The sequence below is a fragment of the Nostoc sp. LPT genome, from assembly GCF_017115165.1.
Lineage (GTDB): Bacteria > Cyanobacteriota > Cyanobacteriia > Cyanobacteriales > Nostocaceae > Nostoc.
This window is the reverse complement of sequence record NZ_JABXKF010000166.1, coordinates 1-93,798: the sequence shown is the minus strand read 5'-3', so window position 1 is coordinate 93,798 and position 93,798 is coordinate 1. Positions and strand designations below refer to the sequence as shown.

The window sequence follows — 93,798 nt, the reverse complement described above, 5'->3', positions numbered from 1 at the left end:
AACTTCTCGCTGTGCTTGAGTCTCAAGCTCTTAAATACTAATTAGATAGTCAGGGTTTAAAAGCACCAGTAACAGTAACATTTGAACGAGAAGATGGCGGACAGTTAATAGTGACTCCACAAGCTGCTTCAGAGCCAGGAAATTTGGAAGTTACATTTAAGGAAGCCACCAATGCAACACAGGGTAGAAGTACAATGAGAATTGAACGAAATGGTTCAGTGTTCTTGAATTAATTAATTTAGAATTAGGGCGAAGGTTATTCACGGCTACATAAATAAGAGCTACACCGACTTGGGCTAAGAGAAAATCAAGCTTTTATAGCCGTAGCCACATAGGGTAGGACAATATTGATTGCTAAAAGCCTTGATTTAACTGGGTTTCTACTCAGCACGGGCTAAACGCCCCGCTGACGCTAACAGCACTCAGCACTTTGCTATATATGCCTGTGTAGACGTGGTTTCCAACCGCCCTTTTAACTACTTTCGCTGAAGCATTTTAGTTAACTGATCCAGCAATTGCAATTCTTGGTTGTTGTCTTGCAATGTCCGCGCCAGTATAATTGCCCTTTCGTAAAAATTGCGGGCAGTTAGGTAGTTACCTTGTTGCTTATATAACTGGGCATAAGATTCAAAAGATTTTAATTCTTCGCGTAAATTTTGTAATTCTTTAGCGAGTGCTAAACGCTGCTCTAGTAAGTCAAAGGCGCGTTCGTAACGTCCTACAACAGTGTGAGCCGTAACTAAACCGTCAATTGCCCGTAATTCATTGGTGCGATCGCGGTTGGTTTTAGCTTTCTGCATTGCTTCACCATAAGTAGCAATGGTATCTTGATAATTTCCAGATGCTAAGTAAGCATCTCCTAAATTATTCAAGGTATTTGCTTCACCGATGGCATCGCCAGTTTGACGGCGGAAAATTAAAGCATTTTCGTACAGTTTAATCGCCTTGTTATAATCTTCCAACCTGGCACTTACTAAACCTAAATTACTCAAAGACAGTCCTTCACCTTCAATATTTTTGACCCCGTGAGCAATTGCGAGTGCATCTTCAACTGTTTTACCAGCAGCACTAGATTCGCCTTGTTGCAGCAGATATGTACCGATATTATTCAGCACAAAAATCTGAGATTGGAAGTCTTTAGTATCACGAGCGATCGCTAATCCTCTTCTGAAAGCATCTTCTGCCTCTTTTGAACTACCAAGCTGCACATAAGCCTTAGCAAGCAAATTGTACGTCAGACCTTGTGCTTTCAGGTCACCAATGGAATGATATAGTTCTAATGCTCGCCAACAAGACGCAATTGTTTTGTCGGCATGTCCTGAAGCGTATTCTTGTTGACCAATACGCAGCAAACCGTCTGCTTCATCTCTTGATTGTCGCCCAACAGAATTATTTAAAGGGCGATGGAGTTGTTCGGAAATATCAACCGCACCCGCTACAGGACTCAGCAAAAAAGCAAACAGTAAAAAGCTGTGTAAAAGTACCTGGGGACAAGAAATCTCACCTACACAAATTAAGCCTACCTTTTGGCAGGGAAATACAAGCCGTTGTTTCATAAAAATTACCCGTAAAGTTGCGGGTTTAAGTAGAAGGTCTAAGAAAAAGTTTTAAGTTTTAAATTGAAGACAATCAATATACGCATTTTTACTGAAGTTTTGATTGAGCTAAATCTTCCCCAAAGTATATAGTGCGGATATCTGTGGGTAACTTGTCCTCTAGCATACGATAGCCTTCTTGGAGAAAATTGGCTACTTCATTAGGAGCGATCGCTTCTCCTTCAGCTTGTAGATAAGCAGCGATTCTAGTTTCACTCCAATGGAAAGTTTGAGCCATTAATACAATTAATCGTAAAACTGGCGGTAGTTGGTCTAACGCCTGTTGTACATAGCACCATAGCGGCGGTGAAGTCGCTTGTAGAGAATAATGAATTGCTTCTGTGGGTGGTAGTTTAATCTCATTTATACAGAAAGCTGTCATATTAATTAACCAATTCTGCATGGTCAAAGCTTCCTCATCTGATTCAGAGTCAGTTAACTTTAGTCCACCGAGTTCGTAATATATATGTCGCCAGGTGAGGGCAAACAGATAATCTGCCTGCACAGGCGATCGCGCCGAATGCCGAATTAAGGTGTAGACTATGGGGCTATAGCGACAAAAAATCACCGTAAAGTACTTTCCAGCATCTGGATAGCGCTGAAACAGATTCAGTAGTTCATGGTCACTGTGATGGAACAGCGACTTCACCAGTGGGTGATTAGCTTCGGGAAAATGAGGAATTTGCACAAGTCTTGGAGTTGATAGTTGTTAAAATAGTTTTGGGAATTGCACTCCCCTAGTTAATCGCATAATATCTTGGTGTTGCTCAGTTTGTAGATGAGATTCAGACTACTTGAGTATTGATAAACTAGAAACAAGGACTTAATTTTAGTCTTAATCGACAATCATAAAATCAACTCTCTTAAAGAATCCTTATTTGTTCATGGTTATAGAAGTTAGTGTGATATCGTTCCTGCTCAGTCCCCTTACTTTAGGCTCCTTTCTGCCTTCCCTGCCCTTAGATAGCCTGTTCTCCACCCAAGGCATTATGGTAATGCTGCTAGCAGCTTACGCTGGTGCTATGTGGATGTTTCTCACCAGTGCCCCAAAAGTACACACTGTAATGGTGTCAGATTTGGAGATTGCCCGACAATTGTATGAAGGGCTGCTAGATTTGCCAGCAGCTGAGGTGCCATTGCACTACTACTACAACTACGAACAAACTATAGGCGCAACTGGCATCGATCCGTTATATATGTCTACTGGGCCAAGCTTGTCTAGCAAAATGATGAATAATGCTAACGATGGGCTGTGGTATCAATTGAAGAAAAACACCCAGCTACACGTCATTACTGGTGCAAGTTTAGGTAGCAAAAATCAACAACGCCACGTTTGTTTTGACCATGACTGCCTGGAAATGATTTTAATGCGAGTCGAAATGCGCGGTTTGAAATTGAAGATTCGTAACCACAAACCCCTGAACTTTTTGGTCAAGGACTATGAAGGGCGAGTCATTGAGGTGGCTGAAGTAGCGAATTAGTTCTGAGATTTTAGATTATTTGAGGTTGGGTTTAGCGTAGCTTGCTACCGTAGGCATCGCTAAACCCAATATTTATTTTTAGATTTTGGATTTTAGATTTTGGATTTTGGATTTTGGTACAAGCTTTACCGCAAGGGTAGGTAAGTAAATAGGTGTAAATAAAGTGGAAAAAATGTACACATCTCACCTATATGAAACAGATTTCTATGATTGGACGCAAAAGCAGGTTAGCTTGCTCAAAACTCAACAGTGGGAACAATTAGATACAGTTAACCTGATTGAAGAAATTGAAACTCTGGGTAGAAGAGAACGGCAAGAATTGCGAAATCGGCTGGGAGTATTGCTAGGACATCTACTAAAATGGCAATTTCAACCTGAAAAACGTAGCAATAGCTGGTTGGGTACAATTCGAGAGCAACGTATTCAAATTAAGCTGCTTCTGCAAGATAGCGCTAGTTTGAAACCCTATCTTGATGAAGTTTTCTTCAGTGTTTATGAACTAGGTTTGGCTTTAGCGATTCGAGAAACTGAGTTGGGTGAAAATGTTTTTCCAGAAATCTGTCCCTACACTTTAGACCAAACTTTGAATCCTAAATTCTTACCAAATGTTAATCAGGTTGATGAACAGGGCGAGTAATTGCCCCAATACTATTATTTTCTTACCGTAAACCGTGGCAAATAAAAGCAGCCCAGTAATGAGGAAGTGAAAAGGGAAATTGCTGAGTAGAGTTTTCGATTTCTTTAATTCGTCTGTTCAATTTGGTATACATATTATATTCAAGCTTCCATTGTTCATATTCGATAGAACCCGAAGGATATTTTTTTCTATTTCCTATCAGTTCTTTTTCCCTTACTTCAACTTCCTGAAATATTTTATTAAGGTCTACTTTTGTGAATTTTCGTAGCTGAATTTGGGCTTTCTGTAATGCTTCAGGACGGTTTTTACCTTCTTGCCTATGCTGGTAGTAAAAAAGGGAAAATAATGCTGTGGCTAAATCATTGACTGACCACAAAGTACTAACAACGCTTCTAGCACCAACACACAAAAAGCCTGTGGAGAGAGTAAGAATATCGTCAGTTAAAGAAGGAGTACCCAAATTAGTTTCGCAGCAAGACAGAAATACTTCTACAAGTTGAGGTAAACGCCAGCTTGGTGTCATCAATTGCCCCAACGTGATGCTACCATCAGCTAATTTTAACTGTGATTCTAAGGGATTATCGAGGCGAGATTGGGCATGGTGGCAGCAATGAAGTACTTGAACTTGTTGTGCTAACTGTCGATACTTGTTAGAGGTAGCTTGACTGCTGCCAATTAATCTGTTTTCTGGTGGAATATTGTACATTTTGGCGAGTTGTTCGCCTTCAAATCTGGCACAGGGAAGGTTATCTTCGGCATCTTCCACAGTTCCATATTGTAGAGATATTTCATTAAATTTCCCTACATTGTCGCGTTGTTGACAAAATTCTAAAATTTGGCAGCTTGGGGTATAACGAATGATAAATTTATCTCCTAAATATTCCTGATATTCTCCTGTAGGCAAAGCAGCAAACGGAATCTGATGTAGTAATATGTGAGGTACTAAAATTAACTCTTCTACTCCTTCAAGATGTTGGTAAATGAGTTCAGATATTTGCAGGCGTTTAGCTAATTCGCGGAGAATACTATTAATTTGAGTTTCCCATTTTTGGGAATCATTCATATAAGGCAATAACCAATTCTGGCTAATCCAGCCTTGTAACGTATATAACCCTTGTCCTGTGCAGGTGTGGAAAGTAATTTGGTTTTGCTGGACGACAAAAATATGGGTGTCGCTGTTGGTAGTGTAGAAACTGAGGATAGCTGTATTGGGTTGGTCAATTAGCTTTTGAATTTCCGATAAGCTGAGGGGGTTAACTTGAATTTCGCCAGCTAATACGGGATCTTCGCGTCTGAGATTTTCCCAAACTTGTTGTTTTTGAGTTTCTAAAGATGCGATCGCTTCATTATAAGCTTCCCAAGCAGCGCGTGTGTCACTGCGATTATTTTCAGATTTATGGCTTTGGCGTTCTTGGTCAATTTGCCATTGCAGTGCTTCATACTGCTGCAATAATTCTTGGAATTTTGGGGGAATTTCTTCGCCTTTAGAGAGGTTGTAGCTTGCCATTAAGTCTACCAGGCGTTTAGAACGCGATCGCTCGGAGTATTCAAAGGCTTTTTCTATTTGTCCAGCATTGATGCAGGCTTGCACCATGTTTTGATAAACATCAATGGATTCTTCTATAATTTCTTGACGGCGGGATTCAGAAGTTACCCAATTACGGCTAGTTTCTACTGCGTCAATAGCTGCTTCATAGCCTTGGATAGCTTTATCCCAATTATCATTGGAGAAAGCTGTGTTACCCAAGTTACGTCCTGTTATAAAGCAATCAAGCGGAAATATGTTGTGTTGATAGACGGTTAAGGCTAACTGGAAAGATTCAATTGCTTTCGTAAAATATCCATGCAAGTTATAAATATGATCAATATTACTATGAGTTAATGCCCAGTCTTCCGGGAAAGCTTCTTGAGTACGAATTTGTAAAGCAAATTGAAAAGCAGTGATAGCCAGTTCTAAGTCGTTTGTGTAATCTTCTTTAAAATGCTCACCATAGCAAATTCCCAAATTCATTTGTGTCATAGCCCAGTTTATAGGATAAAATTCTTTGGTAAAAATTTGTAAGCTTTTTTGTAGAGAAATAATAGCTAAATCCAAATTTTCCAATCTAGTACCACAAATTCTATCCAAATAAGTAATACCTAAGTTATTTTGAGTTCTTGCCCATTCGTTAGGAAAGGCTTCTTTAGTAAAAATTTGGCAAGCTTCTTCAAAAGCAAATATAGCCAATTCTATATTTTGCTCTTTGTCTTTTTGAATACGTTCTAAGTAAGCAAGCCCCAAATTGTTTTTTACATCAGCCCATCCTTGAGGATAATCTGTCTGGCTAAAAACTTTTGCTGCTGCTTGATAACAGGCAATCGCTAATTCTATATTTTCTGCTTTGTCTCCTTTAATACGATAGCGATAGCTATTTCCTAAATTATTTTGGGTTTCAGCCCACTCCTGTGGAAAAGCTTCTTTAGTAAAAACTCGTAAAGCAGATTTGCAGGCGGCTATAGCTAATTCTAGATTCTCTACTTTGTTCCCTCGGATTCGGTCACGGTAAGCAACTGCTAGATTATTTTGAATAGTAGCCCATTTTTGAACAAATGCTTTTTCGGTAATGATTTCTAAAGCTGCTTGCAAAACAGTTATAGCCATTTCCAGATTCTCAGCTTTGTCTCCTTGGATACGCTTGATATAGGCACCAGCTAAACTGTTTTGGGTCATAGCCCATTCTGTAGGTAAGTCTTGTTTATTAAAGACTTGCAAAGCTTCTTGCAAAGCAGTAATAGCAATTTCTATATTTTCGGCTTTATATCCTCGGATACGCTGTATATAGGCAGCGGCTAAAGTGTTTTGAGTCATAGCCCATTCTTGGGAAAAGGCTTCTGGAGTAAAGACAGTTTGAGCTACCTCATAGCCAGCAATGGCAATTTCTATATTTGATGCTTTACTTCCTAAAGGAAACTCAGCGATCAGGTTACTGAAATTAAAAATGTCAGTTGCTAAGATTTCTGCTGAAATTAGATTTTCTTCTATTAACATATCTATAGCCCAAGCCTTCAAACAGCAAGAAAATTTATCATCAATTTTGTCTAGGTTAGCTTGCAGAAATGGATAAACCACTTGTGGATCAGCATGACTACTACTCACTGCTTGTAACAGCATTAGAATAAGTTCTACATAAGTTTCTGCTGGCGATGGCTTACCTATAGTAGCGGAAATTGTAACAGCAACCCTACGGATAAAAATGGCATTTTCTTCGTATCTCTGCTCCGCTAATGTTGCAGCTACCTGCTTCATAGTGTCTACCAAATCACCATCTATCAGGTTTTTATGAACCTCTAAAATTCCCGGTTCTTGTCCCTTAGAAGATTGGAGAAGTTCATGTATTAGCTTTAAATAAGCATTCAGGCATTTTTCTTCTATCACCAATAAATTCCTGCTTATGAGTTTAGTTTATGAATTTATTTATACCGCTCAAAAAATTCCTTTAACTTCTCTAGCAATTCTTCCGCTAAATCCAACAACTCAATTTCATCAACTTCATCACTACTTCCACGATTACTTTCTCTACACGCCACATTAGCAGCCAAAACATTTTTCACAGCAAAAATCTTATCTTTTTCAGATAGACTCAAACATTTTTCCAACTCTACAGCAATTTCTCCGATTGTCCTTGAACCCAAACGCTCTCTCACTTTCACCGCTACCGAATCGTCACTTTCCAGCAGTTTTACCAAAGCTGTTTTCAGTCCATCATCCTCGCCAGAAAACTTCTCAACGGCGACACGCACATATTCCCGCACGCTCATGTTTGCCGCCAATGCTTTTTGGAAAACTACATCTGGTACATCTACCAGCAAAACACCTTCGTTATCACTAGCTTGATATAAGTCATCCCCTTGTTTGACGGCTACCAGCAAATCTGCACCCAAGGTATGTAAATAGTGCAACACCGATTCCAACTCATGTTCCTTTAAGGCGGACTCCAACTTGGACACAGCCGCTTGCTTCACTCCCAGTTTTTGGGCTAGCTCTGCCTGAGTCAATCCTGCTTTATTACGTATTTCCCGCATAGCATCGGTAAGATATAAGCGCAGAAACTCTAACTTTCCCGCCAAAATCACTTCTGGATCATCGCTTACCTTCTGCTGCAACCAAGCTTGAAAATTAGGCTTTTTCATGACTTTTCCCTCTGCTGCAATTCACGCAATCTCACTCTTGCAGGCTCTTTGTCTCTATCTTTAATAGCGTCGTCGTATTTCTTCATAAAAGCGTGCAGCACAACAAATCGCTGAGGAGTTGCAGCCGTTAAAATAAACCTTGGATTATGTTCGCTCTTGGTCATACATAACTCATACAGGTCATCTTCGAGTTTCTCAAAGATGCCACTAGTGAGTGATGCGAGTCCTTTATTACACAGGTAGCCAAGATTAACTTGCAAACGCCTAGTTTCGGAAGGACTCAGTAATGGCTTTGGTGGATTTTCTGGTTGCTCCTGTTCAGGAATCATCCTAATGAAAAAAGCAAGCAAATCTTTGGGGATTTCCCCATTGAAATCTTGATAAAGTTCCCAAGTCCAATTCACTTCCTACCTCAAAGTATAGTATTCCTTATAAAGAATGTCAATATTATTATTACTTATAAGGAATATCATAGAGATTACGGGAGTGCAACTAAGATAATAAAACATTGAGTAATAAAAATGGTGTGTTGCGTTGGGCAAAGCCATATAGCACTTCTGAGTTGAGTTCAATACAGACCTAACCCCTAACCCTTCCTTACTAGCGTTAGGGAGTAAGATTCAAAGCCTAAAACGAGAGGTCAGACTGTATTGCATACAAACAAAAAACGCTATGATGTTCCATTTCCACTCAGCTAAAATAGGTAAATCCCTAACAGAGATGATTTATGAACCAGCCAATATCTGAGAGAGTGTGCTGGACTACCGCCGACTTAGAGTTGTTTCCAGATAACGGGAATCGCTATGAAATTATCGACGGGGAATTATTTGTGACTAGAGCGCCTCATTGGAAGCATCAAAAAACCTGTGTCAGAATTAGCACTTCCTTGGATAACTGGTCACAAATTACTGGGCTGGGAGAAGTTGTGACGGCTCCAGGAATAATTTTTGGCGATAATGATAATGTTATTCCCGATGTTGTCTGGGTTAGCAATGAGAGATTGCCTTTACTTTTAGACGAGGCGGGACATTTGACAGGTGCGCCAGAACTGGTTGTAGAGGTGTTATCTGCTGGTAGTGAAAATGAAAAGCGGGACAGAGAACTAAAACTTAAGCTCTACTCTTCACGAGGTGTCAGAGAATATTGGATTGCAGATTGGCGCAAGCAACGGGTGGAAGTATATCGACGCGAACAAGCAAGTTTAAAGTTAGTTGCTACGTTATTCAATGGTGATGAATTGAGTTCATCTATATTGCCTGATTTTACTTGTGCGATCGCACAACTATTTAATTAATAAAAATTACGAATTACGAATTAGTTAATTGTGCTGTAAAAACTCAACTTTGGGTAATAACGGGTCAGTTACAATACCCACGCCGCTAAAACCCCAGCGTTTGAGCAAGTTTCCCAACTGTGTACGCGCAATAGATTCCACTGCAAAGCGATTTGCCACTTCTGCTGCGTGGGTGTTGAGATAGCTAAGGGCGTCAAAGTTTTCTTGAAACAGCAATAAATAACCCGATGTTTCAGCATCAGGACGAGCTATAAGATAATTCCCGTCAGTTTTTGAGCGCACCAAGTAATAGACATCAGACAGCATGGAGATGAAGTTTGTTGGGGAGGAAAAAAGTCCTTCAAATAAAAACATAGAGGAATATCGCACAACTTTAATTTTCGAGTATCCCTCATTGCTTTAACATCAAAAATGTAAAATATTTATTTATCCAAATTTGCCGCTGACATAATCTCTAGTATCTTCCTGCTGAGGATTGTTGAAAATTACTTCTGTTGCATCATACTCTACCATATAGCCATTACGGGTTCCTGTTTCTGAAGTCCGAACATTAAAAAAGGCTGTCTTATCAGAAACACGGGCTGCTTGCTGCATATTATGGGTGACAATGACAATAGTATATTGCTCTTTAAGTTCGTGAATCAGTTCTTCAACACGCAAGGTAGAAATGGGGTCAAGAGCGGAGCAAGGTTCATCCATCAGTATAATTTCAGGTTGTACTGCGATCGCACGAGCAATACATAACCGTTGTTGTTGTCCACCCGATAAAGATGAGCCACTTTGCTGTAGTTTATCTTTGACTTCATCCCATAATGCTGCTTTTCTGAGACTGCTTTCTACCAATTCATCTAAATTACCTTTATAGCCGTTGATTTTGGCTCCAAAAGTAATATTGTCATAAATTGATTTAGGAAATGGGTTTGGTCTTTGAAACACCATTCCAATTCTCCGACGCACTTCTACAGGGTCGATGTCGGATGCATATAAATTTTTATCGTAAAAAAGTATTTTACCTTCTGCCCGAAATGACTCAATCAGGTCATTGAGACGGTTATAGCATCGCAACAACGTACTTTTACCACAACCAGAAGGGCCGATAAAAGCTGTCACCTGATTTTTCGGTATATCTAGCCAAATATTCTGTAAGGCTAAAAACTTGCCATAGTAAACGTTGAGATTTTCAGTGCGTAAAACGGTTTCAGTGTTATTCACTGTCCTAGTGTTGGTAGGCATAAATTAAATCTAGTGTTAGTTTAAACGATGGGATTTGCACTGTGGATGGTTGTTTACTAAGCTTTTTTGCGAGTTGCCCAGCGAGCGATGATACTTGTGATTAGAACCATCAATACCAAAATTAAAGATGCTGCCCAAGCTAGAGATTGCCAATTTTTAAACGGAGAAATGGCGTATTTGTAAACTAAAACAGCCAGGGAAGCTGTTGGTTGGAATAAACCATCTGGCCAAAAGTTAGAAAATAGAGCAGTAAATAGCAAAGGTGCGGTTTCTCCAGATGCTCTGGCGATCGCTAACGTTGCCCCAGTTACAATAGCTGGTAAAGCTGCTGGTAAGACTACTTGACTTACAGTTTGAAAGTTAGTCGCTCCCAACCCTACAGATGCTTGTCGCAAATCTTGCGATACTAACTGTAACGCTTCATCAGTAGTTCGCAGAATAATTGGCAACATCAAAATTGCTAGTGCAAACCCTCCAGCTAGAGCTGAATACGATCCTAAGTTCAACTTTACCATTGTCAAAACTACAATCCCATAGGCAAATACCCCAGCAATAATTGAGGGGACTCCACTAAGGACGTTAGCCGCAAAACGCACCCATCTAGCTACTCTTGCCGAACTAAATTCTGTGATGTAAATTGCCCCTAAAACTCCAAAGGGGATACTAATCAAGGCAGCAATTCCTACCATCAGCAGCGTGCCTAAAATTGCATTACCAAAGCCTCCTCCCTTTTGGAGAGCTTTGGGTGGCAATTCAACAAACACGGCTAGATTCAGACTGCTAAAGCCTTTAATAATTACGTAAGAAAGCACTGCTAGTAAAGGTAAAAGTGCCAATACTCCGCAGATAAATGCGACTACGGTCATCACTGTATTAAACAGTGTCCTTTGAGACGTGGGGGAGCGAGTTAAACTGCGCTCTGGAAAATTAGAAGTCATAATTTAACCCAAAACTAAGCTATATTCGCTTGACTCTCAGAACGATCAACTCTGCCAGAATATTGACTACCAGTGTCAAAAAAAATAGAATTAAAGCCGCGTACATTAAAGCTGCAACTTGCAAACCACTCGCCTCTGAAAATTGATTTGCCAATAGAGAAGAAATCGTATTGGCTGGTGCTAAAAGAGAAAGACTAATGTTGTTGGAGTTGCCGATTAACATCGTTACAGCCATTGTTTCTCCCATTGCCCGGCCAAGTCCCAGCATCACAGCACTAACTATGCCCGAAAAGGCTGCTGGAATGAGAACTTGCAAAATTGTTTCCCAGCGTGTTGCTCCCAGCCCTATAGAGGCTTGGCGCAAGCTTGGGGGTACAGAAATCAAGGCATCGCGGGATAAGGCTGTGATGATGGGCAAAGTCATAATCGCTAAGATGACTCCCGCCGGTAACATTCCTGGCCCTGTAGGAGAAGTGCTAAAAAATGGCAGCCAGCCAAAGTAACCATTGAGCCATTTTCCCAAGTTGGTTAAGATTGGCACTAAAACGAAAATACCCCAAACTCCGTAGACAACGCTGGGAATAGCTGCGAGCAGTTCTACTGCGAAAACCAGTACCAGCTTCACTTTAGCAGGCAAAAAATCCTCGCTCAGTACAATAGCAGTACCAACCCCAATTGGCACTGCTATCAGCAGACCAATAAAAGAACTCAAGAGAGTTCCATAAATTTGAGGTAGAACTCCGTAGCTATCATTAACCGGGTTCCAAGTGGTGTTGACTAAAAAGCCAGCACCAAACTTTTGGATAGCAGGCCAAGAGGCAATTGCAACCTGCGACCCGATCCATAATAAAGTCCCAGCAACTCCAAAAGCAAAAATTTTAGTCAGCCAAATAAAACCCAAATCTAAGGATTTTTCGGCGTCAGAGCGATTTTTCATCGCTGATGAAATATTTTGAGAATTTGTAGTCATGAATACCGACTTTCAGAATTAAATCAGAGAAAAATATGGGAGGCAACCAGATTAGTAAAATTGTCGCCTCATTATCTATTTAAACTGATACAAACAATAGTAACTCTATGTTCAAAGTTACTACTGAATAGGCGTGTTTGATTACTTACTTGCTAGCGCTACTACCACTAGCGACAGAAATTTTGTACTCTGGACTGATTTGGTCAGCAGCAGCAGCCACCTTTGTGATCACATTTGGCGGTAGAGGAACATATCCTAATGCACTAGCCTGCTTCTGTCCATCAGTTAAAGCGTATTCGATCGCAGCTTCAATCGCCTTGGCTTTTGCCGCATTGGGATATTTCTTGTAAGCCAAAATCCAGGTGTAAGTGACGATGGGATAGGAATCAGCCCCTTCGGGATCGGAAATGAAGGAGCGGAGATTTGCAGGTAAAGGTACTGATTCGAGAGTTTTAGAAGCTGACTCTTCACTAGCTACAACAAACTTACCGCCTTTATTTTCCAAAGCAGCAAACTTAAGACTATTTTGTTTGGCATAGCCATACTCGACATAACCAATGGAACCTTGAGTTTGTTGGATTTGAGCAGTAACACCCTCGTTACCTTTAGCACCTACTCCCTTAGGCCAGTTGACAGTTTTGCCTTCACCAACTTTACTTTTCCACTCAGGGCTGATAGTGCTGAGGTGTTTTGTGAACACACCCGTAGTTCCGCTACCATCGGAACGATAAACAACTGTGATTGACTCTTTCGGAAGCTTTGCACCTGGGTTAGCCTTGGCAATTTGGGCATCATCCCAAGAGGTGATTTTGCCTAATAGAATATCGGCGTAAACGGCTCGTGGGAGTTTAAGTTCTGGAACATCAGGCAAGTTGTAAGCCAACACGATGCTACCAGCAGTCACAGGCAGTAAAATAACACCTTTATCTGCTGGTACTTTTTGGATTTCTTCATCCTTCATTGCGACATCGCTGGCACCAAAGTCTACAGTGCCTTTGATAAATTGTTCAACTCCAGAACCGCTACCAACTGATGCATAGTCAACTTGCAGATTGGGATATTTTTTGTTTAAATCTGTGAACCAGGTATCGTACAGTGGTGCCGGAAAAGACGCACCAGCCCCGCTTAACTTTACGTTTCCGCCAAGGTCTAATTTAGCTGGGCTAGAGGCAGTAGTATCTGTCGCAGTGCCAGAAGGTGTATCTTTGGTGGCTGTACCATCTGGTGTTTGCTGTCCGCCACAAGCTGCTAGGCCGATTGTCAGTGCTAACACTGAAATTGAACCTGTGAGGCGATGAGTTTTTGTTGCACTAAGACGTGAGAGCATCGCTATCAATTTTTTAGTAACTTTTCAGGTGAGCGTTTCTAAGATACTCCCAAAGAACAACAATAGAGATTAACGAAAGGTTAACAAAGCAAAAAGATACTTGTTTTTTTAATGAAGTGCAAACCCTTATTTTTAGATTTTATTGATAAACTTTATACTCTTATTTTAGGTTTAAGATAGGAATATGTACTATAGTAAGTTTCTTGTATATATTTACAAAACTTTATTGATAGTGTAATTTAGTTGGTCAAGTTATAAAAAAAGTATATAAATATTAATTAAGATTAAGCATTCAAAACTTTGTAGCCAAATTTAGGCACTGCTCGGCCAAACTTAGTATAAATACTAATATAAATAATGCTATTTTACCATATTTTAGGTTAAACACCAGAATTCACAGCACGCCTCAGCTAAGAAAATCAGATAATAGACACCTCAGCTGCAATTCATAGAACTGAAAAATTATATACCAAAAAGGCAAAAGAAAATATGCTAGTTCTTAAAGATGTAAGCACAAATTTCATTTCAATATTAATGAATATACTAGTTGCTGTTGGTTTTCCCTTTTGCTTTTCCTTGGTTGCCTGATAAATGTTTGCTGCTTCCAATCAATTACTATGGTCTATGATTGGCTTACTCCTGACAATGGGTGGTACCTTCTTAGAAGTTTATGGCATCACCTTACCTTGGACTTGGAGTCAGCACGGAATTCAGACTTTTCCTTTAGGTGTCAATTTTCAAATTGGCGCAGTATTGTTGGTGGGTTGTTTAGGGGGCAAAAATGCGGGTGCACTCTCGCAAATTGCCTATTTAGTCATGGGGTTAACCTTACTACCAGTATTTGCCGATGGCGGCGGTATTGGTTATGTCAAGCTATCTTGGTTTGGCTATCTACTAGGCTTTATTCCAGGAGCTTGGATTTGTGGCTTAGTTGCCTTTAAAGCAAGACCTCGACTAGAAACTCTTGCCTTTAGTTGCATCTGTGGCTTGTTAACTCTCCACATCTGCGGTATTACTTATTTGATTATTAGCTATCTTTTTCAGTGGAAAGGCACAGAAAATCTAACCTTGATGCAAGCAATCTTTAGATACTCCTGGTTTGCACTACCAGGTCAACTAACTGTGGTCTGTGCAGTTACTGTAATAGCATATATACTGCGTCACTTAATGTTTTATTAGTTCATTGTTATTTGTCCTTTGTCATTTGTCAAAAGCTCATGACCAATGACCAATGACTAATGACCAATGACCAATGACCAACGACTAATTTGCCATGCGTTTAAAAAATCGTCTTTTCTGGATCGCTGCCTTCATCGCTTTTTTCTTAGACCAAATAACAAAGTATTGGGTAGTACAAAGCTTTAGCTTGGGGCAGACACTACCACTCTTACCTGGGATATTTCACTTCACTTATGTCACTAACACTGGTGCGGCTTTTAGTCTGTTAAGTGGGAAAGTAGAATGGTTGCGCTGGCTATCTTTAGGAGTGAGTTTAGTATTGATAGCGTTGGCGTTAATTGGTCCAACATTAAATTTGTGGGATCAGTTAGGCTATGGTTTGATTTTAGGTGGAGCTATGGGCAACGGTATCGATCGTTTTGTTTTAGGCTATGTCGTTGATTTTCTTGATTTTCGCCTAATAAACTTTGCTGTATTTAATGTGGCAGATTCATTTATTAGTATCGGTATTGTTTGCCTGTTAATTGCTTCCTTGCAAAAAACACCGACTTCAACTGGCAGATCGCATTAAACTATTAAGCCTGGGATGATTAACCCCAGGCTATTAACTTAGTTAAACCCTTGCTCTGTCTTATATGCGAAGACTTTACGTATAAGGTTTTAGCAATTTTTATTTCTCACCTGACACCAGTTTGCATAACTGGTGCAAGAGTTCAAGGAAGATGCACCTGCGATCGCTGATTGGCAAACCATTATTTAGATTATGCCCCAGCTTTTAATTTAATTACCTGTGGTAGGAGTTTTTGGCGAACTAGAGCCGGGAGTACTGGGAGAGCTACCTGGTTCGATACTGCTACCAGGAGTGCCAGGAGTGCCAGGTTGTTCTGGTGGGGTTGCGCTTCCTGGGTCGGTAGTGCTACCAGGAGTGCCAGGTTGTTCAGGAGTGGTTGAGCTTCCTGGTGGAGTTAAGTTGCTAGGTGCGCCTTCAGGAGTGGTTGGGCCTCCTGGTGGAGTTAAGTTGCTAGGTGCGCCTTCAGGAGTGGTTGGGCTTCCTGGTGGAGTTAAGTTGCTAGGTGCGCCTTCAGGAGTGGTTGAGCTTCCTGGTGGAGTTAAGTTGCTAGGTGCGCCAGGTGCCGGTGGGGTTATGCTTCCTGGTGCTGGAGTGGTTTCGGGAGTGCCAGAGTCAGCAGGGGTGGTTCCTGGTGCAGTTGTACTATCAGGAGTGGTGGTGCTATCAGGCGTTGTTGTTTCTGTTGGTGCTGTAGTGCTACCAGGAGCGCTAGGGGTGGCTGCTGTGCCGCCGGGACAGCGGGAGTTGAGCGGAAAGTGCTCGCACAGAATTTTCTTACCTTCTGGCGACAGCTTGATTTCCGTTGGTGCGCTAGTGGAGTCGCTGCTAGATTGGGCTATGGGGGATTTACTGGATTCGGCTACAGCAATATTAGTAGTAAGTGCCAAAGATAAAGCTGTACCAATCAGGCTCAGAGATTTTCCCATCATTCTGTAATTAACCTCAACGGAACACTCGCCCTATTAAAGCAGATAACTAAGTTTTAGAAAATCCTCCTAAATGAAGATATTTAGGTTTGTTTCAGAATATGTGGATATGTAAAACTGGTAAAAATTAAATCAGTTATTTATTGAGAACTAGTGTTTAAAAAGACAAAATTAAAAATTATATTTGTAGTTATTGAACTATCAATATTAGGGTACATAAGCTTTTGAGAATATAGAAAAAATCTTTGCTTATATAAAAAAGTAATTAAAATCACAAACTAATTCTAGCTTTAACATAACTTAAAGTATAAATTAGCTCAAAAACTTACGTATAGCTAATTTATGCTTTGGCTTATGAGTAAAATGATGAAAGACTAACATCTAAAATTGATTGTAATTTGCCCGATTCTTCATTAAAAACTGTGATGTGAATAGCCGATGAGTTCTCCCCAACCCCCTCACAAGCCACAAACGTTACTAGGTCAGCTGACTCAAGCAGTACATACGATTCAAGCTAGGGTCGATTTTTCTAAATTGGCGCTCAAGCCTAATGCCAAAGTACCAGAACTTTGGGTGCAGGATGCGGGGGCGGATAAAGCAGAGGTATATCCACTGTTGGGCGATCGCTATATTCTCGGTCGTAGCTCCAAATCCAGCGATATCGTCATCCGTAACCCTGTTGTCAGCCAAATTCACCTGTCACTATCGCGGAATTCTACTCAGCGCACAACAGTTTTCACGATCAAAGACGAAAACTCCACCAATGGCATTTATCGTGGTAAGCGTCGTGTTAGCTCCCTAGAACTGCGTCACGGCGATATTCTGACTCTAGGACCCCCAGAACTGGCCGCTTCTGTACGGTTACAATATGTCGATCCACCAGCATGGTATGTCAAAGCTGCAAGTTGGACAGCTTATGGAGTTGGTGGTGTCAGTGCCCTGTTAACGTTAGTGATTGGCGTCGAATGGCTGAAATTTTCAGTCAGACCTCTACCGACAGCGACACGCGCCCCAGTAGTTGTTTACGCCCGTGATGGAGCCACTCCCCTGAGAGAACCTCGGACAATCTCTCATGTAGACATGAAGCGATTAGAGGAATTTGGCCCTTATTTGCCTGCTGCGGTAGTGGCTTCAGAGGATAGTCGTTATTACTGGCACTTTGGGGTTGATCCTCTGGGGATTTTACGAGCTGTGTTGATTAATAGCCGCAGCGGAGATGTGCAACAAGGAGCCAGCACTGTTACCCAGCAAGTTGCCCGCAGTTTGTTCCGCGAGTATGTAGGTAGACAAGATACCCTTGGCCGCAAATTGCGGGAGGCAGTTGTCGCCCTAAAGCTCGAAACGTTTTACAGCAAAGATGATATTTTGCTGATGTACTTAAATCGGGTTTTTTTAGGAGGAGATACCTCTGGCTTTGAGGATGCAGCCCGATATTACTTTGAGAAGTCGGCTAAAGAATTAACTTTGGCAGAAGCAGCAACATTGGTAGGAATTTTGCCTGCTCCCAACGCTTTCGATTTTTGTGGAGATGGGCCAAATAAGCTAGAAGCGGCTGAATACCGAAATCGCGTAATTAAGCGGTTGCTAGAGATGGGCAAAATTAAACCAGAGGATGCAAACCGAGCTAGACGTTCCACTGTCCAAATTAGTCCTAAAGTCTGCGAACAGCAAGCTAAAACGATCGCACCTTATTTTTACAGTTACGTCTTCTCTGAACTCGAATCAATTTTGGGGGAGGGAGCTGCAAGAGAGGGAAACTATATCATTGAAACCAAGCTCGATTTAGGTATACAGAGACAAGCAGAAGCAGCGTTAAATAATTCGGTCAACAACTCTGGTAGAACTTTTAATTTTTCTCAAGGGGCATTAGTCACTCTTGACTCTAGTACAGGCAGTATCCTCGCAATGGTAGGCGGGACTGATTACAAAAAAAGTCAGTTCAATCGTGCTGTTCAAGCCAAAAGACAACCAGGTTCCACCTTCAAAATCTTTGCTTACACTGCCGCTATTCAACAGGGAATTTCGCCATCCAAGAGTTATTCCTGCGCCCCTTTAACTTGGCAAGGCTTTACTTATAAACCCTGTCGTGCTGGTGGTGACACTAGCTTCGATATTGCCACCGGGCTGGCGCTTTCAGAAAATCCTATTGCCTTGCGAGTTGCCAGAGAAGTCGGGCTGGATAAAGTTGTGGCAATGGCGCAGCGTTTGGGGATAAAATCAAATCTCGATCCGGTTCCTGGCTTGGTACTGGGTCAAAGTGTAGTCAATGTTTTGGAAATGACTGGTGCTTTTGGCGCTATTGGCAATCGCGGTGTGTCGAATCCTCCCCATGCCATTAGCCGAATTTTAGACAGTGGTGATTGTCGCGATCGCAATGATATTAAAACCTGTCGTGTAATTTACTCCTTCGACCAAGATCCAGGTGCCAACAAACGAGTGTTGACAAATGATGTCGCCGATGAAATGACTGGTTTGATGCGTGGTGTAATCGCAAGAGGTACTGGTCGTAGTGCTGCCATTGGATTAGGTGAAGCTGGTAAAACTGGCACGACTGATAAAAACGTTGACTTGTGGTTCATTGGTTTTATCCCCAGTCAGCGACTTGTAACCGGCGTTTGGCTGGGAAACGACAATAATTCCCCGACATCTGGCAGCAGTGCTCAAGCAGCTCAATTATGGGGAAATTATATGCGGAGAATTACTCGGTAAACGGGCATGGGGCATTGGGCATGAGGATTGGGAACTATTGATCAATAAATGATCAATGGACTTTTGTGAGAAGACCTGATTTTGAGGACTTAAAAGTTTATCAACTCGCTGAAAAACTAGCTAATGAAATTTGGCAAATGTGCAATTACTCTAACCTCTCACGAGTTAAATCAGGTTGAATTTGCAGTGCTTTATCATAGGATGCGATCGCTTCTTTATGGTGTCCTAAATCAAATAGCGCTTTCCCCCGGTTGTTCCAAGCTTCGTGGTCATCAGGTTGAATTTCCAATGCCTTGTCATAGGAGGAAATCGCTTCTTCATTGCGTCCTAAATCTCGTAGTGCATTGCCCCGGTCATTCCAAACCTCGTAGTCATCTGGTTTAATTTTTAGTGCTTGGTCATAGGATGTGATCGCTTCTTCATAGTGTCCTAAATCAAATAGTGCTTTCCCCCTGTTGTTCCAAGCTTTATGGGTATCAGGTTGAATTTCCAATGCCTTGTCATAGGAGAAAATCGCTTCTTGATTGCGTCCTAAATCTCGTAGCGCATTGCCTCGGTAATTCCAAACCTTGTAGTCATCTGGTTTAATTTTTAGTACTTGGTCATAGGATGTGATCGCTTCTTCATAGCGTCCTAAATCCTTTAGCAAAAGCGCTCGCAAGCTCCACACTAAGTCGTAATCAGGTTGAATTTCTAGTGCCTTATTTACGGATGCGAACGCTTCTTCATTGTGTCCTAATTTATAGAGCGCAAGCCCTCGCAAGTTCCAAACTATGTGGTCATCAGGTTGAATTGACAGTGCTTGGTCATAGGATGCGATCGCTTCTTCATTGCGTCCTAAATTACATAGCGCAAACCCTCGGTTGTTCCAAGCTTGGTGATCATCAGGTTTACATTCCAGTGCTTTGTCGTAGGATGCGATCGCTTCTTCATGGCGTTCTAGTTCCTGTAACGCCTTCCCCAGCCAGTACCAAGCATAGTAATCATTAGGTTTAATCGCTACTGCCTTATTATAAGAGGCGATCGCTTCTTCATTGTGTCCTAATAGATAGAGTGCAAGCCCTTGCAAGATCCAAACATAGTGGTTATTAGGTTGAATTTCCAGTGCCTTATCGAAGCATGTGATCGCTTCTTCATATCTACCTAATGTATTTAATGTACTGCCTCGCCATTTCCAGACATAAAAAATGTCAGACAAGTCATCATTAACTGTGAATTCTAAAGCTTTGTCTAGGCTAATGAGTGCTTCTTCATATCTATCCAGTTTGTTAAGTGTAATGCCTCGCCATTTCCAAACATAATAAAGGTTAGATAAGTCATCCTTAGGTTTGAATTCTAAAGCTTTGTCTAGGTTAATGAGTGCTTCTGCATATCTACCCAATTTTTCCAATGTAATACCCCGACTCTTCCAAGCATAGTAATCATCTGAGTTAATTTTTAGTGCTTGGTCGTAGGATGCGATCGCTTCTTCATAGCGTCCTAATTTATCCAGCACATACCCATGCCAGTTCCAAGCATCGAGGTAATCTGGGTTAATTTTCAAGGCTTCTGTAAACGAGGCGACCGCTTCTTCATATCTACCCAAGTTGTATAGCGCTTCTCCCCTGTGAATCCAGCCATTTTCACAGCTTGGGTCAGTTTTTTGAGCTTTATTATAGCTGGTAACTGCCTCTGTGTACCGTCCTAAACTGTTTAGGGAAATGCCAAGATTATGCCAAGCGTAATGGTCGTCTGGGTTAATTTTCAAAGCTTGTTCGTAAGAGCTAATTGCTTCTTCATAGCGTTCTAAATTCTTTAGCGCAATTCCCCGGCTGACCCAAGCTTGGTAATCATTAGGATCAATTTCCAGTGCCTTATCATATAATGCGATAACTTCTTCATAGCGTCCCAAATTGCCTAACGTGACAACCCGCCAGTACCAAGCTTCGTAGTCATCTGGTTGAATTTTTAGTGCTTGGTCATAGGAGGATATCGCTTCTTCATGGCGTTTTAAATCTCGTAGCGTATTGCCCCGATCATGCCAAGCCTCGTAGTCATCAGATTTAATTTTTAGTGCTTGATCATAAGATGAGATCGCTTCTTCATGGCGTTTTAAATCTCGTAGCGTATTGCCCCGATCATGCCAAGTCTGGTAGTCATTAGGTTTAATTTCTAGCGCTCTGTCATAGGATGTGATCGCTTCTTCATAACGTTCTAAATTTTGTAAAGCAAGAGATTGGTTGATCCAAGCTTCGTGTTTATCCGGGTTAAATTTCAGTGCTTGGTCATAGGAAGCGATCGCTTCTTCGATGCGTCCTAAATATCGTAGCGCATTGCCCCGCTTGTACCAAGTTAGGTGATCGTTAGGTTTGATTTCTAGCGCTTTGTCATAGGAGGATATCGCTTCTTCATAGCGTCCTAAATAATCTAGTGCAATCCCGCGATTGTACCAAGTTAAGTGGTCATCAGGTTTAATTTCTAGCGCTCTGTCATAGGATGCGATCGCTTCTTCATTGCGTCCTATTTCACCTAGCGCATACCCAAGGTTGTACCAACCTTGGTAGTCATCAGGTTTAATTTCTACTGCTTTGTTATAGGAAGCGATCGCTTCTTTATAATCTTGATAGTATTTTCCGGCAGACTGTAATTTTCCCAGGTTAATCAGTAAATCATATTGACGATCAGGTGTTTTGTGATATTCTGCTATTAATTCTTGAATTGCTATTATTTCTTGATTTCTTTCTTCTCTTTTTAAGCTGAGATATTTTTCATAATCTGCATCCTTAATAATACGTGATGACTCTTTTTCTAAAGTTTCTGAATCTCTAGGAAATTCAAATAATCCAGAACGCCAGTCAAAAAAGTCTGGGGCACGTTGAATAAAATATTTAATTGCAAATCTCGGTAGCAAGAACACAAAACAGATATTACATTTCTCTTTAAAACGTTCTCGCTGTTGGTTAAGGTTAATTAAAACTGGTGGTACACCCTTCCAACTATATGAATAAATATCTCTACTATTCCAACCCATTAATCTTTTGCATTCTTCATATTCATAAAAAGAATGCTCTAATCCTGTAAAAAATAAAATATTTATTTTTCCTTGATTTTCTAAATTGTCAATTATTTCATATAAATTAGTAACAGCTTTTTCAAGCCGCATAACTTCGATATTTTTGTGGGGAATATCTTCTTTTACTGTAGTAATTAACTGCTCACCTTCAGCCGGAGAGCAATGGACAAATAATAAAGCAAAGCCTTCTGTAAAATTCAGAGTGCGGACTAAGGCTTGATATTCTTCATTTCTTTCTGATGGTAAATCCTTATCCCAATCAGTCAGTTCTAGGGTCATAATCTTAGCTGTGTAATACCTGATAGCCTACGGAGGTAGCCTTTGTTCCTATAGCGACACCCTTATAAGATGTTGCATTTTGGCAAAGATATTGTGAATGACACAGTAATTTATTTTTATGATGGATACAGCCGATTAAAGGTATCTTGAAATTCTTTAATACCTTTGATAAGAGGATGAATATCATACCAAACTTGACTTTCTCCTTCTCTATTTAAATAACGATATTCTAAAATACAGCGATTAAATAATAAGCCTCGATACAATGGATCGTTTTCTATTTCTTTAGAATGATACACAGTTGCCAGTGCTTCCCATTCATTAGCAAAAACTGTATTTCGATAAGTATTTCGCAACTCGCTCATTGAGCGCTGTAAAGCTCTGGTAGGAATGGGTAGAGTGTTTGTATATTTAATTGCCTCCTTCATTAATAATAATAAATTTCGCACATGACCTCCACTCATGAGGCATAGTCTTTCTAAAGCTTCTCGCTGCTCAAACATCTCTACCACAGATAAACTAGAGTCTATCAAACTCAGACGCTTTTGCAGTATTTCTATAACTTTATTAATACCGCGTTGATAGGGTTGATTTTCAGGCGTTTGCACCATAATCATCGGCAATACCTGAGTATTACCATAGATATTAGCTAGGTCTGCGGCGCGATTAGAATACAGCAAAGAAATGGGTACTGTATAAAGCAAATGGCAATCTAGAGCTTGGAGTTGTTCGCTACGGTCGAGAAATATTTGGTCGTGATTGCTACGTCCATCTTCTTGAGGTATAGGCACAATCCGGTCTAAGTTATCAGCAATTAATACAAGTTGAGAATATCCTGAAGGTAAGTGCTTTTTGGCATCTTGAATAAACTCATTTAAAGCTGCAATCAAAGTAATTGTATGCGGATTGACACGCTCACGAATTTTTTGGCGTTGAGTAGGTTCTGTTCGCAAATTTGCTGTTAATTTGGCGAATTGGGCAATTTGCCCTTCTATACTTAAGCTTTGTAAGGAGACTTCAGTTAATGCCAAATCTTTTAAATCTTGCCAACGCTCGTTTAACCAGTTCAATAAACTAGCTGGAGATGTGCTATCTTTTAATGTTTCTAATAAGTGGCGGGTACAAGCTAAAAGAATATCAGTATATTGGGCATCTTCTGGATCGATATCTTGTTCATCGGCGGGAAAATAAACAACAAAGCAACCTTCCTCATCTAAATATTGCTGAAGACGCAGTAATTCTGTAGATTTTCCAGCACCACGATGACCTGCATACAGTTGAGAGGTCATTCTGTCTGAATACAAAATCTCTCTACCTACTTCTACTAATATGTCACCATCTCCCCGCACTTCTGTACAATCAACATAAGCGGGATCTCCTGCGGGTAAGGGACGAAATGGGTCAAAAGCATTGTATATCCGCTTTAAAAAGGCAAAATCCTGGGTTATAAATCTAAATTTCTCAGGTTAGCGCCATATTATCGCAAACTTACAGAGATAGTTAGAAAATTAAATTGTCAGGTGTGTTATTGCTCAGAGTGGGGCACAATTGACAAATTACGGTGCGTTAGCCTACGCCAGACAGTTATTGGCAAATGAACAGGTAAACAGATTTAAACCAATTCTTGATGAACTGTTACCCAAACTCAATACTTACGTAAAAGCCATAGGGAATAGGGAATAGCAACTTAATTTTCTTGCCCTATGCCCCATGCCCAATTACTGATATCCCTTCCAAGGAGTGACTTCGAGCTTGCCGTTAGACTTGAATAAAACTTGGAAGTGGGCTAGAGGTTCTTTGTCATTGGGAGCAGCTACATTAGAACCGTAGATAGCGTTAAACATCTTGGGAAGAGGTGTTTCTCGGAAATAATCAAAGGCGACTTGATTGAGTGGTTCATAGTCAGCAATTACACCATCTTTGTTGACTGCTACCCGATATTTTAAATCTCGTGTAAAGGTGGGAGTGCCACTCCAGGTTTGGCGAACTGTATTATAAAGCTTTTGATTTAAACCTTTAGTGATATTAGAGTCGGTAATTTTTGCACCGACTACCTCTGGTGTCTTAGCATATCCTCGCCAAGGGCTAACTTGCAGCACACCATTTGTAGTAAACACTATTCGGAATTGGGCGATTGGTTCATTGGAAATGGGAGCGCGGTTCGCAGGATTATAAAGTAGGTTAGGCAGAGGAGTTTGCCCAACTCCTTGATTAGCTTCTTTATTCACCGCTTTATAACCAACGATCGCTCCATCCGCAGCTACACCCAAACGATAGATCAAATCCTGTTGCAATCCTGAACGCTTAGTCCAAGCTGGATGGATTTGGTTATACACTTGACGATTCAATGCACGCAGCTGGGATGGATCGGTAATTTCTGGAACTGTATTTAAAAGTGCTTCTAAATCTTTAACTGCTGGCTTTTCATTAGCTGTGGGTGGTGGTGTTGGTGTTGCAGCCGCGATAGGTGTTGCAGCTGGTGATGCTGGAGGATTAAGGCTCTTTGTTGTAGAGCTAGTTTGCTCATCTGGCTTAGGCTGCGGTATACGTATTTGGGGAGGTGGAATCAAGTTAAATGCGATCGCTGCTACTGCTAAACTCGATACTCCCACGGCAGCAGGAACAGCCTGCCTGATTACAGCCTGACTAGCACCGCCATAGCGTCTAGTAACTGGTTGTAGTTCTAGGGATAATTCTGGTAAAGTCTGGCTATCAGCAAAAAACTGATCCACTGCTTCTACCAAATCAAACAACTGCACCGTATTCAAATCTATTTCAATCGGCGGACGTTTAGAATTATTAGAGTGATCGAACCCCTCTGGAGCACTTTCGGAATGTATGATTAACCTGTGGAGGTTGCCGTCAATTTTTTGAAACTCTACTAGCTCTGATTCTTGATTGTGTGCTTGCGGATTGGGTACAGTACTCAGAAATTCTTGAGCATAACCACTAACAGCCCTCACCAAACTTTCAAAAAATTCTCGCCCTCCGGTTAAGGGTTGATTGTAACCAGATAAATAGCATTCTGCATTTACCAATATTGATAATTCTGGGCGCATTTCCTGGAACTGTGCAGCCCTAGTGACATCACTTAACCCTTCTAAAAGAAGAGTACAATTAGGTAGACTGTACTTACGTTGAATATTCATTCCACTTCACCGTCAAAAAGACTAATCCAGAACCGCTGCATTCCAGCAGTACCAGTACAAAAGAGTAATTGTCCTAACAAATTTATTGCTAGCGCATCTAATTTTTCATCAGAAGTTAATGCTAGTACACCAGAACGTCGAGAATTCATTCGGCTTTTAAAATGCGCTCTAAACCGCTCTAAGTAATTAGATAGCCGCAAATTCTGTTCTAATGGAATCTGTTTTTCTTCCATTTGTTGACATATCATCAATAACTGACGGATGACAACAGTTAAACGCCGTGCTATATAGCAAGCAATGACCACCAGAGCTTTTGCTTCCATAATAGTTAAGGGACGGCGTATATGCGCTCTTCGTAGCGGGTTAGAGCTACGCATCCGCCATAAATTCACCCTGTCTTTAACAATTCCTTTAAGATCCAACTCTTGAGCAAAAGCTAGGATTGCTTCCGAACCACCAAGTTCTAAAGCTTCAATTGCCAGTAAAATCAGGTCAATTTGCAGCCTAGTTCTGCGAGGACACGTTTTAGAAGCGATCGCAGGATCTGGTAAAGTGTCCAGAATCATCGGCAGTGAGTCTTGGGTTGGACTGTTGAACGGCGTTAAACTTGCTGAAACATTCATTCTATAAATACCTTGTGCGGTTCCAACAGACTAGATAAAACAAATTTAAGATCGGTAGCCAAGACTTGAGCCTTAGACTTGTGGCAGTAGCATGACTACCTGATATATACATTACTTAACTCTTTCTACTCAAAGTTTTCCCTATATTGAAATCAAAATTTTAAAACATAACTAAATTCACCTCATTTATTAATGAAATACCTTTTATAGCTTGGTTTAGATTCTAATTATCGTCAATGAAGGGCGAAGCTTCAGCCTTTACCCCCACTTGACCCCCAGCGTATGACATTATAGTGTACGATTTTTCAGGTATCTGAAATTGGGCATTGGGCATTGGGCATTGCTTATTAATTTATCTACCTCATTCCCCATGCCCCATTCCCCATTCCCTACTTCCCATCCCCCATTTTATGGATTTAAAGTCTCTCATTCGTGACATCCCAGATTTCCCGAAACCCGGAATTTTATTTCGGGATATTACTACGTTACTGCGCGATCCAGAGGGACTGCGCTATACTATTGACTTTTTAACACAAAAATGCAATGAAGCTGGAATAACAGCTGATTATGTCATTGGTATGGAGTCGAGGGGATTCATTTTTGGTTCACCTCTGGCTTATAAATTAGGAGCTGGTTTTATTCCCATCCGCAAAAAAGGGAAGTTACCAGCAGCCGTTCACTCAATTGAATATCAACTAGAGTATGGTACAGACTGCCTAGAAGTGCATCAAGACGCTTTACACCAAGGTAGCCGAGTTTTGATTGTGGACGATTTGATTGCCACAGGTGGAACTGCAAGTGCCACAGCAAAGTTGGTGCAGAAAATTGGCTGCGAACTAGTAGGATTTGGGTTTATTATCGAGCTACGGGATTTACAAGGGCGTACACATTTACCGGACGTGCCGATTATCTCTTTAGTTGAATATTAATCATAGGTCATAGGTCATTAGTCATTGGTCATTGGTCAATAGCAAAACAATTGGCAAATGACGAAGGACAAAGGATGAAGGACAAAGGACGAAGGACAAAGAACAAATGATATTAGTCATTAGTCATTGGTCAATAGCAAAACAACTGGCAAATGACAAAGGACAAATGACAAATGACAAATGACAAAGGACAAAATATAAATGACATCTGCAAAAATTTCCTTGGAGACAGGTCGGGATTGGCTAATCGAGCTAGTAACGAGCGAAACTTTTGTTTATGTGGCAAAGCGGCTATTGCAGGCACTGCTAACTTTGTTGTTGGCGTCAGCGTTGTCGTTTTTCATCATTCAACTCGCTCCTGGTGATTATGTAGATACGCTACGGCAAAACCCGAAGATATCTCCTGAAAGAATTGAGGAAATCAAGCGGCAGTTTGGTCTAGATAAGTCTTGGCCAGAGCAATTTGGGCTGTGGCTATGGCGAATCTTGACCAAAGGGGATTTTGGCACGAGTTTTATTTATCAACGTTCAGTAGCATCGCTGTTGTGGGAACGAGTACCAGCGACTTTGCTATTAGCGATCGCATCTTTAATTGTCACATGGGCGATCGCCATCCCTCTAGGGATCTTTGCGGCTGTTAAACAAAATAAGCCAGCAGACCGGATTTTACAGGTGATTAGTTATGCCGGACAAGGCTTTCCCAGTTTCATTACTGCCTTAGCGTTGCTGGTTTTAGCCCAAATCACCTCGCCGTTGTTCCCAGTGGGTAGCATGACTAGCATCAATCACTCAGAACTGTCGTGGTTTGGCAGAATCTTAGATATCGGCTGGCACATGATTTTACCTACAATCGCACTCTCAATTACTAGTTTCGCTGGTTTGCAACGCATCACTCGCGGTGAATTATTGGATGTTCTGCGTCAAGATTACATCCAGACGGCTCGTGCCAAAGGTTTGCCAGAAAACCGCGTCATCTACGTTCATGCACTCCGCAATGCGATAAATCCCTTGATTACCTTATTGGGTTTTGAATTAGCTGGTTTATTAAGCGGTGCCTTCATTGCCGAATTCTTCTTCAACTGGCCAGGTTTAGGAAGGTTAAGCTTACAGGCTGTATTAGCTCAAGATTTATATTTATTAATGGCAAGCTTGGTAATGAGCGCAGTGTTACTGATTGTTGGCAATTTAATCGCCGACTTGATGCTCAAAGCAGCCGATCCACGCATTCGCCTAGAAAATCTCAATTAGCAGCAATTCAAAAATCCAAAAAATCAAAACGTATTGGGCGATTTTCAGAGTACTGCCAACTATCAAACAACAAACAGATAGCCAGAGTGCGGATGTTGTTGAAGAAAGTGTTGCTGATTTCTCATCCTGTCTTGAATTTGGCTACTCTCAGTTTCAAGCTATTTCTGTATACTGCAAAATTGTGAATTGCTTTTTAACTAATTATTTTACTAAGATTCAGACTTAGTTTTTGCACTCGTATATTTAAGAGTTTTTTTCTAAGCGGGCGGCGGGAATCGAACCCGCATTAATAGCTTGGAAGGCTATAGTTTTACCACTAAACTACGCCCGCAAATTTCCAACCATATAAACTTAACATAGCTTTTGCCAAAATTCAAGTATTTAGTTGGAATTGGCAGGTTGGATTTTGATCCTGACATATAGATTGCTCAATTCTGGTTTTGTGCCATCGTTATTGTGGGCAGCAAGAAAGTTTTCTGTTTTGAAAACTTCATTGAGGATTTGCTCGTATGTGCTTTTTTTACTTTGCAGTGCTGCTGGTTCTATTTCTAGAATTACGGCTTGTTTAAAGTTGCCATTCTGATCAATTATCAAGCTAGCCAAGAGTTGTGCTGCTTCAAGTCCAGAATTATGGACAAGAAAACTTGGGTCTAATTGTTTTGTGTTACTTCCTCTGTATAAAGCGATAACGTCGGGTAAAGCATCTTGTCGGAATCCTCTTGATTGTATCAAGCTAATCACTTGATTTCTAGATAAGGGAGCTACTATTGCTACCGATGCTCCCCCAGCTGAAGTTGCTGGAGTTTCTCTAGTCGAAGTTGCTGGAGTTTCCCTAGTCGAAGTTGCTGGAGTTTCTCTAGTCGAAGTTGCTGGAGTTTCTCTAGTTGAAGTTGCTGGAGTTTCTCTAGTTGAAGTTGCTGGAGTTTCTCTAGTTGAAGTTGCTGGAGTTTCTCTAGTTGAAGTTGCTGGAGTTTCTCTAGTTGAAGTTGCTGGAGTTTCTCTAGTTGAAGTTGCTGGAGTTTCTCTATTTTCAGGTTCTGAAACTGGTCGATTTGATGGAATACCTGTTGGTAGTTGCGTTCCCTTTCCCAGTTTTATTTCTTGACGACGCTTCCAAGGTAAATTACCGACTGGAACTGTAGGTGTCGGTGTGGCTTTAGCTATAGGTTTCGGTGTGGCTTTTGTAGGTTTCGGTGTTGGCGTGGGGACTATCTGTTGTCTAGAGGGTTGACTATTAGGTTGAGAGGCGTAAATTCGGCTGTTTTTTTGGAGATTTTCAGGGGAATTTATTGCGCCAAAATCTTCATTTTTAGGCGTAGTTCGTGCTGTTTGTGATGAACGTGTTGGTACAGACTTTTGAGTTGAGGATAGTGAGTTTGACGAAACTATTTTGGCTGTTGATTTTGATTTGATTATTGATTTTGTTTTAGGAGCAATTTCTATCAATTCAATGGGAACAGCAGATTGATTTTGCTGGGGAAACCACAGGCTAAATGCATTAGATGAGCGCATCAGCCAGAACACCAGCAAGTGCAAAGAGACTGAACTGACAACAAAAAAAATCCACAAACCTGGTGGATCGGTGTGTCGTCTCCAGACCTTGGCTGGAATTGGCGTTTTGTCTGCAACCGATGGTGTCATATTATATAAACTGGATATGATTATGCACTTTTACTCATTGGTAATGCTTTAAAATACCAGTCTAAATTTTAGCGATTAACCATTACCTCTGGTGAAACAGCGAAAGTCAAAACTGTTTCATCTACTCCTTTAAGTTCTAACGGCTTACCTTTAGTAATTGCTCCTTCCTGTAAATAATCTGCTACGGCAGCAGAAACCAGGATTGTACCGGGAACAGCAGCAGCTTGCAACCTTGCGGCAATATTTACACTTGGGCCAATAGCTGTATAATCGGCACGTTCAGCGCTACCAAACATCCCCACAACAGCAGTACCTTGGTGAATACCGCACCGAAATTGTACGCTAGTAAGTTTGTCGCTATCGAATACACCTTGCTCTCGCCAGCGCTGGTTTAAGTCAGCCAGTGAGCGGTGCATTGCTCTTGCTGTATTAATAGCACGACGTACTTGTTCATTAGGAGTTAGTTCTTCCGGCGCTCCATACAAAGCTAAGATAGCATCTCCCATAAATTTATCTACAGTACCGCCATTGCTAAAGACAACTTTGGTCATGGCTTCTAAATATTCATTTAGCAACTCTGCAACTCGTCGGGATCTGAGAGTATTTGCTAGCTGTGTAAAACCCACAATGTCGCTAAACAAAACTGTAATTAAGCGTGGTTCTGGGCGCAAATCTAACGTTAAATCTCCGATTGCGGCTTTTTGCACTAATACAGCAGGCAAAAAGCGCTTTAGCACCGATTCTGTTAAATAAGTATTTAACTCCACAATGCGCCGTTCATTTTCTTTCAACGCTAAAAGATTCCGAACTTCCGCCAAAAGTTCCCGATCGTTAAATGGTTTTGCTAAATAAGCGTCCGCGCCATATTCTGTACCTTCGATGCGGGTTTCTTCATCTACTTTCGCTGTCAGCAGAATGATTGGTGTTCCTTTCAACGTCTCCTCATTGCGGATCATCTGAATCATCTCAAGTCCGCTCACTAAGGGCATCATTAAGTCAGTCACAATCAAGCTGGGTATAATTTCCTTAGCTTTACTGTGCCCTTCATGACCGTTACGAGCTGTCTGTACATGATAGCCATTGCGGCGGAAAATTTCAGATACATAGGTTCGCAAATCGGGGTTGTCATCTACAACTAAAATTGAGTGCTGAGTCTTAAGTGCTGAGTCTTTAGTATCAACACTGGGGGAGAGGTTTATTGTAATATCTTCAATATTGTCTGTTGTTGACTCTACTAGTTCTAAATCAGCCAATTCTACGCTAGCGCGGCTGGTATTCAGTTCGGTAGGCGTTTCTAGTACTTGCTGTGCAGGTAAATGAGCATTTCCAGTCACCAGCCATAAACTAAAGGTAGTACCTTCACCATAGACTGATTCCACACTGACTTGACCACCATGTAATTCTACTAATTCTTTAACTAAAGCTAAACCCAAACCACTGCCTTCATAGGAGCGATTTGCTGAACCTTCAGCTTGGCGAAAGCGCTCAAATAGGTGAGGAATTTGTTCTTTAATAATACCAATTCCAGTATCTTGTACTTGCAAGATGCAGCGATCGCGCTCAGATTTTAGTCGAACATCAATCGTGCCACCTTCGGGAGTAAACTTCATGGCATTTGACAAGAGGTTATAAACCACCTTGTCAAATTTTTCCATGTCTAAGTACACCGTCGAACACTCATCTAACTGGGTGAGGAGATGCAGTCTCTTTTTCTCACAGTAGGGACGAAAAGATTCCACTATTTGGCTGACAAATTCGACTAAATCGCAGGGATGGAAATTTGGCTGCATTCTCCCCGCATTCAGGCGTTGTAAATCCAGGAGTTGATTTACCAGTCGCAGGAGACGGCGGGAGTTACGTAGGGCGATCGCACTTTGAGAGTAAGATAATCCCTCACCAGCCGCCACCGCCGACTCTAAAGGCCCTTGAATCAAGGTAATCGGTGTGCGAAACTCATGGGAAATATTTTGGAAAAATTCGGTTTTTTGTTTGTCTAATTCCAGTAAGCGTTCAGCTTGTTGACGAGTTTTTTGATATAAGTGTGACTGCTGCACAGCGATCGCGGCTTGCGCTGCTACTGCTTTGGCTAAATCAATATCAGATGGCAACCATTGGCGGACTTTTTTACCTTCATGTAAAGTAATACTACCAATACATTTACCATCAGCCAATAATGGCACAAACATTAGCGATCGCGCTGGCATTTTTAAAGGCAAATCAAAACCCCGCACATCAGAGGGAGAATGACTCACATTACCAATTACTACAGGTTCAAGTGTCTGTAGCATTTGTTGGAGGATTGGATTCTCCTGAATAGATACTTGAGAATAGGGTAATCTCTGCCTTGGTAGGTGATTATTACTACTTAAGTTATTGTCTGGGGCTGCCGAGCTTAAATTTTCTAGATGTTGAAAACTGTCATACAAGCCCACACACTCAACAAACTCATCTTCCTCAGTCCACAAAGATAGGACGCAGCCATCGACTTGTAAAGCTTGTCCCAATTGCTTGGTAATTGCTGCAAAGATATCTTGAGGATCTAGGCTAGAGCGAATCGCGCTAGTAATCGTATTAATCAAGCTCTCTCGCTTGGCAAGGGCACGTACTTGTTCGTAAGCATAAGCTTGAGACAAAGCTAAGGCTGCCTGATCTGTTACCATCAGTACTAACTGCACCTCATCATCACCCCAGAAGCGAGGCAGAGAACACTGGTGCAATGCCAGCACTGCCATCAGTTCTTGTTGACAGATCAATGGCACAACTAAACTAGAACAAATGTTAGCAGCAGCAAAAGCTTCCGCACGCTCGCGCAGTTCGGGAGTGTTACCGTGAATGCGCTCATCATCAATTGCATCATGAATCACCTGGACTTCACGGGTTTCCCACACCGTCTGAGCCAAAAGAGACAGAGGGGGAGCAGAGGATATGGCGGGCAGAGGGGAAAGACTTACTGCCACTTCCCCTTTACTCTCCTGCACCTCTGCCTCTTCAGAAAGAGGCTTCTGATAAATAAACCCTTTATCCGCCAACTGCTCATCTTGGAAGGGACGCAACAGACAGACATCCACTTCCAACATGTGACCCACTGTATCTACAATTGCTTGCAAAATTTGTCTGTAGTCTAAAGCACTGCGAATCGTATTGGTAACGGTATTCAGCAGCGATTCTTGACGGAGTGTGCGAGTAAGTTCGCGGGTTCTGGCTTTGAGAACATTGTGGGTATCCAAAGCTTGGCGTACCACTGCTTTGAGTTCCTCCGCTTCCCACGGTTTAGTGACATATTTAAATACCTTACCAGCGTTGATTGCTTCCACCAGGTCTTCGACATCGGTGTAGCCAGTTAAAATAATCCGGATAATATCTGGATATTGAGTTGCTGTCAGGCTCAAAAATTCTGTACCGCTCATCATTGGCATCCGCTGATCGGAGATGATCACCGCGATCTCTCCCTCTTGAGCCAGCAGATCGAGGGCCGCAGGGCCAGAGGTTGCCCTTAGCACCTTATAATCACGATAGAAAGTGCGGTAAAGCAAGTCAAGGTTGTCTGGTTCATCATCGACAACCAAAATTTTAGGCTTACTGTTTGCTTGGGATTTCATGCACCGCTTTCCTGCTGCAACGGCAGTCGGATAAAGAATAATCTGATCAGGTAAGGATTTTTCTGAGTCAGGTAAGAGCAGAGCATTTCGACCAATAGGGCTGTTTGGCTACATGACTGCTGAGTGTAGAAGCGTTTACTCACAGTAATTCGTCTCATTTGCTTGTACCGATTACCGTTTGCGTTGGTGCAGTGTAATTGCTTTCATTGTCAGTTTTAGTTTTACAGAGTCGACGCTTGCTTGCCAAATCTTTTTTCACCTCCTGTGAGCAATGTATGATAATACATACAGCGCTCATAGCCAGCTGAAAAATCCAGATAAAGCTGCATATTAAGTTTTCCCTTTGCAGCTGTTGTAATAACACTTGCAGGTAAATTTTATTTATGGTAGTCATGGTAGAGTCAGCCAAATTAGAACAATTAAGATTTAAAGCCAAAGTATACTATTAGACAAATACCTCTTTCTAATTTAGCAATCAGAACTATCATTAAGACAAGTGGTAGTCGTTGAGGAGTTAGAGATTAGGGATTAGAGAACCTTGCAGATTCTTGTCCCAGTACCTGTACAGCCTATTTGAATGACTTGGTAGCAAAGTAGTGTCAGTGTAGCGGCAACTGCAAAAACAAGTTCAGTACTGCAAGCAAGGGTGGTTTTAAACCAGAGTTTGCCAATAGTGTACTTACTTAACAATTTCGGAGATGCTGCTTACGGACAAGTTATGCTATTCCTCTGCCCACTCATTCAAAGCTCTATCACTTTACAGATGCTTTTGTGGCAATCAGTTTGATATTCTGACTACCTAAAACAAGGGATGCAATGAATCTACTGAATTTAAGGTTATAGATTTATGAAGTTGTAACTCCTAATACTCTTTCAAAAATGCTGGTTATAAAACTTTAAACTAAAGTGTAAAAATTTGTTTAATCGACAAGCAAAAGTGAATTAGCAATACTGGTTCAGTTAAATCTCCTGGGCAACTCTAAAGTTATGATTTAGTTTAAATCTTGTTTTAGGATATTTGAGAAAATTTTTGTTGAATAAAATCAATACTAAACTAGCCTTGAAATATCGGTTTTTTCACCCATACCACCAACAGCCAATCGATCCAGCTTCCTACCAATTCCAAATTCGTACAGCTACATCGGCTGATTTGATTGGTGTTGCCCAAATTATTACTGAAAGCTTTCACTCCCACAATGGTATATGGGGATGGGCTTTCCCGTTGCTACGTCTGGGTATTTACGAAGACTTAAGGCATCGGATGGCATCACCCACGCCCCGCCATATTTGCTTAGTTGCCCTTGAATCTACTACTGGTGAAGCTAATAACTTAGTGGGAAGTGTGGAACTGGGTGTACGTTATAGTAGTGATTTATGGAGCCAAGTTGGTGTAGGTTTTCCTTACTTATCTAATTTAGCGGTTCACCCAAAATACCGTAGACATGGTGTGGCTTCAGGATTGCTTACTAGCTGTGAAAAAGTCTCTCGCGAGTGGGGATTTCAAGACTTATATCTCCATGTTTTAGAAAATAACCATCAAGCAAGACAGCTTTATTTCAAACTGGGATATCGAGTACATAAAGTCGAATCTAATTGGAATACATTTCTTCTAAGACGCTCAAGCCAGATGTTATTGCACAAGCACCTGAGTGCTGATTCCATTCTCTGAATTTTGTTTTGGCAATTGTCAAGTTTTGTGTTCCATTCCAATTAATTCGATAAAATCTATAATTCATAGCGGTAATCAAGCACAAACTAAGTTAAACCACGTCTACCTTGAGAATCATAGTTCTTTTGACTTAGAGAAAGCTCAAAACTTAAGTTAGGACTAAAAAATATATTTTTCTTAAGAACTCCAGCTTTTAAAATAGACGAGGGTTAATTATAAATCTAGCCAATCTTAGCTAAATATCCATAGAAATCCGCTTTAATTTGGAGGACTTACTTGGTTTAGCAGGCAAGAGCTAACGATAAAGAAGGCTCTTTCAGTTATACTGAGTTTTTTCATACAATCAAATAGGAGTCCTATAGATCAAAACTAAAACATGTTTGTAATCTCCGAAACGAGTAAATAGCTTTTGATAATTTTTTCTCAAAATAATATTTGATTTAAAATTTTTACGAAAAATTCCCTCATCCGTATAAACAAATTATCTTTTCGGTAAATATTTTTAATATTAAAAAATATTAAATTTATCTTTTGGGATTTATGGTTAACAATTTTTTGAAAGGATTCGATATAGATGAAAATGGACTATAATCGGAACTATAGGCGAAATCGCGTTGAAAGAAATCATTATTTCCTCATAATAACTTTGTAATTAAGATATTCATCTTTATAAAAACTTTAAGAAAATATTAGTATAGTTTACAGACAAATCTAGTTAAATCTCTTAAAATATAATCACTCAATTACTGAAACAACGCCTTTATATTGCTATTTTTAGTTGGATTGACCAGAAAAATCTTGATAATAAAAAAATTCAAAAACTTGATTTGATATAACAGCTAATTCTGTTTTGAAGTGCATACTACAACAACATTCATTAAAAGTTTAAAAAACATGGATAGCGAACAGCATCGACGCTATCAGACCTCTATGGTATCAATTTATTACCCTGAAACAACTTTCCTTGACTCTGTTATCATGTCAGATGGAACTGAGCAATCGCCAGGCTCGGATATCCTTACACGTTTGCACAGTGGAGAAGTTTTCATTGTCAATAGTCGTAGACAAAATGGATTAATACTCTTTAAACGCTATCATGCAGAGTTTGCTGGGCCTGGGGCTGCTGTAGGTGGGGATTACGATTGTGATTGCCAAAAGGCACTGCCTATAGGTAATTTTTCTTTATTAACTCCTGAATCTAATGAAGAACGCCAGAATGCTTACAAGATTAGGCGACAGTGGATTCGATTAATCAAACAAATTACAGAAAACCCAGTGCCTGGGCAGCGAGTCCAGAAAATTCTCGATCAATTTGAACAATACTTTCCACCAGAAATAGTGGCTCTTTTGCCGGATGTTGCTTTTGCTCTTTTAGTGGGTGTGCTACCACAAACAGTGGGAGTAGTTCGCCGTTTGGGCAGCGAGGTGAATAGCAGGTTTAATTACTGAGTAAATTGCTAAGATGACAAATTGGACAAAGCAGCTTTTACTCGATTAACGGTGCGGGCGTTTTCTTCTATCGTTCCGACAGTAATTCGCAATCCTCCGCTAATGTATCGTACAAGAGTGCCCAGTGTTCTAAGTTTCTGGTGGAAAGTTTTTAAAGCAGCTTCTTGTGAATTAAAGCCATTTGGTTTAAGACGCAGGTAAATAAAGTTGGCAGCACTTGGGGTAATTTGTAGTTCTGATTGCTGGGATAAAATTTCGATGAGTTTAGCTCGTTCACTCAGGGTTTGGGGAATTGATTCCAGCAAGAGTGTACGATTTTGTAAACCAACTAATGCTGCTGCTATGGAAAAACTGGGGAGATTGTAAGGTAAACGAACTTTTTCTAAAATGGCGATCGCTTCGGGATGAGCGACGCAATAACCTATACGGAGAGATGCCAATCGGAAAGCTTTAGAAAAAGTGCGTAATATTACCCAATTAGGACGCTGTGCTAATTCACCTACTAAAGTAATTTCACTGAATTCAAAGTAAGCTTCATCAATTACTACCAAAATATGCTCTGGCAAACTTCTTAACCATGCCAACTCTGCCTCAGTTAAACTGTTGGCAGTCGGCGAATTGGGATGTACTACGAAAACTACGCGAATCGGAGGATTTTGAGTTTGTTCGAGCGCAGACTGTGCAGCGCTTATGTCAATTTCAAAATTTGTTTCATTTCTCCCCACTGCCACTACAGGAATGCCCAATGTTTGCGCCAAAATCCCGTACATTGAGAAAGTAGGATTGGCAACTAAAATTGACCCTTCTCCTCCTAGACAGGTGGCGACTAATAAAGAGCGGATTAGTTCATCTGAACCATTACCAACAGAAATATTGGCAGCAGTAAATAAGGATGATGAGAGGGCAGCTGATTGATTGACGTATTCGGCGATCACATCCTTAAGTGTTTCATGTCCGCCATCTGGATAACGATTTGTTTCAATTACTTGCTGATACGTCCATGCCAGCTTCTCTTTTAACTCAGGTGGTAAATCGTAGGGGCTTTCATTTGTATCTAACCGATCAAACTGTGTGGCGACATCGGCTGTATCGCTGCTAGGATGAGGTTTATAGGCGGTGAATTGGGCTAAATCTGACCGGATGAAGGGAAGCATAGTTTTAGTCATTAGTCATTAGTCATTAGTCATTGGTCATTAGTAACTAACAAAGGACAAATGACTAAGGACATTAGTTATGTGTGAGTCTAATATTTTACAACTTCAAGGTAATTGGCAAAAGAGGCGAATTGCTTGCCAAATTTCTTCCATAACATTACCCAAGGCGTGGTCACTATCGAGTTCGACTAACTCCACCCAAGGACGCAATCGCGCAAAGTCACGACTAGCTTTGATCGGAATGACTTCATCCTTTTTGCCATGCAAAATCAGTGTGGAGATAGGGCGTTGCAAAAGCTTTTCTTGGTATTGGGCAGCATCTGTAACGAAATCGTAACTTAAGGCAAGCGATCGCTGCTCTCCATAGTGGTAGACCATAATATATTTTTCTTGCTGCCAACGCTGTACTTCTTCATCCCCTAGTTTGGGCAACCAATGGGATAAAAACCCAAAAGCTGGTGCTAGCAAAACTAAGCGTTGTACTTGTAAGTTTTGTTGTCCCAAGTGGGCAGCAGTCAAACCACCCAAACTTGAGCCAATGAGGGTTACTGGTGTAGAATCATTGCTGAATTCTGCGGCAACTTGAGCGAGCTGACGAGTAATTGTCAATTGGGAAAAATCGCCAGTATTGAAATCGGGAATTATCAGCTTTGTCTGAATTTGAGTAAAGCGATCGCTTATATTCCGCGCTTTAGCAGATTTAGGGCTGGAAGCAAAGCCGTGAAGATATATGTAGTCCAAAGTTGTAAATAGTTTGGAGTTAAAAATTATTGAGTGTTGATAAATTTTTATTTATCATTTTTTGTGGCTTACTTATAATTCATAACTCACAACTCCTCACTCCTAAGTTTTATTAGCGCATTGTGACAAATTCCTCTGCCGATGAGGGATGAATGCCCACAGTGGCATCAAAGTCTTTTTTAGTTGCGCCCATCTTGAGTGCGATCGCCACACCTTGGATAATTTCAGCTGCACCTTCACCTACCATGTGAGCGCCTAAAACTTTGTCGGTGTTGCTATCAACCACCAACTTCATCATTGTCTTCTCTTGCTTACCAGTCAAACTATGGTACATGGGGCGGAAGCGAGTGCGAAAAATTTTGACGGCATCACCGAGTTTTTCCCGTGCGTCGGCTTCTGTCCAGCCGACTGTCGCGGCTTCTGGGTTAGAAAATATGGCTGTGGGAACAGTTTCGTGACTGAATTCGCGAGGGTTATCCCCAAATTCACTATCAGCAAAGGCGCGACCTTCGCCAATGGCCACGGGAGTTAAATTGATTCGGTCGGTGACATCGCCAACAGCAAAGATATTCGGTTGACTAGTTTGACTATATTCATTGACTGCGATCGCACTTGTGGTAGGGTATCCAGGCCCTTCCATAGAACTGGCGACAACATCAACCCCAGCGTTTTCTAAACCTAATCCATCTACATTGGGGGTTCGACCGGTCGCTACTAAAAACACATCAGCAATTAATGATTCTTGGTCATTCCCTGATAAAGTCAGTTTCAACCCTTCTGGGACACGTTCAATTGCTTTCACCACATTATTCTTAATCAAGCGAATTCCGTGGTTCGTCATACCCTCTTCAATTTCTATACGGACATCTTCATCAAACCCATTCAAAATCTTTTCACCTCTGGTAATTTGTGTCACCTCAGAACCCAAACCGCGCATAATACAAGCAAATTCCGTGCCGATATAACCAGCACCAATAATAACGATGTGTTTCGGTTGTTCTTTTAAATGAAAGATTTCGTTGGAGGTAATGCCATGTTCCATCCCTGATAAATCTGGCTTAATGGGACGCCCACCAACAGCAATTAAAATTTTGTCTGCTGTAACTTTACGTCCATCAACTTCTACGGTGTGAGGATCTACCAATGTGGCGCGACTGGAAAATAGTTCTACTCCGGCTTTTTCTAAGAAGCTGATGTGTAGTTGTGATAATCGTCGAACTTCCTTATCTATAGATGTGATGAAATATTCCCAGTCAAACTCAGCATTACCCACTTTCCAGCCATAGCCTGAAGCTTCACTGAACAGTGCAGGAAAGTGAGAGCCATAGACCATGAGTTTTTTGGGAACGCAACCGCGAATCACACAAGTGCCACCAACTAAATCATATTCAGCGATCGCTACTTTTGCGCCGTAGCTAGCCGCTCGTTTGGAAGCCGCCAAACCTCCAGAACCCGCACCAATTACAAACAGGTCGTAATCAAAAGTCATAAGTTTATGTTCTCTTTAGCAACAAGTTAGTTCCTGGGAACTTACATACAGAACCTGATTGAACTATATAAGGATTCTGGTGAACCCTGTGTAAGTCCTGTCCTTGATTTAATCTAGCGTTAGCAGATGCTATCTGGTCGTAGGGAATATCACTTTTTGCTTTAGCGGCTTTAGAGGCAGTAGTTAACAGTTGTTATAGTTCTACCCCTGGTCGAGCATAAGTCTGTACTACTGCTACTGCATTGGAGCAGCTAAGTTCCACAGGACTTACGCAAAATTATGACAAAACGTACTGCCTTCGGCGATCGCAGAGCATTTTTTACCCATTAGCAGTTTTATGTGCTTGGAGATTCTGTTGGGGTTACGGGTGTTGGATTTGTTGGGGTTACGGGTGTTGGATTTGTTGGGGTTACAGGTGTTGGATTTGTTGGGGTTACGGGTGTTGGGGTTACAGGTGTTGGATTTGTTGGGGTTACGGGTGTTGAATCTGTTGGGGTTACAGGTGTTGGATCTGTTGAGGTTACGGGTGTTGGGGTTACAGGTGTTGGATCTGTTGAGGTTACGGGTGTTGGGGTTACAGGTGTTGGATCTGTTGAGGTTACGGGTGTTGGGGTTACAGGTGTTGGATCTGTTGAGGTTACGGGTGTTGGGGTTACAGGTGTTGGATCTGTTGAGGTTACGGGTGTTGGGGTTACAGGTGTTGGATCTGTTGAGGTTACGGGTGTTGGGGTTACAGGTGTTGGATCTGTTGGGGTTACGAGTGTTGGATTTGTTGGGCTGATTGGTAATGTGTTATTTTGCGGATTTTTATTTGTCGGGTTTTCTGTTGACGAGTTTTGAGTTGGTGTTAGGGTTGGACTAGAATCAGCACCAACGCTACTATCCTCAGTGTTTACTTTGCTGTTGTTACTACTTGGTACACTCTGCTGGTTAGTATTTGTCGAGGCTTCTCCTGTTTTCTCTGAAGAGTTTGCTGAAGAATTGTCTTTACTACTAGACAAATTTGAAGGACTAGGAGTTAGCTGCACAAAAGAGGGGTTTTCAATTACTCCCTCGCCTTTTATCGGTGGTTGTGCTTCCAAAGCCGCAGCAGTTTCGGCTTGAACACTGGTGATTGCAGGATCGGGTGTAGGCACAGGATTCTGCCTGTTCAAATCAAGTTCCCGAACCATCTGGCTCGTTTCATAAAAATTTCTTAAATCAAAATCATATAACCTCTGAAATTCGCCTTTAATTATAATCACCATTTGCCCTGCTTCCAACACCTGGCTTTGAGAACCTTTCTTGTTAAAAACTTCAATGCCGCTATTTGTCAGCGCACCCACAATCGTGGTGTCTGTTTGTTGGTCGTAGCGTACAAATAATGCTGAACCACGAATTGCTGCTGCTGCATTTGGTGTTTGTATACGTGTTTGCCCCTTTCCTGGTGGGATGAGCAACAACACAGTCCCGTTTGTCAGTTTAAAGTCACGAGTCTTCGGCAAAAATTGAAATAACGCCTGTTCTCCAACTCGTGCCAAAGAGCCATCATTAAAACGCAAATCCGCTAGGGAAGCTTGACCAGTTGACAGCCCGTCCCCAGGAGTCATTGCATCTAATTTGCGTGCAGGACGTTTCTTCAATTTATCTTTGGGTATCAGTTGTACGATGTTGCGGAGGTTCTGAATCTCTGCTCGCGTTAGAGGAGTTGTAGCACTTACCCGATTTGGCAAAGGCAGTACTATAACTCCCCATAAACCAATCACTAATAATGGAAACGATTTATAAAACATAGTTTGAGAAATGTTGACTTTCAACTAATATCATAAAAATTAAATTTTAAGCTAATCCTAATTGTTGTAATAGTTTTTTAGGTAAATTAGTTTAAATTTTGATTTAGATTTAATGCATAAAATAGATAATCAATAAAATAATGACTCATGTTTGATTTTTGAAAAAACTTAGTAAACATCTATTACCTTTTTTCGTGTCCATCTATTCCTTATCTATGTAAGCAAGTTCATAAATCAAATTTGGATTACTATATGTATTTATTTGATTTAAGTTTTCCTTGTGAACCTGAAATTATATGCAATAAAGTCTGTAGCAGATTCAAAAGTTAGTATTTGATATAAACAATTAAATCAGAAGTGTCTTACATATAATCCTTTATAATCAGTTCAGCTAGAGGATCGTTAATTATGGGGGACAATAACTTGCTAAGGATTTGTTGTGAAATTACCCACTAGCTGTATTTCACTAAAATTTAAACAGCAATTTCATGATAGCATCTCAGTTTTACAAAAAATCTGGGAAAAAATCCGAAAAGCAGCAATTTTAGTTTGTAGTCTAAGTATATACCTACAAAGCTAAAATAGATGCAATCAACTGTATCTTTGTAGTCGGAACTTCCGATACAGCTTGTGGGTCTACATTTGCCAAACGCAATTAATGCGATCTAACCAGATGCGACTTAAGAACTGGAAAAATTTGTTTTTTTGTATTTTGTTAACGTCCAGTGGTGGAACCTGGTGTTGCATTAGAGTAGATGCGACAGAATCTGCAATTACAGATGTTTGGCATCCTAATAATTTAGCAACTACACAGGTAACTCATGAGCAGTTATGTCATAAATTGGAGCAAAAGGCAATTAACTCTTTGTGCAAGCTGTCGAGTGAGTCACATACTTTAGATTCTCGGATGCCGTTAAATCTGGCACAGCAAACACCAGAAACGAGTCAAATCCCAGATCAAACCGAAGAACCGATAGATACTCAAAAGCAAAATGACCCGCCACAGCTAGAATCGCAGCCAAATAATGTGCCCATATCTCCTTCAGACTCAAAAGAGCAACTATTAAATTTACCTGAGATAGAATATTCCCAAAGGCTAGAGAGGTTGATAGAACTGCTACGATCGCCAAAACAACCGTTTGAATCTAATAGCGATCGCGAATTGGGGTTACGGGTGCGGTTACGACCTCTAGAACAACAGCTACCACCACCGACAGAACAACCCGTACCTAAATTTAAACCTATCGGCTATCTACAAGGACGTGTCGGCTACTTCCAAACAAGTAACATTTTTTCCTCAAATGATAGTCCCATAGAAGATGGTTTAATTATTTCTGGACTGACACTAGCCTCTACATATTTTCCTTTAGGATCTAAGACTTTTGTAAATGGCTCAATTGATGGCAATCTGATTCGTTATATAAATCAATCAGAATATCATTACAACCAGGTGAGATTCAATCTCGGTATTTACCAGCAGCTATCCCAACGAATGTTTGGAGAAATCAGTTGGAGCAATCAACAGTTATTTTATGCCAACAGCAGCGATCGCTTCGATAGCTTCAAAGCAGGCGATCGCTTTTTAAATGAAAATTCCCTACAACTGTCTTTGGGACGCCGAGATCCCTTAACTTCAAGATTAACCCTAGATAGCTTCTACGAATTGAATGTAAATTTTGCTGATCCCCAAAGTCGTAATCGGATAATCAATTCCTTTTGGGTGTCTCTCAACTACTACTTGCAAAAGCCTCTCCAGGTTGGTATTGGCTACCAAATGAATTTATCAGACTTTACACAGCGCGATCGAGAAGACGAATTTTATCGGCTATTCGGACACTTAAATTACCAAATATCCGACACCATTAATATGAATATGCAGGCTGGAGTAAGTTTAGGTAGTTCAACCGCCGAAAACATTGATTTTGATGGCTGGTTCTTCACTATTAATTACAGTTTGCAATTAGGTAGGTTTTGAAATTTGTCCTTTGTCATTAGTCATTTGTCCTTTGTGATTTATCCTTTATTAAAAACTAATGACCAATCACCAATGACCAATGACTATAAATAGGAAATCCAATCACTCCAGCTACCAGCATAAAGTTTACCCTTGCTAATACCAGCTAATTCTAAAGAAAGTAAATTCACACAAGCAGTAACGCCAGAACCGCAATATACCAAGATTTCTGCGGCTGTTTCTAGCTTTTCCCACCGACGCCGTTGTTCTTCTGGAGGGAGTAGGTAGCCGGAAGAGTCTGTAACTTCTTGCCAGGGATAGTTGACTGCACCGGGAATATGTCCAGCAATCGGATCGATAGACTCTCCTTCGCCTCGGTAGCGATCGCTCTCTCTTGAATCTACCAATGCTACCTCGTGGCTATCTTTCCGGCTTTTCACCGCTGTAATATCTACCACCTTTTCTGTTTGTACTTGAGCGACAAACGTACCCATTCGGGGGGGAGGAATAACATCTGTAACAGAATACCCAGCTTTTTGCCATCCAGCCAAGCCGCCATCCAGTACTGCTACTTGCTCGTGTCCTAGATAGTGCAACAGCCACCATAGACGAGCCGCAAAGGCAAAGCGCGAATCATCATAAGCTACAACTAAACTTTTTTGGTAATTTACCCCAATCGCTGCCAATTTGTTAGCTATATCATTAGGGTTAGGTAAAGGATGTCTTCCACCATGCTTACCCACTGGACTGGAAAGATCCTGATTCAAATCTAGATAATATGACCCCTCTATATGACTTGTTTGATACTGTTGTTGTCCTAGTTGTGGATCGGCTAAAGAAAAGCGACAATCCACAATAACGACTTGCGGATCTTCTAGATGTTCAAACAGCCAAGATGGCGAAACAATAAATTGAGGATTGGGCATGGGGCATGGGGCATTGGGTAAAACAGTTCCTCTTTGCCTAATACTGAATGAATAAGTTATATTTATTACTCAATATTAATCAAAGGTATCGGTCATTATTTAGTTTTTTTGTTAAAATGTCAAACTTAGAAAATTTTACACCTAAGTTAACAGCAGATGGTTCTTTCACCTTTGTCTCTCAAGAGTTTGGTGAATCGTTTCACAGCCATTCTGGAGCGCAGCAGGAGAGTTTTTGCAAGTTTGTGGAACCTACTCAACTGGCTACAGCAGCGCAAAAACCAATCTTGCGACTATTAGATGTTTGTTATGGTCTAGGATATAACACGGCTGCTGCTTTGCAAACAATTTGGGCAGTGAATCCTAGTTGTTGTGTTGAAGTAATCGGTTTAGAACTGAATCCAGTGGTGCCACAAGCGGCGATCGCTCATCAGTTGTTCGACAATTGGAACTGTAACTATATTGAAATTTTGAAAAAGCTAGCTTTTGAGCATCAAGTACAAACACCTTGCCTGAAAGCGAAGCTACTAATTGGCGATGCTAGAACTACGATAACTTTAGTACGTCAGTCGGGTTTCTGGGCAGATGCAATTTTCCTCGATCCCTTTTCACCACCACAGTGTCCTCAATTATGGACTGTTGAATTTATTAAACAGCTGTCATTGTGCTTACATCCAGATGGTTTATTAGCCACCTATTCTTGTGCTGCTACTGTACGCACAGCACTTTTGTCTGCTGGCTTGGTGATAGGTTCTACCCCACCCGTAGGAAGGCGATCGCCTGGTACAGTGGCAACACATTCTAAAAATGCTGAGTCTAAACACCACTCCCCACTGACTACCCTCTCAGAACTTGAAAAAGAACACTTGCTAACTCGTGCTGCTATTCCCTATCGCGATCCTCAATTGAGCGATTCAACCGAAGTCATAGTCAGGCGGCGACAACAAGAGCAACAAATCTCTTGCCTAGAACCTGCCTCCCATTGGCGAAAAAGGTGGCTATTGGGAACACAAGGTAGGGATTTGATGGGAACTAGTTTGTAGTTTGATTGCAATATAATACAATATGCTACACTTAGGGACTGCAAGCCTAATTCAACGAGTTTTTACGAGCCGAATAGCTTATCTATATGTTAGTATTCGAGATTACATACTGTTTAACAGTACTTGAGTATTGCTATAACAGAGTAAGTAAAAACATTTATATTTAATGATTACAATGATTACTATACAGACTTGAAACTCAAAATCCGATATTTCGATATAAAAGAGTCAATTATAACGCTTTCTGACGCCACAAGGCTAAAAAATCTCCGTAAAAAACCTGATTTAACATTTGTGAGAATTTATCATACTGGAATTAGAAGCAAAAAATTTGACAACAAAATCCACCTTGTTCTTAACATAAAAGATACATGCTGCGAAAAATTCCGAGCGGCAGCTTGACATCATGCATAATCCATATCGAAACTCTGACTCAGATACAGTCGAATCTTAAATTTGTTTTTAAAATCTGACACTGTTAACTAACTTGTGCAAAAACTTGGAGTGCCTTTGTGATTCAATGGAAATCCAACCATACAGGCTTTACAGAAAAAATTGTTAATGGGTCAAACCCCATTAGCACAGTGAAGAGTATCGGTTCAAATCATGCCGTGGAATCGCAAAATGCGGAGGGTTCTTCTTTAGGCTTATCTCAAGGAGATCTTATGCTTGAAGATAGGCAAGCAATGTCTTCTTGGATAAAATCTGATGTTAATTGTGGTGATGATTCATTGGTCTCTAAAACACTACAAGCCAAAGGTTCTAAAGTGAATGGGTTTGATTTAGATCCGCCGAAGGTTTTAGTAGTTGACGATCATGCCGCCAGTCGGATGACTGCTGTTGCCCTCTTGGGGATGGAAGGATACGAAGTAATGGAGGCGGACAGTGGTTCTATTGTTGTGGGATTGGTAACTCAAAAACAACCAGATTTGATTTTGCTGGATGTAATGATGCCAGGAATGGATGGATTTGAAGTGTGCCAATTGCTTAAACAGGATGAGCAGACTAGACTAATCCCAGTAATTTTTATTACAGCGTTAAATGACAGGCGATCGCGCATTCGGGGAATTGAAGTTGGAGCAGATGATTTTCTCACCAAACCCTTTGATCGGGTGGAACTAGCGGCGCGTGTAAAGTCCTTGGTGCGGCAGAAGCGTCTGAACGAAGATTTAGACCATGCCGAACAAGTACTGTTTTCTATTGCCATGTCCATTGAAAGCCGCGATCCCAATACAGGCAACCATTGCGAACGTCTAGTAAAACTGGGACAAGTTTTTGGTGAATACCTCAACCTCTCACGCTATCAAATTCGAGATTTGATGTGGGGTGGTTATCTCCACGATATCGGTAAGGTAGGTATTCCCGATGCTGTACTGCTAAAAAAAGGCAAACTTACCCCCGAAGATTGGCAAATTATGCAGCAGCACGTTTTGATTGGAGAAAAAATCTGCCAACCACTACGAAGTATGCGCGGTGTAATTCCGATTATTCGTCATCACCACGAACGCTGGGATGGCTCAGGCTACCCCGATCGACTCAAGGGGGATGATATTCCCTACCTAGCGCAAGTATTTCAGTTAATTGATATTTACGATGCCCTAACTAGCGAACGACCTTACAAAAGAGCTTTTACTTCAGCAGAAGCCCTTTTAGTGATGCAAGAAGAAGCTGATTTTGGTTGGCGTAATCCGAAACTAATGCAGCAGTTTGCAGAGTTTATTTACTATTGTCAGCAAAAAGGCAAGAGTGGGGAATAGGGAGTAATGATTTGTAGCTGCTGTAATCAACGCTAATTGGTATTATGGTAATCTCCACTTTTGAGGAGTGAAATTATACCGACTATTGAATTCTGACTCCTTTGATATTTTCAGTCTTCTATAATTAGCTGGTATGATTTGAGCCGAGATTTTAAAGTACCAACAGCATTAATCACAATTTCACTGATAGCTGATAGCTAATTATGGTAGTTGTAGCAATTCTAGCGGCAGGACGCGGCACACGGATGAAATCACGCTTACCCAAGGTTTTACATTCTTTGGGTGGGCGATCGCTATTAAAGAGAGTTCTCGAAAGTGTAGAACCACTTTCGCCCTCACGGCGAATCATGATTGTGGGATATCAATCCGAGGAAGTGCAAGCCGCCATGCATTCAATTCCCAGTTTGGAGTTTGTCGAACAGACTGTGCAATTGGGGACGGGTCATGCTATCCAGCAATTACTTCCTCACTTGGAAAATTACACTGGAGATTTGCTGGTACTTAACGGCGATTTACCGTTAATACGTAGCGAAACTCTTAAGCAGATGTTACAAACTCACATCCGAAATCAAAACGCTGCCACTATTCTCACCTCGCACCTACCTGACCCCACAGGCTACGGGCGCGTTTTTTGTAACGATGAAAATATTGTGCAGCAAATGGTCGAACACAAGGATTGTACAGCTGCTCAAAGACAAAATCAGCGGATTAACGCTGGAGTTTATTGCTTCCGCTGGCCAGATTTGGCAAAGGTGCTTCCCCACCTCCAGGCAAACAATGCCCAAAAAGAATACTATCTTACCGATGCCGTGACTCAGGTGGGACAAGTAATGGCAGTGGATGTGGAAGATTATCAAGAAATTCTCGGCATCAACGATCGCCTGCAACTAGCAACAGCATCCGAAATTTTGCAAAAACGAGTCAAGGAAAAATGGATGCTGGCAGGTGTCACCCTCATCGACCCCACAAGCATCACCATTGATGAAACAGTGGAATTGCAGCCGGATGTAATTATTGAACCCCAAACTCACCTGCGGGGAAATACGGTAATTCAAACAGGAAGTCACATCGGGCCAGGGAGTTTAATTGAAAATAGTCAGTTAAGTGAAAATGTCACAGTGCAATATTCAGTAGTCATAAATAGCACCGTGCAGGCCGGAAGCCAAATTGGTCCTTATACTCATTTGCGCGGTCAGGTACAGGTGGGTGCTGGTTGCCGTGTGGGGAATTTTGTGGAATTGAAAAATACGCAATTAGGCGATCGCACCAATGCAGCACATTTGTCATATATAGGCGATACTGTTGTCGGCAATCAGGTGAATATTGGTGCTGGTACAATTACTGCCAACTATGACGGCGTGAAGAAACATCGCACCAAAATAGGCGATCGGACAAAAACTGGGGCCAATAGCGTTTTAGTAGCTCCACTCACCTTGGGAGATGATGTCTATATCGCCGCTGGTTCTACTGTGACAGAAGATGTACCTGATAATTCTCTAGTAATTGCCCGTAGTCGTCAGGTGGTGAAACCAGCTTGGCGCAGGAAAAGTGTTGACAATAAAACCACAGATCAACATAAATAATTCATCGGTGTTAATCGCGGTTGATTTGTGGTTTGAGAGCATAAACCAGGATTTTTGCGAGTTGTCTAATCTAGCTAGATTAGTAGTAAAACCAAAATCTCAACATGTAACATGGAAGAACTGCTAGAACTTAGGCAATTTCTAGAACAAGGCAAAATCCATGAGGCGCTGCTGTTGGTGGATGAGTTAGAAGAAATGAGCCTCAGTGACAAAATCAATAAAATTGATAGTTATGGTGTGATTCTGCTCATCCATTTAATTAAACAAAAGGCTGAAAAACGTTCTACTCGCTCTTGGGATGTTTCAATAGAAAATACAGTACGTGAAATCAACAAAATAAATAAGCGCCGCAAATCCGGTGGTTTTTACTTGAATCAGGCAGAATTAATCGATATTCTGGAACAAGGATATCAAGTGGCACTGAAACGAGCGGCGCTAGAAGCTTTTGAGGGGCGTTATGAAGCCCAAGAATTAGCCGCAATGGTTGACCAGCAAGAAACTTTAGCCGAAGCGCTGAAACTGATTCAACAATAGCCGATCAGTTCGTTGCCAGTCCATTCCAAGGTGTCGCCAATTTGTTCGCCATTGTGGTAGGCAGCGAGTAAGATTTCGCTAGTTTTTCCCCAAGCGATCGCTCCACTAGCATCTAAGGCGATCGCTCCCAAATCGCGTTTGTTCTCGTGGGCTTCCCCAAAGGATCGCTGCATGGCATCCTTTAGTGACATCCCATCAGTGACACGCACTACAATCCGAGGAGCTAGACACTCATCGATGATATCTTCGCCAATGCCAGTACAGCTAACACCAGCATTACTAGTAGCATAATTACCTGCTGGCATCGCCGAATCACTTACCCTGCCAATCCGCTCAAATCCCTTACCACCAGTAGAAGTGCCAGCAGCTAACTTACCAGATGCATCTAAAGCTACTACACCGATAGTACCGCGTCCGGCATTGCTGGTTTCTAGCAGTTCGGGTTCTGCTACCACACCAGCCATTGTGCTTTTAAAATTATCCTGGCGCTCTTGTATCCACTCTTGTAACCGCAAATCAGTTAAAGCGTTATAGCTGGGAATTTGCATTTCCCGCGCCAACTCAGCCGATCCGAAATCTGATAGCACCCGATCTGGCGAGCTTTGTAAAAATTGCGCTAAATCAATAGGATTTTTCACCCGCGAGATATTAATCACACCACTAAACCGCCCTGATGCACCATCCATCAAGGAAGCACTCATACGAATTTGTCCATCAGATTGCAATACTGAACCAGTACCAGCATTAAAGCGGGGGTTGTCTTCGAGCATCTGGCAACCCTGCACCACAGCCTCTGAGGCAGCTGCTCCTGACAATAGTAGAGAATAAACTTCTTCTATTACTGTATGCAGCGATCGGCGCACCGCCTCTAATCCGCCTTTACCGTGGAGAGAACTACCAGCCCCTCCATGAATAATTAATTTAGGTTGCACCTGTAACTTCATTAATCTCTTGCGCTATTTGCGTCTGTATTGCGGTTGGTTTCATTTTGAGGTTCAGAACGGCGACGACGACAACGTTCTGAGCAATATTTCACATCTTCCCAGCAATCTTGCCACTTTTTACGCCATGTGAAAGGACGTTGACATACCGGACAGATTTTTGTAGGTAGGTCAGATTTAGAACGAACACGTCCCATATAAATACTGTGTAAATGAGAATTTCATTTCCGAAGGAGATGGAAAATAATTATAACCAGTTTGCTATGAAGACAGGATACATTCAACGAATAAATATCTTGTCAATCTATCTTTAGACCTATTTACGACATCTCTCTTAAAAGAAAAGAGGCTTTGAATCTTACTATCTTTCTTTCTTAGGGACTTGCAAAAAATAAATTATCCCAAATTATTTCTAGATTTGTAGGGGCACAAGGCATTGCATTGGCGTCAACTTAAGGTTAAAGCTTTTAACAGATTATCTCGCTCCCTGTCGGAGACTAGGAATGCCTAATGGGAGGCACGAGATTTTAAACGAGTTCTAGCTTAAGTTGACTGAGATCAATGAAGGCCATGAAACATCCCTGACGGGTTAGGACAAGGCTGTTTCATTGCCTAAAAGGTGCTGATTTACAGGCGTTTCAAGCAAAAAAATCAGGTAAATAAAAAATCTGATTGCACAAGAAGATGGTGATGCCTCCAGCAAGGTTTCGCCAACGCACTGAAATTGACTTTTTGAAATAGTAATTTTCCGATTACTAACTTCCCCAAATTTATTGCCTATATTGTTAACAATATCTTTAATAGATTGGTGAAACAGCCTTGGAGGTTAGGGAGATTAAAAGTGCCTAAACTCATATCGAAACACTTTTCAAACAATCTATAAATACTAAATGTTGCCAGTAGCTTGATAATACATAGCAAAGTAATTTTTAAACAATTTATAAATACTAAATACTGTAAATAACTTGATAATATAATGTTTTTTTTCTTTACAAAAAATTTACGTAAAACTACTATTTATCGAATTCTAATAGTGCTATTGTTTGTATGTCACTAAAAAACAAGTTGTAGTGGCACAACAACAAACAAGTTGACCTTACTAACTCTTAGGAAAGTAAAATCATGATTATCAACGATCTTTCTCATGTCGAAACCGTTCTTGAAAATGAGAATGTTCAAGGTGGATTAGCACTTGCAGATTCTACTGCAGTTGCATATGCTTTGGGTAAAGACTTCGCTGGCATAGCAACTAACACCGCAACCTTTACTTACTCCGGCAAATTCAGTGCAGCTGGTGGTGCCTCTAAATCTAAATCTGCTTCCGCCTAAATATGCCTTAGTACTACGATGTACTACAGTGCATTTTAGATAGAAAAATTGCTGAAAGTTGTTAAAAACTTTCAGCAATACATTTGTTTTTCAAGGAGAGCTTTTTTTATGGAACGATTAAGAATTTCCGATCTGAGTTTTTGTGAAGATGAAGTTTCCGATCTTAGTCAAGTACAAGGGGGATTTGAATCTGGTTTCGTAAGTAGTCTTTCTACTGCTATCAATAGCAAATTTGAATCAGGCTACTACGTTGATAAGAATGGCAAAATTGTCCCTAAAATTGAAGCTAGCACTAGTGGTGCTGCTGCTGGCGCTGTTGCTGGTGGTATTGCTGCTGGTGGTAAGCTTGTTTTATATAGCTCTACATTTGCAACAGCTTCCTAAAGCTTGCATAACCACATTGTAGGTAACTTTTATGGGCGATGTCCATAAAAGCTTCTTATAAATATTTCTATACCTCTATCTTATACCACATATAGCAGTATAAGACAGTAGGTAAAAGCGACACTTCAACGTCGCTCACTGACCATGCTTGTTTTGGAGTTCAAAGCTTTTGAAAAGTCAGCCCAGATAACAGCAGTAGATAATGCAATTCTGACTGTAAAGTTCATTTTAAATAGCTGTATTTTGCTATGAATGAATGTTAAAAATACAGCTAAAAACGATTTGCATCAGTATTGAATTGATTCTGCTGTATTTGCAGCTAACTTTTTTTTTGCTAATGAACTTAACTCAATGGCAAGACTTACCAGTGGAAAACAAGCATGGTCTTCTATCTCTCGGTTTTATGACAACTGTAAAAAGGGTACTCTGGGTTTAAAACGATATCCACAGTTCTTAGTATCAGTTCCGTATTTGAGTTGAGTATTTTGGGAAAGTTTTTTTAAGTCATGGTTGCGTTAAACCCATAATATACAAGCCAGAAATACTCATATTTGTAGTGAAATTGTCAAGATTACACTATCGACTAGAACACACGTTTGTAAGTGTGTTTGTGTAATTAATAGGGACGAAAACGCAGCTAGAAAGTGCGATTCATTCAGTCGAAACCAAATAATTGGGGGATGACTGGCTTCTACAGGGTAATCAATGAGGATTAAGTTTGCACTTTAATCCCTTGGAGATGACAAATTCATTGTTATAGCTATTTATTAGCATTTCTTTAATGCTTGCCTGTCAGGGTGCAAAATCACAAAATCATTTGCATACCTAATAACTTGGGGTTTCCATAAATGCCATTTCCCCTTAATTTTTATTTTTCAGGGAAGACGCTTTTTATAGCAGTTCTCGTTTATGTGAGTTACACCCTGCTATATTATGGTTTCTAGACTGTGCAGAGCGACATTAGCCAAAAGTACAGAGAATATAGCGATTCTCAGTTGAATGAGGTACAAAAACCCCCCACCCCCAACCCCCTCCCCGCTTTTCGAGAGGGGGCTATGATGTACCTCATGTGATTAGGAAACGCTATAGAGTAGTTTTGGTCTGGCTTATCAGTCTCTTTTACCCAGTTCGCTTTTACGATGGATTAATGTGACTTTGCTTTCGCTATCCATCACCTGAACTTTCCTCAATGCAAACATACTAAACAGACCTTAAATCCTTATTAACAAACAACGCAGCCGAAGAAGCTCTTTTACGCTTGCGTATCGAGACAGCACCAAACATAGTGCAACTAAACAGCGAACCTAGAATTGTTGAGGGTTCTGGGACAGTATAGACGCTCACCTGATTACTTTTAGATTCTATTAAAGTTAAACGAGTTGACTTATCGAAAGTACGGGAATATTTACCCTTAAAGCTAGTCAAAGCATATTCTTGTGTCCCGCCAAAAGATTTATCAATAGAAGTCTGACTTGAATCAAAAGTTATGCTACTACTAGGTTCAAATACAAAAGCATCATTATTACCTATAGTTGATAAATTTCCAGAAATCTTGAAAGAGTCCAAAAGATTACCAGTATCGCTGTCGTATAACTTATATAAGAACTCTCCACGAGCATTTGCACGTTCAGTCAATGCATCATCAATGGATGTTTTAAGGTTAAATAAGCCACTGAAATCAAAAGAAAACTCTTTGTCCACTGTAAAATCATAGCCAATAATCGCAGCAAAGCTTTCTGCCGACCCTGTATAGCCATCACCCTGACCTTGAGCTTGGCTGAAGGACAAATTGGAAGCAGAGTTGTTTGCATCGACATTAAACTTAGCCTCAGCGTTAGCATCAGCAGTTACTTGACCACCTGTGCTAATTGTTTTAGTCACAGTATCAGTCAGAACCTTAACACTTAAAGGGCTGCTACTAAAATTGTTGATATTGAATTTTGACTCAGAATATGCAATGGTAGCAGCTTGGCTCGGTAAGGTTGCCAATATCGAAGTAGCGATCGCTGGAGTAGCTAGTGTCAAAAAACGCTTTACAACTTTGGTGTATTGTTTCATACGATTACTCATTTTTACTTTTATAATGCTAGGATTGTAAATTTGTCATGCTTACTGACTCCTTGCTAATGAGCAGGAGTAAAATATAGGCAAGCATGATGAACAACTTGGGAAATTATCAAGCCGTTTTTGTCTTATGCAGAAGAAATCTTCTATTCGTAAGAACAAATTTTATTTACCGTCTGTACAACATAAATTCAGTAATAACCACATCAGTGATCTAGTTATGAATTATGGGCAGCGAATAATTAGTTACATACTTATACTAACCACGATCTATTTGTTTCTTGTAAAGTTTGAGTGAAACGGAGAGTTTTTTTATTGGTATTTACGTAAGGATTTAGGTAGGGAGGAGTTGACATAAGTGACGTTGTTGCCAAAGCATCCTTTGATGAGCAAGGAAGTCACTGTAAAATCAAGCAACGATCGCCTGTACCAATGGTCGAAGTGAAAATTGGTAGCAATACGGTTCGGTTAAGCAACCCTTAATCCGCCACGATTTTATGCAAAGCTGTACTAATAATCATGAACAGCTAACGGCAACAACAAGCGATTGACTACCCGATTATCTGGTAACTGATAGAAATTCAACTCTCCTCCTAGTTGCTGCATGAGGTTTTGGCAGATCGCCAGATGTAAAGCTGGTGGTTGGTCGAGGTTGGAGGGAGCAAGCACATCTTTGGGTGTATTATTATGTAGTTCTGTGAGTAGCTGTGGTTCGATCGCACCGTTATATGTAATCGATAATTCTAACGATGTCTGATGTTCAGCCCCTCCACTTGTAGAAGAATATTTTGTATCTAAGGGTTTTAACGCATCTAAACGGCGACACCAAATATCAATTCTGCTACTGGTTTGAGAACGGTTACAGGCAGTAACCAATAATTCATGGATAACTAATTCAATTTTGACAATATCACCAGCGATCGCTATTGCGGATTGAGTGCTGGAGGTAGGAACGCCTCTAACTAATGAAGAATTCTTGGGTGATTCTTGCTCGTCAATCGGTTGTCCCAAACCATGTACCCCAATCCACAGCTTTTGTTGTTTAAGTAAATTTTCAATCCGTTCGAGCGATCGCTTCAGTAAACTGGCTATGGGCATAGTTTCCCAACTGATATGTAGCTGCCAGTTCTCAAGTTTTAGCATTCCACTCATGGAGGTGGCTGTATGGTCTAACTGCCGCAGCAATAGTTGGTAGCGCATCTGAGTCAGTTCATTAGCAGGAATGCCCAGATCGTGTATTTGTTTCAGGGAATGGGCCGTTATTCTTTGAATTTCCTCTAGACGACGATGTTTGTACCAGTTGAGTTGTCGTAATTCTTCGGTTGTGGATTCTAAAAGTCGGGTAATTTGCTTTTCACGACGCCACCAGGCTAATTGAGAAATGAGAGTTGCTGTTGCACTGAGGTTTTGTTCTGACCAGCGACGCTCTTGATAGTCTACTAGCAACACTACACCAGTAGTTTCATAATCAGCAGTTGTACGCAATGCCATTACCAAAATTTGACTTTTGTCTGGAACATTCAACCATTTCCGGGTTTCTGGAGGTAAATTATCCACCTTCAAAGTCAGATAACTCTCTGTAGCAAGTGCCCACTGAATTAAGGCTTCAGCCTGGATAGAAATAGATGCATCAGAAAAAATCCCAAATTGGCTATTGTCAATCACTCCAGGAATAATTTCTGCCCAACTTTCACCAGGTGCCCAGGATAGCATTAGCGCTAAGGGACAACCCAAAATTGATGCTATTTGTTCGAGAGATGCAGCTTCTAAATGCTTTTTTTCGACTTCAATGCTGTTTTGGGATTGTGTCAGAATGCGTAAGCATTGCTCAAATGCCTGGGAAGTTTTTTGCTGCTGGGTGGTGCGATGATGTAATCGCCACTGACGAACAATTACACCAATCTGTTGACTGACGACCCACAGCAATTCTTTTTCTAGAGTTGTCCAAGAACGATAGCTTTCATGAGTAATCACCAAAAGTGCTGCTGGTATATGTTCGTGAGTGCATTTACAAACAAGTAGCGATCGCACATTATTCTCTAACAACGAGGGTCGCCAGTTAAAAAAGCGTAAATCTTCATCTAAGTTCTCAATTTCCACCGCTTGAGTTGAACTTTGCAAAAGCTGCCCATCTAATTCTTTGAGAGTATGAAGGGTAAATGTCAACGGTCGGCGATTATGGGGCTGACTTTGGTAAGTAAATTGATAATTCTTCTGCTCAGGGTCATACTGCAACAGTAAAAAGCGGGTAGCACCTAATCGAGCTAAAACTCTTTTAGCACAACTGTGTAAAGTTACCTGAAGGTCATGTTCGCTATAGATACCTTGGGCAACTTGGCTAGTCAGTTGGGCATCCTCTTGAATCTGTTTGATAGTACTTTCCATGCTTTCGGTCGGTACTAATAGGGAAATTAAACCAGCAACACCCTGGACGAAATTTTTGTCTGTGTCCGTCCAGATGCGAGGTTCATTGCTTTCCACCGCCAGAAAACCAACTAAGTTCTTTTGCCAGATAATCGGAGCTGCCAGAAGCGATCGCACCTTCAAGCGTTCCAGCAATTTTGCCGTAAAATGGCTTTTTAAAGAACTGCGGGCATCACCAATGGAGACAATTTGGTTAACTGCCAAAGCATAATAAAAATCGCTCAAGTCCTGTACAGTCATTCCTGCTGCTTGCTGACTGCTAGAATTGCGATCCATTTTGACCAGCTGATTGCTCATTCGACACCAAAAGTAGCGCCCTTCGCGCTCAAACCAGTAAACATTTGTCCGGTTGGGGGAGACAAATTTATGAGTTGCTTGCACCGCTACTTCAAGTCTTTGATTCAGGTTACTGAGGGTGCGTAAATTTTCTAGCAATTCTAATAATGGCTCGTCGGTTCGCCTAGTTTGCTTTTGGTGCTTATACATTTCATTTTGATAAAGCACTGCCCCTAGTTCACCTAAAACCATCATCAAACGTGCTTTTGTTTCTCCTGTCAGTAGGTAGCCCCAGCGTTCTGAACCCAATAACAGCAAGCCCAAGCAACGGTCTTTGTAGCGAATTGGTAAAAGAATCGTTCCTTGGATGTGGAATTTTTCGGCAATTTTTCGCCATTCGGCGGCGCGGATTTCAGTTTGCAAATCAGCTACGCCTAAAGGATGCTGTTCAATTACTACTTGTTCTAATAAATCCCCAGGACTGAGAACAACTCTTTGGCGTAAAAAGCTCATGTCACGATCGGGTGTGATGCCTCCTTTGCCAAATAATATGTGATTCAGGCGATCGTAAAGAGCAATCCAAATCAGTTTATAGTCAAACTCTTCCTTGAGATAAGAAATAGTAGTTTCAATCAGAACGTCAACATCATCTTCTTCTCTGAGGTTCTGGAGGACACGCCCCAAAGAGAGGATCTGCTGTTCGGCGGCTATAGGTTTTTGTGGCTGCCCCATCTGATTTATTGGTTAACATAACTTGTAATATATAAGATGCCCAGAAAAGCACTCTGAATAATATCGCCACAAGTATTAAACCACTCAACAGTAGTCACAGAACAGTTATTAACAGGTCAATAGTAAAATACAAAAGGTTTTAAGATGAAACAACGCAACTTTCGTACTATCAAGACAAACGGGGTTAGTCTGAGGACAGTTGTTGAAGGTCAGGGGCCTCTAGTAATTTTGCTTCACGGTTGGCCTCAATGCTGGTACTTGTGGCGTCACCAAATCGACCCGCTTGTGGAAGCAGGCTTTCAGGTGGCTGTTCCCGACCAACGAGGTTACGGTGGCAGCGATGCTCCAGAAGAAATCAATGCTTATGACATAATCCATTTAACTGGAGACGTTGTTGGCATAGCTGATGCCCTTGGGTATGCAACCTTCACTGTTATCGGACATGACTGGGGTGCGCCTGTAGCGTGGAACACAGCACTGCTGCATGAAGAACGAGTAAATGCTGTTGTCGGTATGAGCGTCCCTTACTTTCGTTACCCGGTCGGAGCATTAACAAAGCAAGAGAATTTTGCAGACAACTTTTGGTACATGGTCTACTTCCAAAAGCCTGGGATTGCTGAAGCTGAGTTTGAAGCAGACATCCGTCGTTCATTGCGGATGATTTATGCTAGCGTTAGCGGCTCTGCTCCTGAAGGAATTTTCTTCAACCCTAAACCATCAACCTCCGGTTTTCTAGATGGGTTAATCGATTCTGAGCAGCAACCGTTGGGGGTAACCCAAGAGGATCTAGATTATTATGTAGAGCAGTACAAACGCAGTGGCTTTCGTGGGGGATTAAGTTGGTATCGGAATATTGACAGGAACATGGAAATTACCCCTGAACTGCAAGATAAAAAGATATCCCAACCAGCATTGTTCATTGCTGGTGAAAAAGACGTGGTACTGAAGTTTCCTGGAATGAATCTTGATGAAATGAGCGAGTGGGTTCCGAACTTGAAAGGACAAGTCATCATCAAGAGTGCTGGTCACTGGGTAAGCGTAGAGTATCCTGAGGTGGTTAATGAAGCCTTACTTAGCTTCTTAAAGGATTTTGGCTCTCAACGATAACTTCTGTAAAATCTCTCGACAAAGCTGAGTAAAAAGATAAAAGTTAAAAGTTCAAAGGAAATGCCCATAAATAAATTCTCAGCGTAGTACTATTTTATTCTTCTTTCTTTTACCTTTTAACTTTTGCCTTGTTCGGTGAAAATCTAAACCTATCCAGATACAGCAGATTTAAAGTTAGTGAAGTACACAAATTAGGTCTGGTAGCCAAGCATAAAGCCTGTTTTACTTCTGAATTTTGCTGGATCTGGGTTCTGAGCGAATTGAAGGAGCAATTTGAGCAGCTATAGCAATCCTATTTAATTTGTGAAAAATACTCTTTTTAACGAACCGCAAAGGGGAGGCAGCGCGGTCTTGGGGGTCTCCACGCCAGTTGCTTCAAGTCGGCAGAGCCGCCCAACGCACTGGCTCCCCATGAGCGACTGCCGTCGCAAAGAGCGCAAAGATAAGAAAAGAGAAAGAATTTCACGAATGATTTAGGACTGCTATAGTCCGCGAGAAAATTAGACAATCCCAAGGGGAATGCTCTGTGTCAGATCCAAAAATAAAAGCTAATGGATATTTATCAAGTTGCAATTCGTCCACTGTTGTTCAATCTGCTAAAAACAGACCCAGAGTGGTTACACCAGCAGACGATTCGCAGTTTTCACTGGCTATCACAAACAGGTACTCAACAAAGAGCTAGTTGGCTAAATCGCCGCTTACAAAAATCGTTGTGCTTGTCTGATTCACGCCTAAAACAAAATTTGTTTGGGCTAAAGTTCCCAAATCCCGTAGGTTTAGCGGCTGGATTCGACAAAGATGGCGTTGCTGCTAACATCTGGTCTAGCCTGGGTTTTGGCTTTGCAGAATTGGGAACTGTAACTTTTCATCCACAGCCAGGAAATCCCCGTCCCCGTTTGTTTCGCTTGCCGTTGGATAAAGCTGCTCTCAATCGCATGGGCTTTAATAATCGCGGTGCAGCAGCAATGGCGGCACGATTAGCACAAGAAAAGCAGGAGTTAACCCGATCAATACCCATAGGGATAAATTTGGGTAAATCTAAGGTAACTCCCCTAGAAGCAGCCGCACAGGATTATCTCGATAGTTTTCGCTTACTCAAGGATTTGGGAGACTATTTCGTTGTTAATGTCTCTTCTCCCAATACACCGGGGTTGCGATCGCTCCAAGATGCTTCTATGCTCAGTGCCATCTTAGATTTATTACAGCAAGAAAACAATGCACAAAAACCTATTTTTGTCAAGATTGCGCCAGATTTATCATGGGAAGCAATCGCTGACATTATAACTCTTGCTAAAACCTACCACCTGGCGGGAATTATCGCTACTAACACCACGATCGGCCGTGATGGACTGAAAACCCAAGTGATTGACCAAACTGGCAAATCACCCCAGGATGAAGCTGGCGGAATTAGTGGTGAACCATTACGCGATCGCTCCACTGAGGTAATTCGTTTTATTTGGCAGCAAACTCAAGGACAAATCCCGATTATTGGCGTGGGTGGCATCTTTTCTGGTGAAGATGCTTGGGAGAAAATTACTGCTGGTGCTAGCTTGATTCAGGTTTATACAGGCTGGATTTACGAAGGGCCGCTGATGGTACGCCGCATTCTAGCTGATTTACTTTCCAAGCTAGAACAAAGTGGATTAAATTCCATCAACGAAGCTGTTGGTTTAGAATTCAAAAATCAACGAAGGCAGGAGGCAGGAGGCAGGAGGAAGGAGTAAGACTATCCGTACTCTATAACTGTTACCACCAGAGGGAGCAAGGGTTTAAGACAACAGTACTGAGCGAGAGTTCAGGGCTGCCAAATAATTCTCGGTCGAATAAAGGGGTGATTTTCCCCTACTGCCTCCTGCCTCCTTCAAACTTCTTTCTCCACTGGGAAAAACTCCTTGGTTTTTTCCGAGTATGACCAGGCAATACCATCAGGGTCTTTGCTGCGACTCCAGTCAGGAAACTCTGGATCGTTTCGCCGTTTATAAACCGTGCTGGAATAGACATTTAGCCGTTTAGCAAGTTCAGATTGAATGAGAGAGCCAAAAATTAACTGTTTTTCCAGCGATAGTTTAGCTTCCTCATGGGTTTGCTGTGGGAGTGATTCGGTTTCTGGTTCTTCCTCCTGTGGGGTTGGTGGTGGTGCTAGGAGCGATCGCGCTGTTTTAGTAACTGGTTGAGCCGGAAGTTCTTTAACAGGCTCACTACTATCAAGAATATTGCCGAGAATGCTGGCAGTTATAAAGTAATAAGACTGCCCTGCCTCTTCAGAGTTGACTATACTGGCACCAAATTCCGAGGCTTTAGTATCCAAGTAGCGTTTTGCCGTTGTTCCAGGAAAATTGCCCCTGATTGCCAAGTCCATTGGTGTCAGTCTACCCTGATTTTCACGAACCAATTGATGAAAAATTGGGTTAACTCGCATAGTCCACTGTTGCCATTGATATTCCTGCCAAAGCTTGAAGGCAATTACCAGCACAATTACCGCCAGTAAAATTCTCCAAGTGGTAACTAGGAAAATAATCAAAAACGAGATGGGCAAAAGTAGAACGAGAAAAGCCTTACCGTTACCTTCTATGGATTTCTCACTCATGCCGATTTTTGCCAAGTGAATTTTGGGAAATAATATTATTATATTGGCAAAAATTGAGACACTTTTTTGTATCTTTTGGCAAAGTTACGGCAAATTTTTCGGCAAAATCTTTACTCAGTAGGAGTTATACGTTTATCAACCTTCTGGTGATCTAACATTGGTCTGCGATCGCGCAAAAGTTTTTTACCAGAGAAAATAAGAGGGTTTTGATGAGAGCGATCGCCATACATATTGGATAATCTGCTCCCGAAATTTTGAGCGACGGTTTAATTGTACTCCTCAGACTTTTCTTTCCAAAGCAATAATCCTAAATTGGTTTGCTAGACCCTTGACAATAGATAATACCTATACTACATTTATAATACAAGTCAACTTTCACTAGGAAGTTAGCTTTCAGCAGTAGCGAATAGCTTAAATGGCAGAGCGCCCACCTTGCCCGGAAGGGCCGACGTATTGAGGGTTATCGCATATAACTAAAACACCCTCGATCTAACTTCTGGAGGTGTAGGTAAAAATCCTACTTCGTTACAGCAAATTTATATGTAGTGGGTAGCTCAGTGGATAGAGCACCTAAATATCCTTATTCACACCTTGCCTGAAAAGGCCGACGAATTGAGGGTTATCGCCTGCCAAGCGGGAGGTCGCGGGTTCAATTCCCGCTCCACTACACCAATTAATTTTAGATTTTGGATTGAATTTAAATTCAAAATTTTCATGTGGCGGGTAGCTCAGAGGTAGAGCGCTAAACATCCTTGTTCACCCCTTGCCTGCAAAGGCCGACGAATTAGGGTTATCGATTAGGGTTCGAGAGGTCGCGGGTTCAAATCCCGCTCCGCTACACCAAATAATTTTGGATTAAATTTAAAATCCAAAATCCAAAATTTTCATGTGGCAGATAGCTCAGTTGGTAGAGCGCCGAAAAACATCCTTGTTCACATTTTGCCTGAAAAGGCCGACGAATTAGGGTTATCGCCTCTTAAGCCGGATGTCGCGGGTTCAAATCCTGCTCTGCCACCTTTCATTTTTGCCCGCAAGGGCCGGGAGATGAAACGATGAATTACAATTTTTTCACTAAAAAGAAGACAACTACACCTCAAAATCAACCTATCCCCGGACGAGAAGCAGAAATGGTTCAGGGACGTTCCGGCGGCTGGATGTTTGATGCTGGTATTTGGAAAATGCTGCGCCGTTGTTTGTTGGTTGGCACAGCAAAAAGCACTTACTACGCTGGCAAACAGGAATTAACTGAGGATTTTGTGACAGTTGTCAGACAAGCTGTTGCCGAAAATCCTGGCCGTGTCGCAGAAGAAATTCTCTATGCTAGCGATGGACGCGCCATCAATAATAGTGCGCCTATCTTGGCTTTAGTGTTGCTATCAATGGGTGAAGCACCAGAAGCAAAACAGGCGTTTGGTGAAATTTTCCCGCAAGTTGTCCGCACTGGTAGCCACTTCTATGAATGGCTGAACTACACCAAATCTCTGCGGGGATTTGGCAAAGTAGTGCGGGAAGCTGGTAAAACTTGGCTCTCAAGGGAAGATGTCAAAGGCTTGGCTTATCAACTGTTGAAATATCAACAGCGTCAAGGTTTCTCCCACCGAGATGCGTTGCGGTTGTTCCATGTCAAACCGCCTACAGAAAATCACCGTCAACTATTTGAATGGGTAGTTAGAGGCTGGGAAGAATTGCCAGCAGATATCCCCTCAGAGGCATTGGCGCAGATTTGGTGGTATGAGTGGCTGAAGCGGAATCCAACCCAAACCCATGAAGCTATTTCCCAAGGACGCTTAACCCACGAAATGGCTGCACCAGTGGGCAAAATGGATCAGCTTGCTTGGCAGCTGCTATTTCAGGAAATGCCAATAGGTGCAATGTTGCGTAACTTGGGTTCTTTAACTGAACTGGGTGTGTTGCGAACAGATGAAAGTGCCAACTTGCTGCAAGTGGAAGCAGTTCTTAACAACAAAGAACATCTGCGTAAAGGTCGCATCCATCCAATTGATGTTTTGAAAGCACTCAAAACTTATAAATCTGGTGGAACATTAGGACGCAGTAAGAAAACTTGGAACACAGTTCCTCGGATTGTAGACATTTTAGAAAAGGCGGTTGAACTGTCTTTTGATGTTGTGCAACCCACAGGTAAAGTGTTCATGCACGCCGTAGACGTTTCTGGTTCTATGGGTAGCATGGTTGCAGATATGGGACTGACTTGCTGTGAAATTGCCACCACAATGGCACTGGTGACAGCAAAAGCAGAAAAAAACTACATGATTCGTGGTTTTGCTACCGAATTCCGGGAATTAAGTATCACTGCTAAAGATAGTTTTAGTTCTGCGGTTCGCAAAGCTAGCAATCAAAACTTCGGTGGAACGGATGCATCGGTAGCTTATGACTGGATGATTAAGAATAAGTTTAAAGCTGATGTAGTCTGCTTTTGGACTGACTCAGAAAGCTGGGCTGGGTATAAGCATCCAAGTCAAGCGCTGAAGGAGTACCGCAAAAAGGTAAATCCTAACGTCAAGGCGGTGTATGTCACCCTGACACCTTACCAAATTACTTTGGTAGATCCTGAAGATTCGCTGTCTTGGGATTTGGCAGGGTTCGACCCAGGTACACCTCGGATCATCCAGATGCTGGCTACGGGTGAATTGTAAATATTGCTGAAGGGTAAAGGATGAAACACTTTATCCTTCATGCTTCATGGCGGGTTATCCTTGTTCGCAACTTGCCTTTCGGGGCCGAAGAATTTAAGGTTATCGGTTACGTCTCCACCATTGTGGGGATAAGCGGGTTCAATCCCCGCACCCGCCTTTGTTTTTGATTTTTACCTCACGCAAGAGTGCAAAGAAGAAGGCGATTTAATTTTTGAATGGTCGTTTTTCTATTTCAGCGATGGGTAAGAGTAGGGTGTCTTCGATGTGCGATCGCACTTCATCAGAAGCACTATTGAGACAATAAACAAGTAATTTATTAGCATTGTAATACTGTTGAACTAAGTCCCGTTGCCTTTCTGTGAACTTCCAGTCATGCCCAATATTACGATATTTAATTAGCATTAATCTTAGTTTTCCTGCTAAATTCTTTACTTCACTTGACCAATCATCCTGCCAAGAGTTTTCATATCCTCCACCATATAAGAAAGACATGGAAGCACTGTAGTCTAGAATCTTATTCTCCAAGCTTTGAAGTAATTTTACTAATTCAGGTTCTAGAGCATAATGCTTAAGATCAGTTTTTTTAGGAGAATCACCAAAAGCATAGGCTAATTCAAGGTCAATATAAATATTATTAAATTCGTCAAATTTTTCTGTTAATTCTAAACCTAAAATAAAAGCTATTTCAGGATTAAAATCGTCTTCAAAGAAAGCTATAACAGAATTAGGACATAGATGATAAATTGCATGATTGATACTCAGTGCTAGATACAAGTAAAACGCTCTAATGCTTGGTTTATTAAAAGTACACTTGATGGAAGATGATTTTTCTTGTACCCATACAAGAAATAATTGCAACTCAGGTTCTGCTTCTAAAATTGCATCAACTTGTTTTTTAATTAAAGGTAGCTGCTCGTTATTTAAGTCATTAATCAATAAACTGAAATTTTCTATAGATGCTGCACGAATAAATGTATGCAGGTAATATTCATCATCACAATTTTTGATTAAAGAATAATCGCATAAATCATCAATTACCCGTTGTTGCCGATTTTTTGGTACATCCCAAAGCAAACAAAATAGCCATATTTTTGGTACGTTGATTCCTTGATTAGGGTAAAATCCAAAACGGCAGAGAAGTTTATAAGCCTGTATATTATCATTTTTGAGCTTATCAAACTGACGTTGAACAAGTTTTTCTATAGTCCTATGTCTTAATATATCTTCACGGTTATCCTGCCAATAAACTTTTAAATTCCCTTGAGCTTTTTTGACAATCTCAGGACTAAGGATAAACATAGCCTCAGCATTTCCACCATAGGCTTGGTGCATTTCACTAAGAGCATCATCATCTATACTAATTTTGCAAATTTCAAAATACTGTTGCCATGACTCTTGCTTCAATCCATCCAACTCATAATTAGTAAAAGTTTGAATACGTTTTACTATATGTTCATAAATTTGCTCACGGCTTGTAATAAGTGTTATCGACTGTACATTTTTATTAGCTAGTACAGTTAATAGTTCTACATAATAGCTATGATGTGGTTCTATAAACTCGCCATTTATTAAAGCAGGTTCAAGATTATCAATTAAGACACCAATTTTTTTAGTTTTTAGCTGGATTTTCAATTGCTCTAGCATAGTAATAAAATTTTGCTCTGGATTTACTTTAAAGTAATTTATTAGCTTGATTCTTACCCAATCTTCTACTGAGTTCAGGTTCTGGGGTGTACTTCCTACAGGCAGTTCAAGACACTCTAAACCTTGAAGCTCAAACCATTTTGTAGCTAAGGTTGTTTTACCTATACCGCCCTCTGCGTGAATTAGAATAACTTTTGCGCCTTCCTTAACAAGGTTGTTGAGGTGTGCGATCGCTTCCTCACGCCCCACAAAATTATTATTGTTGATTGTCGTATCTTGAAGTTGCTCTGTTCTAGGTTCGTTAGTTGGAATATCAACTATCTTTTTCCAATCTAAACCTAGCCTTTTACAAATTTCTTCAAAATTAAGTCGGTCAACTGCCGTACTGTTAAAAAAGTTATGTACTGTTGACCGAGCTATTCCTAACTCTAAAGCTAAAGCCTTTTTACCCAAAGCGTTACGAGTTAAAGCTTTGCTTGCTTGTTCTATTCCTTTTAGAGATGCTTTAAGCGATCGCCCAGTCATATTTTAAATATGCAACTTTGAATAATTTTAACTGAGTTAATTAAAAGTCATACGTACTCATACACAAAGTCAGACACTTTGGACTTTTAACTCAGACACTATCTCAGACAGCAGCCCTCGAAGCTAGTTGATGTAGTCATTCACAACACTTATGAAATCTACTTACATCAACGGACGATGCTACTATCAAGGTAATAATGGTGTTCTTCTTCCTGCTGTTACCACAGTTTTAAAAGCGACACAGCCACCAAAGTCTCTAGCCGCCCTTTCCTATTGGCGTAATAAAGTTGGCGATGCAGAAGCAAATCGAATCGCTGCTAACAGCCGTTGCCGAGGAAATGCCTTGCACCAGTTGATTAAAGAACACCTGCAAGGTTACTCACCCAAACCTGACAGCAGCCTGATTCAACCTTACTGGGATAGCGTTCAATCTGTGCTAAACCAACTTAGCGATGTTCAACTGGTTGAGCAAGTTGTGCCTAACTATCAGGAACTTTACGCCGGGAAAGTTGATTTAGTTGCTCGTTACCAAGGTGTTCCCCATTTAATTGAATGGACTACAGCCCAGGAACCAAAACTAAGAATTGATAAGCTTTATGACAAGCCTTTACAACTAGCTGCTTATGGTGGTGCGATAAATCGGTATTATAGTGATCGCCTCTTTAACTGTAAAATTAACCATGCTCTGATTGTCGTAGCCTTGCCAGGTGAGGAAGCAGAGATTTTTGAATTTGACCGTGCAAGGCTAATTCATGTCTGGCATCAATGGCTTAATCGGCTGAATTTTTTCTTCAGTGCAGTTGCTGCATAAAAGTGCGATCGCCTACGCTCGGCTGGAAGCGATCGCAATTTTTTTACAAAAAGCGCAACGCAAAAATTTGATCGCCGATCATTTATTCAACTACCAAATAATTAATTAAACAATTGCCCCAAGAAATTGATAATTGGTTTCCAAAAGATACCAGTTAACACATAAGGAGCGTATTGTAAAAGCGGGAAACTTGATTGCTTCGACGGTTTTAGCGGTAAACACTCCAAGAGAAAAGGCACTATACAGGTAAGCCCATAAGCAGTTGCTAACGCTCTTTTCCATTCAGGATCATCGCCTGCGATCGGGCTAAAGTAAATACCCAGCATAATGAAAGAGATCATTAAAAACTGCTCCCATAAAAACCAGGATTGGGGTGGTAGAAAATAAACTAACTGGAGAAAGCTATTGTTATTTATTTTTTGTCGCATTCCCAAAAGTACAGCCCAAGTTGCAGCCCCAACAATACCATCATCTTTCAGTCCATAAGTTCTTTGAAAGCGTTTAACGCCTCTTTCAGTTTCACGACTAAAATACCCGTCAGGTTCTTTTTTGAAAAATCTTTCTTCATTGAGAATAGTTTGTAGTTCCTTAACTGCATCCTGTAATTTTGGGGATATACTTTTTTGATTGCGGTAAAGCCGTGGGTAAAAAAGGCAAGCCCAACTCAGTGGTCCAACTACTCCATCTACCTGAAGATTATTGGCTTTCTGAAAATTTATTACAGCCTCTTCTGTTTCTAAGTCAAATTTACCACTAATATCTGAGAGAAAACCCTGGGCTTGCAGTCGCTCTTGCAGTTCATTTATTGATTCCTGTGCAGAGTTGGGTGAAAAGCCTCGGTATAATATAGGACGTTTATTGAATACACAGACTTGTTTCTCTTCTGGAAAATAACGCCGGGATTGTTTTAGTCCAAACAGGAGGTTTAGAAAGCTAAGTGTTTTATTTGTCATAGTTTTATTGAGTAATTTGTGAAAAAATAACCTGGCACAGTTCTAGAACTGAGAAGCCAGTATGTGGGAAGCCTCTACTTAGTAGAGACCAAAATAAACTTATAAATTAGCTTAAGGAATAAATTTGTGACATGCCCTAACACTGTTAAAAAAATGTTAGTGATTTAGAGAACTTCTGTTTGTTAAAATGTTGTGACTAATGCCACATTGATAACCAATTTATCGGGTGATATTTATGTCAGGTCAGTCAGAAGGTTGGAATTTACCTAAAAGTTGGAATCGCAAGATTTTGCAGGACTGGGAGATAGATCGACTACTGACTAACTTGGAGGTTACGCTTCAAAAGCGTTATAGACAAAGTACTAAAAAAGACCTGTTACTTGGGTTACTCTGTGGGTACAGCTTGAAAAAGATTGGTCAAGATTTACACAAAAAAAACGCTGTTGTCAGAGCAGGGTTAAGCAATATTTATCGGGACATTGAAACTTTGACAGGAGAAACAAATAAAAGTGTCAAGTCCAGTAATCTTGTGTATATTTTGGAAAAACATGGATATCGCAGAAATTCTGTCGTATCTGCTATCAAAAGCCGCTCCATTCCCCACAATCTGCCAGCACCGACTTACACCCAATTTATTGGTCGGGAAGCGGATATGAAGAAGCTTCTGGAACGCCTTTCACCGGATCATGGTGCTCATATGATTACAGTGCATGGTATTGGTGGCGTAGGTAAAACGGCACTGGTGTTAGAAGCTGCTTACCTATGCTTAAAAGCCAGTAACAAAAACTCTTCTGACGCACCCAGATTTGATGCGATTATTTTCACTTCAGCCAAACAACAGGAGCTCATTCCCGATAGTATTTTGCGGCGGCAACAGGGACAGCACAACCTGCGCGATATCTTTCGGGAAATTGCTAATGCCTTAGACGACCCAACGATTATTCAATCTCCTGCCAATGACCAATTTGACCGTGTACGCCAAAGTCTCTCGAAACAGAGAACACTGTTGATTGTGGACAATATGGAGACTATAGAGGACAGGAATGAGGTCATAGAGTTCTTATACAATCTACCCATTTGCGTAAAAGTAGTAATTACTAGCCGTGAACAAATTGCCTTGCTGCCGATCCGTCTGCAAAACTTGCCCTTAGATGATGGTTTGCAGTTGATTCAACAACAAGCTGAAGAAAAAGCTATAACTATCAACGATGAAGACTCGAAGCGGCTGTACGATCACACTGATGGAATCCCCCTCGCCATCGTATATGCGATCGGTCAAGTATCCAGTGGCTACTCTTTAAACTCAGTATTGGATCGATTGACCTCGGCTACAAGTGATGTAGCTCGTTTTTGCTTTGAGCAATCAGTGCAAGGAATTAAGGGACAACCACCTCACAAGTTACTGATGTCACTGGCGATTTTTCTTGACTCTCCTATCCAAGCTGCTGTAGCTGAGGTTGCTGGACTAACAGCCGCTCCTGATGCTGTAAATAATGGCTTGGCACGTTTACAGCAACTTTGCTTTGTGAATCTCCACCTAAAGACTAAGCGCTTTGAGATGCTCTCTCTGACTCGTGAGTATGCCTTAGCAGAATTAGCTGCTTACCCAGATTTTGAAAAAGAAGCACGGAATCGGTGGGTGAAATGGTATCTGGATTTTGCCTACAGTTATGGCGGAGAAGATTGGGAAAAATGGATACATTACGACAGGTTAGAGGAAGAGGAAGGAAATCTGCGGGCAGTACTTTATTGGTGTAAAAACCAAAACCACTATGCAGAAGTTAGGGATTTGTGGTTGCTCTTGAACCACTACGCCAATCTATATGCTTATTGGGACGATCGCCTCGATTGGTTGCAATGGCTCATAGAACAATCAGAACGACGTGGTGAATGGTCATCTTTAGTGAAATTCATGATCCGCAAAACCTGGCTGCTGATTCGCGAATGTTCACCTGAAAGTCTGAAAAAAGCAGACGAAATTTTACAACAGGCATGGGTTTTACGTGACCATGCAGATTCATGCGTTCAGGCTGACTTAGCCGAAAGTATAGCTAGGCTGCAAATCAGACAGAAAGATTATCAAGATGCACACCACTGGCTAAATGTAGAAGAAAAATTGGTGATTGAGGCGAATCTAGAGGAGCGAAAGCACATCCGCTATTTTATTCCCGTTCTTTATCATCGGGCTGAAATCTTTTATTCAGAAGGTGAATATCTTTTAGCAAAGAAGCTATTTCAAGATGTGATGGAAAGTGCAAAAAAAATTAATTGGCATCGGGTGATCAATTCTGCTCAAAATTGGCTTGCTGACATTGCCATTGAACAAGATGATTGCGATGAAGCTCAAAAACTATTAACTCAAGGCTTAACAGTCGCCAAAAGCACCAATAATAAACGTCGTTTGGCTCGCTACCAACGTTCTTTTGCTCGCTGGGAGAGAAATTGGGGAAGTCCAGAGAAAGCCCGTCAATTATCAACTCAGGCTATCAATGGTTTTGAGCAATTGGGAATGACAAAGGATGCACAGGAGATGCAAACTTTACTTGATTGCCCATAATTATCTGCAAACAACGTATTTCCAGTTGTTTTCTAGTATGGCTGCTGCCCAAATTAAGCAATGGGTTACACCTTGTCGCCAGCGATCGCACTTCTAAGTACTGCCTAGACAAGATGCGTTATTTGTCAAAAAAATGTAATATAAGTTAGTAATAATTGGGCGATCGCTGTTCTTTTTCGATCTAATACTATTAATGCGGCAATATCCTACATATTATCAGCCTGATTTCATCCCAAATTGTCCATCCAAAGACAGTAGATGAAGTTTTGTCTGAATCACTATAAGGGATGAAATAGCTCTGCTTTCCAAACAGTAAAAAAGGAACAGATTTTTATGACATTTGATTATGATTTGTTTGTCATTGGTGCTGGGCCTGGGGGATTGGCAGCAGCTAAAAAAGCAGCTAGTTATGGTGTACGTGTCGCTGTTGCCGAAGAAGAAGCCATTGGTGGAACTTGTGTAAATCGCGGCTGCGTTCCGAAAAAGCTGATTGTCTACGCTGCTGACTTCGCCCTGCAAAATCAAATAGCGCATAGTTATGGGTGGAGTGACTGTCAAACATACTTTGACTGGACATTATTTATTAAGTCAGTACATCAGCACATTGACAGCGTTAACCAATCCTATTTTCAGCAATTGCAAAAAGCTGGAATTGAATTAATATCTCAACGTGCCACTTTCATCGATGCCCATACTATCAATGTTGATGGACGCAAAGTTACAGCCGACAAAATTTTAATTGCTGTGGGAGGGCAACCCCTTAAGCCCAATATCCCAGGTATAGAATACGCCATCACATCCCGCGAGATGTTTCAGCTACCCTATCTACCGAAACGTTTAGCAATTATTGGCGGCGGCTACATTGGCGTAGAATTTTCCAGCATGATGCACGCTTTCGGCTGCGAAGTGACGGTGATTGAAAAAGACGAGATGATTTTATCGGGATTTGATGATGACATTCGCTCTGCTGTACAACAGGGTTTGATTAAACGCAAAATTAAGTTGTTCACCAACAGCACTGTTCAAGAAATCAAATTCTCAGAAGAGGGTTTGTTGTTAACTATTACTGGTGAGAGCCAAGAAATAATTACAGCAGATACCATCTTAGTTGCCACAGGTTATGCTCCAAATACTAAGAATCTTGGTTTGGAAAATGCCCATATTGAATTAGGCGAGGATGGTGCAATCAAAGTAGATGAATACAGCCGCACCAGCCAAGAAAATATTTTTGCTGTGGGTGATTGCACCAGTCGGGTGCAATTGACTCCAGTGGCTAAGGCAGAAGGTATTGCCTTTGCCGATACAGTTTTTGGCAACAAGGCGCAAAAACTAAATTATGATTATGTGCCCACTGCTGTTTTTTGTCGTCCAGAAGCGGCTAGTGTAGGGATGACGGAAGCGAAAGCACGGGAAAAATTTGGTGAATCTGTAGAATGCTACCGTACCCAATTCCAACCACTGTTGTATCAGATGATCGAACAAAATGAGCCAACCACTATAAAGTTAGTGGTTAATGCTGATTCTGGACAAGTTTTGGGCGCTCATATGGTGGGTGAACACGCAGCAGATATCATTCAAAGCCTCGGTGTGGCAATTCGCAAAGGCATTACTAAGGAAGATTTTGATCAAACCATAGCCATTCATCCCACAACAGGAGAAGAATTTCTGTCGTTAAATTAAAATCATGTGCAGGGCTGAGTGAAAAAGCCACAAACAGAGAAGGGGGAAATCCTTCTTCTCATCTCCCCACTATATGGCAACTCCAAAAATTAAATTACAACTATCAGATTTTGCTTCCCCTACTCAAGAACAGCTTCCACAGCAATTGGATACTTTTTTATCATACATTCAAGGGTTTAAATCCCCTATGTCTACACTTAGCATATTTTGAGTCGGGGTTTAAATCCCCAACTCAAAATGTCTTGAATTTTGAATTTTGTTAGCGCCGGCGGCAAGCGAGTCCGCGTACTCTTACAGAGAAGCAAGCTACGCACAGCGTCTCGTAGAGAGCGTCATTTTGAATTTTGAATTGTTAATTGGAAGTCTCTTGTCCTTCTGAGTAAGATTTTGTGGGAGCGCTTAATTCATCTAAAGTATTCATTAATAAGTCATCTTGTGGGATATAGTGTCTGTGTTGGGAATTTACCAAATCGTCAAGTGCTTGAAGAGCTTTAAGAGCTTCAAGATCCTTAAGAGCTTCTGATGCAGACTGATATCGCTGTTTAAAGTCATCCAGCACCATTTTACTGAGAATCTGAGCTAGGGAGTGACTCACCTGAGTGCGATCGCTCCATTTGATCTCCCCGTTAGCATCTCTATCTAGCTCACGGGGTGCTACACCAGTTAAGGCTTTAATCCCAACCATACCAACTGCATAGATATCACTACTGTAATGTGGACGCCCAAAACATTGTTCGCTTGGTGCGTAACCCTGAGTACCAATTCCAATGGTGAAAGGGGTTGACTCTTGACGATCAAGCTGTTTGATGCCGACTTCCTTAACGGCTCCAAAGTCAATCAACACCAGTTTTCCATCTGAGTGTCGCCGGATGATATTATTGGGTTTAATATCCCGATGAATCACGTGGTTTTCATGGACAAATGTTAATGTTTGCAATAAGTCCCTGATAATTTTGATCGCGGCAATTTCTTCAATTGCTCTACCTGCTAAAAGTTCTTGATTTAAAGGATGACCAATTATCTCTTCTTGCACTAAATAAAATTCTTCATCTTCTTCAAAATAGGCCAAAAGTTGAGGAATTTGAGCGTGCCTTCCCAATTTTTCTAGTGTTTGTGCCTCTGAGTTAAATAAACGTCTGGCAAGTTGCAATCCTTCTGGTTTGGTGTTGGCTGGTTTTAGTTGTTTGACAACACATCGCGGATTTCCAGGACGTTGGGTATCTTCGGCAATGTAGGTTTCACTAAATCCACCGCAACCGAGAACTTTGACAATTTTGTATCGTCCAGCCAAAACTTTCCCTGATAAGGCTAAATCTCGTTGCTGGATTAGGTGTTGGAAGTCATCTTGTTGGCTGATAATCTCTTGGACAACGGGGGAAGTTTTATACTTCTGAAAAATGTCTACTAATTGGCGTTTTCTGATGCTTTCCCTGATGACTGAGGTTGCTAAATAGCAAATTCCGGTCATGGCGATCGCCATCATTGGTACACTGGTGGGAAAAATTAACTGACCATAGACAAATAACCCATAGCTAATTACTCCCCAAGTGCCAGACAAGGCCAGGCTATAGAAAAATCTATGGATGCTACGCTTGCGTCTGCTAATCATCAAGGCTGAACTGCCCACTAGCATTAGCACAAACAAACCCTGCAATGGTGGACTCTTAATCCCTGGGGCGATCGCTTTCCCTGTCATCAAAGTTGCGATCGCATTGGCGTGAATTTCTACGCCCGACATCGATTCAGTGCTATTACTACCAGCGACTGGATAATAATCATTATGTAACTGATCTGTTGCACCAATCAGCACGATCTTGTCTTTGAACACCTTTCCCTGCTGCAAATAGCTGTTCCAGTTTTCCGGGTCGAGTACGTGCCAAAAAGGTTTTTGCTCAAATGTACCCGCAGGCCCCCAAAAATAAATGCGATCGCCCTTTGGTTGAGGATAATTTACTTGTGCTGCCCTCAGCGCTGCTTCATCAAAAGAGAGTTGCTTTTTGGTAAATTGATTATCTTCACCTAATAATTTGGGAAACTCACTCGCTAATCGATGAATTTTTCCATCTACTTCTAAAGGAAAATTAACTGAGCCAATGGATACTGACCCTGTACGAAACATTTGTTGTGGGTCTGTTAGTTGCGTAAAAGAGCCTTGGTGCGTCTGGGAATTTTCGTAGACGGCTGCTAAAGTAACTTTTTTGCCATATTTTTGCAATACTGCCTGAAATTGGCGATCGTCCGTAACTCCATAACTGCTTGCTGTGTCAAAAACTACATCTAATGCTACAGCGCGAGCACCTGCTTCGATTAATTTTGTGATTACCTGGGAGTATGCAGCACGTTTATAAGGATAAGATTTTAGTGTTTCTAAGTAGGCATACTGTTTCGGATCTGTTTTATAGTACTGTTCGGGAACCGATATTGACTGATCGTCTATTGCTAAAATTACAATGTCTTCTGGAGGTGTGATCGGCCCGCGCAGTTGAAAAAAGCCAGAAAGCACCTGATTGTCCATCAATTGAACCAATTCTCCACCAGAAGCGCTCAATAGTGCGCCCCCGATTGCCCAAGTACCTGCCAGTAGATGACCTAAGCGAACCATCCACCGGGAGTGGCGAGCAGATGCTGTAGAAGTCACTTTTGTTGGTTTACTTGACAGTCCTTTGGCAGTAGAGACATAGTTTTTAGTTAAGGTAGATGTAGGTTCTTCTGCCATATCGTGTTACTGATTGATTTAAGTCCAACACTTTTATTTATTCAGACCACGTTTTAGTGTAAGCACATTGAAATAAGACTTAAATGATAATCTTATACATTTGTAAAGTATCTTCTATTGATCAACAAACTTTGATTGGCAGAGCTAGCCCCCAAGAAATTCTTACTCAACCACTAGTTAATTTATTCTTTTTCTGTTGAATGAGTTACAAGTAGTGATTGTCTCATAGATTGGAGCCGGATATACTCTACCTGTGCATTTGGTTGTGGCAAGATTTTACCCTCACCTAACCAACATACACGTTATTAACTGGGTGCTATACCAGAAGCACTTCCAAGGCTGTCTTCTGTCTTTGGTGCAATGTTGGTAATCTCCACAAACGGTGTCCTGATACTGACAGCTTTACCGAAAGATAGGCATTAATTTATATTTTACCTTAAGCCGATGTTATACCTCTTTAGGAGTAAACTTTAGTGTTATGCAGCGATGAATGCTGTTACTGGGTCAATTTTATGGGTAGATTTTGATCGCCGGGTGGCTCTTGCTGTGCTGGGTGAATCAGGTTAACACCCTGGATCTCAACTCCAATATTGTAGGCGTTTTTATGTCTTGAAAGAGGTAGGATAAAAGCTATAGATAAAGAACTACGTTATAGATATTAGCAAACAAGGCATTTGAAAATTGCTATAATCTATTGTTCCATCTAAATTCATATATATTATTAGGTGTAAATTTGTATGGGTTCTCCAATGAATCGTCTGTCTATTTTTGTAGATGGAAACAATATGTTCTATGCTCAACAAAAAAATGGCTGGTTTTTTGACCCGCGGCGAGTCTTAGAATACTTCAAACATGAGCAATCAGAAACAACATTAATTAATGCCTTCTGGTACACTGGCTTAAAAGATCCACAAGACCAGCGAGGTTTCAGAGACGCTCTAATTAGTCTAGGATATACAGTACGAACTAAAATTCTCAAAGAATATTATGATGATACGTCAGGTCGTTACTCGCAAAAAGCGAATTTAGATATTGAAATTGTTGTAGATATGTTTAATACAGTAGACCAGTATGACCGAGTAGTATTATTCAGTGGTGATGGAGATTTTGAAAGAGCAATCGAACTATTACGTTCAAAAAATACACATATTACGGTAGTATCAACAGAAGGAATGATTGCTAGAGAACTACGCAATGCTACTGATAGATATATAGATTTAAATGATATCAGAGATCAAATAGAAAAAACTGAAGGTTAATAGCTTTAACAATTATTTACAAAAAGAAAACCTAGAGTTGAAGATATATTAAGCCACAAGTAAACACTAAACAACAAAGGACAAATGACAAACAAAACCGATCGAATCATTATTTTTGATACAACATTGCGAGATGGAGAGCAGTGTCCGGGAGCGACTTTGAATATAGACGAAAAGCTAGTTATTGCCAAGCAATTAGCGCGTCTAGGTGTAGATGTAATTGAAGCAGGCTTTGCCTTTGCTAGTCCTGGAGATTTTGAAGCAGTCAAGAAGATTGCTCAAATTGTCGGCACAGAAAATGGCCCGGTAGTTTGTAGTTTGGCAAGAGCGATTAAAGCAGATATTGAAGCGGCTGCCGAAGCATTAAAACCAGCAGTTAACGCCAGAATTCACACATTTATTTCGACTTCTGATATTCATTTAGAGTATCAATTGCGAAAGTCACGGGCAGAAGTACTAGCGATCGCCGAAGAAATGGTAGCTTATGCCAAGTCCTTCATGACAGATATCGAATTTTCCCCGATGGATGCGGCCCGTTCCGATCCAGAATTTCTGTACCAAGTGTTAGAGCGAACGATCGCAGCTGGTGCAACAACAGTTAACATTCCCGATACTGTGGGTTACACAACTCCTAGCGAATTTGGGGCAATAATTAAAGGCATTATTGAGAATGTCCCCAACATCGACCAAGCGATTATTTCCGTACACGGTCATAATGATTTAGGCTTGGCAGTTGCTAACTTCTTAGAAGCCGTAAAAAATGGCGCACGGCAACTAGAATGTACGATCAATGGCATTGGCGAACGCGCTGGCAATGCATCACTAGAAGAATTGGTAATGGCGTTGCACGTGCGGCGGCAATATTTTAACCCTTATCTCGGCAGACCAGAAAATTCTCAAGAATCCCTGACAAATATCGACACCCGACAAATTTATAAAACCTCACGCTTAGTTTCCAATTTGACGGGAATGTTAGTACAACCAAATAAAGCGATCGTCGGTGCAAATGCCTTTGCCCATGAGTCTGGAATTCACCAAGATGGTGTGTTAAAGAACAAGCTAACTTACGAAATTATGGATGCCCAATTGGTTGGCTTAACAGACAATCAAATAGTTTTGGGCAAGCATTCCGGTAGAAATGCTTTTCGTAGTCGGTTGAAAGAATTGGGCTTTGATCTGTCAGATACTGAATTAAATAAAGCCTTCGTCAGATTTAAAGAAGTAGCAGATAAAAAGAAAGAAATATCTGATTGGGATTTGGAAGCGATCGTTAACGATGAAATCCAACAAGCACCTGATTTGTTCCGGGTAGAGTTGGTGCAAGTTTCCTGTGGTAGCAACGCCCGTCCTACTGCTACAGTTACTCTGCGTACCCCAGAAGGTGAAGAATTAACTGATGCTGCGATCGGTACTGGGCCAGTGGATGCAGTTTACAAAGCCATCAACCGTGTGGTGAATGTACCCAATCAGTTAATTGAGTTTTCTGTGCAGTCAGTAACAGCCGGTATTGATGCCATTGGCGAAGTGACAATTCGTTTACGTTATGAATCTAAAGTCTTTTCTGGTCATGCAGCGAACACAGATATCATCGTGGCATCCGCGCAAGCTTATGTAAATGCATTGAATAGGTTGTATGCATCTTTGCAAACTCAAGAAAAACCACAGGAAGTAACTGCACAGAAAGTCTGAGATCGGATCTGTCAAACTGCCAGTTTTTAGCTGATGCTAACAAACTCCTCTCCAACTTTGGGGAGGAGTTATTTGTGAGTTGCAAAAATTTGTTGGAAATTATGCTGACAGAAAAACATATAAATATCAGAGAAGCTACCACCAAAGAAGATTCACTGATTGCAAAACACTCTTACCAAATGTGGCTAGATATTGGTGTTGATGAGAGTAATATTATTCTGGAGTGGCAGAATATTACTCTCAAATTTATAGAAGAAGCGCGTCGAGATTTGTTTTATAAAGCTTTTGTTGCAGAGATTGATAACACAGTTGTGGGTTCTGTAAATTGTCAACTGTTTGCAGGTTTATACCCGAATGTTTTTAAAGATGAATACCGCAAATTTGGATATATTTGGGGCGTTTATATTGAACAATCTTACCGCAGACAAGGTATTGCTAAATCTCTAACTAATAGAGCAATTGAATATTTAAAAGCGATTGGTTGCACGCGAGTGGTTCTTAACGCCTCGCCATTGGGTAAACCAGTTTACTCCAGTCTCGGTTTCTCTGAAGGTAATGCAATGCAATTAGATTTGATTTAAGGACAATCGTACCAATGTTCAATTCATGAAAGTCTTGAACCGAAATACCATCCAAATTTCAATTTGGAAGAGGGGTGCTGGTTACACATTAGCTTCAGGTAGTAGCAGCAGTGCAGTGGCAGCTGTTGCACATATTGGTTTGTGCGATTCCTTCATTACTGTGCAAATGCCTGGTGGAGAAATTTTGATCCAAGTCAAGGATGATTTTACAATTTCTATTACAGGTTCTGTGACAAAGGTTGCTGAAGGTGAATTATCAGCAGAATTGTTTGCAGACTAAAAAGCTTCTAAATTCAATAGGATAAGTTTCTAGCTCAAGAAGCCTCTGTGATTGCTCGTGTTCGCATTTGTGCAATATTGAGTTGATTATGAATATTTTTTACTTTTTTAGATTTTTCGATTTACTTGTATGCATAAAACTTTATTCTGAGAAACGATGTTTATAGTCAGCCAGCTTGTATGAGTAGCGAAAAAACAACAGAATTGCCACTCTGGGTACAAGATAGAGATATAGTCATTGCTCATGATGAAGAAGTACAGTGGCGAGAAGGAAAACGCCCGGATTATTCATACACCAATGAATTTCTTCATCAAGAGAGTAAATTTCAGCATCCAGAAGGTTCTTTAGAAGCGATCGCTCAAAACTTAGTCCGCACTTTTGAGATGGAAGCTTCTAATAAATCTAATCCTCAACAGTGGCTTTCGATTGTTACTGATAAGTTTAAGATGAGTACCAATGGCGGACAACAATTCACTGCTGAAGATGTTGCAGTTGAGGGTACATATAACCTGTTTTTGGGTAAAACTGAGCAATATAACTCTGAAACAGAAACCTTTGAATCTTCATTTCAAGTTTTTCATAAAGCCTTTCCCAATGGCTTCCTTTGGGAATTAACAGAAGTACTTTCGGGGCCGCCTAATGTTACCTTTAAGTGGCGACATTGGGGAACATTTAATGGTTCCTATAAGGACTATGTACCCACAGGTGAAACAATAGAAATCGTCGGAGTTAGTATTGCTCGCGTCACTGATGATTTGAAGATTGAGTCTTTAGAGCATTATTTTGATAATAATGTCTTTCTTCAGAAATTAACGGCAGGTGGTTGTCCTTTCCATTCCTAAAATCAGTAGATCTATAGGAATCCGATGTGATTTCTGAAAAAATCTAAGTATCTGTAGGGGAGCCAGCCGCATAGGCGGGTTTCCCGACTTGAGCGGACTGGCGTTGTGTTACGCTACGCGATAACACACCAAAAACAATATTAGGAATTAATTACTAAGGCAGATGACTATTACTATCAACCTGACTCAAGCAACTGGCAAAACATTACGACATTAGTTACCAACATTACGATATTAGTGAGTAATATTACGACATTAGTCATCGAACATTACGACATTAGTCACTAACATTACGATATTAGTCACCAACATTACAATATTAGTGAGTAATATTACGACATTAGTCATCAAACATTACGACATCAGTCAGCAACATTACAATATTAGTCACTAATATTACGACATTAGTCATCAACATTAAAGCGATCGTGAATAAACTGAAGCTTGTATGAAGTTCAAATATATTATCTCTATCAAAATCAGCATCTAGTTCTTGACTTCAGCAAAACTACTGGAATTGCCTACAAATATTATTAGAAAAAATATAATGATTTGCGAGTTTTTCTGATACAGAATACAGCTTAATTGAGGCAAGCTAGTTCTAGAAATATCTTCAAGGAGTACATCCATGCCTCGTACAAAGCGGACATCGCGGATTCTAGAAAAAGCTGAATTGAGAACGTCTGGATTCAAAGCAATTGATTCAAACATGGATTTTGGTAATAGTTGCGATTTGGAAAATCTGACTCAATCAATTGAGGAGTTTCGCACTATGCTTGATACTTATAACAACGCTTTAGCTGTGGTTGACTCTACTAAAACTAAAATCGATCAAATGGAAAAAAAGTTGAGTAAACTTTCAGATAAGATGATGAAGGGAGTTGGTTTCAAGTATGGCACAGACAGCAGCGAATATGAAATAGCGGGTGGCGTTCGTGACAGCGTACGTGTACGCAAAAGCAGGTTGACTCGCTTGAAAGGTAGTGCAGGGCAGACATCAGATGAAAATAAGAAATCTGCCTAGTTCCCGCATGGGTAGGGTATAGAAAAAAATATTTAACGGCGTTGCTGAATTGCAGTATGAACCCAGATGTAGAGACGTTGCATTGCAACGTCTCTACAGGGATTTTGATATCATGCACAATCATTTTCATACATGAAATCAGCAACGCCTATTTAACCAGAGATGAAAATACAGCAAATTGCAACTTGGTGAGGTATAGATAATCGTAGGGAACATGGCTATGTCCCTACCTGTGTACTTCATTTACGCTGTAGATCCTTGTAGTGAAGCACAACTGTCACTGGTGTCAGCCCCTGCGGGGAAGTCAAAAGTCAACTTAAGCTAAAAGCCTTTTAAAAAATAGTATCTTATATTTCAGCATTTTTTATTAAAATATGTTTTGATACTTGTGAATTAAAATAACATTGAATATATTCACAGGAATAAAATTTCAATGTCTAACGAAAATCTAATAGGACTTACGGAACTAATTCAAAAAGTCAAGCAAAAACTGCTTGCTGCCTCTATCCCTGCCTCTCCAAATGAAGAGACCGATATTCCTCTTTTTAGCGTAGATTCTGTAGAATTGGAGCTACAAGTAACAGTAAAGAAAGACGTAAAGGGAAAAGTTAAAGTCTATGTTCTTGAAGCTGGAGGGGGAGCTAGTCGAGATGATGTACAGAAAGTGAAAGTTACCTTATCTCCTCTGTTGAAAAAAGAACAGTTATTAGGAATTTACAAATCTCTTTATCCGGAACGTTGGCAGGAATTTATGAAAACCAGTGTGGATAGTCTCACAAAAGGAAGTGAAGAACCGGGGTTTTAAGTTTTAAGTGAGTTGTTTTCATTAGAACTAAGCAAGCAATCAAATGGAAACTTTTGAACTATATCTCACGCCCATAAATGCTAAACAATTTAAGGCAATAGTGACAAAATCTCCTGTAGGTGAGGGAGAAACTGAATCGTCATTGCCCTTCTTTGAAGGTGAGATTGACTGGCGGATGACTGTGCTGAGAACTTTGGAAATAAGTGCTTTCAACTTGCAATATTTTCAGACTGCTGGAGAGCAGGATTGGATGGTCAAGTCTGGTATACTCAGCAAAGACATTAGCGCTTTTCATCCTAACTATATAGCTAATATTGGGCAAGAGTTATACAAGTCACTGTTTCCATTAAATAGCAAGGTTAAAAACGCGTTGTTTGCAGCACAACGAGTGGCTGAGAGTGAAAATAAACAATTACATATTCAGCTAAAAATTGAAGCAGATGTAGTACAGCGATCGCGTTTAACAGATTATCCCTGGGAACTGCTGCACGATGGTAAAAAATTTCTACTACACCAACAGATAACGATTTCCCGCTACATTGCTTATGACTCTGTTCCTCCAAATTTAGCAAAGGTTGAACAGCTAAATATTTTACTAGTATCATCTTCTGCCTCTGACTCAGAATTAGGGCTGAACCCATTTAAGCCGAAGGAACAACAAGCAATTCTTAAAGGATTAAAGAGTGCTGCACAAGCAGGATATATAAACTTTAAGAAATTAGATTATGCCACACTTAATTACTTAAGAGAATATTTGACAGAGAATCGGGAAAACAATACTCCCCATGTGTTGCATTTTGATGGGCATGGGCTGTTTGGTAAGCGCTGTAGCCATTGCGGTGCAATGAATCAGGGAGTTAAAGCTGCTACTTGTCGAAAGTGCAATTTGCAACTGCCACCAGCTCAAGGCTATTTGGTTTTTGAGGATGAAAATGGGGATGCAGATTACATCAGTGCGGAAGAATTGGGAACATTACTGCGGCAGTCTAGCTTTGGTGATGGCACTAACAAAAGTGGTGGTGTTACACTAACTGTCCTGAGTGCTTGCCAGTCTGCAATGACATTTGTCGGAGATTCTGTATTCAACGGCACAGCACAAAATCTGATTAGCCAGCGAATTCCGGCAGTAGTGGCAATGCAATATTCAGTCGGTGTCGAAGCTGCTACCAAATTTGCCGAGCAGTTTTATCGGTCTTTAGGACAGAAAAATTCTCTAGCAACTGCTATTAGCCACGCGCAAGAAGCAATGGGGGCTGGGGGAAACCAGTGGTATCGCCCGGTACTCTACCTGCGGTGGCGAGATAATGAAGGAGGGCAACTCTTTGCTGTTCTCAAATCTGCTACTGGTATTGGCATCCCATTTCAAGCACCGAGTTTACCTGCTAATTTTGTCAAGCGCCCACAAGTTACTAAAGAAATCAAAGCTCGTCTACTGGAAAATACATCTAATGCTGGTGCTTTGCTCATCAGTGCAATTCACGGTTTAGGTGGCATTGGCAAGACAACTTTAGCTGCTGCCCTTGCCCATGATGAAGATATCAAAAAACGTTTCTCTGATGGTGTGCTTTGGGCAACTTTGGGACAGGAACCAGATACTCTGGCGCTGCTGAGTAGCTGGGTGCAAGCTTTGGGAGACTACGAATTTCGTGCTATTAATATAGAAGCAACTTCAGCCCATTTGCGAAGTTTACTATATGATAAGGCAGTCTTACTAGTAGTTGATGATGCTTGGGAACCAGATAAAGTTAAACCCTTTCTGGTAGCAAGTTCCCAATCCCGATTATTAATCACTTCTCGGCGTGCTGATGTGGCTAATAGTGTTGGTGCTGATTTGCAACAATTGAATTTGATGACGCCAGAAGAATCTTTGGAGTTATTTTCTAACTCTTTAGGACGAGAAATAAAAGAAGTAGAGAAACAAGAGGCTTTGAGAGTAGCCGAGACTGTGGGATACTTACCCATTGCGCTGAATTTGGTAGCGGCAAGAGTAAAATGGGGAATTACATGGGCGAAGCTAGAAGCAGCTTTGAAACAAGAGGTTGCAAATTTAAAAGTTTTATACGGGCCGCGTCAAGAAAACTCTTTAGAAGCAACTTTTAATTTAAGCATTAATGCTTTGCAGGACTATAACGAACAAGCTTGGAAAAATTTTATTTGGTTGGGAGTTTTGCCAGAGGATGTCACAATCGCCGCACCAATGGCAGTTACATTATGGGATATGGAATCGCAGGATGAAGCTGATGAGCGTTTAGAGCTACTTTGGAATGATGCCTTACTTCAGTCTGATTCACCTGTATTTGTCGGGGGTGTTGAGTGGAAAGGCTACAAAATACATGATTTATTGTATGATGTCGCTCGTGACCGATTAATTAAATCTCCACCTATAGGAATGGATTTTAATTTACCCGACGCTCACAGCCAACTCCTAGAACGGTATTGGCAAAAGACTCAAAATAATCTTTGGCATACTTTACCTAATGATGGTTACATTCATCAAAATTTAGTTTGGCATTTAGAAAAGGCTCAACGGATAGAAGAAATTCACTCCTTATTGCGGGAGGAGTCACAGACAACAAGCAATGGCTGGTTTGAAGCGCGAGAAAAATTAGGACAAGCTGGGGGTTACATTACAGATATTTCTGGTGCTTGGAAATTAGCACAAGCCAATTGGACTGAATCAACTTTGCCGCAAGTTGTAGGTTTGCAGTGTCGCTATGCTTTGATTACTGCATCCCTGAATAGTTTGGCAGCTAATGTACCAGCAAATTTATTGCTTGCCTTGGTCAAAAGCAACAAGTGGACTCCCGAACAAGGACTAGCTTACGCCCTGCAAAACCCAAAGCCATACGAGAAAGTCAACTCGCTGACAAAACTAGTTAACTATCTGCCACGAAATCTTCAAGAATTAGCACTGCAAAAAGCCCTTGCTGCTGCCAGGGTGATTCAGGATGAGGATTATCGTGCCAATGCCTTGAGTGCCTTAGCCGAGAAACTGCCAAATATATTGGAAGAAGCCCTTGCTGCTGTCAGGGCGATTCAGTCTGAGTCAAATCGTGCCAATGCCTTAAGTGCTTTAGCACAGAAACTACCACAAGTTTGGCCAGAAGCCCTTGCTGCTGTCAGGGCGATTCAGTCTGAGTCGAATCGTGCCAATGCCTTGAGTGCTTTAGCTGACAAACTGCCAGATATATTGCCACAAGCCCTTGCTGCTGCCACGGCGATTCAGGATGACTCTTCTGCTGCCAAAGCTTTGAGGTTAGCTGACAAACTGCCACCAGAGTTATTGCAACAAGCCCTTGCTGCTGCCACGGCGATTCAGAATGAGTCAAATCGTGCCAATGCCTTGAGTGCCTTAGCTGACAAACTGCCACCAGAGTTATTGCCACAAGCCCTTGCTGCTGCCACGGCGATTCAGGATGAGTCAAATCGTGCCGAAGCCTTGAGAGCCTTAGCTGACAAACTGCCAGATATATTGCCACAAGCCCTTGCTGCTGCCACGGCGATTCAGGATGAGTCAAATCGTGCCGAAGCCTTGAGAGCCTTAGCTGACAAACTGCCAGATATATTGCCACAAGCCCTTGCTGCTGCCACGGCGATTCAGGATGAGTATTCTCGTGCCAATGCCTTGAGTGCCTTAGCTGACAAACTGCCACCAGAGTTATTGCCACAAGCCCTTGCTGCTGCCACGGCGATTCAGTTTGAGTATTCTCGTGCCGAAGCCTTGAGTGCCTTAGCTGACAAACTGCCACCAGAGTTATTGCCACAAGCCCTTGCTGCTGCCACGGCGATTCAGTTTGAGTATTCTCGTGCCGAAGCCTTGAGTGCCTTAGCTAAGAGTTTGTCACAAATGTTAACTGCTGAACTTTTCCCCCTTTGGCAAGATACACTTTATGAGCTATCCCTTCGCACTCGCCGTGATTTGCTGCAAGATATCAAAGCATTGTTTCCAGTTATCTTTGCATTAGGTGGTAAAGAAGCAACGGCAGAACTTGCCCGTGCAATTGTCGATGTAGCGCGATGGTGGAGGTAATTTAACAGGGATTTACAATGCCCCTACTCAGTATCGATTCAAATAATAATTGCTATAAAGAATAAACAATAAATTTCAGTTGAATGTACATCACTACCCAGAAAGAGGAATTTAGCTATGCTTACATCAATGCGATCGCCTCTGCTGCGGGTTATTCATTTCAAATAGCACCCAGACCATTAGATTTAGTGGGGGTTTATATGATAGTTACCGTGCGTGACCCGAATATTCTCTCTAATTTAGACCCTCAGAAATTAACATCCTATCTACAAGCACAGGGGTGGTATCAAGAGAGTCAAATTGGCAATAAAGAATCAGTTTGGATTAAAACAACTGATTTTGGTGAGGAATTTGATATTACCTTACCTCTCAATCCCGAAATCAGGTCTTATGCGCTACGGATGGCTGAGATTTTGTCAATTCTAGAAAAAGTTGAAGTCCGCTCTCAGTTAGACATTTTGAGTGATCTCATTACAATAATCCCGAATACTGAAATCCAGGGGATAGTGATTCGACTAACAGAACGAAATCATCCAGGCAATGTTACAATTGTTGGCTTTGTTGTGAGCAAGCCCCGCCAAATCCACCTTTTTTTAAGTGAATCTGAATACAATGTGGCTCTGACTGCTTATCATCAGAGGTTGCCAGTCGTTTGTACTGGGGATTTAATTAAGGAGAATGACACTTTTGTGCTGAAAAAAACTACTAGCTTTGCTTTAGATGATACTTTGACCGAGCGAGCAGCAGTCTAAAAGAGGAATATATGGAAATAATAACTAGTTGGGAAAAAAAGCTGCCCAAAAAGCATTAGAGCAAGTCGCACTTAATTCACTGCGTGAGGGTATTTCAGTGGAAATAGTTGCAAGAATTACAGGGTTGACAGTAGAACGAGTGCAGCAGTTACAAGCAGAATTACAAGCTGGAAATTAATCATGGTATTACTGTTTGCACAGTACTAACTAGTGTAACTGGAGGTGTAAATCCAGCCAGTTTACCCAACTTTTGGGGTACAAAGTCGGTTTCTTTGCTACCTTGAACCTCAGATAAGTAGCAATCTCGCACCGCCAACAATAAGCCTTTAATGGCATCTTGTCTGCCTGTTTTGACTAAATCATCTGCCTTTTTGAAAAAATGCGATCGCCATTTGCCATCGTTATTGCCATATAATTCGATTAAATACCAACCTGCAAGATACTCAGCTAAAGGGTCGAGACAGAAACGGATTCTGTCTTTGGCAGAACCAATAGTTTGAATCAGGTGCAGACGCTTTTCCAGATAATTGAGGTGTGCTTCGGGGTCATCAATACCCAAAGCTGCTAATGCAGCTACTGCATCTACACGCTTGGCGGTTCCTGGTTGATAACTTTGCTGCAAGCATTCCCAGGCGATGGTTTTGGCAATTTGATGAACAGTGCGGTCATCAAATTGCTCGTCTGTAACATCACGATTGAGTTCATTGATATAACCCAGCATCAAATTAGGAATATTCTCTGGCAACGCAGAAATATTAGATGCAACTTCTTTACTGGCGATTAACTGTTCAGCATAGAGTTTAGCCAGCAAGACAGTGATATTATTTTGACCGACCATCAGAGAAAGACGGTTACAAGCGTCAAAAAATTCCTGGTCAGTAAAGCGATCGCGTTTACCTCGCTGCATGAGATAAGCTTCCATAAAGGACGATAGTTTATTAGCCTCAATCCGCAAAGGTTTAATTATCGTCTTATTAACCCGCCCCAGCTTTTCCTCAATTCGGGAAGTAATCACCAATGCATTCACCGGAAACTCTGGCGACTCCGGCTCAATTGCTTCTCGTGTAGTCGCATTCATTTCTGAGAACCGATCTACAATTACTAAAATGCGTTTCTTTCTTAACAAACGTAACAGTAATTCTTGACAAATCGGCTCTGGCTCATCAATTAAAGCTTGCAACTGTCCTCTGATGGCTTCTAAAAGCGACGACTTACCTTCAGTTACCCGAAATTCTTCTTCTAACAGCACTGGTAACATCAAATGTTTGCAGAGTTGTTGGTCTTCAGTCTCAGCCATTGCCCACCCAGCTATTCGACACGCTAAACTGGTTTTACCTATACCCCCTTCCCCACCAATTACTAAACAGCTACGTTGTTTCTCGAAAGTTGAGCGCAAATTCTCATTCATCAGTTGCGGAACTGTTGTACCATCCAGAACAACGGGAATGGGAATATAACAAGCGCGACTGCTAACTGTATCCTTTTTGGGAAATTGTTCGCGGGCTGCTTTGATATATTTAGCTACCCATGCATCTAATATTCTGGGATGGTAATGAAACCACCCAACAAATAGCACATATCGCAGAGGTACATTAACGCTGATAAATGGGAGGGAAAAGTCTGTGTAGGGTTTGAGGGCGTTGTTAATTTTCAACAACCATAAAGGGGCTAGCCGCAAAAGAATTAACCAAATAGAAGGCAGTAAGATAACGTAGGCGGCAATTCCCAAGAGTAATTTATGCTTAAATAGCGATTCTAGAACTCTATCAAAAAGGCGAGTTTCTTTTTCTGCTTTCAGGGCATTGAGAGGGCGACGTATCAGCCTGATGTCTGTCTCTGTGAATTTATCTTTGTATTTTTGTATAGTTGTCAATACCTGCTCAAAGTCTGAGATGACTTTCTGCAACTTGGAGGTAGGTAAAGCATTTGCTTTGTCCTGAAAGCCTGCCGCTATTCCTCCTAAACCTTTGATAGCACCCAAACGCACGTAAAACTGGTTATCATTCAACAGGGCAATTAAATTCGGGACAGCCGATACTGCATCTGTACCCATTGCACCCAAAGCGTAGGCTGAATTGTAACGTACAGTGGGATTATGATCTTTTAAGGCAGCAGTTAATACTGGGACAGCTACTTTCGCTTCTACACCAATTTTTCTGAGTGCAGAAGGAACATAAATGCGAACGAATTGCTCCTTGTCTTGTAATGCCGCCATCAAGGATGGAACTGCTGCTTTGGCTGCTGTACCAATATTTCCTAAAGCTAAGGTGGCGTACAAACGGACTTGTCCATCCTCATCCTGCAATGCCGCACTTAAGGCTGGAACTGCTGGTGCTGCTTCTGCACCCAAATCTCCTAAAACTGAAGCGGCGTGCCAGCGAAGATTAATATCCTGATTTTTCAAAGCTTCAATCAGAGATGGTACTGCTGGGGAACCGATATTAACTAATGCATCTGCTGCAAGGCTACTGATGTGGGTATCGTTATCTATCAGCTTCTCAATCAGCGGAGAAATTTTGCTGTCAGTAGTGATTTGCGCCCAACTATTGCTTGTGCATAGTAGGAACAGTGTCAGGTATAAGACAACCACCTTGAGCGCACTAAGTAATACTTGTCTGGTATGCTTTGTCATTGAATCGGATTGAATCACCCGATGAACAACTCCAGTCAGAGAAACTATACCTAGATTGTAATCTAACTGTCAATGCGGGTTAGCGATGTCTACGACGGGCTACGCCTACGCACTAGTTTGCCCCCGCTTTGCTCAGACTTGATTAGCATTGGCATTTAAACGCATCATAATTTTTTCCGGTTCTGTCAAATTTTTAAATCCATAACGGCGATAAAGTCCATGAGCATCTTTTGTGCCTAACAACCACCTTTGAACGTCTTGCAATTCTGGATATTCTAAAATGTATTCTACAAACCATTTTCCTAAACCCTGTCCTCGATAAGGCTCCAAAATAAAAACATCTTTTAACAACGCAGAAGTTGCATAATCAGTGATGACTCTCGCAAAGCCAACTTGTTGATTATCTTCATAAAGTCCAAAACATAAAGAATTGTTTATTGACTTTTCTACAGTGGTTAACGGGATGTTTTCAGCCCAATAGGAAGTTTGTAAAAAATCATGAATCATTTGAATATCTAATTTAGATTTGTCGGTGTTGATGTAAAATCGATGTTTTAATTCTTCATTCATCTCACTACATCTTTTATTTAATAGGTTGAAAAATTATAATTCATTCTTAGGGTCAGTGGTTTGTAGTGTCAGATGATGAAATTACTGAACCATTAGCTGGATAACAGAGGCTATATTCAGCATTCAAGGATATGGGTGCATTTATCATTGATTATGAATCAGTCTACAACCAAATCTTGGCAAGAAGTCCGCGCAGCTTTTCAACAAATCTGGGGTTATGAAGATTTTCGTCCACCGCAGGGAGAAATTGTCAGCAGTTTATTGGCACAGAAAGATGCGCTGATTATTATGCCCACAGGTGGCGGGAAGTCGATTTGTTTTCAACTTCCTGCACTGCTACAAACAGGATTAACCTTGGTAGTTTCGCCCTTGGTGGCGCTAATGGAAAATCAAGTACAGGAACTACGAGAAAGCCACCAAAAAGCAGCACTTTTGCATAGTGAATTACCTTCATCTCAACGCCGTGCAACTCTGCAAGCTTTAGAACGTCAACATCTAAGATTACTGTACTTGTCACCAGAAACTTTATTAAGTGTGCCAGTGTGGGAAAGATTATGTCACCCACAATTGCAAATTAATGGTTTGATTTTAGATGAAGCTCATTGTTTAGTGCAGTGGGGTGATACTTTTCGCCCAGCTTATCGCAGATTAGGGGCAGTGCGTCCGGCATTGCTAAAATCAAAACCACCAGGAACAAAAATTAGTATCGCCGCTTTTACTGCTACTGCTGACCCCTCAGCCCAAAAAATTATTCAAACAGTTTTACAATTACAGCAACCAGAGATTTTCCGCTTGAATCCCTACCGTCCGAATTTGCATCCCAGCGTTCGCATTGCTTGGACACCACGAGGTAGGAAACAACAATTATTAAAGTTTATTCAAAACAGACCGCAACAATCGGGATTAGTTTATGTTCGCACTCGGAGAGATAGTGAAGATTTAGCCCAATGGTTAGCAGAGATGGGTTATGCTACAGCTAGTTATCATGCGGGATTAGGTGCAACAGAACGCCGTGAAGTAGAAGCAAGCTGGTTAAGTGGTAAAATACCTTTTGTGGTTTGCACCTGTGCGTTTGGTATGGGGATAAATAAATCAGATGTTCGCTGGGTTGCACATTTTCACGCGCCACATTTGTTATCTGAATATGTGCAAGAAATTGGTCGCGCTGGAAGGGATGGGAAACCGGCAGAAGCCTTGACGTTGGTAAGTGAACCTACGGGATGGTTAGATTCAGGGGATAAACAAAGACAGGAGTTTTTTCAACAACAAATGCGATCGCAACAGCAAATAGCGCAGCAACTTGTGAAAAAATTACCAAAACAGGGAGAAGTGAATGCAGTAGCTCGACAATTTCCCGAAGGTGCGACAGCGCTAGCTTTACTCCATAGCAACGGTCAGCTAAACTGGCTTGATCCTTTTCATTACACCATTGCTCAAAAAGCGGGAAATCAGCCAGCGACGCAATTACACGCCGCTAAACAGATGCAGCAATATCTAACAACTAAGCAGTGTCGTTGGCAGTTTTTGTTAAATGCCTTTGGTTTTGATAAAGAAGCAGCTAACTTGCGTTGCGGACATTGCGATAATTGCCGTCAATGAGTATAAAAGACTCGTACACAAGTATCAAAGACTCATCGCCGAGTATCAAAGACTCATTCGCGAGTATCAAAGACTCGTTGCCGAGTATCAAAGACTCATTCGCGAGTATCAAAGACTCGTCGCCGAGTATCAAAGACTCATTCACGAGTATCAAAGACTCGTCACCGAGTATCAAAGACTCATTCACGAGTATCAAAGACTCGTCACCGAGTATCAAAGACTCATTCACGAGTATCAAAGACTCGTCACCGAGTATCAAAGACTCATTTATGAAGATTACTTCCTTGCTGCTTGTTCGCCGTTAGGTGTTCTTGCTACAATACCTAAATTCTTTTAATAACTGCGATCGCACAGCGTCTCGTTAGAGAAAGACGCAAAAGAAAAGATAAATAATCTTATAGCCAACAGAAAGTAAGTTAAAACTTTTTTCTTGCCCCTTCTCTGCTAAATATTCTCTAGCTAGGTTCATCCAATAGGATGAATTGTCATTTTCACCACTAAGTAACAATAAAGAGGTCAAGTAGAGGATAAAAATATGTCATCTGCTCAAGCACCCTCCCTACCACCGTTGATTCCGCGCGAAATTCTGTTTGGGAATCCCGAAAAAACTAGTCCACAACTCTCGCCTGATGGTAAGTACTTGGCATATATCGCCCCTGATGAGAAAAATGTCTTGCAGGTATGGTTGCGAACTATAGGACAAGAAGACGACAAGATACTAACTGCTGACAAAAAGCGTGGTATCCGCATTTTCTTCTGGACTTATAACGCCAACCAGTTGATTTATATGCAAGACTCGGATGGCGATGAGAACTTTCATCTCCACTTGGTTAATATTCACTCCAAGATTGTGCGTGACTTGACGCCATTCCAGGGTGTGAAGGCCGAACTTGTGGAACTAGAACCAAAATTTCCAGATGAAGCGCTGGTAGCGTTGAACTTGAACAATCCTCAAAAGTTTGACGTTTACCGCATCAACCTCAAAAATGGTGCAGTTGAGTTCGATACTGATAACCCCGGTAACATTATCAGTTGGACATCTAACGCCCAGTTACAAATACGTGCAGCAACAGCTAGTACACCCGATGGTGGTTACGATTTATTGTTGCAGAAACCCGATAAACAGTGGGAAATTCTTCACCATTGGGGGGCAGAAGAGGAAGGAAATTCTGTAAGTTTTTCAGATAATGGTAAAACCCTTTATATTCAAGGGAATCATGATGCTAACGCCAAACGTCTGCTAGCTGTTGACCTAGAAACCCGTAAAGAAACTGTGATTGCTGAAGATGAGCAGTATGATGTCGTGGGGATAATTATTCATCCACTGACGCGAGTTATTCAAGCAGTTTCTTTCTACAAAGATAAACAAGAATGGCAGATAATCGATCGCAGTATCGCCGCAGATTTTGAGGAAATCGCCAAGGTGCGTCCTGGAGAATTCTCTATAATTAGCCGCGATTTGGAAGATAAAACTTGGGCTTTAGCTTATAGAACTGATAATGGCCCAGTTTATTACCATGCCTACAATCGAGAGTCCAAAACTAGCACTTTTCTTTTTAGCAACCAGCCCAAACTGGAAACGTTGCAGTTAGCTTCAATGCAACCGATTTCCTATGAAGCGCGGGATGGCTTAACTATCCACAGTTACTTAACAACTCCTGTGGGAATACCGACGCAGAATCTCCCAACAGTCCTGCTGGTTCATGGCGGCCCTTGGGCGCGGGATACTTGGGGTTTCTCTCCCACAACGCAATGGCTAGCTAACCGAGGTTATGCCGTGTTGCAAGTGAACTTTCGCGGTTCCACTGGCTATGGTAAAGCATTTTTGAATGCTGGAAATCGGGAATGGGGTGGCACAATGCACGATGACTTGATTGACAGCGTGAACTGGCTGGTAGAAAAAGGCATTTCTGATCCGCAAAAGATTGCGATTATGGGCGGTTCTTATGGAGGTTATGCCACCCTAGCGGGGTTGACTTTTACACCCAAAATTTTTGCTGCTGGCGTGGATATTGTCGGGCCGAGTAACCTAATTACCCTGATAGAAACTATACCGCCCTATTGGGAACCGATCAAAGCAATGATTTATCATCGCATTGGCAACTTGGAGACAGAAGAGGAGTTTCTCAAATCGCGATCGCCTTTATTTTTCGCTGACCGAATTCAAAAACCTTTACTCATTGGTCAAGGTGCAAACGATCCGCGAGTGAAACAATCAGAAAGCGATCAAATTGTCAACGCAATGCAACAAGCTGGTTTACCAGTGCAATATGTACTTTACAGTGATGAAGGACATGGTTTTGCCAGACCAGAAAATCGCTTGCACTTTTTTGCGATCGCCGAGGAATTTCTCGCCAAATACATAGGCGGAAGATTTGAACCTTTGGCAGATATCCCCGGTCATTCAGGAATAGTTAAATAAAGTCTCAAAATGGTGGTTAGTGTCATTCACCAACCACCTGAATATTTTCAATAGTTAGCAAGGTTTGCATATTTCAAAGGGAACTCGAACAAGCTCATCATTACCCACCAATATCTGAACAGTCCAGATTCCTGGAGCAAAAGCTTGGATTTGGAAGAAAAGCACAAACTTTTGTCGAACAATCTTATATGAACCCTGCATATCGGCAAAAAAAGAAGTTTCAAAAACCACGATGTACTCTGAATTAAGAATTTTTGGCGTTGCATAATAAAGGGATGAATTGAGGTGTTCTACTGTGTATTGTCCATACT

The 93,798-nt window shown here is 41.2% G+C and carries 68 protein-coding genes, 4 tRNA genes and 1 pseudogene; 39 read left to right on the top strand and 34 right to left on the bottom strand.

Translation table 11 applies throughout. The features are described 5' to 3' along the window. Nucleotides 1-476: 476 nt before the first annotated feature. Together HWQ58_RS32110 and HWQ58_RS32105 are read right to left on the bottom strand one after the other, a co-directional pair. Entirely contained in the window at nt 477-1,556 is a 1,080-nt protein-coding gene (locus HWQ58_RS32110) for a tetratricopeptide repeat protein (protein ID WP_292871922.1), read from the bottom strand. A gap of 88 nt (nt 1,557-1,644) precedes the next feature. Further along, nucleotides 1,645-2,283 carry a sigma-70 family RNA polymerase sigma factor gene (locus tag HWQ58_RS32105; RefSeq protein ID WP_292871920.1) on the bottom strand — a complete coding sequence of 213 codons (639 nt, stop codon included), beginning with the start codon at nt 2,281-2,283 and terminating at the stop codon, nt 1,645-1,647. A 196-nt stretch (nt 2,284-2,479) separates the two neighbouring features. Between HWQ58_RS32105 and HWQ58_RS32100 the strand changes: the two genes are divergently transcribed. Together HWQ58_RS32100 and HWQ58_RS32095 are read left to right on the top strand one after the other, a co-directional pair. Further along, entirely contained in the window at nt 2,480-3,076 is a 597-nt protein-coding gene (locus HWQ58_RS32100; protein ID WP_292871918.1) for a glyoxalase-like domain protein, read from the top strand. Between the two features lie 172 nt (nt 3,077-3,248). Further along, entirely contained in the window at nt 3,249-3,713 is a 465-nt protein-coding gene (locus HWQ58_RS32095) for a DUF29 domain-containing protein (RefSeq protein WP_292871916.1), read from the top strand. A gap of 22 nt (nt 3,714-3,735) precedes the next feature. Here HWQ58_RS32095 and HWQ58_RS32090 read toward each other — a convergent pair whose 3' ends face one another. The 3 genes from HWQ58_RS32090 to HWQ58_RS32080 are packed head-to-tail and all read right to left on the bottom strand — an operon-like array spanning nt 3,736 to nt 8,287. After that, the gene (locus HWQ58_RS32090; RefSeq protein WP_292871914.1) at nt 3,736-7,128 is read right to left on the bottom strand and encodes a CHAT domain-containing protein; all 3,393 of its coding nucleotides are present in this window, start codon (nt 7,126-7,128) and stop codon (nt 3,736-3,738) included. Nucleotides 7,129-7,163: 35 nt separating this feature from the next. Further along, a complete protein-coding gene (locus HWQ58_RS32085; protein ID WP_292871912.1) occupies nt 7,164-7,883 on the bottom strand; it encodes a helix-turn-helix domain-containing protein in 720 nt (239 codons plus the stop codon). Continuing rightward, entirely contained in the window at nt 7,880-8,287 is a 408-nt protein-coding gene (locus HWQ58_RS32080) for a type II toxin-antitoxin system RelE/ParE family toxin (RefSeq protein ID WP_292871910.1), read from the bottom strand. The genes HWQ58_RS32085 and HWQ58_RS32080 overlap by 4 nt, the downstream gene beginning before the upstream one ends. A gap of 323 nt (nt 8,288-8,610) precedes the next feature. Between HWQ58_RS32080 and HWQ58_RS32075 the strand changes: the two genes are divergently transcribed. Beyond that, entirely contained in the window at nt 8,611-9,177 is a 567-nt protein-coding gene (locus HWQ58_RS32075; protein WP_292871908.1) for a Uma2 family endonuclease, read from the top strand. 24 nt (nt 9,178-9,201) lie between these two features. On the opposite strand, the gene HWQ58_RS32070 is transcribed toward HWQ58_RS32075, so the two are convergent. From HWQ58_RS32070 to pstS, 5 genes are all read right to left on the bottom strand, one after another. Next, nucleotides 9,202-9,483, bottom strand: coding sequence for a hypothetical protein (locus tag HWQ58_RS32070; protein ID WP_292871932.1), 282 nt, complete (start codon nt 9,481-9,483; stop codon nt 9,202-9,204). A gap of 120 nt (nt 9,484-9,603) precedes the next feature. Continuing rightward, the gene (gene pstB / locus HWQ58_RS32065; RefSeq protein ID WP_292871906.1) at nt 9,604-10,410 is read right to left on the bottom strand and encodes a phosphate ABC transporter ATP-binding protein PstB; all 807 of its coding nucleotides are present in this window, start codon (nt 10,408-10,410) and stop codon (nt 9,604-9,606) included. A gap of 56 nt (nt 10,411-10,466) precedes the next feature. Further along, nucleotides 10,467-11,348, bottom strand: a complete 882-nt coding sequence (pstA, locus tag HWQ58_RS32060) for a phosphate ABC transporter permease PstA (RefSeq protein ID WP_292871905.1) — start codon at nt 11,346-11,348, stop codon at nt 10,467-10,469. Nucleotides 11,349-11,367: 19 nt separating this feature from the next. Next, complete coding sequence (gene pstC / locus HWQ58_RS32055; protein WP_292871904.1) at nt 11,368-12,318, bottom strand: phosphate ABC transporter permease subunit PstC; 951 nt, start codon at nt 12,316-12,318, stop codon at nt 11,368-11,370. Between the two features lie 145 nt (nt 12,319-12,463). Next, nucleotides 12,464-13,645, bottom strand: coding sequence for a phosphate ABC transporter substrate-binding protein PstS (gene pstS / locus HWQ58_RS32050; RefSeq protein ID WP_292871902.1), 1,182 nt, complete (start codon nt 13,643-13,645; stop codon nt 12,464-12,466). 591 nt (nt 13,646-14,236) lie between these two features. Between pstS and HWQ58_RS32045 the strand changes: the two genes are divergently transcribed. Further along, nucleotides 14,237-14,824, top strand: coding sequence for a biotin transporter BioY (locus HWQ58_RS32045; protein WP_292871900.1), 588 nt, complete (start codon nt 14,237-14,239; stop codon nt 14,822-14,824). Nucleotides 14,825-14,918: 94 nt separating this feature from the next. Continuing rightward, nucleotides 14,919-15,395: a signal peptidase II gene (gene lspA, locus HWQ58_RS32040; RefSeq protein WP_292774536.1), complete on the top strand. Its 477-nt coding sequence runs from the start codon at nt 14,919-14,921 to the stop codon at nt 15,393-15,395. A 209-nt stretch (nt 15,396-15,604) separates the two neighbouring features. Here the strand turns inward: lspA and HWQ58_RS32035 are convergent, their stop codons facing one another. After that, nucleotides 15,605-16,324, bottom strand: coding sequence for a hypothetical protein (locus tag HWQ58_RS32035; RefSeq protein ID WP_292871898.1), 720 nt, complete (start codon nt 16,322-16,324; stop codon nt 15,605-15,607). 435 nt (nt 16,325-16,759) lie between these two features. On the opposite strand from HWQ58_RS32035, the gene HWQ58_RS32030 reads away from it, so the two are divergent. Further along, a complete protein-coding gene (locus tag HWQ58_RS32030) occupies nt 16,760-19,030 on the top strand; it encodes a transglycosylase domain-containing protein (protein WP_292871896.1) in 2,271 nt (756 codons plus the stop codon). Nucleotides 19,031-19,175: 145 nt separating this feature from the next. Here HWQ58_RS32030 and HWQ58_RS32025 read toward each other — a convergent pair whose 3' ends face one another. From HWQ58_RS32025 to HWQ58_RS32010, 4 genes are all read right to left on the bottom strand, one after another. Beyond that, nucleotides 19,176-22,361 (bottom strand): tetratricopeptide repeat protein, encoded by a 3,186-nt coding sequence (locus tag HWQ58_RS32025; protein ID WP_292871894.1) that lies wholly within the window; start codon nt 22,359-22,361, stop codon nt 19,176-19,178. Between the two features lie 116 nt (nt 22,362-22,477). Beyond that, nucleotides 22,478-23,809 (bottom strand): AAA family ATPase, encoded by a 1,332-nt coding sequence (locus HWQ58_RS32020; RefSeq protein WP_292871930.1) that lies wholly within the window; start codon nt 23,807-23,809, stop codon nt 22,478-22,480. Between the two features lie 270 nt (nt 23,810-24,079). Beyond that, nucleotides 24,080-25,510 carry a DUF4335 domain-containing protein gene (locus tag HWQ58_RS32015; protein ID WP_292871892.1) on the bottom strand — a complete coding sequence of 477 codons (1,431 nt, stop codon included), beginning with the start codon at nt 25,508-25,510 and terminating at the stop codon, nt 24,080-24,082. Then, entirely contained in the window at nt 25,507-26,133 is a 627-nt protein-coding gene (locus tag HWQ58_RS32010) for a DUF3038 domain-containing protein (RefSeq protein WP_292871890.1), read from the bottom strand. The genes HWQ58_RS32015 and HWQ58_RS32010 overlap by 4 nt, the downstream gene beginning before the upstream one ends. 410 nt (nt 26,134-26,543) lie before the next feature. On the opposite strand from HWQ58_RS32010, the gene HWQ58_RS32005 reads away from it, so the two are divergent. Both HWQ58_RS32005 and HWQ58_RS32000 read left to right on the top strand, forming a co-directional pair. Beyond that, complete coding sequence (locus tag HWQ58_RS32005; RefSeq protein WP_292871888.1) at nt 26,544-27,062, top strand: adenine phosphoribosyltransferase; 519 nt, start codon at nt 26,544-26,546, stop codon at nt 27,060-27,062. 201 nt (nt 27,063-27,263) lie between these two features. Beyond that, a complete protein-coding gene (locus HWQ58_RS32000; RefSeq protein WP_292871886.1) occupies nt 27,264-28,310 on the top strand; it encodes an ABC transporter permease in 1,047 nt (348 codons plus the stop codon). 260 nt (nt 28,311-28,570) lie between these two features. On the opposite strand, the gene HWQ58_RS31995 is transcribed toward HWQ58_RS32000, so the two are convergent. The 3 genes from HWQ58_RS31995 to HWQ58_RS31985 form a co-directional block, all read right to left on the bottom strand. Then, nucleotides 28,571-28,641, bottom strand: a tRNA-Gly gene (locus tag HWQ58_RS31995). Between the two features lie 50 nt (nt 28,642-28,691). Continuing rightward, nucleotides 28,692-29,951 (bottom strand): hypothetical protein, encoded by a 1,260-nt coding sequence (locus tag HWQ58_RS31990; RefSeq protein WP_292871884.1) that lies wholly within the window; start codon nt 29,949-29,951, stop codon nt 28,692-28,694. Between the two features lie 68 nt (nt 29,952-30,019). Continuing rightward, a complete protein-coding gene (locus tag HWQ58_RS31985; protein WP_292871882.1) occupies nt 30,020-33,550 on the bottom strand; it encodes a response regulator in 3,531 nt (1,176 codons plus the stop codon). A gap of 1,030 nt (nt 33,551-34,580) precedes the next feature. On the opposite strand from HWQ58_RS31985, the gene HWQ58_RS31980 reads away from it, so the two are divergent. Both HWQ58_RS31980 and HWQ58_RS31975 read left to right on the top strand, forming a co-directional pair. Continuing rightward, the gene (locus HWQ58_RS31980; protein WP_292871880.1) at nt 34,581-35,219 is read left to right on the top strand and encodes a GNAT family N-acetyltransferase; all 639 of its coding nucleotides are present in this window, start codon (nt 34,581-34,583) and stop codon (nt 35,217-35,219) included. An 894-nt stretch (nt 35,220-36,113) separates the two neighbouring features. Continuing rightward, entirely contained in the window at nt 36,114-36,668 is a 555-nt protein-coding gene (locus HWQ58_RS31975) for a hypothetical protein (RefSeq protein WP_292871878.1), read from the top strand. Between the two features lie 8 nt (nt 36,669-36,676). Here HWQ58_RS31975 and HWQ58_RS31970 read toward each other — a convergent pair whose 3' ends face one another. The 4 genes from HWQ58_RS31970 to HWQ58_RS31955 all read right to left on the bottom strand — a co-directional run bounded on the left by HWQ58_RS31970 (nt 36,677) and on the right by HWQ58_RS31955 (nt 41,824). Continuing rightward, the gene (locus HWQ58_RS31970) at nt 36,677-37,822 is read right to left on the bottom strand and encodes a histidinol-phosphate transaminase (RefSeq protein WP_292871928.1); all 1,146 of its coding nucleotides are present in this window, start codon (nt 37,820-37,822) and stop codon (nt 36,677-36,679) included. A gap of 105 nt (nt 37,823-37,927) precedes the next feature. Next, a complete protein-coding gene (locus HWQ58_RS31965; RefSeq protein WP_292871876.1) occupies nt 37,928-38,563 on the bottom strand; it encodes a YqiA/YcfP family alpha/beta fold hydrolase in 636 nt (211 codons plus the stop codon). Between the two features lie 112 nt (nt 38,564-38,675). Beyond that, on the bottom strand, nt 38,676-40,052 hold the full coding sequence (gene gor, locus HWQ58_RS31960) for a glutathione-disulfide reductase (RefSeq protein WP_292871874.1): 1,377 nt from the start codon (nt 40,050-40,052) through the stop codon (nt 38,676-38,678). Nucleotides 40,053-40,387: 335 nt separating this feature from the next. Further along, the gene (locus HWQ58_RS31955; protein ID WP_292871872.1) at nt 40,388-41,824 is read right to left on the bottom strand and encodes a FecR domain-containing protein; all 1,437 of its coding nucleotides are present in this window, start codon (nt 41,822-41,824) and stop codon (nt 40,388-40,390) included. 673 nt (nt 41,825-42,497) lie between these two features. On the opposite strand from HWQ58_RS31955, the gene HWQ58_RS31950 reads away from it, so the two are divergent. Further along, nucleotides 42,498-43,799, top strand: a complete 1,302-nt coding sequence (locus HWQ58_RS31950; protein WP_292871926.1) for a hypothetical protein — start codon at nt 42,498-42,500, stop codon at nt 43,797-43,799. Nucleotides 43,800-43,882: 83 nt separating this feature from the next. Here the strand turns inward: HWQ58_RS31950 and HWQ58_RS31945 are convergent, their stop codons facing one another. Next, nucleotides 43,883-44,704, bottom strand: coding sequence for a sulfurtransferase (locus HWQ58_RS31945; RefSeq protein WP_292871870.1), 822 nt, complete (start codon nt 44,702-44,704; stop codon nt 43,883-43,885). Nucleotides 44,705-44,820: 116 nt separating this feature from the next. Between HWQ58_RS31945 and HWQ58_RS31940 the strand changes: the two genes are divergently transcribed. The 4 genes from HWQ58_RS31940 (at nt 44,821) to HWQ58_RS31925 (ending at nt 49,618) form a co-directional block, all read left to right on the top strand. Further along, nucleotides 44,821-45,744: an MnmC family methyltransferase gene (locus HWQ58_RS31940; RefSeq protein ID WP_292871868.1), complete on the top strand. Its 924-nt coding sequence runs from the start codon at nt 44,821-44,823 to the stop codon at nt 45,742-45,744. Nucleotides 45,745-46,256: 512 nt separating this feature from the next. Continuing rightward, a complete protein-coding gene (locus tag HWQ58_RS31935) occupies nt 46,257-47,501 on the top strand; it encodes a two-component system response regulator (protein ID WP_292871866.1) in 1,245 nt (414 codons plus the stop codon). Between the two features lie 203 nt (nt 47,502-47,704). Continuing rightward, nucleotides 47,705-49,084, top strand: coding sequence for a bifunctional UDP-N-acetylglucosamine diphosphorylase/glucosamine-1-phosphate N-acetyltransferase GlmU (gene glmU / locus HWQ58_RS31930; protein ID WP_292871864.1), 1,380 nt, complete (start codon nt 47,705-47,707; stop codon nt 49,082-49,084). Between the two features lie 111 nt (nt 49,085-49,195). Next, the gene (locus HWQ58_RS31925) at nt 49,196-49,618 is read left to right on the top strand and encodes a DUF29 family protein (RefSeq protein ID WP_292738451.1); all 423 of its coding nucleotides are present in this window, start codon (nt 49,196-49,198) and stop codon (nt 49,616-49,618) included. Here HWQ58_RS31925 and HWQ58_RS31920 read toward each other — a convergent pair. After that, nucleotides 49,609-50,562, bottom strand: coding sequence for an isoaspartyl peptidase/L-asparaginase (locus HWQ58_RS31920; protein WP_292871862.1), 954 nt, complete (start codon nt 50,560-50,562; stop codon nt 49,609-49,611). The two genes, HWQ58_RS31925 and HWQ58_RS31920, sit on opposite strands and share 10 nt — an antisense overlap. Next, on the bottom strand, nt 50,562-50,756 hold the full coding sequence (locus HWQ58_RS31915; RefSeq protein WP_292871860.1) for a DUF2256 domain-containing protein: 195 nt from the start codon (nt 50,754-50,756) through the stop codon (nt 50,562-50,564). Before HWQ58_RS31915 ends, HWQ58_RS31920 begins: the two co-directional genes overlap by 1 nt. Before the next feature lie 925 nt (nt 50,757-51,681). Here HWQ58_RS31915 and HWQ58_RS31910 point away from each other — a divergent pair. Next, a complete protein-coding gene (locus HWQ58_RS31910; protein WP_292871858.1) occupies nt 51,682-51,888 on the top strand; it encodes a hypothetical protein in 207 nt (68 codons plus the stop codon). 108 nt (nt 51,889-51,996) lie between these two features. Then, nucleotides 51,997-52,272, top strand: coding sequence for a hypothetical protein (locus tag HWQ58_RS31905; protein WP_292871856.1), 276 nt, complete (start codon nt 51,997-51,999; stop codon nt 52,270-52,272). Nucleotides 52,273-53,472: 1,200 nt separating this feature from the next. Here HWQ58_RS31905 and HWQ58_RS31900 read toward each other — a convergent pair. Both HWQ58_RS31900 and HWQ58_RS31895 read right to left on the bottom strand, forming a co-directional pair. Next, a complete protein-coding gene (locus HWQ58_RS31900) occupies nt 53,473-54,330 on the bottom strand; it encodes a PEP-CTERM sorting domain-containing protein (protein ID WP_292871854.1) in 858 nt (285 codons plus the stop codon). A gap of 516 nt (nt 54,331-54,846) precedes the next feature. After that, nucleotides 54,847-57,768 carry a GAF domain-containing protein gene (locus tag HWQ58_RS31895; protein WP_292871852.1) on the bottom strand — a complete coding sequence of 974 codons (2,922 nt, stop codon included), beginning with the start codon at nt 57,766-57,768 and terminating at the stop codon, nt 54,847-54,849. 144 nt (nt 57,769-57,912) lie between these two features. Here HWQ58_RS31895 and HWQ58_RS31890 point away from each other — a divergent pair, with 144 nt between their 5' ends. Together HWQ58_RS31890 and HWQ58_RS31885 are read left to right on the top strand one after the other, a co-directional pair. Further along, the gene (locus tag HWQ58_RS31890) at nt 57,913-58,875 is read left to right on the top strand and encodes an alpha/beta hydrolase (protein WP_292871850.1); all 963 of its coding nucleotides are present in this window, start codon (nt 57,913-57,915) and stop codon (nt 58,873-58,875) included. A gap of 551 nt (nt 58,876-59,426) precedes the next feature. After that, the gene (locus HWQ58_RS31885; RefSeq protein WP_292871848.1) at nt 59,427-60,599 is read left to right on the top strand and encodes a quinone-dependent dihydroorotate dehydrogenase; all 1,173 of its coding nucleotides are present in this window, start codon (nt 59,427-59,429) and stop codon (nt 60,597-60,599) included. Between the two features lie 137 nt (nt 60,600-60,736). On the opposite strand, the gene HWQ58_RS31880 is transcribed toward HWQ58_RS31885, so the two are convergent. Further along, nucleotides 60,737-61,462, bottom strand: coding sequence for a hypothetical protein (locus tag HWQ58_RS31880; RefSeq protein ID WP_292871846.1), 726 nt, complete (start codon nt 61,460-61,462; stop codon nt 60,737-60,739). 542 nt (nt 61,463-62,004) lie between these two features. Between HWQ58_RS31880 and HWQ58_RS31875 the strand changes: the two genes are divergently transcribed. From HWQ58_RS31875 to HWQ58_RS31860, 4 genes are all read left to right on the top strand, one after another. Next, nucleotides 62,005-62,134, top strand: a tRNA-OTHER gene (locus tag HWQ58_RS31875). Nucleotides 62,135-62,178: 44 nt separating this feature from the next. Continuing rightward, nucleotides 62,179-62,305 (top strand) — tRNA-OTHER (locus tag HWQ58_RS31870). A 46-nt stretch (nt 62,306-62,351) separates the two neighbouring features. Beyond that, nucleotides 62,352-62,477, top strand: a tRNA-OTHER gene (locus HWQ58_RS31865). A 37-nt stretch (nt 62,478-62,514) separates the two neighbouring features. Beyond that, nucleotides 62,515-64,116 carry a TROVE domain-containing protein gene (locus tag HWQ58_RS31860; protein ID WP_292871844.1) on the top strand — a complete coding sequence of 534 codons (1,602 nt, stop codon included), beginning with the start codon at nt 62,515-62,517 and terminating at the stop codon, nt 64,114-64,116. A gap of 204 nt (nt 64,117-64,320) precedes the next feature. On the opposite strand, the gene HWQ58_RS31855 is transcribed toward HWQ58_RS31860, so the two are convergent. Continuing rightward, nucleotides 64,321-66,285 (bottom strand): hypothetical protein, encoded by a 1,965-nt coding sequence (locus HWQ58_RS31855; RefSeq protein WP_292871842.1) that lies wholly within the window; start codon nt 66,283-66,285, stop codon nt 64,321-64,323. A 151-nt stretch (nt 66,286-66,436) separates the two neighbouring features. Between HWQ58_RS31855 and HWQ58_RS31850 the strand changes: the two genes are divergently transcribed. Continuing rightward, a complete protein-coding gene (locus HWQ58_RS31850; protein ID WP_292871840.1) occupies nt 66,437-67,096 on the top strand; it encodes an exonuclease in 660 nt (219 codons plus the stop codon). A gap of 101 nt (nt 67,097-67,197) precedes the next feature. Here HWQ58_RS31850 and HWQ58_RS31845 read toward each other — a convergent pair whose 3' ends face one another. Further along, complete coding sequence (locus HWQ58_RS31845) at nt 67,198-68,049, bottom strand: peptidoglycan-binding protein (RefSeq protein WP_292871838.1); 852 nt, start codon at nt 68,047-68,049, stop codon at nt 67,198-67,200. A 235-nt stretch (nt 68,050-68,284) separates the two neighbouring features. Here HWQ58_RS31845 and HWQ58_RS31840 point away from each other — a divergent pair, with 235 nt between their 5' ends. Together HWQ58_RS31840 and gorA are read left to right on the top strand one after the other, a co-directional pair. Next, nucleotides 68,285-70,606, top strand: coding sequence for a tetratricopeptide repeat protein (locus HWQ58_RS31840; protein ID WP_292871836.1), 2,322 nt, complete (start codon nt 68,285-68,287; stop codon nt 70,604-70,606). Between the two features lie 333 nt (nt 70,607-70,939). Beyond that, on the top strand, nt 70,940-72,286 hold the full coding sequence (gorA, locus tag HWQ58_RS31835; protein ID WP_292871834.1) for a glutathione-disulfide reductase: 1,347 nt from the start codon (nt 70,940-70,942) through the stop codon (nt 72,284-72,286). 352 nt (nt 72,287-72,638) lie between these two features. Here gorA and HWQ58_RS31830 read toward each other — a convergent pair whose 3' ends face one another. Further along, nucleotides 72,639-75,002 (bottom strand): CHASE2 domain-containing serine/threonine-protein kinase, encoded by a 2,364-nt coding sequence (locus HWQ58_RS31830; protein WP_292871832.1) that lies wholly within the window; start codon nt 75,000-75,002, stop codon nt 72,639-72,641. 737 nt (nt 75,003-75,739) lie between these two features. Between HWQ58_RS31830 and HWQ58_RS31825 the strand changes: the two genes are divergently transcribed. The 10 genes and pseudogenes from HWQ58_RS31825 to HWQ58_RS31780 all read left to right on the top strand — a co-directional run bounded on the left by HWQ58_RS31825 (nt 75,740) and on the right by HWQ58_RS31780 (nt 86,442). Beyond that, the gene (locus HWQ58_RS31825) at nt 75,740-76,261 is read left to right on the top strand and encodes an NYN domain-containing protein (protein WP_041565194.1); all 522 of its coding nucleotides are present in this window, start codon (nt 75,740-75,742) and stop codon (nt 76,259-76,261) included. 84 nt (nt 76,262-76,345) lie between these two features. Continuing rightward, nucleotides 76,346-77,950 (top strand): 2-isopropylmalate synthase, encoded by a 1,605-nt coding sequence (locus tag HWQ58_RS31820; protein WP_292871830.1) that lies wholly within the window; start codon nt 76,346-76,348, stop codon nt 77,948-77,950. A gap of 74 nt (nt 77,951-78,024) precedes the next feature. Beyond that, nucleotides 78,025-78,531: a GNAT family N-acetyltransferase gene (locus tag HWQ58_RS31815; RefSeq protein WP_366838992.1), complete on the top strand. Its 507-nt coding sequence runs from the start codon at nt 78,025-78,027 to the stop codon at nt 78,529-78,531. A 4-nt stretch (nt 78,532-78,535) separates the two neighbouring features. Continuing rightward, nucleotides 78,536-78,811: pseudogene (locus tag HWQ58_RS31810) on the top strand (diaminopimelate epimerase); the annotation flags it as partial. A 179-nt stretch (nt 78,812-78,990) separates the two neighbouring features. After that, complete coding sequence (locus HWQ58_RS31805; protein WP_292871828.1) at nt 78,991-79,653, top strand: SnoaL-like polyketide cyclase; 663 nt, start codon at nt 78,991-78,993, stop codon at nt 79,651-79,653. Nucleotides 79,654-80,281: 628 nt separating this feature from the next. Continuing rightward, entirely contained in the window at nt 80,282-80,677 is a 396-nt protein-coding gene (locus HWQ58_RS31800; protein ID WP_292871826.1) for a hypothetical protein, read from the top strand. A gap of 433 nt (nt 80,678-81,110) precedes the next feature. Next, nucleotides 81,111-81,482, top strand: coding sequence for a trypco2 family protein (locus HWQ58_RS31795; protein WP_292871824.1), 372 nt, complete (start codon nt 81,111-81,113; stop codon nt 81,480-81,482). A gap of 43 nt (nt 81,483-81,525) precedes the next feature. Continuing rightward, complete coding sequence (locus tag HWQ58_RS31790; RefSeq protein ID WP_292871822.1) at nt 81,526-85,512, top strand: NB-ARC domain-containing protein; 3,987 nt, start codon at nt 81,526-81,528, stop codon at nt 85,510-85,512. An 83-nt stretch (nt 85,513-85,595) separates the two neighbouring features. Further along, nucleotides 85,596-86,264, top strand: a complete 669-nt coding sequence (locus HWQ58_RS31785; protein ID WP_292871820.1) for a hypothetical protein — start codon at nt 85,596-85,598, stop codon at nt 86,262-86,264. A gap of 28 nt (nt 86,265-86,292) precedes the next feature. Further along, the gene (locus HWQ58_RS31780) at nt 86,293-86,442 is read left to right on the top strand and encodes a hypothetical protein (protein ID WP_292871818.1); all 150 of its coding nucleotides are present in this window, start codon (nt 86,293-86,295) and stop codon (nt 86,440-86,442) included. Here HWQ58_RS31780 and HWQ58_RS31775 read toward each other — a convergent pair whose 3' ends face one another. Beyond that, entirely contained in the window at nt 86,443-88,896 is a 2,454-nt protein-coding gene (locus HWQ58_RS31775) for a HEAT repeat domain-containing protein (protein ID WP_292871816.1), read from the bottom strand. It abuts the gene before it with no gap. A 132-nt stretch (nt 88,897-89,028) separates the two neighbouring features. Continuing rightward, nucleotides 89,029-89,466: a GNAT family N-acetyltransferase gene (locus HWQ58_RS31770; protein ID WP_292871814.1), complete on the bottom strand. Its 438-nt coding sequence runs from the start codon at nt 89,464-89,466 to the stop codon at nt 89,029-89,031. A gap of 153 nt (nt 89,467-89,619) precedes the next feature. On the opposite strand from HWQ58_RS31770, the gene HWQ58_RS31765 reads away from it, so the two are divergent. The 3 genes from HWQ58_RS31765 (at nt 89,620) to HWQ58_RS31755 (ending at nt 93,487) form a co-directional block, all read left to right on the top strand. Next, nucleotides 89,620-91,065 (top strand): ATP-dependent DNA helicase RecQ, encoded by a 1,446-nt coding sequence (locus tag HWQ58_RS31765; RefSeq protein ID WP_292871812.1) that lies wholly within the window; start codon nt 89,620-89,622, stop codon nt 91,063-91,065. Continuing rightward, nucleotides 90,998-91,402, top strand: coding sequence for a hypothetical protein (locus HWQ58_RS31760; protein ID WP_292871810.1), 405 nt, complete (start codon nt 90,998-91,000; stop codon nt 91,400-91,402). The genes HWQ58_RS31765 and HWQ58_RS31760 overlap by 68 nt, the downstream gene beginning before the upstream one ends. A gap of 198 nt (nt 91,403-91,600) precedes the next feature. Next, nucleotides 91,601-93,487, top strand: coding sequence for a S9 family peptidase (locus HWQ58_RS31755; RefSeq protein ID WP_292871808.1), 1,887 nt, complete (start codon nt 91,601-91,603; stop codon nt 93,485-93,487). A 54-nt stretch (nt 93,488-93,541) separates the two neighbouring features. Here the strand turns inward: HWQ58_RS31755 and HWQ58_RS31750 are convergent. After that, a partial coding sequence (locus HWQ58_RS31750; protein WP_292871806.1) for a hypothetical protein occupies nt 93,542-93,798 on the bottom strand: 257 nt, incomplete at its 5' end.

Excerpts from the sequence above, each read along its gene's own strand:
- HWQ58_RS32110 (WP_292871922.1), bottom strand. The coding sequence starts at position 1,556 with ATGAAACAACGGCTTGTATTTCCCTGCCAAAAGGTAGGCTTAATTTGT.
- HWQ58_RS32100 (WP_292871918.1), top strand. The coding sequence starts at position 2,480 with ATGGTTATAGAAGTTAGTGTGATATCGTTCCTGCTCAGTCCCCTTACT.
- HWQ58_RS32095 (WP_292871916.1), top strand. The coding sequence starts at position 3,249 with ATGTACACATCTCACCTATATGAAACAGATTTCTATGATTGGACGCAA.
- HWQ58_RS32085 (WP_292871912.1), bottom strand. The coding sequence starts at position 7,883 with ATGAAAAAGCCTAATTTTCAAGCTTGGTTGCAGCAGAAGGTAAGCGAT.
- HWQ58_RS32075 (WP_292871908.1), top strand. The coding sequence starts at position 8,611 with ATGAACCAGCCAATATCTGAGAGAGTGTGCTGGACTACCGCCGACTTA.
- HWQ58_RS32070 (WP_292871932.1), bottom strand. The coding sequence starts at position 9,483 with ATGCTGTCTGATGTCTATTACTTGGTGCGCTCAAAAACTGACGGGAAT.
- pstB (WP_292871906.1), bottom strand. The coding sequence starts at position 10,410 with ATGCCTACCAACACTAGGACAGTGAATAACACTGAAACCGTTTTACGC.
- pstA (WP_292871905.1), bottom strand. The coding sequence starts at position 11,348 with ATGACTTCTAATTTTCCAGAGCGCAGTTTAACTCGCTCCCCCACGTCT.
- pstC (WP_292871904.1), bottom strand. The coding sequence starts at position 12,318 with ATGACTACAAATTCTCAAAATATTTCATCAGCGATGAAAAATCGCTCT.
- pstS (WP_292871902.1), bottom strand. The coding sequence starts at position 13,645 with ATGCTCTCACGTCTTAGTGCAACAAAAACTCATCGCCTCACAGGTTCA.
- HWQ58_RS32045 (WP_292871900.1), top strand. The coding sequence starts at position 14,237 with ATGTTTGCTGCTTCCAATCAATTACTATGGTCTATGATTGGCTTACTC.
- lspA (WP_292774536.1), top strand. The coding sequence starts at position 14,919 with ATGCGTTTAAAAAATCGTCTTTTCTGGATCGCTGCCTTCATCGCTTTT.
- HWQ58_RS32035 (WP_292871898.1), bottom strand. The coding sequence starts at position 16,324 with ATGATGGGAAAATCTCTGAGCCTGATTGGTACAGCTTTATCTTTGGCA.
- HWQ58_RS32030 (WP_292871896.1), top strand. The coding sequence starts at position 16,760 with ATGAGTTCTCCCCAACCCCCTCACAAGCCACAAACGTTACTAGGTCAG.
- HWQ58_RS32025 (WP_292871894.1), bottom strand. The coding sequence starts at position 22,361 with ATGACCCTAGAACTGACTGATTGGGATAAGGATTTACCATCAGAAAGA.
- HWQ58_RS32015 (WP_292871892.1), bottom strand. The coding sequence starts at position 25,510 with ATGAATATTCAACGTAAGTACAGTCTACCTAATTGTACTCTTCTTTTA.
- HWQ58_RS32010 (WP_292871890.1), bottom strand. The coding sequence starts at position 26,133 with ATGAATGTTTCAGCAAGTTTAACGCCGTTCAACAGTCCAACCCAAGAC.
- HWQ58_RS32005 (WP_292871888.1), top strand. The coding sequence starts at position 26,544 with ATGGATTTAAAGTCTCTCATTCGTGACATCCCAGATTTCCCGAAACCC.
- HWQ58_RS32000 (WP_292871886.1), top strand. The coding sequence starts at position 27,264 with ATGACATCTGCAAAAATTTCCTTGGAGACAGGTCGGGATTGGCTAATC.
- HWQ58_RS31990 (WP_292871884.1), bottom strand. The coding sequence starts at position 29,951 with ATGACACCATCGGTTGCAGACAAAACGCCAATTCCAGCCAAGGTCTGG.
- HWQ58_RS31985 (WP_292871882.1), bottom strand. The coding sequence starts at position 33,550 with ATGAAATCCCAAGCAAACAGTAAGCCTAAAATTTTGGTTGTCGATGAT.
- HWQ58_RS31975 (WP_292871878.1), top strand. The coding sequence starts at position 36,114 with ATGGATAGCGAACAGCATCGACGCTATCAGACCTCTATGGTATCAATT.
- HWQ58_RS31970 (WP_292871928.1), bottom strand. The coding sequence starts at position 37,822 with ATGCTTCCCTTCATCCGGTCAGATTTAGCCCAATTCACCGCCTATAAA.
- gor (WP_292871874.1), bottom strand. The coding sequence starts at position 40,052 with ATGACTTTTGATTACGACCTGTTTGTAATTGGTGCGGGTTCTGGAGGT.
- HWQ58_RS31955 (WP_292871872.1), bottom strand. The coding sequence starts at position 41,824 with ATGTTTTATAAATCGTTTCCATTATTAGTGATTGGTTTATGGGGAGTT.
- HWQ58_RS31950 (WP_292871926.1), top strand. The coding sequence starts at position 42,498 with ATGCGACTTAAGAACTGGAAAAATTTGTTTTTTTGTATTTTGTTAACG.
- HWQ58_RS31945 (WP_292871870.1), bottom strand. The coding sequence starts at position 44,704 with ATGCCCAATCCTCAATTTATTGTTTCGCCATCTTGGCTGTTTGAACAT.
- HWQ58_RS31940 (WP_292871868.1), top strand. The coding sequence starts at position 44,821 with ATGTCAAACTTAGAAAATTTTACACCTAAGTTAACAGCAGATGGTTCT.
- glmU (WP_292871864.1), top strand. The coding sequence starts at position 47,705 with ATGGTAGTTGTAGCAATTCTAGCGGCAGGACGCGGCACACGGATGAAA.
- HWQ58_RS31925 (WP_292738451.1), top strand. The coding sequence starts at position 49,196 with ATGGAAGAACTGCTAGAACTTAGGCAATTTCTAGAACAAGGCAAAATC.
- HWQ58_RS31920 (WP_292871862.1), bottom strand. The coding sequence starts at position 50,562 with ATGAAGTTACAGGTGCAACCTAAATTAATTATTCATGGAGGGGCTGGT.
- HWQ58_RS31915 (WP_292871860.1), bottom strand. The coding sequence starts at position 50,756 with ATGGGACGTGTTCGTTCTAAATCTGACCTACCTACAAAAATCTGTCCG.
- HWQ58_RS31910 (WP_292871858.1), top strand. The coding sequence starts at position 51,682 with ATGATTATCAACGATCTTTCTCATGTCGAAACCGTTCTTGAAAATGAG.
- HWQ58_RS31905 (WP_292871856.1), top strand. The coding sequence starts at position 51,997 with ATGGAACGATTAAGAATTTCCGATCTGAGTTTTTGTGAAGATGAAGTT.
- HWQ58_RS31900 (WP_292871854.1), bottom strand. The coding sequence starts at position 54,330 with ATGAAACAATACACCAAAGTTGTAAAGCGTTTTTTGACACTAGCTACT.
- HWQ58_RS31895 (WP_292871852.1), bottom strand. The coding sequence starts at position 57,768 with ATGGGGCAGCCACAAAAACCTATAGCCGCCGAACAGCAGATCCTCTCT.
- HWQ58_RS31890 (WP_292871850.1), top strand. The coding sequence starts at position 57,913 with ATGAAACAACGCAACTTTCGTACTATCAAGACAAACGGGGTTAGTCTG.
- HWQ58_RS31885 (WP_292871848.1), top strand. The coding sequence starts at position 59,427 with ATGGATATTTATCAAGTTGCAATTCGTCCACTGTTGTTCAATCTGCTA.
- HWQ58_RS31880 (WP_292871846.1), bottom strand. The coding sequence starts at position 61,462 with ATGAGTGAGAAATCCATAGAAGGTAACGGTAAGGCTTTTCTCGTTCTA.
- HWQ58_RS31860 (WP_292871844.1), top strand. The coding sequence starts at position 62,515 with ATGAATTACAATTTTTTCACTAAAAAGAAGACAACTACACCTCAAAAT.
- HWQ58_RS31855 (WP_292871842.1), bottom strand. The coding sequence starts at position 66,285 with ATGACTGGGCGATCGCTTAAAGCATCTCTAAAAGGAATAGAACAAGCA.
- HWQ58_RS31850 (WP_292871840.1), top strand. The coding sequence starts at position 66,437 with ATGAAATCTACTTACATCAACGGACGATGCTACTATCAAGGTAATAAT.
- HWQ58_RS31845 (WP_292871838.1), bottom strand. The coding sequence starts at position 68,049 with ATGACAAATAAAACACTTAGCTTTCTAAACCTCCTGTTTGGACTAAAA.
- HWQ58_RS31840 (WP_292871836.1), top strand. The coding sequence starts at position 68,285 with ATGTCAGGTCAGTCAGAAGGTTGGAATTTACCTAAAAGTTGGAATCGC.
- gorA (WP_292871834.1), top strand. The coding sequence starts at position 70,940 with ATGACATTTGATTATGATTTGTTTGTCATTGGTGCTGGGCCTGGGGGA.
- HWQ58_RS31830 (WP_292871832.1), bottom strand. The coding sequence starts at position 75,002 with ATGGCAGAAGAACCTACATCTACCTTAACTAAAAACTATGTCTCTACT.
- HWQ58_RS31825 (WP_041565194.1), top strand. The coding sequence starts at position 75,740 with ATGGGTTCTCCAATGAATCGTCTGTCTATTTTTGTAGATGGAAACAAT.
- HWQ58_RS31820 (WP_292871830.1), top strand. The coding sequence starts at position 76,346 with ATGACAAACAAAACCGATCGAATCATTATTTTTGATACAACATTGCGA.
- HWQ58_RS31805 (WP_292871828.1), top strand. The coding sequence starts at position 78,991 with ATGAGTAGCGAAAAAACAACAGAATTGCCACTCTGGGTACAAGATAGA.
- HWQ58_RS31800 (WP_292871826.1), top strand. The coding sequence starts at position 80,282 with ATGCCTCGTACAAAGCGGACATCGCGGATTCTAGAAAAAGCTGAATTG.
- HWQ58_RS31795 (WP_292871824.1), top strand. The coding sequence starts at position 81,111 with ATGTCTAACGAAAATCTAATAGGACTTACGGAACTAATTCAAAAAGTC.
- HWQ58_RS31790 (WP_292871822.1), top strand. The coding sequence starts at position 81,526 with ATGGAAACTTTTGAACTATATCTCACGCCCATAAATGCTAAACAATTT.
- HWQ58_RS31785 (WP_292871820.1), top strand. The coding sequence starts at position 85,596 with ATGTACATCACTACCCAGAAAGAGGAATTTAGCTATGCTTACATCAAT.
- HWQ58_RS31775 (WP_292871816.1), bottom strand. The coding sequence starts at position 88,896 with ATGACAAAGCATACCAGACAAGTATTACTTAGTGCGCTCAAGGTGGTT.
- HWQ58_RS31770 (WP_292871814.1), bottom strand. The coding sequence starts at position 89,466 with ATGAATGAAGAATTAAAACATCGATTTTACATCAACACCGACAAATCT.
- HWQ58_RS31765 (WP_292871812.1), top strand. The coding sequence starts at position 89,620 with ATGAATCAGTCTACAACCAAATCTTGGCAAGAAGTCCGCGCAGCTTTT.
- HWQ58_RS31760 (WP_292871810.1), top strand. The coding sequence starts at position 90,998 with ATGCCTTTGGTTTTGATAAAGAAGCAGCTAACTTGCGTTGCGGACATT.
- HWQ58_RS31755 (WP_292871808.1), top strand. The coding sequence starts at position 91,601 with ATGTCATCTGCTCAAGCACCCTCCCTACCACCGTTGATTCCGCGCGAA.